Below are 115343 nucleotides of genomic sequence, written 5' to 3'. Positions count from 1 at the left end.
CTGCAGCTATATGTGGTGCAATTAGCAGAAAAATACGTACCGCAAGACATTACCTTAGCTTCAGCGCTGAATATCGCAGCCTTCAATATCGGAATTACATTGGGTTCAACTGTTGGCGCACAAGTTACTGGAAAAATGGGGATCACCTATACACCGATTTTTGGTGCGGGGATCGTTTTGTTGGCAATCCTCTTAGTTATGCAGGTGAAAAAAAGTGAATCACCTGTTGCGCTAAATGACGCTGCTGAATGTAAAGAATAGTTGTTTATAGACAAACGAAAGCCGTGACCACTTTGAAGTCACGGCTTTCTATTTTTTATTTGTTTTTCCAGACCTGCGCCAAAATGTCCTTAAAGACTAGAAAAGCATCCTGATCGTTGTATCCATAATCCTTTTTCAACCGCTTCAGCATGTCTGTTATTTGAGGAATATAATCATCCAAATGAACATCTTTTTGATACGCTGCTAAAACAGGATATTTGTCCGCCCAGACAGTCGTCCAATTGATTTCTTGCTGCTTTTCTTCACTGGTCTTGGCGATCACTTCCTTGATATCGTTCAAGTCTGGATCAAATTCGATCAGTTCGTCTAAGGAAACCTTGTAGGCAGCGGCCAATTTTTTGGATTGGTTGATATCCGGTAGGGTTTCATCGAGTTCCCACTTTGAAATCGTTTGTCTGCTCACACCGAGTTTTTCCGCGATATCTTCTTGGGACAGGCCTTGTTTTTTTCGAGCGTTGAAGAAATTATTTCCTAGTGTCATCGTTCATACCTCCAAACTTGATACCTTAAGTTTATCAGGATATGTCATGAATGCCAGCGAATAGCCACTGAACTTTAGCCCGCTTTCTTACCATTATCCAACGGCAGGTTTTTTGCGGAAATGAATCAGACATGCGATAAAAACAGCTAACAATAAGATCAATAAAACAATTAACGAAATTTGCGAACCGGTAACTGTCGCAGCGATGAAATCAGGTTGGGATTGCTGCGCCAAATTGATGATCGTTGCGACGATCGCTGTTGCAACGGCACCAGAGAATTGCTGTAAGGTATTGAATAACGTATTGCCGTCCCCGTATTCGTCTTCTGAAAGCAAGTTCATTCCAGTCGTCATTAGGTTGCTGTAAGAAAAACCGATACCAATCATATAAAAAACATGACCTGCGACAAAACCGAGCAGCAGCGGCGAACGTAATAATAAGGTCAAGGCGATCCAACCAATCGTCGCGAAGCTCAAGCCAAGCAGGATCGGTTTTTTTGAGCCGAAGCTGTCTAAAACACGGCCGGAGATCGGTGCCAAAATCGCACCAACAGCCGCTCCAGGCATCATCACAAGACCAGCAATAAAGGCATCTTTACCTAAAACGATTTGGATAAAGTTAGGCAAGACAAAGGAAATGCCTAAAAGTAAAAACTGACAAACTAAGAAGCCGCATAAGAATAAGACAAAGACTTTATTTTTCAAAACGGTAATCCGGACTAACGGATGTTTTCCACGAGTGGCTTGGCGATAGAAGAGCACGAGTCCAGCGATTCCAATCGCTAAAGAAACCAGGCTTATCCAACTGCCGATTTGATTTAGGAACATCAAGAGTCCGCTGAACAGCAGTGCCACACCAATCAGACTTACGATATCCAGGGCACCAGTTTTCTTGACCGGCATCTCTGGAATAGCATACAGACCGATTACTAACGAGATGGCCAGGACCGGCAATAAAAATAAAAAGATCGCATGCCAAGAAAGACTGGCGGTCATGATACCGCCATACGTTGGACCAATCGCTGGGGCGATCGAAGTCGTCAGTGTACCGACGCCCATCATAGTTCCGCGTTTATGCATAGGCGTGAAATTCAAAATAATGTGGAACATCAGCGGTAGAGCAATACCTGTACTGATTCCTTGGAACAGCCGTCCGATCAATAAAATACTGTAAGAAGGCGACCATAGATCAATCATTAATCCCGCGATGAAAAAGAGATTCGCGACAATAAACAATTTACGGATCGAAAAATTTTTCAATAAATAATTGGAAAATGGCACCATGATAGAGATCACTAAGAGATAAATAGTCGTGACCCATTGGACCATACCAGTGGAGATCCCAAACTGTTCGATCAAGGTGGGAAAGGTCACGTTCATGGCGGTCTCGATCAGAACGCCGGCAAAGGACATGATCCCGGTGGCAAGGACAGCTAGCAACAAATGGATTTTCTTTTCTTTCATGTAATAACCTCACTTTGTTTCTACAGATAACGTTACGTTGTGTGACTATCGCGTGTCCGGTTCTGAGCTGATTTTTACTGAAATAGCGGATGGGTGAAACAGGAAGAAAAACGGAAAGCTGAACGTATTTTTCAAAAATCAGAAAAATACGCCTATTATCACCACGCCTATGATCCAACTAAACGTCTCAGTATGTCAGTAATATTAATACGAAATGAACGCCCCACTCACTAATAATCCTGCAAAAAGTTGAACTCGCAGCTACCTCAGACAGCTGAACGCATTTTTCAAAAACCAGAAAAATGACTCCTATATTCGACACGCCTATCATTTTACTAACCTACTAAAGCAGGAAGTAAAACTGACAAAAAAAGAGAGAGGTGGTTTCTAAATTAATAGAAACCGCCTCTCTCTCGACACGCCAAGCGTGTTATCTGTACGATTTATTCACAAAATGCATTGTAAAGCTTTTTTTGGTCAAGGTCAAGTTTAGCGTTGAATTAAAAAGCTGATAATGGCGAAAAGAGCGATGTGCGCAGGATAAAAAACATAAAAGAAATTTCGCATGCTGCGGCCTTTCTCACCATTGTATAGAATAATTGGAATCACAGCTAAAAGCATCATCCATTGATAATTCATCGTAAAGGCATACTGGATGCCGCCGCCAAATATCAATGTAATCGCAGCAACTATAACTACGGCAGCTACTTGTAAAGCCTTTTTTCCATGGAAAAGGTAAAACATGACCGCCAATGCAACAAATAAGATGCCGCCTTCAGTGAGCAGCAGTGTTGGAACAAGCAAGTTAAAGGCTTGGAAAAACAGCATTCCAAATGTTGAACCTAGTAAAGTATTGTTAGACAACAATACTATAGATAATATGCTTAACAGTGTTGGAACAAGGAACCAAACCAATCCTTTAGTAAATGTCTCCCTTTGCTTAAAGTATTCGCACGCCTGCATATAGACGGTTCCTAAAAAGAGCGTACCAAAAATATTATTGATTACGATGGCATCACCGATTGCGAAATAATGATTTAGAATCAAGTTGATGATTCCCATTAACCAATACCCCGCTAATAAACGAAACATATATTTTTTACGATTGCTTGTGTGGATAAACCCTTCTGAACTTTCAAATAGAAAAAGTGGTGCAGCGATTCGACCAATCCAGTGAAACCACATAGGTACCCCTAAAGTCATGAAAAATTCTGCGAGGTGATCGATCACCATCGTCACAACCCCTACAATTTTTAACTGGAAACCAGTCTTTCCCTTATTCATTAAAAAACTCCTCTCGATGTCATCCGTTCTTCGTCACGTGAGTAGAAGAATGAGATGTGTGCGAATCCAATCTTGAAATTTCGCGTCTAGCTAACAGTCTCTTTAAAAGAGAGATAGTTGCAATTTGGCTAACTAGATTTCTAAGATAGCAAAACTTTTTACTACGCACCATTTATTGAGCCCACAATCAACTTACAAAAATGAGAGGTGAACTGTCAGAAAATTCTTTAAACTTATTGACAACTAAAAGAACCTCCGTTATCATTACAATCATAAATTAATTTAAATGCCATTTAAATTTAATTTTCAAAAAGGAGAATTTCTATGAACGCGACGACTACGACACAAATGATGATTATTATTAGACTGAGGACTTGAGACTTGTTTTGAAAAAAACAGTTTGAAGTCCTGTTTGACATTTGTTGAGTGGGATTCTCCAAAGCATCCCGCTAAGAAATTAGTGAGATGCTTTTTTTGTTCATCCTGCTCGGTATTGCAGCGCGAGGGTGTACGTAAAAGTAAAGGGAGTAGCGTTTTTCAAAAGTAGTGAGGCATCAATTGCTAAAGTCGTTCTAATTAAAAAGGAGTGGGAAAAAATGGAAAACAACGTAACTAAGGTGAATTTTAAAGAATCATCGATCTACACAGTCGAAACAACGGAGGCGCCAAAAGCAATTGGTCCTTATGTTCAAGGAAAAGTCGTGAATGGCATGTTGTATGCTTCTGGTCAAATCGCGTTAGATCCGACAAGCGGAGAAATGGTCGGCGAAACGATTGAAGACCAAACGTATCAAGTGTTACGGAATGTCGGCGGACTTTTAAATGCGGTCGGGGCGGATTATGACCAAGTGGTAAAAACGACCTGCTTCTTGAAGAATATGTCCGATTTTGTGGCCTTTAATCAAATTTACGAAAGCTTTTTTGATAATGAAAAGCCTAGCCGTTCATGTGTCGGTGTTGCTAATTTGCCAAAAGAGGCCTTGGTAGAAGTAGAGATCGTGGCGGTGGTGGAGTAAAAGAAAACAGAGCGGGAAAAGCCCCCGTTCTGTTTTTTTAAATATGCAAAATAAAAATAAATACGAGCGCAGCAACAGTCTGAACGGCACCGACGGATAACCCGTAAAGCAAGAAGCGCGGGCCTTCTTTTAAGAATTTTTTGAAATCTAAACGTAAACCGATTGCCGCCAATGCGGTAGTTTCGAACCATGTACTGATAAAATGTGCGCCATCACTAAAGAGTGCAGGTAGAGTAAAGAAACTATTGATGATGCAAAAAATTAAAAAGCTGGTGACATACCATGGGATCGGAAATTTTTTCTTCGCTCCTTTGGCTGCTACTATACCATCACGTTGAGCTTTGCGCTCGAATAAGAAAACGACGACCACTAGGAAAATGATGCGGGTGATTTTAAAGAGCATCGCATATTTAACCGTTTCTGGATTGACCAAACTGGCTCCGGCGACAACTTGACCTACGGATTGTAAGGTTCCGCCAAGCAAAGCACTTTTACTTAATAAGGCATCACCGTACAGAGACATTCCTAAAAAGGGTAGTGTCAGCATCATCACGGTTCCCAGCAAATTAACTAATGTAATAATCTGCCCTTTTTCTTCATCGTTTGCTTCGATCGAAGGGGCAATCGCACCGATCGCCGATGATCCGCAAACGGCATTCCCGCCGGCCATCATCATAGCCATCTTTTTATTGAAGCCCAGTTTGCGGCCGATCCAATAGGCTCCGATAATGACAGTCGTCATGATCAATAGAATGAAGAGCAATCCTTTGATCCCCATCTCTCCGATCGTTTGGAAGGTCACCGTGAAGCCCAGTAAGACGACGGAATATTCCAATAAACGACTTTCGGAAAATTTAGTACCCGCTGCTAGAGCCGGCTGCTTAAACAGGGTGTTTCCTAAGACGATCCCTATTAGAATTGCTAAGGTCGCGCCACCTAATTTTGGTAGGAATAACGCCAATAATTTCGCCAAGATTGCTACGCCCAAGGATAATCCCAGGCCGGGCAAGATGGGTTTAGATTTTGTGTAAAAGTTAGTAAACATGTTAGAATCCCTTTCTTGTTAATGATTCGGATACAAAAGACTTTGCATAATGGCTGTTTCCTCTGAACGATGAAGAAAAGATAACGCTTGTTACATAGTATCGCTTCTTACGTAAAGTTCAAACGATTTTCATTTGCATAACAAATTATAACCGATTGCTTTCATTATTATAATTTATTGATATAATACCTTAGATAGAAAAAGTTAATGGAAGTGATTGCGATGTTTAAATGGTTAGAAACTTTCAGAGTAGTATATGAGACAAAAAACTTTTCTAAGGCTTCGGAGATTCTATTTATTTCTCAGCCGACAGTTTCAGCTCAAATTAAGCAGTTAGAAAATGAATTTGGTACACAATTATTCATCCGCAGCGGGCGGAAGGAAGTTCTGGTCACCCCGCAAGCGGAGATACTATATGAACGTGTCGTGGATTTGATGGATGATTGGGATAAGCTGTATCAAGCGGTTCAAACGAATCAGCAGCAAACGGTTCGTTGCGTGATCGGCGCTTCCCACACCTTTGCTAATTATGTCTTGCCGGCACTCTTGATCCAGCTGCAACAGAATTTTCCGCAAATTCGGTTTAGTGTTCGAATGATGAATTCGTTAGAGGTTTTACAAGCGGTGGAACAACACACAGTGGATATTGGGTTTATTGAAAAACCTTTATCTGCACCAAGCATCAAACGATTTTCGTTGATGGAAGACCAGCTGGTCTTGGCTGGGGACACAGAAAAAGGACCGTGGCTGGTGCGAGAAAATACTTCGGGTGTTTATTATTATACGAAACGTTACTTAGAAGAAAAGGATATAGCAGGAACTATCATGGAAATTCAGAGCAATGAAGTTATTGTGAGCTTGCTGAAGCAGGGGTTTGGCTGCTCCATAGTTTCAGAGCGGGCAGCGGAAGAAATCGCGCATCAAAGACTGGATGACAGCTATAAGCGCAATTTCTATTTGATCCGGCGCAAAGCCAATTCTTCTGATGCCATCGAAAAATGTGCCGATTTCATCTATGAATGGAGCAAACACTAAAATACAAAAAGCAGGAATCATTTTTTTAAAGGACCATAGATAGTGTGAGCATACTGACAATTTTTTGTCAGTGCCCATTATCTATGGTCCTTTTCAAAACCAGCGGATTATCTATTCATTTGTCCGATTCACTGTTTGAGTTATTTCAGCTAAGAACTGCACAGCTTCTTCTAAACGCTGAAAATCAACGATCGATAGATTATCCTTTGGTGTATGCATGACGGCTTCCATCAATAAATACATTTGTGTCGAGGCAATGGCGACCGCTGGAATTCCTGCTCCAGCAAACAGCATATGATCGCCCATTGGCCAAGGTTCAACTTTTTCAACGGTCGGATATTTCAGCGCAAACGTATCTAACTGAGCGGTCAATGGTTCCGAACATTCATAGAGTGAATAGGAAATAGAGCTGTTTTGCATACCCGCACCATCGACATTAAAGGCGAGGGCATATTCTGCTGGTTGTTTCAATGAGTGTTCCATAAACGTCATTTCACCAGGCATCGAATAGTAATCTTCACCGTTGAATAAAATAAACTCAAGCTGATTCTCTAAGGGTTTCTGAATCAACTGCTCGGCTAAAGTAAGTAGGACGGCGACGCCCGTTCCATTATCCAACGCACCAGGAGTCGTTGGTTTGGTATCGATGTGGGCTGAATAGGCAAGTTTCTTTCCTGTACCATAAATTGCGATGACATTTGCTGAGACTGCGGGTCTGCGTTCAGTCAATAAGCGTAAGGAAGCTTGCTTCTTATTTAATAGTAAGGACAAGAATTTTCCTTTGACTGTTCCACATGGAACATTAAAGTCGCCATCCTGAATGATCGGTACGGGAACATCTGCCAGAAAACTCACGGTAATGACTGCTAAAGGTTGTTTTTGTTCTAGTTCACGAATAATCGCTTGATGTTCTTCCGGATTCCAAAAAGGCATGCTTTTCGGCATAAGCGGTTCTTTACATAAGTCACCATACAACACACAAATTTTATCTGTCAGATCTGCGGTCTGTAGTTCTTGGAGCGTTTGTATACAAACCAACTCCCCGTGTACATCGCAGGGAAGCGCGTATTCCGCTGCTTCCACTTCGACTGAACAGCCGTCCACGATCAATTCCGCGCCATCGTTTTGCCAATCCATACAAGAAAATTCCTGCAGCTGAACATGATATCCTAACGAACGAAATGTTTCGGCCGCATAGTCAACTGCTGCTCTATTTCCAGCTGATCCAGTTGCTCGTGGCCCGATTTCCTGACACAATTTTTCCATATGACAGACTAAACTATTTTTATTGATTTCCATTTTACAACACGCCCTTTTACTTGATACCATTAGTATGGAAGAGACGCGGAGGCATTTCTTGACCTTCCTTGTGATTCTCGCGTTCAGTACATATATAAGTAGGGAAGATAAGTAGTGGAGGGGCAATGATGGCAAATTTAGAACATGCAGCAGCAGTTACGCGGATGCAGACATACATTGATGCGCATTTAGACGAGGAGATCACCCTGCATGCTTTAGCCCAGCAAGCAGGCTATTCACCGTGGCATTGCGCCAAAATGTTTAAGGAGTACACGAATAAAGCTCCCTTCGAATACATTCGCCAATTACGTTTATCGCAAGCGGCATTGGTTTTACGGGATGAAGAATTACGGGTGATCGATGTTGCTTTGGATTTTGTCTTTGACTCCCATGAAGGCTTTACTCGGGCTTTTCGCAAGCAGTTTGGTGTTACTCCGAAGGCTTATCAAAAGCAGACACCGCCAATTCCATTATTTACACCTTACCCAGTGGAAAGCTATTATTTGATGGGCGAGGAGCATGATGAATTGCCGCCGTTGTCGAAAAATCTGCATGTTCGATTGATTGATTTTCCGGCTCGCAAGTTGATTTTATTGCGTGGAGAAAAAGCGGAAACCTATATCGAATATGCTTGGGAGATCGGGTGTGATGTTTGGGGAATTCTTGCCAGTATCAAAGAGGCACTGTATGAACCGATAGGTCTATGGCTGCCGGAAAGCATGCGTCCAGCAGGAACCTCCAGATATGCACAAGGAGTCGAAGTAGCCGTTGATTATCAAGGGATCATTCCCGCAGGCTTTGAAAGCATTGATCTACCTGCTTGTCAGATGCTGTTGTTTCAAGGTGATCCGTATGCGGAAATGCGCTTTGATGAAGCGATTAATGAGGTGATGGAGCAGATTGATCACTATGATCCTGATGAAAATAATTGCCGCTGGGCAGAAAATGATGCGCCTCGGATTCAACTGGAGCCGCAAGGATATCGAGGGTATATCGAAGCAAGACCGGTCCATTTTAATTAAAAACAGAAGCTTTCGAACGCTAAAAAAAAGTTTGAAAGTTTTTTTTCATTCTATCTATATATGAAGGAAAAATTTCGGGAGTTTTTTTGTCAACCGCCTAACTGAAAAATCAGTCGAAAGTCTGAGGTGAAGCGCCCCCCGAATGATATAATTAGCTCAATCACAAAGAATAAAAAAATCAGAAAAAGGTTGGGATAAAAATGAAACGAAAAGGCTCAGGTATCATTGTTGGGATTGTCGTCATCGCTTTGGCAATTGGTGCATATTTGATAACGACATATAATTCATTGGCTTCAGCAGAAAACGATGTGGATGCAAAATGGTCGCAAGTGGAAAATGTGATGCAGCGGCGGGCAGATTTGATTCCAAATCTCGTAAATAGTGTCAAAGGCAGCATGAATCATGAAGAAAAAATCGTCAAAGAAATTACTGATGCGCGTAAAGCGTACAATAATGCGAAGACACCGGCTGAAAAAAATACAGCCAACGATCAAATTGATCAAAGTTTAGGTACAATGGTGAATGTCATTCAGGAAAGCTATCCTACGTTAGCTTCTAATGAAAACGTTAAAACGTTGATGGTACAGCTGGAAGGAACAGAAAACCGGATTTCAGTTGAACGGAAAAACTATATTGAAGAAGTCAATGAGTACAATCAAAGCCTAGTTCGCTTCCCCAAAAATATGGCAGCGAAAGTGTTAGGCTTCGACAAAAAAGCGAATTTCAAGGCTGACGATAAGGCCAAAGAAGTGCCGGATGTCAGCTTCGAATAAGAATGGGTGAGGAAAAATGAAAAGGGAAGAGCGTGCTTCAGGGAAACGAGTCCATCAAGAGGTCGTTGATAATTATCGGAAGATACGCAAACGCAATGGGGTCTTTTCCATAATTTTAGTGATTGTGATGCTGGTCAGCGGGTTTGGATTGTTCAATCTTTTTTCGAGCAATGGCTATAGCACTAAAAAGGCCGCCTACGATCAGCAGCTGACGACCTTGGATCAAGAACGAGAAGACATTTTGTCTGGTAAAAAAGTTACCGTCAGTCAATCCTTCAAAACGACCATGAATGATAATTTGGCAAACCTGAAGGAGTATCCTAAAACTGCCAATAATTATAATGTGGCGATCAAAGATACGGATGGACAATTAACGATCAATAAGAATAATATCTTTGTTTCTGATAACGCCAAGATGCTGAGTCAGGAAACGAAGCAAAAGATTTATCAATTGAACAAGCAATTAGCGGCAAGTACGAACGGGGCACAGTTCGAAGTGGTCACAGTACCCAAATTGCCTCGCGGAGAAGACATCGAATCTTATGCCAATAAGATCTTCAATCAATTGGGGATTGGTGATAAGAACGAAAACAATGGGGTTTTATACTTGGTTGCTTTGGACGAACGAGAATTTCGTTTAGAAGTTGGCTATGGTTTAGAAGGTTTGATTCCAGATGGGAAAGCGGGTGACATCATCAATGATGACGATGTGGTCGATGCCTTCAAAGATAAAGAGTATGACAAGGGAGTCAATCAAGTTTTAGATGAAGTCTTCGCGATCATGAATACGAAGACTGCGTTGGTCGATTCACAGATCAAAAACATTAAGAGTCAACGGACAAAGCTGATGTTCTTTCATTGGACAGGTGCGGTAGTCTTAGGCCTGTTGTGTTTTGTCAGTCTGTTATTAGTAGTTAATCTATTACGGGCACGGATTTTCCTAAAAGAAAACTACAAAAAATATCAGACAGAAACAGCTTCGATCACAGGTGAAGGAGAATTACAGCGAACCGTTAAACATACCGAGCTTTACCAAATTTTGCTGAGCGGTTTAGCGGTTGGGATGTCAGTCGGAGGAATCAAACGGGCGATTATCCAAGGAAGACTGCTACGAAATCCTTCAGCTGAAAAGAAAATGTTCGGTCGTATTTTGATCGGAGATACCTTGTATTCTGGTAATGGCGATGTCTTAACGACGGCTTACCTAGCGTCAAATTATAACTCTAATAATTGGTCCGATAATGACAGTGGATCAGGCGGAGGCTCTTCTTGGGGTTCCTTCGGCGGCGGTTCATCTGGTGGCGGCGGAGCGTCAGGCGGTTGGTAATTGAATAGTAGATAAATGAGCGTGAGACGATATTTTTTAAGTCTCACGCTTTTTTGCCAGTTCCACTTCTTGCTTTAGCAAGACTTAGTGGAATGGTACGCGTAGCGAAACTCGCGGTATTTTTCTGCTTTTTAGAAAAATGTAATCCTCTAACCAGAGGTAGCTGGCAGTTCCACTTCTTGCTTTAGCCAGACTAGTGGAATGGTATGCGTTGCGAAACTCGCGATATTTTTCTGCTTTTTAGAAAAGTGTAATCCTCTAACCAGAGGTAGCTGCCAGCACGCTTATTCTAAAATTCATTAAAAGAGTTCGAAATCAGGCTATCAAAAAATAGAGCAATTATTCGAATGTTTTCCGCTTTATGCAGGGTTCCGACTATAATGAATGTGAGGAGCTTTATTTTTTTGTCCGTTGCAACGGTCAAAAACGAGTGAAGCGTTTTCTTTCTGACGGGTTATGATAAAAACAAGAAGGGGAGGTCGATAGCCGTGGGAGCAAAGAAAAATCGTGAACAGAGGCTGTTACTACTTCTAACGAAACGACATGACTACATGACGTCCGATGAATTGGCGGAGCACCTAGGAACTTCGCAAAAGACGATTTATCGCCTAATCAAAAAAATCAATGAGGCATATGGCGAAGGACTGATTCAGTCAGAAAAGGGGCGAGGCTACAAATTAAACTACGAAAAATATATCAGCCAAACGAACGTTCAACCCAGCCAACGCAGTCAATATTCACCGCAAGAGCGTAGAAATCGCGTGATGGAGGAGTTGTTACTCTCATCACCGAACGCGAAAAATGTTTACGACTTGTTTGAAGATTATTATGTCGGTGAGTCAGTCATTTTCAGTGATGAACAGATCATTGCTGAATACCTGCAGCGCTACGAGCTGAGATTGGAACGGAAGCAGCGGACATTGGCGATTTTAGGGAAAGAGGCAAACCTTCGTCGTGCAATCGCTGATTTGATTCAGGTGCATAATATCATTGAAATCGATGAACTGAAGAATCATTCAGAATTGAATTTCAATAATTACGATGTGCTGTTTATCTTAGACCAGCTTAAACTGATGGAGAAACAATTGCAGTTGACGATTCCGTATCCGTACAATGTCAATATTTTTTCACATTTGTATATTTTGATCAGCCGCTTGCGGAAGATTCGCAAGCTGCCAAACGAAGAAATGAGTCCGCTTTCTAAAAAAGAGCAGGAACGTTTGGAGCAAGACACGGCGCTTTATCAAGTCGCTAAGTCCTCGATTAGAAATGTAGAGAATTATTTGCATAACGAGCTGCCAGAGTCAGAAGTTTACTATCTTTATCAATATTTGGCCTCATCGCGGATGCAAGGTTCATTAAGTAAAGTAACAAAATTTTCTTCAAAGGTCGTGGAGATCACGAACACCTATCTGGATAGTATGAGCCAGCGTCTGAATATCTCAGCTAAAGGGGATTCGATCTTTCTTGATTTGGCGAACCATATCAAACCGATGATCAATCGCTTGGAACATGGGATTCATGTAAAAAATAGTTTATTGGATCAGATCAAAATGACCTATGAAACGATTTTTTCAGATGTCAGTGATGTTTCTGATGAAGTCAGTCAGCGTTTTGAATTGCCGAAGATCAATGAGGACGAGAACGGATTTATCACTTTGTATTTTGCGCGGATCATTGAAACGAACCAATTACCGATTCGGACGGTGATTATGTGCACGACAGGTGTTGGTACTTCAGAACTTTTGCGGGTCAAGATCGAGAAGAAATTTCCTGAGTTGGAGATTGTTGATGTAGTGGCTTCAAGGGATGCAAAGCGGTTTACAGAAAAATATCCGGGAATTGATTTGATTCTAACAACAATCAGTGTCAGTGATACGATCCCGATCCCATCTCTACTGGTGAGTGCGATGTTTACACGAGATGATCAGACCCGGCTGCAAAAGAGAATTGAGGCGATTTATGATGAACGATAATTTTTTTCAGGTCTTCTTGGACCAAACGTTTAAAAACAAAGCACACGTTCAGCGTTTTATCGCAGAGTTCGCTAACCAAACGGAGGCGGAAGAACTGATTGCTTTATTGCAGCAGCGGGAAAAAGTCGGCAATACAATGATCGCGGAACATGTGATTTTGCCTCATTTAGAAAGTCCGAAGATCGAACAAAGCCAAGTTTTGCTAATCCGATTAGCAGAGCCCATTGATTTTGATGAAAAGACCCCAGCAGTTCAGCTGATCATTACGATCCTATTGAAAAGTAACGAGAGCCAAGAAACGAAAAAGGAAATCGCGCAATTTACCCGGCGATTAGCAGATGATGATTTTATCGACCAGTTACTAAGCTTTGAAAAGGAAGCCGAAATTTACCAGATATTATAGGAGGAAATATAATGAAAATCGTTGGAGTAGCAGCATGTACAGTGGGTATCGCCCATACATACATTGCACAAGAAAAATTAGAGAACGCCGCAAAAAAAGCGGGTTGTGAAATGAAAGTAGAAACACAAGGAACAATCGGGATCGAAAATGAATTAACGCAAGAAGAGATCGATCAAGCGGACATTGTAATCTTAGCAGTTGATGTAAAGATTTCCGGCAGAGAACGTTTTGATGGCAAACGAATCATCCAAGTACCAACAGAGATCGCTGTAAAATCACCAAATAAATTGATTGAAAAAGCCCAAGAGGTTGTTGCTCAAAAGGTTTAGGGGGAATTGAAATGGAAGTAAAGGACATTGTGGATTTAGACATCGTCAAAACCAATATGACCGCTAAGACCAAAGATGATGCGTTAAATGATCTAGCGAACCAGTTATTGATGAATGGCTACATCTCTGAAGTAGAAGGATTTATCAAAGACATTTACGCTCGGGAGGCGGAAGGCCAAACGGGTATTGGAAATTATATCGCGATCCCTCATGGAAAAAGCGCCTATGTCAACAAGGTCGGCGTAGCGATTGGGATTAATCAAGAGGAAATCCCATGGGAAAGTTTAGATGGTAAAGGCGTGAAGGGGATCATTCTCTTTGCGGTGGGCAATGACAATGACGGCGCGACCAATCATTTGAAATTATTGTCGCTGTTTGCCAGAAAACTGGGAAACGATGAAGTGGTCGGCAATCTGTTGCAGGCGAAAAAGCCAGAAGATGTTGTTGAAGCATTCGCTTAGTTAAATGGAGGAAGAAAAATGAAAAAAATTAAAGAGTTAAATCTTAAAGGGCACTTATTGACGGCGATCTCTTACTTGATTCCGATCGTCTGCGGTGCCGGGTTCTTGATCGCCATCGGAATGGCCTTTGGCGGTTCGAGTCAGGATGCATTAGTGCAAGGGAAATTCACGATTTGGGATGCGTTGGCAACGATGGGCGGAAAAGGCCTAGGATTGCTGCCAGTTGTAATTGCGACTGGAATCTCGTACTCGATCGGCGGAAAACCAGGGATTGTCCCGGTTTCATCATTGGTTTAACAGCGAATGCGATCGGCGCTGGTTTTATCGGCGGGATTTTAGGCGGTTACTTGGCAGGTTATCTAGTATTAGCAATTTTAAAATATGTTAAATTACCAAATTGGGCTAAAGGCTTAATGCCAACACTGATCATTCCATTCCTAACCTCGATAATTGGCGGTTTGATCATGGTGTACATTATTGGTGCACCGATCGCGGCGTTAACGTCATTATTAACAAATTTCTTGGATGGTTTAGGCAATTCTTCACTATTAGTATTCGGCGGTGTGATTGGTCTATTGAGTGGAGTTGACTACGGCGGTCCAATCAACAAAACGGTTTTCGCCTTTGTCTTGACGATGCAGGCAGAAGGACTAAATGGTCCGATCACTGCTTTACAGTTAGTAAACACGGCGACTCCGATCGGTTTTGGCTTAGCCTTCTTTATTGCGAAATTATTCGGGAAAAATATCTATACAAAATTAGAAGTTGAAACATTGAAATCAGCGGTACCAATGGGTGTTATCAATATTGTTGAAGGAGTCATTCCATTAGTCATGAACGATATCGTGCGCGGTGTTGTGGCAACAGCTATCGGTGGTTTTGCTGGCGGAGCAACAACGATGATCTTAGGCGCAGATGCGACAGTACCATTTGGCGGAGTACTGATGATACCGACAATGTCGAGACCTTGGGCAGGTGTGATCGCGATTCTAGTAAACGTGGTCGTAACGGCAGTCGTCTTAGCTGTAATCAAGAAAAATGTTACAGAGGAAGATGCGGCGATGCAAGTTGAAAAAGAAGAAGACGATATTAATCTAGAAGATATTCAAATCTTTTAATACGGAAAGAGTGGCGACACATGAAAAAAGTAGAATTCTCCCCATCATTGATGACGATGGATTTAGATAAGTTTAAAGAACAGATCACTTTTTTGAATGACAAGGTAGATTCTTATCATATTGATATTATGGACGGGCATTACGTACCAAACATTACTTTGTCCCCTTGGTTCATTGAAGAATTGCGAAAAATTACGACATTACCGATGTCGGCCCATTTGATGGTGACTGATCCGAGTTTTTGGGTACAGCAGCTAGTAGATCTGCAATGTGAATGGATCTGTATGCATGCGGAGGTGTTAGACGGTTTAGCTTTTCGTCTGATTGATCAAATTCACGACGCTGGCTTGAAAGCTGGAATCGTTTTGAATCCGGAAACACCGATCGAAACGATCTATCCTTATATCGAACTCGTTGATAAAATCACGATCATGACCATCGATCCCGGCTTTGCTGGTCAACGGTTTATTGAAAGTACCTTAGATAAAATCGTGGCTCTACGGGAGTTGCGTGAGGAAAAAGGCTATGATTACGTGATCGAAATGGACGGTTTTTCCAACCGTAAATCCTTCAAACGGATCGATGCAGCCGGTCCAGATATCTATATTGTTGGGCGCAGCGGTCTCTTCGGTTTAGACGAAGATATTGCTAAAGCCTGGGAAATAATGGTCAAAGACTATGAAGAAATGACTGGTAAAAAACTGAGCTATGCAGAAGTAAACTAATGTTGGAAGAGGCTGCTTCTGGAGCATCGTTTAATCAGAAAAGGAGCTGTGACAAAAGTCTTGTCACAGCTCCTTTTTCCGAAAAAACGGTATGCCAGAAGTAGCTTCTTCGGAAATAAGCCGAAATTTCACAAAAATTTAAGAAGCAATTTTCGGAAATTCCTTCTTATTTCTTGAAGCTGACCACTTCTGTCACGACCTCTTTCTTTACAGCTAAGTATATGCAGAAAAAGACTAGCGCGAATTTGATTCAACTTCGGTCATATTCTTAACAGAATGCTAGCTGCTGCAAATTTCCAAGCATTGAGCAGCTTTTTTGTGATATAGTATACAATAATGTAAACGCTTTAAAAGAATGGAGGAATGTGATGGAATATCGAGGCCCAATGCTGGTAGTAAAAGATATGGAGCGGTCAAAAGCGTTCTATCGAAAATTTTTAGAAGTGGCGATTGTTTCTGATTTTGGCGAGAACGTGACGTTCAGTGGCGGATTGTCACTGCAAACGGAAGAATCGTGGATTCGATTTACCGGTTGTGACAAAGAGATATTCAACTATCAGAATAATACTGTGGAGTTCTATTTTGAAACGAAGGACTTTGAGGGGTTCATCGAACGAACCAAAGGAGAGGATCTGGAATTTTTGCGAGACGTCGCAACGATGGAATGGGGGCAAAAGGTTGCCTGCTTCTATGATCCTGATAAGCATGTGATCCAAGTCGGAGAAGATCTGACTGTTATGGTGAAACGGCTGGCCGCAGATGGACTGACCATTGATGAATTAGGAAAGAAAACCTTTCTTGGCAAAGAAATGGTAGAAAATATGCTGAAGAGTTAAAAAGTTAGTTGAAGGTCGCAACCTTCAACTAGCTTTTTTTATTTTGTCCAGCTTTCATAAAAGAAAGACGAATGCTCCCACGAAGGGAATTGTTTGGTTTGAACATTCCGGGCATACTCCGTGGAGCAATGAACGGGAGAAATTTGTAGAAGTCATTGAGAAAATTGCTGAACAAACAAAATAAAACCAGCGTATCAACGAACAAGCTCGTAGATACGCTGGTTTTCTAATTTTCGAATTGTGCTTGGTGCAGCTGATAATAACGACCTCGTTGAGTTAACAATTCTTCGTGAGTTCCTTGTTCGACGATGTTTCCATCGTTGACCACTAGGATTAAGTCCGCTTCACGGATTGTTGAGAGGCGATGGGCGATGATGAAGGAAGTTTTATCTATCATTAATCTACCCATGGCTTCTTGAATCAGCAATTCTGTTTGTGTATCAACATTCGATGTCGCTTCATCAAGAATCAATAATTCGGCATTGAGCAGCATCGCCCGAGCGATCGTCAACAATTGTTTTTGACCTTGAGAGATGGCTAATCCATCTTCTGTCATCACGGTATCGTAGCCTTTCGGCAATTGCGCGATGAAATCATGGATATGGGCGGCTTTAGTCGCTCTGATCACATCTTCTAAAGTGGCTTCTTCATTTCCGTAAGTCAGATTCTCAAAAATCGTCCCAGTAAAGAGCCAGGTATCTTGCAAGACCATCGCGTATTGTTTTCGCAGACTGCTTCGAGTGGCTTCCTTGATATTTTGTCCGTCTAAATAAATCACACCGTTATCGGGATCGTAAAAACGCATCAATAAATTAACGATCGTCGTTTTTCCTGCCCCCGTCGGTCCAACAATCGCGACGACACTGCCAGCAGAAATATCAAAGGATAAATCTTTGATGACCGGCTGTTCTTTCTGATAACTGAAAGAAACATGGTCGAAGCGAACATCTCCACGGGCTTTTTCGAAGACGTGAGCATTAGGGACATCCTGAACTTCAGGCTCTTCGTCTAGTAGCTTGAAGATTCGTTCAGCCGCTGCGATAGAAGATTGCAAATCGCTGAAAATATTCGCTAGTTCATTGATTGGGCCAGAAAATTTCCGAGAGTACAAGACAAAGGAAGAGAGTTTTCCTAAGGTTAAATGACCATATAGGAATAAAAAGGCGCCTAGAACACTGATCAGCGACAACGAGACGTTGTTGATGAAGTTGACAGAAGGACCTGTCATACTTCCGTAGTATTCTGCATTGTAATAAGCGGTCATCGCTTCCTCATTTTTCTTGCCAAAGCGGGAAATCATAGTTTCTTCCTGATGATAGACCTTAGTAGTTTGTTCACCGGATAAAAGTTCTTCAGTCAAACCGTTCAATTCTCCTAGCTTAGCTGAACGTTTGCGAAATAATGGTTGAAACTTATTGGTCAAAAAACGCGTCAGTAAAATCGATGCGGGAACTGTAACGACAAAGATCGTGACCATCAAAGGTGAGATTACCAGCATCATGACAAAGGAGCCGATGATCGTTACTAAACTGCTTAAGACTTGGACCGAATCACTTGCTAGTGACGTATTGATCGTGTCGATATCGTAACTCATGCGGCTGACAATATCCCCGGTTTGGTGCTGGTCAAAATAGCCGACAGGCAACGAAACGATTTTATCAAAAAGGTCTTTTCGCAAGCGAAACGCGATTTTTTGACTCAAGTAGATCATTAAGCGGCTGATCCCGTAGCTTAGAATGGCTGACGCTAAATAGAAACCCACCATCAAACTACAATAGAAGAAAACTTTTTGAAAGATGACATTTCCTTTGCCGATTTGGATCGCATCAATCGCGTATCCAGACAATAATGGACCGACCAGCGCAAATAAATTGCTAGCGATCGTCAAGATCACTGCCAGAAACAGCAGCCATTTAAATTGATATAAATATCCCCACAAGCGGAGCAGCGTACCTCTGCGTGAATTCTTATTCTTCAATGGCTTGCCCTCCAGTCTGACCTTGGTAGATTTCTTGATAGGTTGGATTTTCAGCTAATAATTCTTCGTGTGTGCCATAGCCGATCATCTTTCCTTTAGCTAGCAACAGGATCTTATCGGCATGTTGAATCGAACTGATCCGTTGAGCGATCAAGATTTTCGTTGTTTTAACAAAATGCGTCCGTAAGGCTTTTCGTAAATTCGCATCGGTATGGTAATCTAATGCACTGGAAGAATCATCTAAAATTAGTAAATCAGGCTGACCGATCAGTGCCCGAGCCAGCAGCACCCGCTGTTTTTGTCCGCCGCTGAGATTTTGTCCTTTGGCTTCCAAAGGATGCTCAAGTCCCTCTGTCAATTTATCAATAAATTCACGAGCCTGCGCATCATCGATAGCTTGCTGGAGCTGCTCTTCTGAAAATGTTCGGCCAAATAAAATGTTTTCGCGGATCGTATCAGCAAAAAGGACATCCTTTTGTAAAACAGCTCCGATTTTTTGATGCAAGGCATCTAGCGAATAATGCTTAATCTCTTGGCCGTCGAGTATAATTTGGCCGGAGGTCCGATCGTATAAACGCAAGATTAGACTGGCAATCGTTGTTTTTCCGCTGCCAGTAGCGCCCATGATTCCTAAAGTCTCACCAGTCTCAACGCTGAAGCTGATATTTTCGATCGCGGGTGCACCGTCAGGATAGGCAAAAGTGACGTCATCAAAAACCAATTTAGTTGCAGCGGGCTTTCTTTGATCTAAACTTCCGGGAACCAACGCTGGTTTTTTACGAAGCACCTCGTTGATCCGGTTGGCAGAAGCCAGTCCGCGAGAATATAAGACAAAGATCCGTGTGATTGACAGCATGGCGTTCAAAATAATCGTAAAGTAGGTTAAGAAGGCCACGATGACACCAGGCTGTGTTAAGCCGGCATTTACTCGATAAGCACTGACTACGATAACCAAGGTTAAACCAAGGTTCAGAAATAGATCCAGCAGAGCAGGAGAGGCAGCCAGAGTAACATTGGCCGTCGTTTCAGCATTGACTAAAGATTGGTTAACATTTTCGAAACGTTGGCGCTCAAACGCTTCTTTTGACAAGGCCTTGATAACGCGTGAGCCAGTAACGTTCTCTCGTACGGATAAAACAAGTTGATCGACTTGCTTTTGCAGCTTTCCGAAAAGCGGCACACCCTTTTTCGAGATATGTGTCACCATCACAAAGATTATCGGCATCACAGCGACTAAAACTAAAGTCAAAATTGGATCCAAGGTAGTGGTAATCAGAATTCCACCTACTAAAAGGATTGGTGCGCGAATCCCCATTCGCATCATAACGCCTAAAGTTAGGTGGATATTGTAGGTATCCGATGTTACACGTGAAACTAAAGAGGAGACCCCTACGTCCTCCACTTGGGTTGTATCTAAGTAAGTAATTTTATGGAATAGATCCCCGCGAATATGTTCTGTCGTATCCTTCGCAATCCGTGAGACCATTCGATTGGCGATGATATTGGCCCATAAGGCAAAGGCCGAAGCCGCCAGCATCACGCCGCCCCAAAAAAGAATTTTTTTAGGCTCTTTTTGTGGAATGACTTGATCTAAAATATAGGCCAAATTCCACGGAAGGACCAATTCCATCATAGTTCCTAAAAATTTAATGATAACGCCTATCGTGATACGTGAACGATAGGGTTTCAAGTAGTTAATAATTAATTTCATTTTTGCTCCTTACATATATTCGTTTGGTTCTCAGATTACTTATACACATGAAAAATAGTTTTAGAAATTTATTTTTTTCCGCACATTTCTGTTTCTGCTTTTTCCATGATCGTTTGTAATCCAGACAGCAGGGCATCTTGCTGATCAATTGGGATCTCTGCTAGCAATGTTTGGTTCCACGCGGCTAATATTGAACGAATTTCTGTCTCTATCGCTAGTGATTTGTCCGTTGGGAAAATTCGCAAACGCCGTGCGTCCTGTTGATCGCTTTGGCGAATGATGAAGCCCTTTTGCTCCAGTTGAGCTAATTGACGAGCGACATTGCTTTTATTAATGAAGATCCTGCAGGCCAATTCTTCTTGCGAGATCCCCGGATCGGCACAGACACCTAGGATATAAGCGTGGTGCATTTCCCCTAAACCTAATTTCTTAAATTCCTTTTCACGATATAAAGCGGACAGCCGTGCGATGCGATTGACCATCTTAACTAAAGAATCCATCTGATTTTTCCTCCTAGCGGGTCGACTTAATTCTTGATTAAACAAGCATATAACAGTATAAAAGAAAAATGTTGCGGACGCAACGTTTTTGAGCGAATCATTTTTAATGAGAAGGTTATACGGTGCTGGGACGTTTTTTTTATTGTTCCTCATGTGCAAAAATTAACATTCTTTACACAAGCATAACAATCTTTATTTTATCTTTGCATGAACTTGACGCGGTCTTTACACAGCATCGGTATACTTTTTATCAAAGGGTGTCAACTATTCGTTTAATTCTTATTTAAGCTGGAAGCAGTTTGATTCGAAGATGCCCGTTAGTTTGAAAATTTGGTCCTTATTACGAAAAGGAGAGATGCTTGTGTTAAAACTTGAAAATATCACGAAAAAATTTCAGGAGACGACAGTACTAGAAAACATCAATTTGGAGATTGAATCTGGTGAGATCGTTTCTATACTTGGACAGTCCGGCTCTGGCAAAACGACGCTGCTAAATTTGATTTTGGGGTTGGAGGAACCTAGCGGCGGTGAAATCCACTTTGATGGAAGGAACATCACACATACCTTGATGGAGGAGCGGCCATTCAATATTGTTTTTCAAGATTATGCGCTATTTCCCAATTTAACTGCCTACCAAAACCTGACGTATGGACTGCGCAATAAAAAAGAATGTTCGACCAAAGCAGAGGTGGACGAACTGATCCAATTATTGAATTTAGAGAAACATTTGGACAAACCAATCCATCAATTATCTGGCGGGCAAAAACAGCGGGTCGCACTTGGTCGGACCTTGGTAATGAAACCGCAGCTGCTTTTATTAGACGAACCGCTAAGTGCTTTGGATGGTGTAATCAAAGAATCGATCAAGGAAAAAATCCAAGAAATAGCTCGTAAACTTCATTTGACCATCGTGATCGTTACTCATGATCCGGAGGAAGCGTTGACGATGTCTGATAAAATCGTCGTTTTAGATGAAGGGAAAATCGCGCAATGCAGTTCGCCGATTGAGATCATGAGTCAAGCTTCGTGCCATTTCGTTGAGGAGTTTATCGTTAATCAATTAGCGATCAAGCAACAGAACATCCAACAAATTTTCCAACAATCAATGAAAAGAGCGGCATCATGAGAGTCGAATTTTCACTGAAAAAAATGATCAGCTGGATAGTATTGGCCTTTTTCTTTTTATTTTTGGCTTATCCGATCGTCCAGATTATCCTCACGGCATTTTCACAAACGGATGGCGGGAGTCTGCACATCTTCAATCAAAACTGGCGCATTTCGTTTGGCAATAGTCTGAAATATTCGCTGGCAGCAACGAGCTGTTCGACAATTCTAGGTTTTTTCTTGGCCTATGGAAACAACTTTACGCGAATCAACCGACGATTTTTGAAGGTGAATGAGAGCATTTTGCATTTTCCGATGCTGCTGCCAACGATTACGTATGGGTTTGTCCTAATTTATGCCTTTGGCAAGCAAGGCTTGTGGAGCAAGGTTTTTCAACAGGAACTGTTCCACATCTATGGTTCCATCGGTATTTTGCTGGGATTTATTATTTATACGCTGCCTCCGATTTTTATTTTGATTAATAACTCAATGAAATACTTGGATACGCAATTATTCATTGTTTCTCGTTTGATGGGAGATAGCTGGTATCGCTCCCTCTATAAAACGATCTTGAATCCATTGACGCGGGTTTTGGCAGTCGCTTTTCTTCAAGGCTTCTTCATGTCCTTCACTGATTTCGGAATTCCTAGTGCGGTGGGCGGACAAACGCCCTTTATCACTACTTTGCTATATGAAGGCTTTATGGGGACAATTCCGAATTTTCAGTTCGGGTCCTTAGTGGCGTTGACGATGCTCCTGCCGTCGATCATCAGTATCTTAGTCTTAAATCATCTGCAAAAGAAAGTGGTCCGTTATGAGCGGCCGCGGCAGGCGGTGATCAAAAAAAACGCGGTGAGAGATTGGTGCTTTCGTTTGCTATTTATCAGCCTATCCCTCTTTATTCTAGGGGTATTTGCCGTCTTGATCATTATTCCAATGGTGACCAACTGGCCTTATGAGCTGACCCCAACGTTCAATAATTTTGCCCGTTTCATCCAAGATGACAGCTTGATTCTAACGTTGAAAAACTCCTTGTTGATGGCGTTATTGACAGCTGGATTCGGGACGGTTATTGCTTACTTAGCAGCAATTTTGACTTCTAGAGAGCGCAAGGTGCATAAGCTCAATCAAGTCATCGACAGTATCGCGACGATCACAAATTCGATCCCGGGAATGGTTTTGGGGGTCGCGTATCTTTTACTATTTAGTGGTAGCCAGTTGCATAATATTTTACTGATTTTAGTGATCGTTACGATCGTTCATTATTTCTCGACCCCATATCAAATGGCTAAAGAAGCGCTGCAGAAAATGAATTTGAATTGGGAAAATACAGCCAAACTGATGGGGGACAGCTGGCTGAAAACAGTTTGGCGTATTTTGATCCCTAATTCGAGAGTAACGATCGTGGATATATTTTCTTATTACTTTTTCAATTCGATGGTTACGATCAGTGCTGTAATCTTCTTGACTAGTGCAAATACGATGGTAATTACCGCCAAGCTGAAGGAATTGCAGCATTTTGGTCGATTTAATGATATCTTCATGCTTTCGTTATTTCTATTAGTGATCAATCTGGTCATGAAGGGACTTACACAACTTATTAAAAGAATGCCCGTTCCACTTTTTCCAGCTAAAAAAGAAGAGAAGAAGCTGAGTGCGAAAGTAACCACTATTCATAGAAAGAAAGCATAGAGGAATGATACGGCTTGAGAAGCGAAGTCATTTTTTCAAAAAAATGACCACATTAATACAAAAAAGGAGAATGATCAATGAACAAAAAGAAACTAACCACTTTACTGGGAAGTCTGCTTTTCCTTCTATTATTAGGGGGCTGCAGCAAAAGCAACGCGGCCGATGAGAAAGTTACGATTTATACCAATGCCGATGAAGAACCGGTGGAAGTGATTAAGAATGTTTTGGATAAAAATGGTTATAAGGGGAAATATACACTGCAATCCTTTGGAACGTCTGAGTTAGGCGGTAAGCTTTTGGCGGAAGGAAAAGACATTGAAGCTGATTTAGTCACAATGAGCACCTTCTATTTAAATAGTGCGCAGAAAAAAGAAAAGATGTTTAAAAAGCTGGATCTGTCTGTAGATTCTTTGACGAAGATTCCCGACTACACGGCACCTTTTACGGTCCAAGAAGGAACGATTTTCTATAATACCGATGTGATGAAGGAAATGAAGCTGCCAGTTCCGACAAGTCTAAAAGATTTGGCAGATCCGAAATATAAGGATGCGTTGTCGATTTCCGATATCAAACAATCTTCGACAGCGTGGCTGTTATTCCAAGCGCTAGTCGATAACTATGGACAGGATGAAGCAAAAACGATTTTGCAGGGGATCTACAAAAATGCTGGTGATCATTTAGAAAGTTCTGGTTCAGGACCATTGAAAAAGGTTCGTTTAGGAGAAGTTGCGTTGGGGTTTGGTTTGCGACATCAGGCAGTCAAAGATAAACAGGACGGATTGCCGATCGATTTCGTCGAACCCTCAGAAGGCACCTATGCGTTGACAGAATCTTTAGCAGTGATTGATAAAGGTGAAAATACCAATTCAGAAGCGGAAAAAATGCTGAATCTGATTTTAGAAAAAGGTCGTAAAGATTTATTGAAGATCTATCCAAGTACCTTATATGAAGGGGAAACAGCAGATTCCGCGCATGTAGCGAAGGATCAAAAAGTGTTTCCAGATGAATTAACAGCGGAGCTATTAGAGAAACATCAAAAACTGGTTGATTAAGGAGTGCAGTATGGAATATAAATTATTAACACCGGGCCCCCTGACGACAACAAAGTCAGTTAAACAAGCAATGATGGTTGATCATTGTACTTGGGATCAAGAGTATAAAACAATCACTCAAGAAATTCGCCAAAAGTTATTGTCCTTAGCGGGAGTATCTGAAACGAATTATACGACGATTTTGATGCAAGGCAGCGGATCATTCGGTGTGGAGTCTGTCTTGAGTTCGATGATCGGGCCGGAGGATCATGTATTAATTTGTGCGAATGGCGCATATGGCCGTCGAATTGTTAGTATGAGTGAACGTTACAATCTGACATATACAGTCTATGAAGTTGCTGAGGATGAGATTCCGCAGGCAGCAGACATTATGGAGATCCTCGGAAGTGATCCGACTATTACGGCGATTGCAATGGTTCACAGCGAAACAACTTCCGGTATCTTAAATGAACTGGATGAGATAGCAAAACTCGCCAAAGATAATGGACTGCTGTTCATTGTCGATGCGATGTCTAGTTTCGGCGGGATTCCGATTGATGTTTCTGCTTTGTCGATTGATTTCTTGATTTCAAGCTCGAATAAATGTATTCAAGGTGTTCCCGGCTTCTCATTTACTCTGGCAAAGCGAGATCAGCTGGAAAAGCGGCAAGCATTTGCTCGAACCGTTTCATTGGATCTGTATGATCAGTATGAAACGATGGAAAAAGATGGGAAGTGGCGCTTTACTTCACCGACCCATACAGTTCTGGCTTTTCACCAAGCTTTGAAGGAGTTAGAGCTTGAAGGAGGAATTTATCAGCGCTACATGCGGTATTTGACTAATAACCGGTTGCTGCGGCAGAAGATGGAGGAACTAGGCTATCGACCATTTATCAAGCAGCATCAAGGACCATTTATCACTTCCTTCCTTTATCCAAAACAGGGAGCGTTTAATTTCGATAACTTTTATCACCATTTAAAGCAAAATGGTTTTGTGATCTATCCGGGAAAAATTAGTACAGTCGATTGTTTTCGAATTGGGAATATCGGTGATATCTATCCAGAAGATATCGATCGCTTAGTACAAGTTATTGAAAATTATACGGAGGTGGCCTATGTCAGTTAATACAATCATTTTAGACTGGGCGGGAACGACCGTTGATTTCGGCTGTATGGCTCCAGTCGAGGCATTTAAAAAAGCTTTTGAAAATAGAGATATCGAACTCACGTATGAAGAAATTCGAAAACCGATGGGGATGCTTAAAATAGATCATATCAAGCAGCTGCTGTCGCTTGATAACGTTAAAAAGCAATGGTTTGAGCTTTATGGAAAACCATCTGATGAAGCGGATGTTCGGACCATTTATCACGATTTTGAGAAGTATTTGTTTGCGGATCTTACAGAAAATAGCCGCCTCAAGCCAGAGACCAAACAAGCGGTGAAAAAAATCAAGCAACTAGGCTATAATATCGGTTCAACTACCGGTTATACCAATGACATGATGAAGGTTGTTTTTAAAACAGCTAAAGCAGAAGGGTATCATCCAGATTACGTTGTTACACCGGATGATGTGGATTCTTTAGGTCGTCCATATCCCTATATGATTTTTGAAAATATGCGCTATTTTCAAAATCATTCGATGGACGAAGTGATTAAAGTTGGAGATACGGTCTCGGATATCCAAGAGGGCAAAAACGCGGGTGTCTTGAGTATCGCTATTACTGAAGGTAGTTCAGAGATGGGCTTGTCTTTAGGAGAATACAAGAATCTTTCGAAGGAAGAAATGGACCGTTTAAATCAACAAACGGCTGAACATTTTTACCAGCATGGAGCAGATCTGTGTGTGAAGAATTTATTAGAACTAGCCGAGATCTTACAGGAGCATTCAACGCTTCAAAAGCTTAGTCGAAATAAGCCGGGAGCCAAGAGTATTTAATGATAAACATCGACTTTTATAGTCGATGTTTATTTGTTTTTTAAGTGGAATATAACGACCGATTGAATAATTCAAAAACTGAATAAAAAAACAAAAAAAAGAATTTTTGTTCAATTGCCATTTTTACACTTGATAATTTCACCTAGTATTAAGCTATTACAAACTTGGTAGCGGATACAAATGCCGTGCAATCTTATTTTTATCCAAAAATTAAATTTTATATTTTAAAAATGGCTGAGACTTTCTTCAATAATGCGGGTAGAATAATATGTGTAACCAATGATCTGTGCAATGAAGGTGTTTTATAGGTTTTATGATGTCGTTAAAAGGGTATAAATTAGAGAATTTTTATAGCGGACGATCGGCTATCATAAACGTCCATAAAAAAACAAAAAAATACATAATAAATCCGGTCATTGTAATTTTATTACTGACAGCATGCTGAAGGTTGATGGGTACTCAGCCAGTGAATCATGTTGATTAGCGTCTCTCCTTATCAGGAGAAGCCAAAATGCCGCGAATCAGTGAAATATTGTGACTTATCAGATGCTAATTAAAGTCTTAGCGATGAGCGGCGGAGGAATGATCAGTATTCATTGGAAAGTTTAAGGATGGATGCATCATTATCGAAGATTGAATCAAGGATGCGGATTGTTTTCAGCATCCTTGATTTTTTTTCAAATCATTGGTTGCCCCTAGTATTTTCATTAAAATACGTAATTTGAATCAGGATAGAAAGAAGGGGAAGAGTTCATGAAAAAGATTGTTATGGCAATTTGCGGGGTAGTCGTATTTTGTTGGGGAGTTGCCAGTCTGCGCAGCGGAGCACTAAAAGCAGATAATTTGCTGCAAGAATCTGCTGTCGTGGAAACGACAGTTCCAGAAAGTTCTACAGTTGTAGAGCCGACAGTTCCAGAATCTGTTGCACCAGCACCAGCGGAGCCTGTACCGACACCAGAACAGGCGGTACCAGCAGAATCTGCTGCGACGGAAGCACCGGCAGAGCAAGCGCCCGAAGAGAGTACGCCGCAAGCCGAGCCTGCCTCGGAACCAGCGACAGAAACCAGTACAGTTGAACCGTCAGAAAGTGAAAGCACGACCAGTGAAAGTTCAACTAGCGGAGGAACATCAAGTGAAAGCTCGACTAGCGGGACTTCCACGAGTCAAACCTCCAGCACGACCAGCTCTAGTACTTCTACAAGCGGAACTTCGACTTCTAGCAGTACATCAACCACAGGCAGTACGACTAGTTCAAGTACTGGTGGATCAACCGGAACGACAACGACTAGTTCGTCAACAGTGTCGTCTGCCAGTCAAGAGCCGACGCAGCCGAGTACACCGCCAGGATCGATTCAAAATCCAGTACCCAATACACCAACACCGGCAGCACCAAGCGAACCTGCTGTTCAAACCAGCACGTCAGTCATTCAAGAGACACCGGACGCTTTCTCAGCTACGAGTACTTTACAGTTGCCGAGTGATTTAAAGACAGCGGAAGTTGCTCAATCAGATTTGAAAGGCTACGAGTTGCCGCTGCTTTCTAGTTTTGAAAATAAAGCCCATGCCGCATTGATTTATGATGGAATCAAGAAACTAGGTATCGAACAGGAGCGGGAGTTCGATGTAGAACAATTGGCAGCCAAACTCTATAGCGATCTTTTCGCGATCGAAATCACTGGAACTCCTGAAAAACAAACAGAAGAAATCAGTGTCGGCAGTTTACTCTATCAAAAGAAAAAGGATCAGCTTGAAGTGATAGGTGTTTACATCGGAAAAGACTATTACTTAACGGTTGAAGATGTAGAAGCAGAAGCTTCCGAGGAAGCAACAGCTGCTGAGACCGCTGAGGATACAGAGTCTGACACGAATAACACGGAAGAAAATACCGAAGAGTCAGATGAAAAAGAAAAACAACGACAGGTCGTTCTTCAACCGCTGGATATCGATGAAGAGCTGCTGGTTCAGGCCTTGCCAAATGTTACATTGACGGAATACGGCGAAACGATCCTGAAAGAATACCCTGCTTCAATCAATTTTACTGAGAATGAATCGTCGAAGAAGTTTATTTCGACGATTGCAGAAGACGCACGCAAGCTGGGTCAAGAATACGATGTCTTTGCCTCTGTGATGATCGCTCAAGCATTATTAGAAAGTGGTTCTGGCAGCAGCAGCTTATCATTGCCGCCAAACTATAATCTTTTCGGAGTGAAAGGAACGTATCCAGGACAAGCCGTTTCGATGGCGACTCAAGAAGATCGAGGCAATGGCGAGCTTTATTCCATTAATTCCGCTTTTCGCAAGTATCCGAATTATACCGCTTCATTGGGGGACTATGTTCAATTATTACGTGGCGGGATATCCGGCAATGACAGCTATTATCAGAAAACTTGGCGTTCTACCGCGAAGAATTACTTGCGGTCGACTCATGCTTTGACAGGAACTTATGCGACAGATACTTCTTATGATAAAAAGCTGAACTCAATCATTGCTGTCTATAACTTGACACAATACGATCGTGTAAAGGTCGATCAGTCGTCGGGTGTCTTCATTAAAGTCAAAGATGAGATTCCAGAAGAATATCGTTCTATGATGCGCTACCCGGATTACAACGGGGTCAACTACAATACTTCAGGTTCGTATCCAGTCGGACAATGTACTTGGTACGCCTTTAATCGCGTGAAACAACTAGGAAAGAGCGTCGATGACTTTATGGGCAACGGCGGTGAATGGGGCACAAAAGGTAAAGCGCTGGGGTACGAAGTCAGTCGTGAACCGAAAGTCGGCTGGTTGATCTCCTTTACGCCAGGCACAGCGGGCTCAGATCCGCGCTACGGTCATGTGGCCTTTGTCGAAGTGGTTCGGCCAGAGGGAATTTTGATTTCAGAAGGAAACGTGTACGGAGGTACGGTGATTTCTTATCGAGTTATTGATGCGAACTTAGCAAAATCTGATCTAGTTACTTACATTAAAGCAAAATAAAGGGGTGCCATCACTCATGGCAAATAAGCGACACGTACACACAGAGGATCCGCCGAATGACAGGAGGACTTTACTATTAACCGTTGTACTTCTCATCATTCTATCTGTAACGATGTTATTTGTTCTGAGAGGCCAGCTACAAAAGCACTACAGCGTTCATACGATTTCTGGTACTTCGATGGTTCCTGCTCTGACTGAAAGGGATCAGGTTTTAGTGAAAAAAAAGGTTCAAATTCAGCGCTACGATATTATTGCTTTCTCAGTTGATAAGGAAGAGGGGATGTTTGTCAAACGTGTGATCGGGTTGCCGGGGGACAGTATGTTTGTCCGAAATGATCGAATGGTTTTGAATATTGGGGAACAGGGTGATTTTGAGACAACGAATACATTTCATCTATCACCGACTGTGGCAGATGAATTTCAAACATTAAACAAAATTCCAGAAGATGTCTATTTTGTGATCGGTGATCATGTAGAAGTTTCTAAAGACAGCCGAACGTTTGGTTTTGTTCATCGGGAGTCAATCGAAGGGTCTGTCCAATTTCGTTTTCCAGCGATCCATCTCGCTAAAATGGGAAACTAAAAGAAAAGGGGAAAACAGGTGATAATCATTAACTGGATTTGCGTAGGGCTCATTATTGTAGTGCTCCTAGTGTGGTTATATCGGATGGTTATCAATGTTCGATTGCAACTGATCAAGCCGCCAAGAGACGCATCGGCTACTTTTCAGCGAAAGTTGGATTATGTTAAGCAAATTCAACAAGCGAAGCATACATCGGCACTGCTATTCATCAGTTTTTGTTTAGCAATAGGATTGCTGTTGACCACATACAGCCTATTTCAGGTACAAGATCAGCTATATGCAGTCAATGAGCAGAACAATACGCTGAGAGATGATGTCCAAGTGATGAAAAAGGAACAGAAGAAACTAGTCAATAAGCTGCCGGTCAAAGAGTATCCAAAGGAAGGGATCGGCTTGCAGGATTATGCGTGGGATGAATTGTTCTCCGACGACAGTCGAGAAAAGCAATATGCGATGGAGAGTGATCTTTCCAACAAACTCAGCCCTTACTTTGGTTTGCCGACGACACTGATCGTTTTAGATATACCGACGCAAACGTTGAATATTGCTTTAGCAGGAGATTTGACTAGCGACGACAATCGCCAACAGATTAAGGATAATATCAAAACCTTTGCGGAGGAAGCCGAGGGGGTAGCCAACCTGACACAGATTACCTTCCAGCTGAACGTAAGGGATGGAGAGCAGCAGAAACAAGAGTATAGTTGTACTTTCTCTCGTGAGAATGGAGAAGATAAATTTGTAATGATTCAAGAAGAAGACTAATGGAAAGAAGGGAAAACAATGGTAGCACAACAAAAGAAGAGCGGATGGTTTTTCAATAAGAACATTATCGATGAGATCAATTCCGTTCCAGAAGAGAAAGTGGAAAATGAAGCACAGGTATCAGCACCAAAACAGCCAACAACTCCAGCTCCGGCGCCAACACAGGCGCAGCAAAAACCTGCTCCAGCGCTAAAAATGGTTTCTGACAACACAGTTATAGAGTCGCCAGAAAAACAAGCAGAAGAAATCAAAGAATTAAAACGACTGATTTTTGAAAAAGAACAGATTTTGCAGAAATATAAGAAGGAAATGTCGGCTCAAACCCAACAATTGACCAAAGAAAACGAAAACTATCGCCAATCTGTTTTACGAATGGGCGAGGAAAAAGCTCAAAATCGTCGTCAGATCCAAGATTTGGAAGCTGAGGTTCAACGGGCAAGGCAAGAGGTTCAACGGCTAAAAGAAACACAAGAGCTGGATAACTTGAAGCAGCAATTGGAACAAGTTCAGAAAGAAAACGAGAAGCTGAAGGATTCAGTGACGCACTTAGCGACAGTAGAACAAGAGTTGGAAGAAATTCATGCGGAACATCAAGCGTTGGTTGCTCAACAAAAGGATGAAGAAATCCAACGTCTTGAAAAGATCCATCAATTAGAAGGGCAGATCAACGAGCTGATCGTGGAGATCAATGACAAGGATGAACAATATTCTCAACTAGACAAAGTGATCGTTGAGAAAGATCAAGCGATGGATCGAATGATCGAAGAACAGGCGGCGAAAGAAGTTCAAGCAAAAGAAACCGCTGAATTACGAGAAAAGGTTGCGACACTTAGAGCAGAAAACGAACAGTTGAAACTAGAAGTGACATCTACCCAGCAAGAGATTGGAGAAGTCTTGATCTCTGCGCGGAAACAGGCCAACCGCATGGTAGAAAAATCTAAGATGGACGCACACCGAATCATTGAAGAAGCGAAGAGAGAATTGGCGCTGATCAACGAACAAGCGAAAGAAATTTCGGATGAAGTGATCGAGTCTCGTCAATCCGTCTTGTCATTATATGAAGAGATGCAAACCCGAGTAGATATCCTTGCGCAAGGAAAAATGCAGGAAAATGTCATCAATTCTGAAGACTAATAGTTGTTTTGATCAAGGTATCAGTATACATATGCTGGTACCTTTTTTTAGAGTCAAACGTAGTGACAGAATCAATTGGCAAGCAGTTTGTTTTTATCATTTGAAAACGCTATACTTTATGTGATTGGGATAAAAAATATCCTTGGTACAAATTTCGTAATAGAGGAGCGGATGAGATGAAACTAGCGATTATCTTGGAAACAAAAGAACCTGAAAAGGCATGGAATGCTTTTCGTTTTGGCGTAGCGGCATTAAAAAAGGAACACGAAGTCAAATTTTTCTTGATGGGGGAAGCCGTAGAAGTTGAAAGCATCGATGACAAGCAGTACGATGTACCGACTGAAATGAAAAAGCTGGAAGAACAAGGCGGAGAATTATTGGCCTGCGGAACTTGTTTGAAATCGAGACAGCTAGAAGATCAGACTTCCTGTCCAATCTCTACGATGTTTGATTGCGTCGAAATGGTGGAATGGGCAGATAAAATCGTAACGTTCTAAAAAGGTAAAAAAACCTGACTTGGCGATCAAGTCAGGTTTTTTTTAACGATTCAATTGATTTAAACTTGCAGCCATTTTTTTATTATCATATTTGGAATAGAAATAAAAGGCGATGATGTGCAGTATCAAGGTCAACACCAATACGCCAATAGCAAATGGGCGAATAAGCGCAAACATCTGAGTTGAATAAAGATAAATCCCTGCGTAACCACATAGCGTATTCACTAGTGTGCAGATAATAATGTTAGTAGAAGCTTTCAGGGTAGAGTGATTCCACAAATAAGGATAGATTACGCCAAAAACCAATCCCATCAAGACACCGATACCGATCAGATGCCAAATGTAACTAAATGGAACTCGTGAAAAGAAATCAGTTATCGAGCACAGGAATGTGATCCAAATCAGTGATCCGAAAGCAGCTTGAAAAAAATTATTTTTTAATTGTTTGAACATGAGAGTCTCTCCTTAATATTTTTGGCATAATGGCGGCTGACAACATAAGCAGCTTTTGTTTTGGTGTGAACTTCTAAACGAGCGTGTTCTCCTAATTGGAAAGAGTCGACAATGTTTAGATTTAAGACTTGCGAGTTATTGATTCGGTAAAAATTTTCATTTTCTAGATTAATCAGTTCTTTGAGTCGTTTTTGTAAAATATATGTTTGCTGGTTCAATAAATTCACTTTGACTAAATGGCCCATTGTTTCGAAAAATTCGATTTGATTTAGCGGCAATTTGATGGAGCGATTGTTTTTTGGATCGACCGCTAAAATTTCTTGTTCTTGATTCAAATTTTTTTGAAGGTGCAGCAGCTTTGTTTCATTCTCAGGATTCGCGAAAATATCTATTTCATTTAATGCTTTTTCTTTCACCCAGGTAAAGTTAATGTTCATTTGTTTCCTCCTTTGTGACTTAAGCATAACAAGTATCCGCAACAGAAAGAATCTTTTTTTCGTTTGTTGCAGGAAAAGATGCTTTTGTTGCAAAATTCTCTTCTAAACCAATCGTAATCAACAAAGCTAAGGGGTAAGCGTTTTTATTGCATCGGGCAATTGATGGGCATATATTTAGCATGTAGTAAGTGAATCCCAAATTTTTCTTGTTAAAGAACGTTTAACGATAGATAAAGATTAAAAGAAAGAAGGGAGCTAGACATGCTGAAGCTAGTTGAGAGAGCGGCGATGACTGTTCATGGCTGGATTACGACATTGCAGCCTGTAAATTCGGCAGATAGTTTGGCGGAGATGAGCAAACAAAAGATGCGGGCTAAAGAAGAGTATGCTTCAAAGGTCGAGGGAAATCTGTTGGCGGTGAATGCAGTGATCGCTGGCGACCAATGTTACTTGATTGGAAACACTGATACCGCAGAGACGCGTCCATCAGAGTTCGAATTGCCGGCAGGAATTTACGCATGTTTTGAATTAAGCTATATGGATCAAACTGAACTAGATCAATTGATCGGTCAAAGTTATGGTGAATTGATGCAAGATGAACACTATCAAATTGCGGGTAATTTTAATTTAGAAGAATACGGGGATGTTGGGAAACTGTCATTTTATGTGCCAGTTAAGAAAAAGGCAGAATAGAGAATAAGGGATTCATTTGAAGGAAGAGGCTGCTAAGCTTGGATAATTTAGCAGCTTTTTTTGTCAGAAAAAATAAAACAAGCAATATTGATTGACGATATAGTAAACGCTATCATTAAAAGGTATACTAGTGAGGGAATTCACTTAGTTGGAATGAATGAGGAGGTGAGAATGTGTTTATGCAGCGTTACTGAGCGTGAGGATCGCTAAATCTTAGAGTTTCTAGGAAAGCTAACAGAATAAACAGACCTTCTCACCTCATTTTTTTCGATAATTAGTGGGTTTATTTGCGATTGAAAAATGAGTAGACATACGAAATGGTATGCCTCTTTTTGTCGTGCACAAAAAAGTGCGGTTTGTTTAATAACGTTTGTATTAATAAGCATTCTAATCGAATGAATCCAAGAGAGCTATGAAATTTGAAAACAAGTTGGAGGATGAAAATGAGTAAGATTGATTTGGAGCAAGTTGGATTTGGAACTTTGGCGATTCATGCCGGGCAAGAACCGGATCCCGTGTATGGTGCATTAGCAACACCGATTTATCAAACATCGACATTTTGTTTTGATTCCGTTGAGAAGGGGACACAAATTTTTGACGGGGAAATACCAGGATATGCTTATTCTCGCGGTGGAAATCCGACGACCGCAGCTTTAGAAAATAAGCTGGCGGCTTTAGAAGGCGGCGAAGCTTGTATTGCGACGTCTTCTGGTATGGGAGCGATCGGATCTGTTTTTGTCGGCTTGTTGCAAGCGGGCGACCATGTTATCAGCGGCGAATGTATCTACGGCTGTACATCACTCGTATTGAAGAATACATTAGCGAAGTTTGGTGTGACGACTACTTTTTTGAATACGAGTGATCTCGCTGCGGTGGAGGCGGCGATCCAAGAGAATACTAAAATGATTTACTTTGAAACACCTACAAATCCAACCTTGGAGTTAACGGATATTGCAGCGATAACTGCTTTGGCGCATCAGCGTGATATCAGGGTTGTGGTCGATAATACATTTGCGCCGCCGCCGATCCAATATCCGTTGCAGTTGGGGGCTGATATCGTAGTCCATAGCGGAACAAAATATATTAATGGACACGGAGATGTGATTTCCGGTTTTGTAATTGGAAAAGAAGAGGATATCACACCGATTCGTAAAGATGCAGCAACGAAACTATGCGGCTCTACACCGAGTCCATTCAACTCATTTTTGGTTCTACGTGGTTTGCAGACCTTGGAATTGCGGATGGCCCGTCACTGTGAAAATGGCTTGGCAGTCGCTGAATATCTTGAAAAGATGCCTTTTGTCGAAAAAGTTTATTTTCCTGGATTAGAAAGTCATCCTCAGTATGAACTGGCTAAGGCACAGATGAACCAACAATTTAGCGGAATTATGGCGTTTGAATTGAAGGAAGGTATCAACGGTATGGATAGTTTTACCGCTTGTAAAAAGGTTGTGAATCAATTAAAAGTGGCTTCGATCGCGGTCAGTCTTGGCGATCCAGAAACCTTGGTGCAGCATCCAGCCAGTATGACTCACGGCAATATGCCAAAAGAAGACCGGGAGGCGGCGGGAATCAAAGATAATTTGATTCGTTTGTCTTGCGGCCTAGAGAATAAGGAAGATATCATTGCTGATTTCGAACAGGCTTTTACCATCCTAAAATCATAGTTGTTTTGGAGAAGACAGCCGTTTGCCATAGGTGAGAGGGAAACGGGTAAAAAAGATCCTTTACCTGAGAAAGGAGACGCATGGAACAGATAAGAGTTGCCGACGTATCGTTTGCTTATAAAGAAGCACCGGATCGATTGATTTTGAAAGACATCAATTTGGAGATTCAATCAGGCGAGTTCGTTTGTTTATTAGGGCAATCGGGTTGTGGCAAGAGTACCTTTTTAAGGTTATTAGCAGGATTAGAGATGCCGACTTCGGGAACTCTGACCATTGACTCTGCACCGATCAAAGGTGCGAGTTTGGAACGAGGCGTGGTTTTTCAAGACTATGGTTTGTTTCCTTGGATGAGTGCAGGTGAGAATGTCCTGCTGGCATTAAAGCAAAAATATCCGCAAAAAGATAAAAAAGAATTGAAGTTGATCATTTTAGATATGTTTGAAAAGGTCGGTTTGGCACCATCAGTCTATAAAAAATTGCCGAAAGAACTTTCGGGCGGGATGAAGCAGCGTTGCGCGATCGCGCGTTCATTGAGTGTTGATTCACCGATTTTATTGATGGACGAACCCTTTGGTGCTCTTGACGCAGTGACTAGAGCACGTTTGCAGGATTTGATTCTTGATTTGTGGTCAAAGGAAGAGACGAGAAAAACTGTTTTTTTTGTGACTCATGATGTGGATGAGGCACTCCTTTTAGCGAATCGAATCGTCGTTTTGGGCCAATCGCCCAGCAATATCATTTACGAATGTCGAATCCCAGAAGAAAAACGAGCGACTCGGGATACCCAGTTTGAAAATTTGGAAGTTTTAAAATTGCGCAACACATTGATTAAAAACATCAATCGTGATGTTGAAAAACATATTGAATAAGGACATTAGGAGGAGAATTATGAAAAAAAGAGTGATTGCTTTGTTGGCATTATCTGCACTGGTGTTAGGTTTGGGCGCTTGCGGCGGAAACTCAGCGAAAAGTGATTCAGCTGATTCTAAGAAGGAAGCCGCAAAGGATGAATCGAAAAAGATTACTTGGGCACAAGGAAACAGTGGAAATGTCTTGGTGAGTATTGCCAAAGACCAAGGCTATTTCAAAGAAGTGGGGTTGACGATTGATGAGGTTCCTTTGGATGAAGGGCAGTTAGAGGCAGTTACGACTGGGCAAGTAGATATCGCTTCTAACTCCGGAACGTGGACACCTGTTCAAATGATCGCGGCAGGCGATGACATGGCGATCATTGGCGGCTTCATGTTGACGGGTTCGATGCCGATCATTGTGGCGGATGATACTGAATGGAAGGGGCCTGAATCTTTGCTTGGCAGCAAATATGGCGATACGATCTCTCGGTATGCCACATTGCATGAATTATATGAACAAGGACATGACTTAGAAAAGGAAATCGAATTTGTCGATATCAGTGACGATGATGAAATCACTGCGATTCAAAAAGGTGAGCTTGATTATGCCGTGATCGGGACAGGGAAGATGTACCAAGTTGAAAATACCAAAGGCATCAAGATCGTTGACTATTGCAGCGACATCACACCAAATTATTCTTGCTGCCGGATGGTTGCGCGAGATTCTTGGGTGAAGGACAATCCTGAAACGGTTAAATTATTAAACGAAGCGTTGATCCGTGCGCAGGCTTACTTTGAAGCAAATCGTGAAAAATGTGTTGGGTTGATGGCGGAACAATTGGGAACGGATAAAGAGTACGTGGAAGCATACATGCTGAATGAGCATTATCGAATCAATCCAGACACTGTTAAAAATACTGTGATGGATAATTATAAGTACATGAAGGCAGTTGGCGGTATCGATCAAGAGGATAAGAATGTGAAGCTTGAAGACCGCATCTATTCAGATCTATATAAGGAAGCATTAGATAATGCCGTGGAAAAATACAGTGATGAAGATCCAGAGTTCTACAAAAATGCGGTTAAGTTCTATGAAGAAAACAACTTATAGCCGTTTAAAGGATAATTTCAGATGAGAAAAATACGTACATTCATCAAAAAATACTGGATCACTTTTCTGATTTGCGTTGGTTTTGTCTTTTTATATAAGTACATTTCTGACAATAAAATGTTCAACGCGTTGATGTTTCCACCGGTTGAGGACATCTGGGCTGCCTTTGTTAAGGATCGTGATTATGCGGTGCTCAATTTGTTTTATTCATTGAAGCTGTTAATTCCTTCGATCGCGGTAACCTTGGTGATCGCTTTAGGATTAGGTGTACTGGTCGGGATGAATACCCGATTGCGGGAGATCCTGCATCCGATTATCTATGCCTTTAGTTGTGTCCCGTCGATTTTACTCTCCCCCTTTGTTGTTTTGCTGGCACCTGATTTTTGGTGGGCATCGGTGATTTTGATCGTTTATGGAACCGTCTGGGCGACGCTTTTCGCGACGATTACCGGGATTCAAACGATTGATAAACGCTATTTGGATAATGCGGCGACATTGGAATTACGAGGTGCGAGGAAATTTTTTAAGGTGATTTTACCGGCAGCCAGTCCGTCGATCCTGTCAGGCTTTGTTAATTCGTTGCGCAGTTCCTTTGTAATGCTGGTCTATGCAGAAATGTATGGTGCAACGTATGGTTTGGGCTTTTATGTTAAGCGTTACTCCAGCCTCGGGATCTACAAAAATATGTGGGGCGGCTTCATCTTCATGGTGTTAGTACTCGTGTTGGTGATGCAGCTGTTTGAGAAAATTAAAAACAGGCTGCTGAAATGGACGATTGATTGATCTATAAGCAGTGAAATTTCGAAAAGTTGGCGGGGGTGTTAAGATCTCCCGCCAATTTTTTTCTAGTTTATTTAGCTAAAAAATAAGACATTATCCCATAAATATCCTTGCGAAATTCTTTTTTTTAATACTAAAAAATATAATCGGATTAAATTAAAATTTTTGTTGAATTTAATTAAATGAGAGCGTATACTCGTGATTATTGGGTGTCTAAAAAAAATATTTTTTTAAATAAAAAAAGATAACGGTCGTTATCTCTTTTTTATCGCACTCAATCACACAAATGCATGGAAATCAGGAGGAAAAAAGATGCGCAGGGAAAAAAATAGATGGCTGATCGCCTTATCCGGAGTAGCGATTCATCTGTCTATCGGTTCAGCATACGCATGGAGCGTATTTAAGGAACCAATCGAAGAGTTGACCGGTTGGGATAAATCGTCGATCTCTTTTGCATTTAGTTTAGCAATTTTCTGTTTAGGAACATCAGCGGCGTTTATGGGGAAATTTGTAGAAAAATTTGGCCCGAAGAAAACGGGAACAGTCGCGTCGATTTTATTCGGATTAGGAATCATTTCGACTGGTTTTGCTATTTCTAGTCAATCGCTGCCAATGTTGTATCTGACTTACGGAATTATCGGCGGGATCGGTTTGGGAGCTGGGTATGTGACACCAGTGTCAACAATGATTCGCTGGTTCCCAGATAGAAAAGGATTGGCTACTGGACTTGCCATCATGGGCTTTGGATTTGCATCCATGATCACCGGTCCGATCGCCCAGCAATTGATGGTGCGTGTCGGCGTTTCTCAAACCTTCTATATTTTAGGGGTTGCTTATTTCTTAGTGATGTTCACAGCTTCGCGCTATTTGGAAAAACCGCCAGTTGACTGGACACCGGCAGGCTTTGAAGCCCCGAGTCCAACAGAAGAAGTGAAAGTACAATATCGCGGCGTTCAATTGACCGCTAACCAAGCAATCAAAACCAAAACATTTTGGTTATTATGGTTTATGCTGTTTCTAAATATTACTTGCGGAATCTCGCTTGTTTCGGAAGCTTCACCGATGGCTCAAGAAATTACCGGCATGTCTGCTGGGATGGCTGCTACGATGGTCGGCGTGATGGGTGTCTTCAACGGCTTAGGTCGTTTGGTCTGGGCGCTGATTTCAGATGTCTTGGGTCGAAAAAATGTCTTTACGATTCTGTTTATTATCGATATTGTCGTTTTATTAAGTTTATCAGTTGTGAGTTCACCGCTGATGTTTGCGGCATTGATCTGTCTATTGATGACTTGCTACGGCGCAGGATTTTCGATTGTACCAGCGTATATCGGGGACGTCTTCGGCTCGAAAGAAGTCGGTGCGATCCATGGATATATCTTAACTGCTTGGGCAGCGGCTGGAATGTTTGGTCCGATCTTCTTAGGAAAGATCACTGAAATATTCCATGCGTATACGAATGTTTTACGAATCTTCGCTGTATTAGCGTTAGTTGGTTTTACGGCTTCGATGATCATTCGTGCGTCAATCAAAGGCTTGGCAAAGAAATCAACCGATAGTGAGACACCGGCAGGATCAAACTGCGATAGCACAAAACGTGCCTAAATAATAAATTTAAAGCGATTGAAGTCCGTTGATTTCAATCGCTTCTTTTTGTCGTATGAAAGGAACAGGACGTATCTGAATAATGGTTGACTACTCAACTAATATTTGGTAATTTAGTTGAGTAGTCAACTATTTTGTTTGTGGACTAGGATCTTCGTTCCACTTTTCGCAGTGGAAAAAAAGAATGTTTATAGGAGGAAATCATGAAACGAAGTGTCGGACGGTTGATTTCGATTTTATATCGAAAAAATCAAATTTATTTAAACGCGGCAATGAAGCCGTTGAACATCACAAGTGCTGAACAACCGATCTTAATGTATTTGTATCGGCATAATGCGGTACCGCAAGAGGAAATTAGTGCGTATCTTCAAGTAGACAAGGCTTTGACGACACGAACGGTTCAAACCTTATTGGAAAAAGGGCTGGTAACGAAGGAAAAAGACGAGAAAGACAAACGCTGCAACAAGATTTCTTTGACACAAAAAGGGTTGGACATGCGGGAAGCAATGATCGAAAAGTTCGATGGCTGGAATCAAATCATGTTGGACGGGATGGATGAGGCAAAGCAGGAATTGCTTTTTGAGTTGTTGGAAGAAATGGTTGAAAAAACTGAGCAGCATGATTTAAAGGGAGGCTAAAAAATGGAAGCAGCAAATCCGTTAGGGACTGAAAAAATTTCAAAATTATTGTGGCAATTCTCAATTCCGGCAATCATTGGGATGGTAGTAAATGCGTTATATAATGTGGTGGATCGAATTTACATCGGTCATGCTCCAGGGTTAGGAGCAGATGGACTAGCCGGGATCACGATCGGTTTTCCGATCATGATCATTTTATTATCGATCGGTATTTTGTTTGGTGTAGGCGGCGCCACTCTTTTTTCCATGAGGTTAGGGCAAGGAAAAACAGAGGAAGCCGAGCTTGCATTGGGGAATGCTTTTTCCTTACTGATCATCAGCGGGGCCTTATTTATGATTTTGGGCCATTTGTTTTTGTCTCCAGTATTGTCGGTTTTTGGAGCTAGTGCGAGAGTATTGCCATTTGCGATGAGCTATATGCGCATCATCTTCTCAGGCGCGGTTTTTCAAATCGTCAGTATTGGATTGAACAATTTTCTGCGTGCAGACGGACAGCCGAAATTGGCGATGATCACCATGTTTATGGGAGCCGGTGTTAATATCATTCTTGATCCCGTCTTTATCTATGTGTTTGATATGGGGATGGCCGGTGCTGCTCTAGCGACGATTCTTTCTCAATTCATCTCCATGGTGTGGATTTTATTTTACTTTTTAAGTAAACGCAGCCATCACACTATTCAATTGAAAAACATGCCGATCAAGCTTCACATAGCAGCTAGAATAACGGCATTGGGTCTGCCAAACTTTCTGCTGCAATTAGGAAATAGCCTGTTGAACGTCGTATTGAATATGACCCTTTTAAGCTATGGCGGTGATATTGCTGTTTCTGGTATGGGGATCGTCAATAGTATTCAAACGATTTTGCTGATGCCGATCACTGGACTTGTTCAGGGGGCTCAGCCAATCGTCAGCTTCAACTTTGGCGCAAAAAAATTCAATCGAGTAAGAGAAACACAAAAATACGCGATCTCGATCGCAACATTGATCGTATTGATTGGCTGGTTGGCTACCAGAATTATGCCGGAACAATTGGTGCGGCTGTTTAACAATGAGCCTGAATTATTGTCTTTTGCAACGAAGGCTTTGCAGGCATGGTTTATGTGTTTGCCGTTGATTGGGTTTCAAATTGTTGCTTCGAATTTTTTCCAGGCAACTGGACGAACGCGTTCAGCGATCTTTTTAACCTTGACTCGTCAAATCATTTTATTGATTCCAGCTTTGTTAGTGTTTTCCAAAACGTGGGGCATGGATGGTCTGCTCCATGCAGCACCTTTTGCTGATGCTGGTGCGGCCATTTTGACCGGTGTCTTTTATGTGATTGGTATTAAACGGCTGATCAAGGAAGAATCAGAGCTGGAAGGGTTGAATTACGAAACAGAATAAATAAACTAGAGTGTACCGTTTGCTGCGGTACGCTTTTTTGTTTCGAGAACACGCTTGATTAATTTTAAATAAACTGTCTTTTGTGAGAAGAAGCAATTATAATTTGGAAAAGGCTTGCAGGTCAAAAATGGAGGATTGAAAATGTTTGTTGTGAATCTCATCGAGAAAGCTCATGTAGATACAGTTCCCTTCTTATTTGGTGCATTAGGAGTAATCACTCTGGTAATTAGTTTGCAGCCCTATACTGGCGGACTTGGGTATCGAGGTATTGCGTTTTTATGCTATGGCAAACGAATCTGGCAGTTTTCGAATCGCTTGTTTGGCGTAGTGTTCGTTGTCTTATCGATCCTCTTATATCTACTGTTTAACTTTGGTTCGCTCTCGGTTAATAATAAAGTGTTTGTTGCAACAAGTGCCTGTTTTCTGTGCTGTCTTATCAGCGATGGGGTTACGCTATACTTAAAAAAACGTCAGACTAAATAATGAAGGTTGACAAAAGAAATAAATACGATTAAAATAGTTAGCATGTTAACTAATCGAGGAGCGAGTGTTATGAAGGAGCCGGAAACAATTGGGTTTGAGGTCAGAGAATTATCACTAATGATTGCTAGACAGATTGAAAAGGCAAGTAATGATGGGCATATTAGAGGGCCGCAAGGATTTGCTTTAGGTTTTTTGGTCCATAATCGTGACAAAGAAATTTACCAAAAGGATTTGGAAGAGCGATTGTCGATTCGGAAACCGACCGCCAGCAAGCTAGTTGATCGCATGATCAAAAACGGTTTTTTAACGACTGCTCCGTCTCAAAAGGACAAACGGCTGAAACAATTGATCGTGACCGAAAAAGCAATTCAGACAACGATCGAAGTCGAAAAACAAATTGATAATGTTGAAAAAGTTTTGAAACAAGGGATTTCTGAGGAAGAATTAACACAATTTTTCGCCACGATGAAAAAGTTCAAACAAAATATCCAACTATAATCTGATTGTCTAACGATCAGATTTCTATTTAGACTGATGGTTAGCATGCTAATATAAAAGCTTCAGAGCTGCTTTTGTCAGGATAAATAAAACATCAATCACATGTATCGGCTATTTAAAAAATGGATAGACGATGCGAATACAAGTAAGGAGGTTTTTTATGATACAACTAATAAAACGAACCAATTCAAAAGAGCGGCTGCTGGTACTGGCGAGTGTGCTATTCATCGTCGGACAAGTATGGATGGACTTGAAAGTACCAGATTATATGTCGCAAATTACTACATTGGTACAGACGCCTAATACGGCGATCAGCGAAATTTTGAAACCGGGGGGCTGGATGGTCCTGCTTTCTTTAATGAGTTTTGTCTTTTCTTCGATCGTCGGTTTATTCGCTGCAAAATTGGCGGCGAGCCTAACTTGCCGATTGCGAGAAGACATGTTTGGCAAGGTGATGGATTATTCCACCCATGAGATCCAGCAATTTTCGATCCCAAGTTTGACTACCCGGACTACAAATGATTTAACTCAAATTCAACAGGTGGTCGCGATGGGATTGCAATTGCTGATCAAGGGGCCGATCACAGCAGTTTGGGCAGTTTTGAAGATTGCTGGAAAAAATTGGCAATGGACCACGACGACCGGTATCGCTGTTTTGATTTTGCTGATTATGCTGTCGATAATTTTGACGCTTGTGCAGCCGAGGTTTGCCAAAGTTCAACAACTGACGGACAAGGTAAACAGTATTACGCATGAAAATTTAACCGGATTGCGGGTGGTTCGCGCGTACAATGCTGAGGACTATCAAGAAGAAAAATTTGAGGAAGCGAATCAAGACCTTACGTCAACGAATTTATTTGCGGGTCGAGTGATGGCTATGCTGAGTCCAGGAATGAGCTTGATTTCCAGCGGATTGACTCTGGCGGTTTATTGGATTGGGGCTTATATGATCCAACAAGCGCAAGGGATGGTAAAACTCTCGCTCTTTAGCGACATGATCGTGTTCTCATCGTATGCGATGCAGGTTGTTATGAGTTTTGTTCTGATGTCGATGATCTTTATGATTTTGCCGCGGGCAACTGTTTCGGCAAAACGGATCAATGAAGTTTTAGTGAAAGAATCTTCCGTGGAATTTCCAGAAGAAGGAGAAAAAAGGCAGCCAGCGGTCAAAGGAACTGTGGAATTCGATCATGTTTCCTTTAGTTATCCAGATGCTTCCGAACCAGTGCTCCATGATATCAATTTTAAAGCGGCACAAGGAGACACCGTCGCTTTCATTGGCTCTACCGGCAGCGGGAAAAGTACGATCTTGAATTTAATTCCGCGCTTTTATGAAACTAGCGAGGGGTCGATCTCAATCGATGGGCAGCCGATCAATACCTATAGTCACGTAAATCTGAACGACATCGTCGGCTATATTCCTCAAAAACCAGTCTTGTTCAGCGGAACGATCCAATCGAATTTAGACTTTGGAACGAGCAGCAATGATCCATTGGATGAGGCGAAAATGCAAGCAGCTTTATCGATCGCTCAAGCCAGTGAATTCGTGAATGAAAAAGAAGATAAATTGAATAGTCACGTTGCTCAAAATGGCAGCAATTTTTCTGGCGGACAGAAGCAGCGTCTAGCGATTGCCCGAGTAATCGCGCGGCAACCGGAGATTTTATTATTTGATGATTCCTTCTCTGCATTGGATTATAAAACAGATAAGAAACTACGTGAGGTACTAAAAGAAAAATTGGCTGACACGACCAAATTGATCGTGGCTCAACGAATCAGCACCATCATGGATGCCGACCAAATCATTGTTTTAGATGAGGGGCATATCGTCGGACAAGGAACCCATGAAGTTCTGCTTGAGACAAACGCGGTCTACCAAGAGATTGCTTATTCTCAGCTGTCGAAGGAGGAATTAGTCAATGGATAATACACTGGAAACAATCCAAACACAGTCGCAAGAAAATCCTTTAAGGGATAATATTTTTAAAGCGCTCAATCAATATAAATGGCCTTTGATCGCAGCGATCCTATTTGCAACGATCGGAAGCATCACTCAAATCGTAGGACCCAATCGCTTAAGCGAGATCACAGATTTGATTACACAGGGATTAAGCGGATCAATCAATCTTACACAGATCGGTCAGATTGGACTGAGCCTAGTCATTTTATACGGAATCGGTTCGATCCTCTCCTATTTCCAAGGGTTCATCATAGCGACAGTGACTCAACGCTTTTCTAAGCAAATGCGCCGTCAGATATCAGAAAAAATCAATGACGTACCCTTGAACTATTTTGATTCTCATAGTCAAGGAGACACATTGAGTCGAGTGACGAATGACCTAGATACTGTGAGTCAATCCTTGAATCAAAGTTTGAGTTCATTGTTTCCATCAATTACACTATTTATCGGCTGTCTGGTTATGATGTTCCGCACCAATTTATTATTAACGCTCACATCAGTTGTATCTGTGCTATTAGGTTTTCTGTTGATGGGACTTATTATGGCAAAATCACAGATTCATTTTAATCAGCAGCAGCACAAACTAGCTAAGATCAATGGTTTTGCAGAGGAGGCCTACTCTGGTCAACAAGTCATTAATGCATATAGTGCCGCAAAAGATATGAAGAGCGAATTTGGCGAAATGAATCAAGATTATTATGGCAGTGTCTGGAAGGCGCAGTTTCTATCAGGAATCATGCAGCCGTTGATGGGATTTATCGGGAATTTTGGCTATGTTGCAGTCTGTGTTGTTGGCGCTGTTTTGACTTTGCGCGGCGATATTACTTTTGGTGTCATCGTCGCATTCACGGTATACATTCGTTTGTTTTCACAACCTTTATCACAGCTGGCGCAAGCCTTCTCTAACTTGCAATCGGCGGGGGCTGCTATGAGCCGAGTTTTTGAATTTTTGAATGAAGATGAATTGGCGGACGAATCAGAAAAAGCGGTGAAATTACGCAACGCAGAAGGCAATGTCCGTTTTGAAAATGTCAGCTTCGGCTATGATAAAGAACAGACGATCATCCATAATTTCAATGTTGAAGCAAAAGCAGGACAAAAAATCGCCATCGTTGGTCCAACAGGAGCTGGGAAAACGACCATTGTTAATTTACTGATGCGTTTTTACGAGACAAACCGTGGAGAAATTAAGATTGACGGCGTCTCCATCAAAGATATGACCCGAGAAGAAGTTCATGATCAATTTTGTATGGTATTACAAGATACGTGGCTGTTCGAAGGAACGATTAAAGAAAATTTGATCTATAATCAGCAGCATGTTTCTAATGAAACAGTCATCAATGCCTGTAAAGCAGTCGGAATCGATCATTTTATTCGAACCTTACCAAAAGGGTATGAGACATATTTAGATGACAGCGTCAGCCTATCCGTCGGACAAAAGCAATTGTTGACGATTGCCCGTGCAATCATTAAAGACGCCCCAATGCTGATTTTGGATGAAGCGACTAGTTCCGTTGATACACGAACAGAAGAATTGATCCAAGCGGCGATGGATAAATTAATGAACAATCGCACGTCCTTTGTGATTGCACATCGTTTATCGACTATTCGAAACGCTGATCTGATCCTTGTCATGAACGAAGGAAATATTATTGAACAAGGAAACCATGAGGAATTGATGAAACAAAAAGGTTTTTATGCTGATCTATATAATAGCCAGTTCGAGAAAGAACAACTTGCTTAAAAGAAAAAAGCGATTAGAATCGAGAGATTTTAATCGCTTTTTTTGCGTTTTACATCAGAACAATTTCAGCCAAACGCATGTCTGAAAAGAGATATTAGCTAATTTGCTTTTTAGGTTTAAATGACGAGATATTCACATGAATAAAATTTCATGTTATTTTATCTTGACACATTTTTTGCTAAGTGATAAAGTGTCGTTGTTGAATCGTAACCATTACGATTTATTTAGTCTAAATAGTAATCGATCATATCAATGGTTTCCAATGATTCAAAGAAAATTTTAGTCGGTGTTGTTTCGATAACTTATCCAAAATAGGTTAAGGTGAACGGATCAATCGAAAGCTCGAGGTGTTTTTTTGAAATGACTAGTTAGAAGGAAAAAGAAGTAGCTAAGCAAAGAGTCAAAATAAATCAAAACGAAAGAGGCCCGGAATGAAAAAGAAATTAGGGATTATCCTTATCAGTTTATTTGCGCTTATTGGATTAGCAGCTTGTAAGGAAAATAATCAAGCAGCGTCCCAAAATAAAGACAAGAAGTTGAAAATTGTCACCACTTTTTACCCCATCTATGACTTTACTAAAACGATTGTCGGAGATGAAGGCGACGTTTCTCTATTAATACCTGCCGGCTCGGAACCGCATGATTATGAACCATCCGCTAAAGATATGGCGAAGATAACCGAAGCAGATACCTTTGTTTACCACAATGAGAACATGGAGACCTGGGTGCCGAATGCCATCAAGTCTTGGAAGAAAGGCGCGCCCAATACGATCGAAGGTACGAAGGATATGCTTCTGCTCCCAGGTGGTGAAGAGGAAGGCCATGATCATGGAGAGGAAGCGGGACATCATCATGAACTCGATCCGCATACTTGGCTTTCACCACATCGGGCGATCAAGGAAGTGACTTCAATCAAAAATCAATTAGTGAAGTTGTATCCAGATAAAAAGGCAGAATTTGAAACGAACACTAAAAAATACGTAGCAAAATTAGAAGCTTTGGATAACGAATATTCAGACAGCTTAAAGGACGCAAAACAAAAGAATTTTGTTACTCAGCATACCGCGTTCAGCTACTTAGCTTTGGATTATGGATTGAATCAGGTGGGAATTTCAGGAATCAATCCTGATCAAGAGCCCGATCCTTCGCGAATCGCTGAATTGAAGCATTACGTTGAGGATAATGAAATCAACTATATTTATTTCGAGAACAATAATCAAGGTAAAGCTGCGAAAACACTTGCGGATGAAACTAAGGTCAAATTAGAAGTACTCAATCCATTGGAAAGTTTAACTAAAAAACAGATGGATGCTGGTGAGAATTATTTATCAGTGATGAAAGAGAACTTGGCGGCCTTAAAGAAGACGACAAATGTTGCTGGCAAAGAAGTAAAACCTGAGGAAGAAGCGAAGACTGAGCAGACAATCTACAACGGCTATTTCAAAGATGCTGAAGTGAAAGATCGAAAATTATCAGATTACGCCGGTGATTGGCAGTCCGTTTATCCATTAGTAGAAAATGGAACATTGGATGAAGTTTTTGATTACAAAGCAAAGTTAAAGAAGGATAAGACAGCTGCGGAATATAAGACCTACTATGAAAAAGGCTATAAGACGGATGTAGATGAAATCAAGATTACAGACAATAAAATCGACTTCATCGTTAATGGGAAACATCATAACTATACCTATGAATATGCCGGTCATGAAATATTAACTTATGAAAAAGGCAATCGCGGGGTTCGTTTCACCTTTGAAACCAAAGATCCGGCTGCCGGAGAGTATAAATATGTTCAATTCAGCGATCATGGAATCGCACCAGCAAAAGCGGCGCATTTTCATATTTACTTTGGCGGCGAGAGTCAAAAAGCCTTATACAATGAGCTCGATAATTGGCCGACCTACTATCCAACTCGTATGGCCAGTCATGAAATCGCTCAAGAAATGTTGGCTCATTAATAATCAAGTAAGAGGTGGAATTAATGGAAAAGACCGATATCTCTAGTGCATACCGACGCCTAAAGAGCCCCAATATTAAGACGCGCAAACGGGCGTTAAAGATCATCAAAGAAGCCAAAAGAAACCGAACAAGAAAATAGCAGAAACGATCTCCTAGACGAATCAATGTTTAGGAGATCGTTCTCGCTAAAGGAGTCTAATCAGAAAAATTTCTAAGGGTAAATGAATTATTTAAATCCGCAATTGTGCGTTCATGTTCAGTCATTTCCTGTAGCAACCTGAAAGATAGTATTGAAAACGATCAGAAAAAGTGTTTAAATGAGAATGAATCTCATTATCATTTGAGTTTCGGGATTGTTGGTAAATGAGTTGAAAATGTGGAAGGAGTTAGATAAATGAAGAATGAATCGGTATTGGTTCGTTACATTAAGAAAAAGAAAGGGTTGTTAACGGCCTCCGGTATTTTGGCGACGGTTTCAACAGTGGTACAGTTTATTCCTTTTTATTGTATTTATAAAATCATTGAATTATTGATGGTTGGTGATTATTCAGCCAACGGCTTGATTCATTGGAGTTTAGTTTCAATGGGAAGTGTCTTAGTCGGGGTAGTTCTTCTGTATGCCTCATCGATGTGCTCGCATGTTGCTGCTTTCGACATTCTATATGAGATCCGAATGGATATCCTGCAGCATCTATCAAAAGTCTCGATGGGCTATTTTACTCGGAAATCGAGTGGTCAATTAATGAAGATCATTGATCAATGTGTCGAAAAAATGGAATCTTTTATCGCACATCAGATTCCTGATATTGTTTCAGCTTTGATCTTTCCATTGATCTATATTGGCTTGATGCTGAAAATTGATTGGCGTTTAGGCTTGATGTCTTTAGTTCCACTTTTTCTGGCAGTCGGTATTTATGCTTATCTGATGGGGAAAACGATGAAGAATAATAAGGTAAAGGAATATCATGACGCGCTGGAAGCCATGAATAGTAATGGTGTTGAGTATGTTCGCGCAATGCCGGCGGTCAAAGTCTTTGGTCTATCAGTCGGAAACTTCAAACGATTCCATCAGAGTATTAAGGACTATCGGAACTTAGTCATGGATTGGTCCAATGGGTTTCGGTCAGGCTATGTTTTATTTACGACATTAATAACGTCCGTTGTTTTGTTTGTCATGCCATTTGGTGCGTTTTTGATTAGCCAAAGTCCGCAAGACAAAACGTTATCACTGACAGTCATGCTGTTTATCATTTTGGCTTCAGGAACGACTGGCCCATTTATGAAATTGATGTATGCGGCGTCGACCTTCAGTAATGTGAATGAAGGGGTAAAGCGTGTGGATGAAATTTTTGCAGAAGCACCAGTGATAGAAAAAGAGACAGCATCTGGTTTTTCAGGGAACGGTATTTCTTTTGAGGAAGTCTCATTTGCCTATACGGAAGGGAATTCTGTACTTAAAAAAGTTAGTTTTGATCTGAAGCCCAATACGATGAATGCTTTAGTTGGGCCATCAGGCGGTGGGAAAAGCACGATTGCCCAATTACTATTACGCTTTTATGATCCGGCAGCAGGGGCGATAAAGATCGGCGGAACGGATATTCGTGAAGTAACGATCGATACATTGATGCGGGATGTTTCCTTTGTTTTCCAAGATGTCACATTATTCAATGACACGATCGCAGCGAATATTCGCTTAGGAAACAAAAAGGCCAGCTTGGAAGAAGTTCGCTGGGCCGCCCAATTAGCGCGCTGTGATGAATTCATCCAGGAATTGCCGAATGGGTATGACACGATGATCGGCGAGCAAGGCGTCTTCTTATCTAAAGGTGAAGCGCAGCGGATATCGATCGCACGGGCGCTTTTAAAAAATTCACCGATTTTAGTTTTAGATGAGGCAACTGCTTACGCGGATGCTGAAAATGAAGTGCATATTCAACAAGCGATCAGCGAACTGGTCAAAGGAAAGACCGTTTTGATCATCGCTCATCGTCTTTGGACGATCCAGCATGTCGATCAAATATTGGTTTGCGATAAAGGTGAGATTCAAGCTGCCGGAACACATGAAGAATTACTTGTCAGCAATCCGCTTTATCAGAAATTGTGGACGATCAATGAAGAAACGAAAGATTGGGAGGTTAAATAGGATGAAAGATGCGATTTATAATATTACTTCGGGCGAACCGAAAACATTGGCACAGTCTACTTTTTGGGCGACTTTAGAATCAATTGCTCGTTTACTGCCAGCGGTTATTGCTTTTTACGGAATTTTTGAATTGTTTGAATCCTATCAACAGAACCGACCGTTGGATATGCGGCTTTATCTTTATCTGATTCTTGCAAGTGTGGTGTGGTTCGCTGTACAACTCTTAGTTTCTACGCTTGCCTACGACAGACAATATACAGCGGCGTATAACGTTTCAGAAAAAGGACGTACGAATTTGGCGAATCATTTAAGAAAACTTTCGCTAGGATTTTTAGACAGCCGTGATCCCGGCGACCTAACAACGATGATGTTGGGAGATTATACACTATTAGAAAGCGCCGTTTCTCATTTAGCACCGCAAGCTTTGGGCGCAGTCATTTTACTAGTCATGGCGTTTATTTCTCTATGCTTGATTGATTGGCGGATGACCGTGTGTCTGTATGCTATGCTGCCGATTGTATTACTAGTAGTCAAGGGTTCGAATATCTTAATGAAAAAACTGGGCGGACGGCACATCCAAGCGAAGGTAGAAAGTGCTTCTCGTCTTCAAGAATACTTGCAGGGAATCAAAGAGATCAAGGCTTATTCTTTAGGCGGTCAACAGTTTGCTCGAATTCAGCAGGCCTTTGATACACTGCGGAAGGAATCGATTCGGATTGAAGGGGTGCTGGGACCAGTGGTAATGGTAGCTATCTCACTCTTGCGGATGGGGTTACCGATATTAGTTTTTATGGGTTCTTATCTGCTTGCCCAAAGAAGTCTAGTGGAATCGGTTTTCTTAGTCTTTATTGTGGTGGTTAGTCGTATTTACGATCCCTTCACTACGTTAATGATCAATTATACGGAGATGCGTTATGCGCTGATCAGCGGTGAACGAATCATGAATATCCGCAATCAGCCGGAGGTTCAAGGAACAGAAGAGTTGACGGATGATTATACGATTCGCTTGAAAGATGTTGACTTCTCCTATAAAGATGATCTTGTATTGCAAAAAATCAATCTAGAGATCCAGCCTAGAACACTGACAGCTTTGGTTGGTCCATCGGGCAGCGGAAAATCTACGATCGTAAAATTATTGGCACGTTTCTATGATGTTCAAGCAGGCGTGATTGAGATCGGTGGGAAAGATCTTACAACGGTGAATCCAGAAAATTTATATAGTCATTTATCGATGGTGTTTCAAGATGTCTATTTATTTAAGGACACGATCTTAAATAATATTCGTGTCGGTAATCAAACGGCTACCTTTGAGGAAGTGGTCGAAGCTGCTAAAAAAGCTCATTGTCATGAATTTATCAGCGCTCTTCCAGAGGGCTATGACACACTGGTCGGTGAAGGCGGCTCAACCTTATCCGGCGGCGAGAAACAACGAATCAGTATCGCCCGAGCTTTCATCAAACAATCTGAAATCATTTTATTAGATGAAGCGACAGCCGCCCTTGATTTAGAGAATGAAGCGGGAGTTCAACGAGCAATTAAAAATCTAGTAGCAGACAAAACGGTGATTGTGATCGCGCATCGTTTAAAAACAGTTATGAACGCAGATCAGATCGTTGTTTTGGAAAAAGGAAAAGTTGCGGCGAAGGGAAAACATCAAGAGCTATACCAAACTTGCGACCTTTATCGCAAATTAGTCGATATGCAAAACGAAGCCACCAATTGGAAATTTAGTAAAAATTAATTCATTAATAGGAAATAGGATGTCAGTTTTACTTCTTGCTTTAGCGAGTTAGTAAAAGGATATACGGCTTGAACATGAAACTAATTTTTCATGGAAAAAGTAATTCATTAATAGGAAATAGGATGTCAGTTTTACTTCTTGCTTTAGCAAGTTAGTAAAAGGATATACGGCTTGAACATAAAACTAATTTTTCATGGAAAAATTAATTCATTAATAGGAAATAGGAGTGACCAAATGAAAAAGAAAAAGACGGATAAACTTATCTCAAAAGATTATTTAACAATTGGATTATATACCGTGGTCGAGTTTGTTGTAATGATGGTGATGTCGATGGTGACATTGCCGATCATGGCCTGGTTTTATCCTTATGCGACAGCCTTTGTTTTGTTTTTTACCTGTCCAATTTATTTATTGATGGCATTTAAGGTGGGAAAAAGAGGAACCTTATTAATTTTCGGGGCTATCAATGGCTTGTTTTACGCCATTATGGGAACGGTCTACATTCTGCCCATCACATTGTTGGGCGGTTTGATCGGCGAGGTGATTTTAGCTAAGACGAAGGGCTATCGGAAATTGGGTGCTCAAACGCTGGCATTTACAATCTATAACCTTCTATACGGCTTTTCAAACTATATTATCCTAGCGATCTCCGCTGATTATTACTCCAAGATGACTGAAAACACGGGTTATTCTGGGGATCATCTTAAATACTTAACAGAACCATTTTGGATCATGATCTCTATTGGGGCCTTGATCTCCGCGATTGTTTTAGGTTGTCTTTTCGGCTACAAATTATTGAATAAACATTTTGTAAAAGCTGGTGTAATCAAATCTGTGTAATGAAAAGGAGACGTCTATGAAAAAAAGTATTGATCCTAGAATCCAATTTCTTTTACTGATCGTCCAAAGTATTTTAGTTTTGTTCGCAAGGATGGATCAATTGATTTTATTGAACGTTTTTGCACTATTCTATTTACTTTATGCAGGTTTGATTCAAACAGCGATTAAGATGAGTGCGGTAATTGCTGCAACAGTCGCGCTATATATTTATATCGTGACTGCAGATCAGCAGTGGGTGAAAATGTTAGGTTTTTTGTGTTTTCTTGTCTTGCGTTTTGGGCCAGTTATTATAATGGCGCGTGTAATGCAGGAGGTACCTACAGGTCGTTTGATGGCGGCGATGCAGTCACTGAGACTGCCGAAAAATTTTATTCTCACTTTAGCAGTGACTTTGCGCTTTTTCCCGATCATCAAATTAGAAAATGACACGATCCAAATGTCTGCTCGCTTACGAGGTCTTTCATACTCTCAGCCTAAAAATTGGTTACGGCCATTGCAGGCGTTTGAATACACCTTTGTTCCCTTAATGATGCGGACGATGAAAATCACAGATGAGTTGACAGCGGCGGCTATGACCAAGGGCATTGATTGTCCGGGCCAACGAACATCGATTTATCAGACCCGTTTATCCAACAAGGATTTACTGCTCGTTGTGTTTTTTATCGGTTTTACGGTCTGTATTTTTACATTCAACTTTTTGGAGGTCTAGATGGTACAATCAGCGATCAAGTTAAAAAATATCCGTTTTAGTTACGGCGCGGAAGAGCCGCAGTTGGATGATCTTTCGTTAGAAATAGGGAAGGGCGAATGTGTACTCGTGACCGGAGCTTCAGGGTGCGGGAAAACCACATTGACCCGTTTGATTAACGGCCTGATTCCCCACTATTATGAAGGAGAGTTGACCGGCGAACTTCAATTGAATGGAAAAAATGCCTTGGAACTGGAGGATTGGGAATACGGTGAACAAGTAGGAAGTGTCTTTCAGGATGCCCGTTCTCAATTTTTTACTTCGAATGTATTAGATGAATTGGCTTTTGCTTCTGAAAATTATCGTCTTGAAGCCCAAACAATCAAACAGCGAATTGATGATGTACTGAAACTGAATCAAATGGACTATTTAAAGAAGCGAAAGCTATCTCAGCTTTCGAGTGGTGAAAAACAAAAGGTTGTCATGGGCGCAGTGGAAGTTCATTATCCTGAGATTTTTGTGCTGGATGAGCCGTCCGCTAATTTAGATAATCATGGCAATGCACAATTGGCCGCAACGGTGGAGCAGTTAAAAAAAGCTGGAAAAACTATTGTGATCGCGGATCATCGAATTCATTATTTGATGGAAGCGGCAGATCGAGTTATTTACATGGCGAAAGGGAAAATAGTTGAACAATGGACGATCGAGGAGTTTCGACAGTTATCAGAGGCAAAGCGGCATTCTTTTGATATTCGTGAAAAACAGGAAGTTCCAATCACGGAATTGTTAAGAGCAGAAGCAGCGGATGGTCCCTCGTTTTTAACCTTGAAAGACGTAACGATTGGTTATAGTCGTTTAGCTCCGAGCTTGATTAAGAAGCTTAATTTCTCATTGGCTAAAGGTGAGATCGCTCTGATTACAGGAGAAAATGGGTTAGGAAAAACGACCCTGGCCCGTACTTTATGCGGATTAAATAGAGAGCAGGCGGGAATAATCAGTATTGACGGACAAACGCAATCTATAAAGAAGCGGCGGGAAAAATGCTGGTTTGTTTTGCAAGATGCAGATTATCAGCTGTTTTCCGACAGCGTCTTGAATGAACTGCTTCTAGGAACGAAAAAGACTGAGGAGAATTTTGCGAAAGCAGAAAAACTGTTGAAGGAATTGAATTTATGGAGTTTCAAAGAGCAGCATCCGGCGACGCTGTCTGGCGGTCAGAAACAACGGTTAGTTTTTGCGGTTGGCTTGATGCGGGAACCTGAGCTGCTGATTTTAGATGAACCCACTTCGGGCCTGGATGCTGGCAACATGCGGCGAGTACAGCGGATGATCGTTGATTATGCTGATAAAGGAATAACGTTCGTGATCATTACTCATGATCTAGAATTTGCGAAAGGATTTGGTCGAAGTACGATCGAATTAGGAAAGCCTTGCCCAAAAAATATTCAACAGTCTGAATTGATAGTGTCTAAATAAATAGAAACGACTTCAAGAGAGTAGATTGTGCTAGCTTGAAGTCTTTTTGTTGATCGCTGTTGGGTAGATATAAAGAATCACCTAAAATTTTCTAATGAATGATTTATAGGTGCGCCTAACTTTTTAATGGATGGTAGAATAATAAAAGAAAAAAATTGTGGGGGCTCCTATGAAGAAAAACGTAACATACATAATCGCTTTGTTAGCTATCGTTTTATTAGGCCTTTTTATTCAGGCAAAGAGCAGTGTTTTTTATGACGAACCTGTGCTGCGTGTAGAAAAGGTTGAAGCGAATAGCTCAGAGAAAACACAAAAAATAGAAGGAAAGCTATTGAATCAAAAAGGGACCGTCACGTTAGAAACCACCTACTATGAAAATGAAAGTGTCTCTCCGCTGTACCGAAAGGGAAATCAGCTGATTCTTCAAAAATCGGCTAACCACTGGCAGGTATTAGCGTTGAAACGAGATGGGTATGTTTTCATTTTAATTGGTTTGTTCATCTTGACCGTGTTGTTCATCAGTGGAGAAAAAGGAATTCGAGCATTGATCGGCTTAATATTGAACAGCTCTCTATTAGTCTTGGTTTTATGGGTGAATCAGCGAAACAACAGTCTTTCGCTACTGTTTCTAATGGTAATTTATACGATTATTGCTGTATTTTTAGCTATGGGCACTTCTTATGGATTTAAAAAGCTAGACGTCAGAAAAGTTTTTGGCACTTTAGTCAGCGTTTTTCTTGCTTTTCTTATTTGTCTTGTTGCGATGAATTTATTGAAAGATAGCGGTTTGCGCTATGAAGAGATGCAATTTATTACCCGACCATATCGTTCCGTTTTTTTAGCGGGGCTATTGATCGGTGCGATTGGTGCAAGTATGGACAATGTCGTGACGATCATTTCAGCTTTAGATGAGATCCGTATCCAAAATGAGCAGCTTCCGCTGAAAAAACTAGTACGATCTGGAAGAAAAATCGCTCAGGACACTGCTTCATCAATGATCAATGTATTAATGTTCGCGTATCTCAGCGGAGCCATTCCATCTGTAGTCTTCTATCTGGCAAATGGCTGGAATTTTTCCGAAGTCATCGGGATGCACCTATCGTTAGAGATTTTACGAACCTTATGTGGCGGTTTCGCGATTGTCTTGTCTGTTCCAGCGGCCTTATTCGCTTTTAGTATGGCTGAAAAATGGGAAAGGAGGGCGATCAGATGAGTGTATTGATTTGCCTTACCTTGATTTTGATGGGTTTGATGCTGTTGATTTTCAAAAAGAGTTCGATCTATATGATTACAGGTACTTTTGCCAATTTTTGCTTATTTATCTTACTACTGTATGTATTAAGTAAAGGATTCCCGGTTTATCCAGTGACTTTTTTGATTTTTTTAGGAGTAACAATAGTGACGCTGTTTTATATCAATGACTTCAATCAAAAAACAAAAGCAGCCTTTCTTTGTGTCTTATTCTTTTTGGTGGTGTTCACCATTGCTACATTACCTATTATACAACTTGTTAAGGTTCATGGATTCGCTATGGAGGAATTGGATGAATTACAGATGCTGGATCTTTCCGCAGCTGTTCCATTCTCCGCGCTTAATCTCTCAATCATCTTGATGAGTTTTTCTGGTGCCGTGATCGACAGCAGTATGGCGGTCAGCAGTTCAACCCATGAAATCTATCGCCGCACGGAAAAACTAACGTTTAAAGAACTGGTCCACTCCAGTATGAGTGTTGTTCATGAGTTACTTAGCTCGACAATCAATACGCTGCTGTTTGCTTTTATGGGCTCTAGTCTAGCATTGATTATCTGGATTCAAGATTTGAATTATTCTTTTCTTGAGATTATCAATTCCAAAGCGTTTGTGAGCGAATTGCTGATCAGTTTATTAACGGGGATGGCCGCAGTGATTATTTTACCAATTACTTCACTCGTTTCTAGTTATATTTTTTTTAATCAGCATTTTAAAAACATAGAAAAGTAGTGCTGTATCCTAGTATAGAAGTTATTAAGAATAAAGACATTTCTCACGTAACGTGATAGCTAATGAACTGCATAATGACTAATCCTTCTAAGAAATAGATAGAAGGATTAGTCATTATTTGTATTGATAGTTTAGAAATCTCTGGCAAGTCTGAAAACTGATCCTTTAGTCATTGATCTGAACAGGGCTGCTTAAAAAAGTTGAACAAATCGCTGCCAGTTCTTGTGGTGTTTCTTGCGCGCCGTTTTCGATCCAGGTGTAGAGGATCGACCAAAATACGCCGCTAGTAAAGGCATGGGCATATTCCGCTATGTTGGGGCTGAGCTTTTCTTGTCTGACATAACCATTGTTCAATTTCGGTATTCGTTTTTGGTATTGTTTAAAAATGTAGAACATCAAATCATTTTTATAGAGCACCTTGAGTTGAGCAAGATGCTTCTGCCAAAAAGTGAAATGATGATAGACCAGTGTTTCGTAATTGGCGGCCGAGTAGCGTTCTTCAAAGGCAGCATATTCTAAAAAAAGGTGTTCGACGGCTCGCTCCAGTACCTCCTCTTTGTTTTTGAAATAACGATAAAAGGTTTTTCTGCCGATAGCCGCTTCCTGTGCAATCTGAGTTACTGTAATCAAGGCATACTCATCTACTTCCATCACGGCGAACAATCCAGCTATGATTTGAACTTCTTTTCCCATGAATGACCTCCTAGTGACACACTTTATGGTAATCTGTTTCCTTTGATTGAAAGGGTGTCGGTTCTCTCTTAAACTATAGTTGCGTGACACAGTTGTGTCAAATGGAGGAGAAGAATTATGAAGAATATTGGGAAATGGTATGTAATCAATGGCGTGAAGCAATATGTCCAATTCATTAGCGAGAATGTTGAAAATCCGATGTTGATTTATTTACATGGCGGACCTGGGGATGCGGCATTGCCGCTGGTCGAACACTTCAACAAAGAGCTGGCCCAAAAGTATACACTCGTTATTTGGGAACAACGAGGCTCGGGAAAATCCTATTATCCGTTTGCGAAAAATGAGAGAATGACGATCAATACCTTTGTATCTGATTTAAAAGTTTTGATTGAGCATTTGCTGACTGAATGGGAAAAAGACAACGTTTGTCTAATGGGGCATTCGTGGGGAAGTATCATTGGGCTGGAATTTATCAAGCAATACCCTGAATTGGTGGACTATTACATTGGAGTTGGCCAAGTAGTCTGTTCCCAAAGGATGTTTGAAGATAGTCGGACTTATATTTTGAATCAGCCTGTGCGGCCAAAGATCAAACAACAGATTTCTGCAATCGATACATCCTTTAATCAGAAAAACTGGTATACAGATCTGATGTTCTTCATGAATCAATTGATCAAAACGAAAGGTTCCCTCTACAAACAAAAAACATATACCTCTTTTTATAACTACTTTATTCGTTCCAAAAACTATTCTTTGATGGATTGTATCAATCGATTAAAGGGATCAAAGCAGTCGATAGAACGGCTCTGGCAAGAAGTAGCGACCATTGATTTTACGAAAGATACAAAGTTTGAGGTGCCGGTCATTTTGATCGAAGGAGAATACGATTACCATGCTTCGAACGAGCTCGCTTTTGATTTTTATCAAGCAATCGAATCACCCAAAGCTTATATTTGTATGAAGAATACCGCTCATTTTCCTCAATGGAGCAGAGCGGAGACCTTCAATCAAGTTGTGAATACACTGGAAATTCCCATCAAAAGCGGAGAAAATTATCTAGTGGTTTAGTTTACGAGAATTATCGGTGCTGCTAGATCGAATAAAGCCTTCAGAGATTCCATAAAGTAAGAATTTCCGAAGGCTTCAAAATGAGTAAATTTAGAAATCAAATTCGTCTGGAACAGGACCGCTGCGCAACGCTTCATTTAAATCATTCAGACGGGTCATATCTGTTTGATCCAATTCAAAATCAAATACATCTGCATTGCTTTGCATCCGTTGTTCGTGGACTGATTTTACGACGAGTAAAATGTCTTGTTGAATGTCCCAACGTAGGATGACTTGTGCAGGTGTTTTTTTGTGTTTTTCAGCGATTTCCAAAATAGTAGGTTCGTTTAATAATTTTCCCTGCATCAAAGGTGACCATGCTTGGATTTTGATAGCGTGTTTTTCGCAGAAATCACGCAGAGTTTGCTGAGATAATTTTGGATGTAGTTCCACTTGGTTAACGACAGGAACGACCTTAGCGTAAGACAGCAATTCTTCTAAATGATGGACCTCGAAATTGCTGACACCGATCGCTTTGATTTTTCCAGCGGCATACAGTTCTTCCAATGCTTGCCAAGATTCCTTGAAGGCCTCTTTGCCTGGCCAGTGGATCAAATATAGATCTAAATAATCTAAAGCCAACCGATCAAGAGTTTCTTCAAAGGCGGTGATTGTTTCAGCGTGAGTGAGATGATTATTCCAAACCTTTGATGTAACGAATAAGTCTTCACGAGTTAGTCCTGTTGCGGCTAAACCTTCTTTGATTCCAATCCCCGTTCCCGTTTCATTTCCATAAATTTGAGCGGTATCGATCAAACGATACCCGTTAATAATTCCATTTTTGACGACTTCCGCTGTATCTTCATCCGGAATTTGAAATACCCCTAAACCAAGTCCGGGGATTTCTGTTCCGTTGTTAAAACGTACCTTGTCTGTTAAAGAATGAATCATGTAAAAAAACCTCCTCATAAATTTCTTAGCCTAGTATATGAGGTGAATTTCCAAATGTATAGTACGTACTTTAAAGTGCTATAGGCACCAAAAAGTAATTTTTGTGTAACAGCAAGAAAACCCAAAAAAAAAATAGGAGTGGATGACTAAAAAAAAATATAAAGAAACAAACGATATTTTATAGTACTCGGAAAGATAAATTAACATGATGTCCGTTTTTGTAAACCTAATAATAGCTTTAAGATGTTAATTTATTAAAGAGTTCTAATAAATGTAAAGATAACTTATCAAAAACAGAGACAAGTAAATATTATTACGATTGATTTTAAAAAATTGGAAATTATTTTTTTATTGTTTAATCATGCAAAGCAGGAAATTTGTTTTTTTTGCATGATTCAAATATGCTGTCGGGGTATTTACAAAAAATGACGTCGATTAATACAAGAAAATTGCTGCTGAATAATCAGTGATCGAGTCCCTTTTTCTGGTAAAGCTCAAGGAAAATGGGCAAAGAAGTATCCACTAGAATCTCGGTAATCTCTTCCGGACTTTCTTTAAAATCTTTGCGCATCCAAGTTCCGATAATCAAATAACTGCCTCTGGCTAAGTAATCTAAATATTGGGTCAAAGTCTGAGGGTCAAAATTTACTGAAAAAATGATTGGCAGATTCCCTTTTAAATACTTATAAAAAAGGTTTCTCACATATTTCAGCAGGTCAATGTCCGTATTTTGTGAAGTAAGGATTTTTATTTTTTTACGATTTTCCCAAAGAAAATAAATCACGTTTTCGATCCTAGTGGTCAGAGTCGATCGGATGAGTTTGACACTGGGGGTTCCTACTGGGGTATAGAAATAGACATTTGATTGGAAAACGATGGTTAATTCAGCCAGAAACTCCTCAACAATGCTGTCTAACAAATCTTCTTTATTATGAAATTTTTTATAAAAGGTTACACGACTTACACCAGCATTAGTTGCAATATCATTGATCCTAATCGATTTGAACTCATTAGCAAGCAGCAGTTCAAGAAAAGCATCTTCAATCAGTTTGCGTTTTTCATCAACCATAACCTCACCCCCAATATGATTGTAACTTTATTTGAAAGCTGAGCCAAATATATAAAAGGAGAAAAAAGACTATTTTGAATAAAAATCTTGTTAAAAAAAGTATCTTCGACGCTTTTTTAGAATTATTGGCGTTGTCTAAATATGAAGATATTACAGTGAATGAAATCGTTGAGAACGCTTATGTCAGTAGAGTCACTTTCTATAACTATTTTAAAAATAAAGATGCTTTATTGGCTGAATTGCTCGATCAATTTTTGGAAACTTTCAATGAACTGTTAAAGGGTGATCAACGGTTATTGGAACAAATGAATGCGAATAAAAAGAAGGAAGCCTATCAGGATTTCTATCCATATACATATAAAATTCTCGATTTTTTCTATAGTAATAAAAAGTTAGTGCTGGCCTTCTTCAATATGAATCATGAAAAATTGGATTTTATTCGGCTATTACAAAAGAACTATCATGATCATTTTGTCCAAACACTGCCTCGGCCTTTCTACGAAGTCTTAGCAGAATCAAGAATCGAATATTATTCTTTGTTTATGACTAATGGGGTAGTTTCAATTGTCGAAAAGTGGTTTAGCTCAAATTTTGAAGAACCCATTGAAGATATCGCAGATCGAATTTTGGTTTTATTAATTACCAATCTGAGTTCTTTATATTCAGAATTGGAATCTAAATAGCGTATGTGTCAAAAAAATACAGTTTCTCAAAAATGAAAGGGTGAATGAATAGTGGCAAAAATTTTGATAATTACCAAAAATCCGTTAGCGGAACAAGAACTGCAGCTTTCTCTTCAAAAAATCAATGATGAGGTATTTTGTACATCTAGTTTATTAGAACAGGCTGATTTTCATCCGGAAGTCATCGGCTATTTTTCTATAGCCATTTTAAGTGACACGATTTCTAGTCTGGAATTATCAAAATATCTCGCTTCTTTAAAGCAAAGAGGGTTGTTGCTGCTGAGAAAAGGAAGCAAAGATCAGTTAAAGGAGACAGACTTCGATTGGATGGTTTCGCAGATCGATGAGTGGTATACAGAGGAGACTTCAATGGAAGAATTCATTGAAAAAATCGCTGGGATGAAGGAACAAATTGGTGAGTTAAAAAGTGATGTGAACAAGATCTACAGTAAATTCATTTCTAAGCTGACAAAAAATGAAAGAAAAGTTCTTTACTTTTTATACAAGTCAAAGGGTGCTCAATTATCTAGAGAGGATCTTTGCGCTGAAATTTGGGGAAGTGGAATGAATACTTCAAATGTTTGTCAGCTCTCTTTTTTAGTTAGCTGTATACGGGAAAAAATGATTCACGTCGGATTGGACGAGAATGAATTGAAAACGTTGTGGGGCCGAGGATACCAGCTGGGGGATACGTTGGTGACGCTATTGGATAAAAATGAGTTTTCCTTGAGTGCATAGTTTCGTTTATGAATTGTAAAAACTAGGTACTGTATGTGCAGGACCTTATCCTATGTTAATGACAGGGCTTTCTTCCTTCGATACAATAAATGAAAAGAACAGAAGGAGCAAGCGATGACAGAGATTGAACAGGTAATCCGAAGGTTAGCGAACCGCTATGCCGGAGTGATGATCGAAGAAGATGTCCTTACTCAGTTAGTCGAACTAGGGACCTTTGTTGATTTTGCAGCGGATGATTTGATTGTTGCGGCGGGGGATGAAGAAAATAAACTCTATTTATTGGTCAATGGTTTGATTCGCAAGTACTATTTAGATTATCAGGGGAATGATTTGACCCACCAGTTTTTGGAAGCTGGGCAAGTATTTAGTACGCAGCATGTTGTTTTTAGTGGTCGAGTCATGTGTAATTTTGAAGCGGTGGAACCATGCAGAATGGTTTGTTTTAATTATGAATTAGTCCAGCTTCTCATGGTGAAGGAATCTGCTTTGGCTCAAATTTATATCGGAATACTGGAAGAGACGCTGCGAATCAAACTGGTTCGTGAGACGGCATTACTGACGGAAAGCGCAACAGAGCGTTACATAAATTTGAAAAATGAGATTCCAGATATTGATCAACGTGTGAACCATGGACATATCGCCTCTTATATCGGAGTCACACCGGTTTCCTTAAGCCGTATTCGACGGACCTTGAGAGAAGAAAATTAATGAGGAGGCGGAGAATGATGTTCATAGGTATTGCTGGCGGAATTATTCTATTGGGCGGGGTTGTTCTAGCTCTTCGTCGACAAAAGGATATTGTGATTGAGGATGTTCCGGCGTTAAAAGTTACGAGCTCGGCGTTTGAGGATGGCGGAAAGATCCCTGTAAAGTATACGGGAAATGGAGAGGATGTATCGCCGGAATTACAGTTGGCTGAGTTAGATAAAGAGGCTGTTTCTCTGGTGGTGATTATGGATGATCTGGACCACCCGCTGGCCGGTGTTTACAATCATTGGCTGATTTGGAATGTACCGCCAATGACTATTATTCCAGCGGAAATCCCTGAAGGTAAGCAAGTATCGGGATTAGCTGATGCGGTGCAGGGAGTCGGTTATGGAAAACATCGTTATCGTGGACCAAAGCCGCCATTTGGTAGTCATCGCTACAAGTATAATGTCTTTGTCTTGGATACAACAATGGATTTAGCCGCTTCAACGAAAAAAAGGGCGCTTTTAGAAGCGATGGAAGGTCATATTCTGCAATATGGCTATCTGATCGGTGAATATACGACTAATAACTAAGCAGTTCTAAGGAAATGAAGTTGCATGCGCGAAGCAATTGAAGGTAAGATAAAAGCAGTATCGAATAAACTGGTAGAGGAGAGGTATCGTTGAATACAACACTTCGCTTAAAAGTGCCTCAATGGCAAGGCGGCAATAATCCAACCTACTCACTAGGATCTGATCTGCTGACGTTTCTGGTTCCTAAAAATTTGGAGCAAAAAGAAGTCACAGTGCCTATTCCTGAGTACGAAACACCATTGGAAAAGGAATATGGTGTAACAGCTCAACGTATTGTTGCTGAAAATGTGGCTAGGACGATGACGATTATTCAAGAAGAAGCGCCCGATAAGATAATTACTTTGGGCGGTGATTGTTTAGTTTCGCAGGCGCCTTTTGATTATTTACATGGAAAATACGGAGATCAGTTAGGAATCATCTGGCTCGATGCGCATCCAGATATTTCAACGCCGGATATTTTCTACAATGAGCATGCGATGGTCTTAGGGAATTTGTTAAACGACGGCGATCCTGTTCTTGCTGAAAAGGTAGAGCATCCATTTGCGGCAAAAGATGTTTTGTATGTGGGTCTTCAAGAACCTACTGCCGATGAAAAAGTAATTTTGGAAAGACTAGGGATAGAATACCAAATACAAAAGCAAACGCGGATAACTCCGAATGAAATCAGAAGCTGGCTAGAAGAGCATCAATTTAGCAAAGTAGTTGTTCATTTTGATTTGGATGTGTTAGATCCTAATGAGTTTCGTTCGTTGTATTTCGCAGAACCTGGAGTGACGGATTTTCCTGCCGAGGCGGGAAAAATGTCCCTAGAAGAAGTGAAAGAAACGATGGCGGCAATCGCGGAGCAAAGTGACATCGTTGGATTGACAATTGCGGAATTATTGCCTTGGGATGCTCGGAACTTGAAGAATCTTTTGAGCGGATTTGATGTATTTCGTTAAGCAAAAAGGAGCTGTGACAAGAATTTTGTCACAGCTCCTTTTCCGAACAAACGGTGCGCCAGAAGTGGCTTTTTCTTCGCAAGCTACGCATACAGTTACTGCTAAGTTTCACTAAACAGAGCTAGCATTCGGAGATAAGCCGTAATTCCTTGAAGCTGCCCACTTCTGTCACAACCTTTTATTTTTGATTCATTTGTAAAGCAATCAGGGTAGTTAATGTATCTCCGTAATAGTTGTCTTTGGCCAAACCGGAACGAAGTACCCAGGATTCGGAAGCGACAAGATTTCCATAGGCCTTCTTTTGCTGAGCGGCATATAAAACGGGAGTAGAGAATTCGCTGGAAGAATTGTTGTCTAATGGACTTCCATTGAGCGTATAGCCAGTCGCGATGGCTTCTTTTTTCAAAAAGAAGTTCATCATTTTACTTAATACTTGATTGACAGCCGGATCGTTTGAGCTTGCAAGCCGCCATGGAATTCGACAAGCATTGGCTCCGTAATTGCCATCATTTGCGCCTGCTACCTGATCTTTTTTCGCAGGAGTGGCTGTCGCTTTTTTCACCCAAGCGAAGTCCGGCATCAGCCCGGTTTTTTGTTGTTTGCTCAAATCTTCCAGTACATCGACAGAATTTGTTTTAAGGGTTTTCCAAAAATTATCTCCGCTGAATGCGGCGAAGGTATCAAAATAACTTGGGATGATATCCGAAGGACGAATCAAATCATAAAATTCAGAATCCTTCGTTGCCCAGTCGCCAACGGTTAACAATTTATTTGTTGAATTATAGTTTCGTGTTTTAATTGCCAAGAGTAATTGTTTCGCGGCGCGATTATAATCAGTCTGACTATCGGGCCATTGTTTGCTGGCTTCAATCAGAGCATAGGCGATATCCAGATCGCCATCGGTCGCATTTGTTGTTTCTTTTGTCGGCTCATCGTCACTTTTAAACGTTTGACGCCAACTCATTAACGGATTGTCTTTACTGATCTGAAAATTTTTGTAATAGCGATAAAAGTCATTAAAATCATCTTCAGAAGCCCAGCCGCGCTTGGCAGCTTGGAGGGTGATCAGCATGCCGTAGCCATGACCTTCGGAAAGAGAAATACTATTTTTTTTGCCTGGGTTTGTTTTGACAAAATTTCCTTCATCGCTTTCTTTTACATAAGCAGCTTGCCATTGTTGGTAGGTTGTTTTTTCTAATCTAAGTTGATTGTCTTTTATATTAAAGAGCACTGCTGCGACATACCCAAAAAAGAGTAACACCAACAGCGGCCACATGATCGCAGGACGTCTGCGCATAATATTGCCTCCTAATCGTCAAAACGTTGTGTTTTATACCATTTGCTGCTGTCCCGACGAAAGACTTTATCGCCAATATAAGAAAAGAGGGCCACGATGGAGATGCCTATGAACAGCAAAGAATAGGTAAAATATGATGCAATGGCATAAAAGAAATTGGCGGTAGTTGCCTGACCAAATTGACTAGATAATGCCAGCTGGATCTGCAATAAGTAAATGGCGAACATCAACGCCCAGTTCACTAGCAGCAGGGCACCAATCTGCCGGTTACTTCCGCCAAAGGTAAAAATGACATCAATAGCTGGAAACCAAGTGTGCAGGATCATCGCAATCAAATTGGCGACAAACATAATATTCGATAAAATAATCGCACTGGTGAACCAAAAAAAAGTGTTGAAATAATAAATGCTTTGCAAGCGAATCCGCCAATTTGAACCGCCTAGAAAGTCCTTCAAGTTATTGACGATTACCTCATAATTTCCTTTGGCCCAGCGTTTTCGTTGCCGATAATACACAGACAGGGTTTCGGGTTCTTGTTGAAACGCTTCAGCGCGGGATGCCAATGCGATCAGCTTTTTATGTTTCATGATTTTAAAACTTAATGCAGTATCTTCAGTCAACGCGCCATTGTCCCAACCGCCTAATTCGCGAATTAGTTTAGTTTGAATAATGAAGTTGGTCCCGGGAATCTGACCAATTTTAAACAGCTGCCACATTCCTGTATGGATGATTCGCTGGCTGGTGACGATTTCCAGATTGATACAGCGAGTTAAAAAATTCCGTTTATAATTTCGTGTTTTGTTTCTTCCGAAAACCGCCCCGTAACGTTCAGGGTCTTCCAAAGCTCTTTGCATTAAAAAGTAAAGCGCATTTTGTTCAGGCATCGCATCCGCATCATACACACATAAATAATCTCCGTGAGCAATTTTCAACGAATCGTTTAGTACTCCGGCCTTTCCGCCAGTTCCTCTGCGATCGATTACTTTTGTTAAATAATAGCCCTCATATTCCGGTTGTTGCAGGATCGTGTGAACTCGCGCGTAAGTAGCATCATCACAGTTATCGGCAAATACTAGGATTTCCATTTTTTCTCGCGGGTAGTTCATATTTAAGATTGCTTTTACGGTATCTTGAATAACGATTTCTTCGTTGTGGGCCGGAACCACGATCGTGACAAGCGGATAGTCGGAAAGCGGGTCTAAATGATTTTTTGGCGGACGAATATTTGTAAGTAAAAAATAGACGGCACCAAATAGGATAACAAGTGTAATCAGAAGCGAAAACCAAATAGAGACAATACCGAATATCAATAAAATAGTACTAATCAATAGTCCCGCCTCCTAAAATAGCGCCAAATCCGATCCTTAATTACCAGCAGACAAAAGAATAAAACCACAGCTGCTATCAAGAATATCCCAGTAACGATCTTACTTGCCTCAAAAAAATAGATGAGAAGCTGATCCATACCTATTCTCCTCTCTATAAAATATACTCATCAGTCAAATCTGCCTCAGAACGTCGCCGCACTCGACTGATCACTTGTTCCGCAGTCATCTCTGTCGAGCCTTCAATAGTGATTTCGCCAAAACGGATGACCGTATTTTGTGAATGTTCAAAGTTTTTAAATGGAAAAAGGGAGAATTGTGTCTTGGTAATCTTGTTTAATTCTTGAATAAATGCCAAGCTGTCTCCCGATTGATAAATAGGCGACATGACGACAAACGTTCCATCACCCAAATAAAATTGATCTTCCTCAGGCAAACGAATATCATTCAATTCTTGTGCCAATTCCTGCAATAAGTGATCGGTCGCTTGATCATTTTGATATTTCAACTGCTCAATATAATCAACGGTGTAGAAGGAGACAATTAGTCCACGGCCAATTTTTTGATACAAATTCATTGCACACTTGAATTTTTCGTAGCGGGTTTCGAATTCTCCTCTATTATATAGACCAGTGGTTTCATCCAAAGTCGTTAGGTATTGACGCATTCTAGGTTGAAAGCTGTTTATTCGCTGATTAAATAAAACACTGTTCTTCGTAATGAGTCCTAAAACCGCAAAGATCGGGATGACAACGATCAGATAGATTTTCTCTAGTCTCGGCATAATAATAGGTGTGTAATACAGCAGATAAATTCCAGTGGTCATGACCATCATAGAAAAAACGGCGACAGTAATCGTATTGCCTAAAAAACCTACGAGTAATCCTAAAAAGGCTAATAGGGAAATAGTCACCACAAGAATAGGACCAAAACGGTCGTCTAAAATCAAATTTTGAATGAGAAAGATGGCAGCTAATACGATCGCCATCTTTCTCATTCAAAATTTGTCGGAAATATTTCATTTTATTGTCTCCTTATTGACTGAAGTCACTTGGCCGATCGGCTAGGTGATAATAATGAGCGATCGCTTCTATTATTCGTTCACTGGCTTTTCCATCACCATAGGGGTTGTCAGCTTTTGCCATTTTTTCATAGGCCGAAGAATCCTTAAACAGTTCTTTGATGGTTGTGTAAACTGTTTGGGTATCTGTTCCGACCAAGCGCAATGTGCCTGCAGCAACGCCTTCTGGTCGTTCTGTCTGATCGCGCAGAACTAATACTGGAACTCCCAAGGAAGGGGCTTCCTCCTGAACACCGCCTGAGTCTGTTAGAATCAAATAACTTTGTTTGGCATAATTATGGAAATCAACCACGTCTAACGGTTCAATCAAAGAAATATTCATTAATGAGCCTAATAGTTCCTGAGCGGTTTTTCGAACGATTGGATTTTTGTGCATTGGGAAAATAAATTGTGTATCTTGATAGTCCTTCGCAGCTTTCTTGATAGCCTTAAAAACGTTAGACATAGGTTCACCCAAATTTTCGCGACGATGCATCGTTACTAAGACGATTCTTTTTTTGTTTTTTGAAATGTTTTCAGGAATTTTATAGTTTTCGTCCAGGGTATTTTTCATGGCATCGATCGCCGTATTTCCAGTGACATAAATATGTGTTTCAGAATGATTCTCTTTGAGCAAATTTTCTTTGCTTTTGTTTGTCGGTGCAAAATATAAATCCGTTAGATCATCTGTTAGCTGACGATTCATTTCTTCTGGGAAGGGTGCGTATTTATCCCAAGTCCGTAACCCCGCTTCGACATGTCCGATTGCAATTTGTTGGTAAAAGGCACTCAGAGCTGCTGAGAAGGTAGTGGTAGTGTCGCCATGAACCAGCAAGATGTCAGGTCTGTCCTTTATAAGAATGGCCGTAAGTTTTTCCAATACTCGACTAGTGATTTCTCCTAATGTTTGTCCTTGATGCATGATATTCAGATCATAGTCAGGGACAATTGAGAAAGAACGCAATACTTGATCGAGCATTTCTCTATGTTGGCCGGTAACTAACACTTTAGTTTCAAAACGTTCATCCGAAAGTAGTTTTTTTGCTAAGGGAGCCATTTTGATGGCTTCCGGTCGCGTTCCGAAAACTAAAAAGACTTTTTTTCTCATTGTATTTCTCCTCAGAAATTTAAAATAAATTATAAATAATAGCAGTTATCGCAAAATCTAAATCAGTATACCATCTAAGGTGTTTATTTAAAATTAATATACTGTTTATTAAATTAACGATTGATTACTATATAAAAATATAAGTATATTTATATTAATAGTTGCAAAGAAACGTAATGGATTTTATGAAAAAGAGTTAGGATAATCAAACGAGTGAACGACAAAAAAACACGTGGAAAGAGTTTAGCCTCCACGTGTATCTAAATCGTTTTTAACGATTAAAAAACCAGCGATCAGCAAAAAAATCAAACTAAAAAAGATCGTTCGCTGATTGAAATAAGTAGAAAAAAAACCGTTTAACAAGGCACCTATAATAAAGCTGCTCAAAATAATAAGTGTATCCTTGAAGGCTGATTGCTTGCTCGCGTCGTGCTTAATGTAGCCTTCAAAGAAATAGGTTGAAAGATTTCGCAGATTCCCTGTCATCATCAATGAAGTAAAAGGCTTCCCCTTCAACTTCTGGAACTCCTGCAATTGTGTCGCGGCCGCGATAGATAACAGCGCATTAGTTAACAGATTTGGCAAATAGGGGGAAAAGATCCCCACGCTCAAAAGCAAAATGATTTCAAACGCTAAAAACCATAGCGGCTGATTTTGACTGATCGTTGTTTGCAGGTAGCGGGTCAATAATGCGCCTAATGCAAAAGCGATGATTGGGATCAAGTAGTGAATCAGTGCACCCCAGTGGCCTTGACCTAAATGCACCCCGAGTAATATGAAATTTCCTGTTTGCAGTCCCGCAAAAACTTCCCCGTGAACCAAATAAGTATAAGCATCCAATCCGCCAGCTGTAGCAGCCAACGCCATTCCGAACTCCAGCCGTTCATGAACATTTTCTTCCATTGTTTTGCACCTCTTTTTTCTTCATCAGAAGTGTACGCCAAAAGAAGTTTTTTTAAAATAAAAAAGGACTAGGAGCAGCAGCTCCTAGCCTTTGTCGTTATTAACGACTTCAGTCAGTTTCGCTCGCGGTAGCGAGTGAAACAAAAAAAACCGCGCGTTTCTACGCGTGGACGAAAAAGCTTTAGCGTTAAAACTCCTTTCGATATACTAATAAGTGGCTACCAACCGCTCATTTTATCGAAAGGAGTTTTTTTCATGTCATCAAATGACGACAAAAGTTTATCACATACAAGATGGAATTGTAAGTACCACATCGTGTTCACTCCAAAATATAGAAGGAAAGTAATCTATGGAGAATTGAGAAAGGATATCGGAAGGATTTTGCGCAAGCTCTGTGAAATGAAAGAAGTAGAAATCATCGAAGCTCATGCAATACCAGATCATATTCATATGTTAGTAAGAATTCCACCCAAAATAAGCATTTCCTACTTCATGGGATTTTTAAAAGGGAGAAGTGCGACACTGATCCATGAACAGCATGGAAACTTAGTCTATAAATATGGGAATAAAAGTTTCTGGTCAAAAGGGTATTACGTAAGTACAGTGGGTTTGAATCAGAAAACAATCGCAAAATATATACGAGAACAGGAATCAGATGATCGTATTCGAGATAGTATAAGTAAACGAGAATACGTTGATCCGTTCAAGAGTAAGAAAAAGAAATAAAGTAGCGAGCGACGAGCGGTTGGCGGTCTTTTAGAAAGCTCCATTTATGGAGTATGTGAGCGGGGACCTCTTCTAGAGGTGTTAAAAAGCCACCCGTTTTCACGGGTGGATGGGTTACTTAAGTTCGCCATTTTCTAAATGGAGCTGTTTTTCTGCAATCTTTAATGTACTGTTGCGGTGGGAAACAAGGACCATCGTTTTATCCTGCAATTTTTCTTTGAAGGCGGTAAGAATCGCCTGCTCGTTTACGTAGTCGAGATTACTTGTCGGCTCGTCCAGCAAGATCAAAGGTGCGTCATAGACGAGTAGGCGAGCCAAGCCGATCCGTTGCCGTTCACCATCAGAAATGTTGCGAGACAATTTGCTGAGCTGTGTTTCGTATCCTTCAGGAAGGGAGAGAATCCAGTCGTGGATAGCAGCCGCTTTAGCCGCTTCTTCGATGTCGCTTTTCGATACCTCTGGGCGTTTCAAAGAAATATTGTTAGCGATCGTGTCTTCGAACAGAAAGGTCGATTGTTCCATGACACCTTCTAAATGATGAAGGGTTTCTTCCCTTAATGAAGAAAGCGGAAGCTCATTGATCATCAATCGTCCATTATCAGGGTCCCAGTAACGCATCAAAAGTTTTAACAAGGTACTTTTTCCGCTGCCGCTTTCTCCGCTGATCCCGAGACTTTGGCCTTTTTGCAATTCAAAAGAGATTTTTTCCAATACCGCTTTATCCGTATTGGGGTAACTGAAGGAAAGCTTTTCGGCTTGGAGTGTTTCGACTGCCGCGATCGTTTCCGTATGTTCTTTAAATGTTACGAAGGGCTCTTCGTGGACCAATTGATACAAGCGACGCCCGCTAGAGAAGGTCGTTAGCAGCGCATTGCCTAAATTGCCTAATGCCAAAACGGGACCGAACGAGCTTAGACTTAGTACTACTGAAATCACGATCGTTTCAACTGAAAGTCCGCGACTGCTGCCGAGGTAAAATACACAGAGCGTCGTTCCGATAACAACTAATTCACTTAGAAGTTGCAATGTGTTTCCCTGAAATATCCGACGGCGATTTTCATGATTCAGTACAGTACTGTCAGTCTTCAACTTATCCAGTCGTGTTTTTTCCAAGTGGAACTGTGCAATGTCTTTTAGGCTATTCGCGTTTTCCATGATTGTCTGACTGACCTGCACAAAAGCAGACTTGTAATCGTCACCGATTTGCAGATTTCTGCGATAACTGACGAAAGGAATAATAGCGCCTATTAGGATTTGTCCAGCGAATAAGGCAAAGGCCAAACCTAAATCATATTGTGCCAGAAAAACAACCGTCACAAGTGTCGTGCCTAGAGCGATAAACACTGGTGAAATCGTATGAGCGAAAAAGACTTCCAAGGCCTCTACATCCGTCGAGATCGAAGTGATCAGTTCACCGCTATTTTTACCAGTCAGTCGGGCTGGACCGATGCTTCTTAAAGCAGAGAAAATCTGTTCACGAATATGGGCCAGCAAAGAAAAGGCAATATCATGATTTTGATATTGTTCCAAATAACGCGCGACGCCTCGGATGATTCCGCAACTAATCAGTAAGGCCAAAATCAGCGGAAGATTCACGGCATCGTCGTTGATCAAGCGAAGCAGGGTAATTGTGCTGGTCACGGGAATCGCAACGACGGCCAGATTACTGAGGATTCCTAAAAAAATCGCCAGCGCCATTTTTCCTTTAAAGGGCTGCGTGAAGGAGAGCAGCCAACGAATCAAAAGACGATCACTCATTTTCTATCGCTCCCTTCAATTGTTGTGTTTCTTCTATAAAATAAGCATTAAAATAGTCCGAAGTCTGTTCCAACTCCTGCGGTGTGCCGGCTTCAACGATTGCGCCATCTTTAAAAACATAGATTTGGTCGGCATCTAGGACATTATATAACCGATGAGAAACGAAGATCACGATCGCTTGTTTTGCCAAACCCTTGAGTGTATTTAAAATGATTTCTTCACTTTCGATATCTACGCCTGAAGTAATCTCATCGAAAATATAGAGCTCCGCTGAGGCAGCTAAGGCGCGTGCCAAAATCAGTCGTTGACGTTGGCCGCCAGATAGATTTTTGCCATCCTCTTCTAGAATAGTATCTAGTTGTTCAGGCAATTGTTTTACAAAGGATGATAATTTTACTTGATCTAACAAGTGCCAGAGTTCCTGATCGCTCAATTGAGGATGAGCGAGTAAGAGGTTTTTACGAATGCTTTCAGCATATAGAAAATCCTTCGTATTCACTAAAATCCCCTTATCCAATACAGTCGATCTGCTCAATTCTTTTAAATCGGTTTGATTCCAGAAAATTCGCCCTTGATAGTCATCTAGTTGATTCAACAATAGTTGCGCAAGGGTGCTTTTGCCAGAGCCGGATTTTCCAACAAAGGCGGTAAACGTTCCCTTTTTCAATTGCATCGAAACATTTTGAATCGCTAGAGTTTGCTGATTTTCGTAAGTGAAATCCAGCGAATCAATAGTGATCCTATTCAAGGATTCCTGCCACACGTTAATAGCCCCATCTGCTTTTTCTGGGATGTCCAGATAGTCAAAAATCTTGCCGCATGAGCTGATTCCGTTCATCGCCACATGGAAGAGAGAACCTAGTTGACGCATCGGCAAGAAAAATTCCGCGCCGACCAATATAAAAATCAGTACGCCGTAGACAGTCAACTGCTGCTGTTGAAAAGCAATCAATGCAAGTCCGATTCCTAGTGCGGCACCGCTATAGGAAAAAATATCCATGATCGTAATCGAATTTAGCTGCATTGACAGTAAGCTCATGGTTGCTTTGCGAAATTTTTGCGCATCGGCCGCTAACTCTTGCTGTTTGGCTTCATCCTGATCGTAAGCCTTCAAGACACTCAAGGCACTCAAGCTTTCATGGAAGCGAGAACCGAGATTCGTGTATTGATCCCAATATTTGCTTAAGATCCGCTTAGCGATTTTCATCACTGCCATGATGGTAAGGGGGATGAAGGGGACACAAATCAGCATAGCAACAGCCGGCTGCCATGCTAGAGAAACTAGATAGGCAAATAGAATCAGCGCGGCAAGCAGACAATAAAAAAGCTGAGGTAAGAAATGAGCATAGTACATTTCCAACTGTTCAATCCCATCACCAGAAAGCTGAGCCAAAGTCGTGGCGGGTAATTGTCGAGAAGTGTTTCCTAACCGAAAAGCTTTTTCCATCACCTTTGAACGTAATGCAACCCGCAATTCTGCTGAAGCAGAATCTGTCAGATGAGCAGATAGACGAATAAGCAGCAGTTTTCCTAAGAGTGCCAGAAGAATCAAACCAAAAGGCAGACTAAGATTAAGGTAGACTCCTTGGATTAGATGACTCAATAAGAAAGCTATTGTCCGCCAAATGTACAGAGATAAACCTAGACTGATACAACGGATCAGAACTTGTAAGACTAGGGTCTTCTTTTTAGCGATCGCAAATAACCGACGATCAATCATTTGATTCCCCAGCCTTCACAGCAGCTTTTTTTCCGCGTAGATACCAGGTCAAACCAATTACATGAGCAATGTAGACGATCCCTAGGCAAATCCGCATCGGTGTGTTATCGACTAAGAGTCCGGGAATCAGAAAGACCACTAAGATCATCAGAAACATTTTCACCATTCCAGCATTGGTGATCTTCTTTTTAACGAGGGGTTCCTCCACCGTGCGTTGATAGAAAGAAGAGCGAATAAATTTGTTGTAATATTTATCAGAACTGCGCAGCCAGAAAAAACCTGTCAGCAAATAGAATACAGTTGTTGGTAAAAAGGGCAGAAAAATCCCTAAAGTCCCTAGTGCAAACGTGATGGCACCAAGGGAAAAATAAATGATCTTTTTCACATGTATGACCTCCAATAATAAAAATAAAAGAAAGAGCTTACCAGCTAATCTTATGCTAAATGAAAATGATTATCAATCTCTTATGCGATTTCTTTTATTCGAAAATAAAAAAACTATTGTTCTTTTTGAGAATAGTCAATCGCTTATTGAGAAAACGAAGATGAGTTATGGTGTTGTGAGAGTCGCAAGTAAAAAAGTACTTTTTAATAATCCTTTTTTCAGAATATTTATTAAAAAAAACGTTTAAAATAACTATTCCTATCTCAGCTAAAGTGCCGTAAGATATCTTATAGAGAAGAAATTTTGAAACGATGGATAAGCCAATTGTTTGTTACTGTGTTAGCGAAAAGGGGTTAGATTGTGAAGAATTTTTTGAAAGTGAGCGTAATCATTCTCTTATTTCTCAGCGGGTGCGGGGGAAAAGAATCAGAAAAAAGCGCGAAGAGCAACTCTTCAAAGACAACTGTAGAGACATCAAATGCTAAAAGTGATTCTCCAGTGAAGCTGGAATTTTCGGCAGTGGGAGATAATTTGATTCATGATTTCATTTATGAACATTTGAGACAGCCGGATGGAACCTATCGATTCGATGAGATGTATGAACCCACGAAGTATCTGAATGAAGATCGGGATATTTCCTACATGAATCTAGAAACAATTTGTGCGGGGGAGGAATTAGGTCTATCGGGTTATCCGATGTTTAATGGACCGACACAAGTATTAGATTCCTTACACAATTCAGGCTACAATTGGCTGTCCGCGGCTAGTAATCATACGATGGATAAAGGAGAAGATGGGATCGTTAGACAGTTAGAATATTTGGAGAAGTATCCAGATATTGCTGTGACCGGTTCACAAAAATCACCTGAGGACAAACGACTCCATGTTAAAAAGATCAAAGGGGTCAACGTTGGCTTGATGTCTTATACCTTTGGGTTGAATGGTATTCCGCTACCGGAAGGAAAAGATTATTTGGTTAATTTGATCGATGAAGAACAGATAAAGAAAGACATGCAGGAATTAAATGAGCAGAGTGATATCCAAATCGTCAGTATGCATTGGGGCGAAGAGTATCAATTCGTTCCGAATGACAATCAAACACAGTTGGCGCAGCTTTTAAGTGATACCGGCGTGGATGTGATCGTCGGCGGGCATCCCCATGTTATCCAGCCAATGGATTATCTGACGGGTGAGTCGGGCAATCAAACGTTGGTGATGTATTCTTTGGGTAACTTCATTTCCTCACAAGCAGAAAATGATCGGATGTTAGGCGGCATGGGACGCTGGACGATCGATTATGATAAGAAGAAAAAAGATTTCAAATTTGAGCAGGTTGAATTTTGGCCGACGATCACGTATATCGGCGATAATTACCAGACCTATAAAACCTATGCGCTGAAAGATTATACAGATGAATTGGCTGAGCAGCACATGATCCATGTTAACCAAGGGCAAGATTTATCACGAGGCTACTTCATTGAACGGACGAAACAGATCATGAATGATAAAGTAAAACTCGTTTATTAACTAAGAGAGCAAGTCAGATCAAGCAGGACTTTTTTAGGACTCCTATAATAAATTCAGGGTAGTCGAAACGGGGTGAGTAGAATGTATGAGTGGCAGAAACAAATCCAGCAGATCGTCGATGAAATCGATCGATGTATTGAAGGCTATAATGATGAAGCTCTGACATTACGGAGATTATCTCGTAAGATGGGCTATTCCGAATTTTATACGACGCGAAAATTCAAAGAAATCTCCGGCATGCCATTTCGCGATTATTTGCGTCAGCGGAAGTTAGCCTTTGCTTTGAAAGAAGTTCGCGACAATGAGAAGAGTTTCTTGGATATCGCCTTCGATTATGGCTTTTCCTCACATGAAGCCTTTACTCGTGCATTCAAACGAATGTATGGTGTAGCGCCTAGCGAGTATCGAAAACAACCGAAGCCGGTCGTACTTCGTACAAAAATCAACCCTTTTGACCGCTACTTTTTAGGATTAGGAGAGATTGGTATGGTGAAATCAACTAAAGATGTCAAAACGTATTTTGTTACGATTCCCCCGCACAAATTTTTACACATTAAAAACAATGAGAGTAATGGGTACTGGGATTTTTGGCAGAAACAAAGTCAGATTCCTGGGCAGGATTGCGATACGATCAGCGGGTTGCTGGCGAGTATCAAAGGAAAGCTAGACGATAACGGAGGCAATAAAGCGGATAGCAGCAGTGGTCAGGCGATGGCTTATATCAGTGATCCAGAGGGACGGCTCTGTGATTGGGGATTCCTGCGGTCGGAATGCTATGGCGTACGCTTACCGGCGGAATATCAAGGGGAAGTCCCTGAGCAAATGATGCTGCTGGATGTTCCTGAAGCAGAGTATCTGGTTTTTGAACACGGCCCTTTCGATTATGAACAGGAAAATCGCAGTGTCGAAGAAGAGGTAGAAGAAGCGATGGCGAATTTTGATTTTTCTGGAACGGGTTATAGCTACGATACCACGCCTGGACGGGTCATCTACTTTTATCATGATCCAGAACGTTTTTGGAAATATGTTCGACCAGTGAAGAAGTGATGGAAAACAGCGGTGTTGATTAAAATCAACCCGCTGTTTTTTGTTCATTCATAAAAAAGGGATTACTCACATACCAAGCATTCTTCTTCTAAACTTCCGCTGTTTAATTGATTAAACTCGTTTCCCCATTGGTGCAGCATTTGAATCACCGGCTTCAATGAACGTCCATAGTCGGTGATCTGATAGGAGACCATCAATGGTTTCTCCTGAATAACCTGCCGTTCGATCAGACCGTCACTTTCCAAGTCTTTCAATTGCAGCGACAGCATTCTGCGGGTAATACCGGGGATTTTTTTCTGTAACTCGTTATAGCGATGCTCCCCTTCAAAAATAAGGTGGTACAGCAAGACACTCTTCCATCTGCCAGAAATCAGTTGAAGAGTAGACTCAACAGAACAACCTTTTTCACAATTATAAATTTTACGAACCATGTAGGAACCTCCTCGCATCAATAGACCAGCCATTCAATTTTATACTCTCTTTTTAACATAGACCAAAACGGGCGTCTATTATTTTATCTCCGTTTATTGGGAACAAGGAAAATAAAAAAAAGAGGAGGTATAAAAAAATTCCCTAATTTACATTTGTAGACACAGGTTTTAAGATAGCTGTACAAAGCGTCGCTATCCAATTTTTTTGAATAAGAGCTGGTGTTTATTAAGTGCAGGATAAAAGAAAGAGGAATATTATGAAGATACCTACAGAAAAATATTTTGGTGATTTAGAACAAGTCCATGCGTTTTATGGAGAAATGCCAACGGGCGTGAGTGTCAGCGAGACTGGCAGAATGTTTATCAATTTTCCTGAATGGGGGGATGCTGTTCAAGCAACGGTTGTTGAGATCGTTGATGGAGAGCTAATTCCTTACCCAAGCGAACAGGCGAATACGTTTGATTCAGCCAATCCAGAAACGAGCTTTTTAAGTGTCCAAAGCATTGTGGCGGATGGCGCAGGTACGTTGTGGGTACTTGATACGGCGGCACCGAATTTCGAGGTGCCGATCGAAGGCACTGCAAAATTAGTCGCTGTGGATCTTGCGACTAATACGATTCGTCGTGTGTACACTTTTTGTAAAGAGGTTGTCTTGGATTCGACCTATTTAAATGATGTGCGGATCGATCTTCGCCGTGGCAAGGAAGGTGTGGCGTATATTACGGATTCATCGATCACGGGACCGGGCGCGATTATTGTTGTTGAGCTAGATACCGGAAACGCCTTCCGTATTTTAGATGGTGCGCCATCGACAGCCGCTGCTCCTGATTTTCTGCCGAAAGTCGAAGGGGAGATCCTGATGAATCGGGATGCTGACGGGGATATTTCTCCATGGCAGGTGGCGGCTGATGGGATTGCCTTATCACCAGATGGCAAGCTGCTTTATTATAGTCCCTTATCAAGTCGACATCTGTATTCGATCGAGACGGATCTGATTTTTGATCAAAAGGTAGCGGATGATGCCTTGGAATCCTATGTTAAGGACTTGGGAGAAAAAGGTGCTTCGGATGGAATGATTACTGCTTGGGACGGTACGATCTATGCCGGCGATTATGAAAATAATAGTATCAGAGCAGTTTATACAGACGGAACGATGGAAACCATCGCTCATGATCCACGGATTTTATGGCCGGACACCTTATCGATCGGTCCAGATGAATACTTATACTTCAACAGCAATCAGCTGCAGCGTCAAGCGGGGTTTCATTATGGTAAAGACTTACGTGAAAAGCCGTATAGCTTATTCCGTATCTTTATCGGCAAGCAACCAGCGAAATCAAAGGACTAAGGGAGCGAATCACATGAATAAAAGAGAAGAGATATTAAGTACGCACAAACGCCGTTTTGCCACGAAAGCATTTGATAAGAATAAAAAGATTTCTGCAGAAGATTGGGAGACGATCATTGAAGCAGGTCGGCTATCACCTAGTTCGTTTGGCTATGAACCTTGGAAGTTTCTGTTGGTTGAGAGCCAACAAGTTAAAGCTGATCTGCAGGATATCGCTTGGGGTGCACGCAACAGCTTGAATGGTGCTAGTCATTTTCTAATCGTATTGGCTAGAAAACATGTCACTGGAAATAGCGAACATGTAAAACATATGGTGGAAGATGTCTTTGGTGTTCCCTATGCTGAAGAATCGCCGCAAACGATCTTCTTCAATAATTTCCAGCAGAATGATTTTGATCTACACTCGGACCGTGAATTATTTGATTGGGCAGCGAAACAAACCTATATTGCTTTAGCTAATATGATGACGACCGCAGCCTATCTTGATATCGACAGCTGTCCGATCGAAGGGTTCAATAAGGAAGCGGTCGATCAGTATTTAGTGAAAAAAGGCTATGTTGATCCAGAGGAATTCGGGGTTTCTTATATGGCTGGTTTTGGCTATCGAGACCAAGCGGTTCCAGAGAAGAAACGTCAAAAATTGAGCGATGTTTACCATGTGATTCAGTAAGATCAAATCTTAGGAGGACGAGAATAATGTCAGAAAAAGAAATGATGCATGCCGTCGGTTTTTTTGAAGGATTGCCAATTGATGAGCCCAACAGTTTTATTGATGCGAAGGAAGAAAAGCCAAAAGCTATCGGAAAGGATTTATTGATCAAGGTCCAAGCTGTTTCTGTCAATCCAGTAGATACGAAGCTTCGTCAAACCTCAGGAAAGAGTAATGCACTACGGGTACTTGGCTTTGATGCTGTTGGCGAAGTGGCCGCTATCGGAAACGAAGTGGAGAAGTTTAACGTCGGAGATCAGGTTTTTTACGCGGGAACAACGACACGGCATGGCAGCAACCAAGAGTATCAATTAGTTGATGAACGAATCGTTGCGTTAGCGCCTGAAAAGTTGACGAAGGAAGAAGCCGCTTCATTGCCGCTGACTTCATTGACAGCGTATGAACTGCTATTTGATAAATTCAATATCGTACCTCAAAAGGATGCCGCCAAAGGGAAATCGATCTTAGTGATAAACGGTGCCGGGGGTGTTGGATCGGTCTTAAATCAGTTGGCTAAATGGACAGGATTAGAGGTGTTCGCTACATCAAATCCTAAAAACTTTGAGTGGCTGAGAAAAGTCGGGGTGGATCATCCGCTTGATTATCATCAAGACCTTAAAGCCCGGCTGAGAGAAATCGGTACGGAGACATTTGACTATATCGCTGTTTTATTTGATATCACGCAGTATATTGATACGATCAAAACAATGGTCAATCCATTTGGTCATGTAGGCACAATCGTCGGGATCAAAGAACCCTTAGAACTTGCCGAGTGGAAAAACAAATCGGTTTCCTTTGATTGGGAATACATGTTTGCGAAGACAGATTTTGGCTATGAATTGGAATCACAAGGAAAGGCGTTAAAAACGATTGCGGAATTAGCAGATGCCGGAATTGTGATTCCCACCGTCAGTCAAATTTATGACACAGGCATCAATGCGGATAATTTAAAACGTGCCACAAAGGATGTCGAGTCCGGTCATATGTTAGGAAAAGTCGTAGTCAGTGGAGACTTTTAACTTTAGAAGATAGATAGTTGCAACTAAAAATAGGTTGTGACAGAAGTGGTCAGCTTCAAGAAATTTCGGCTTATTTCCGAATGCTAGCTCTGCTTAGTGAAACTTAGCAGTAACTGTATGCGTAGCTTGCGAAGAAGAAGCTGCTTCTGACACACCGTTTGTTCGGAAAAAGGAACTGTGACAAGACTTTTGTCACAGTTCCTTTTTATTTGAAGCATTCTTTTACTTAGCTTATTTTTTTCCTACGATAGTAGAAAGCAGAGGTAAATGCGACTAAGATCAAGCCGGAAACCATGATGTACCATGATTTACTAGAGCCGGTTTTAGGCAGACTAGCTGAGCTTGTACTTGATCCAACTGCACTTGTTCCTGAGCTAGGCAGGTTTTTCGTTGAATGAGAAGACGTTTTGTCCGCAAATGGAATCAATGGATTACTGAATTTCACTGTTTGTTTGCCATCGTTGATATCCGCATGGGCCGCAATTTCAAATTCTTCCCGCAGAAGGGATTCAAAGACAACGATTTCCCGTCCTTGCAGATTTCCTCCGTTAAAGGTAAAGACGACATTCACTTTGCCGCTGACCAAATTTTTCTTATCATGTACGATATCCTTGGCCTTATCTTTTGAGACTTCCCCAACACCTGCAATGAAGGTCGCTGAAGCAGTAATGTTCTTGCCATCTGCGGATAAAGGACGTCCTGTTTTCTTATCCATTAAAACGCCAGTGACAGTATAAACTTGTCCTTCAACTAAATTCTCATAAGAGACTTCATCATTTAGTGTTACTTTTTCTAATGGATCGAAAAGTTTCGTTCCGTCGTTTGCATTCGTTGCGTTCGTACCGATTTTTGGTTCGGTAAACGTGATGGTTTGTTTTTCATCATTGATATCCGCATGAACAGCAACTTCTGTGTCGTTTCGCTTGAGTGATTCAAAGACCACGACTTCCTTATTATGCAGATTGATTCCTGCGAAGGTGAAGACAACAGTTACTTTTCCGCTGACTAGATTTATCGGCATCCCGTCAGTATCTGCTGCTTCTTCTTTAGAAACTTCGCCAGCGCCTGCGATGAAGGTAGTTGAAGCGGTCACTTTTTTCTTATCGATCATTAAAGGTTCGCCAGTTGATTTGTCCATAAGTGTTCCAGTCACCGTGTAAACTTTTCCTTCGATCAGGTTTTCATAAGAGACTTCATCATTAATTGTGATCTCTTCCAAAGGCTCTGCGATTTGTGTTCCGTCATTTGCATTCGTTGCTTGTGTGCCGATTTTTGGATCAGTTACTTTGATCGTTTGACCTTCATCTTCAATATCCTTGTGTTCTGTAACAAAACGGTATTCCTCGTCCATGGAGTGTTGGCGATCAAGCATCTCAAAAACGACCAAGTCGCCTGCGACAGAAGATGCGTCAAATTCAAAAACAACTTCGACTGTTCCATCCGCTGCTTCTGGTGTGAACGCTGTTTCCGCAGTTACTGGTTCTCCATCAACGAGCAGCGGTTCACCGGTAGCTTTATCCATCAGCACGCCAGAGATCTTATAGTTCTTACCGATTTGCAAATCTGAATAAGCGACAGTATCCACGAACGTGACTTTTTTCTCAGGATCAACTAATTTTGAGCCATCAACCTGATTGGTCGCTGTCGTTCCTATTTTTGGATTATCGAATGTGACCGTTTGTCCTTCATCAGTAATGTCGCTATGAGTGGCAACTTGAATATTCTCCGTCAATAAATCTTCAAACACGACCACAGTTTTTCCAGCTAGCGCAGACGCATTGAAGGTAAATGACAATGGTGTTGTTCCATCTGGCTTTTCTGGGACAAACGTTTTCTCCGCGGTAATTTCTTGCCCATCCACTAGTAAAGGTTCGCCGGTTTCTTTGTCCATCAATTTGCCCTTAACTGTATATTCACGACCATCTGTATAAAGGTTTTTATACTCTACATTGTCTACGATGGTTACTTGTTCTTCCGGCGATAGTTCCTTATCCCCATCTTCCGCATCTGTGGCTGTTGTTTTCACATCCGGTTCTACGACTGCGTTTAAGGAGAATTGTGTCGGATTATAGACCCTTCCGCTAACAACGTTTTGCAGTGTGCTGTGTTTGTAGACTACTGTTGCCCCAACATAATCACTGTCAATGTCAAAGGCAAAATTAAGATTGCTGACATTTGTCGCTTCGTTTGCAGTGATTGTTAAAACATTCCCGTATTGCTTAATAGTCATTTCTGCTGGTTTTGAAGTGATCTTATATGCTGAAAGACTATTATTCGTATCTGTTAGAGTTATCGTTTGGCCGACATCGATTTTAATATTTTGCCCCGCGAAGCTTGGTTTCGTATAGAACGTACGAATCTTTTTCTCAACCTCTGTCTTATAACTCTTATAGCCAGCTAAACTTACTTTGCCTTCAGTATCCGAAATTGATTTTATGCCGATTCCAGTTGCTAACTCCTGTGTATACTTCTCCGTGTAAAAGGCATTTTCAACTGATTTTTGCTTTTCATAGCCAAAGTAAGCCGCTAAAGAAACGCGTTGAAGCTTTTCTGAAGTATCCTCGCCAAGTGAAAAACCTGTATTTTCTCCTGCATAAAGAGGAGCGCCTGGTTCGATACACCATAACCGATTGCCGCTGCTATCATGTTTTGAAAACCAGCGAGATCCTTCTTCGCCATTTGAATAAACCCAGCTCACCGATTTGATATGATAGTCGGCATCAATATAGACATCGCCTGCACCTCTAGTAAGTGAAGAGGTACGATAACCGTATTCTTGTTCAAGCACACCCAACACATCGTTTACGTCCTCGCGAACTTCTGTGCCATTTGTTGATTTTAGTTTCCCATTGTCACCAAAAGCATAGTGATTCTGAGCCAAGTATTCTTCTACCGGTACATCAGTCTCTGTTTGTTCAGTACTCGTTTCCGTTTCTATGACGTCACTTGTCTCGTTTTCAACCGTAGTTCCATCATTTGCGAAGGCCGCAATCGGCTGTGTCACAAAACTGGATACTGCTAAAATTAACATAAGTTTATTCACTATTTTGGCTTTTAATTTCTTTTTCATCATTCCCATTTCTCCTTCCTTTTTTGAAATCAATTCTTTCATGTCCCCGCAGACACTCCTCTCTCTATGTATCAATGGATTATTTTGATAGTACTATGTGGTGGTGAATAAAAGAATAAGTTGTTTTACAGATATAAAAATAACAATATCTTATCTTTATTATAGTTTGTTTATTAAATCCTCCATGCCAGAATTATTGGCGTTTTTCCTTTTTTTTGACTTCTTAAATAGCGTCTAGCTTTTATTGAAGAGGGAATGAAAAGTCGAATAGTTCTGTTGATAGTTGATTTTTAGTCCTAGAAAATAAAAGTACAAACGTTGTTTTATGTGTGTTTTCAAAAGTGATGCAAGGGGAAATAATAAATTTTGGAACGATTGATTTCTTTAATGAGGAGTTTTTTTAGTTGATAGATAACGGTTAGAAAAGTGTTAATCAAAAATCGATTGTTTTTGGTCATTTTTCAGAACAATTTGGCTAGTTGCTCGTGTTCTCAGTCTTAATTTGGGAGAGAATGTGCCAATTTTATTGGGAAATTGCATTTTTTTGTCCCGTGTATAAGGAAGGATTGGATGTTTTGCATAGAAAAAACGCAACCTAACTGGATAGGCTGCGTCGTCATAGATGGATGCTTATTTTCTACTCAATGAATTTTTCAAAAATTCTTCATCGTTAGGATCGCCAGAACCGCGTTGGTTCTTGTCGATAGCGGCGATGAGGCTCATTTCTTCATCCGTTAAGTTAAAGTCAAAAACATCGATATTTTGTGCGATTCGTTCTGCGTGAACAGATTTTGGAATCACGATGATGTCGCGTTGTAAATGCCAACGCAGAATGACTTGAGCAACTGATTTGTTATGAGCTTCAGCGATTTTTGCTAAAGTTGGGTCTTCTAATACATTGCTTTTCCCTTGGCCAAGGGGCCCCCACGCTTCGTGAGCGATGTCCATACTCTTCAAGTAGTCATGCAATTCTTTTTGTTGGAAATAAGGATGTGTTTCAAGTTGATCAACGGCTGGTTTGATTTTGGCTGTGGTCATTAATTTTTCGATGTGGGATTGTTCAAAATTTGAAACCCCAATCGATTTGATCAGACCATCATTGTATAAACTTTCCATTGCACGCCATTTTTCGTTGTAGCCTTCACTTGGCCAATGGATCAAGTAAAGATCCAAGTAATCCGTTTGTAATTTCTTTAATGATTCGTGGAAAGCCGCGATTGTTTCATCATAAGTCGTATTGCTGTTCCAAACTTTTGATGTAATAAATAAATCTTCGCGTTTTACATCACTCTCAGCAAGCGCCTCGCCAAGCCATGCTTCATTATGGTAGATCGTTGCTGTATCAAAATGACGATAGCCGCTTTTCAACGCATCGGCCACTGAACGTTTCAAATCATCGGTATCTTGAACTTTAAATACACCTAGACCTAATTGAGGAATCGATTGTCCATTGTTCAATTTCAACTGTTTCATTAAGAAAACCTCCTAAGATAGTTGTTACATCTAAAAGTATAACGCTAGACGGATAATTGCGTAATATTTTTGCTCTGGTGTTCAGCCATTATTTCTACCCGTTTGTATTTATCTTCTTTTCCTATATATATCTGTAAAAAGATATGGTAAGAATTGCAGAACCCCCACTATTAATTTAATTAGAAGTGTAGATATCTTTAAATGCATTGAAAAATATAATTATCCATTTTTTCAATACGAAAACGTTTTATGTTAAAAAGATAATTAATAAAGGTGATTATTTCAGTTGTATATGAAAAAAATGAACCGAAAATAAGTTATTGAGATGATAAGATGTTTTTTAGATTAAGGGATACGGGGGATAACTTGATCAAGAACTTTCTTTTTAAATATTAAAAATAAGGAAGTAAACAAAAAATGATCATAGATTTAAGGAGGATGTCTTATGAGCATTTAAAAAATGGAAACCATCTATAAAAAATTGATAGAGAATGAAGCAGTCTAGACTGAGAAAGGATTTACTCAACAGGAACTCTGGACATTGAAAGGTAAAATAACGAGATTTGATTGCTGTACTATCTAGGAGTTTAATCCAAAATAGAGCACTTTTAGGATGTGAATATAAGAGACCATCTAAGGTCAGTTTACTCTTAACGAAGAGTCCAATTTAACACATTAAGATAAACATTGGGTGTTTTAAATTAAATTAGTATATCGGATAGTTACTTATATCATTAAATTTTGATTTAGTTTTTAGAAATCCATATATTTGTTCGATATTAAAAAAAATACGAATTAAATAGATTATAAACATGAACTATTAAATTAATAAATAGTGTAAAGTTACTAAAGGAGGGGAGCTTTTTAATGTTATCGGATGAACTGTTGACTGATAAATATCGATACGAGTGGATAATTATAAAGTATTTAGAGGATCATAAAAATTATAATTGCACAATAACAGAGCTGTCTACAATTTTAGATATTTCCTCATACAAAGTAGAAGTATACATTGAAGAAATAAATACAAATCTGCGAATGATATCGAAGAAATCTGAAATTTTTATACAAAATACTGGGGAAATATTTTGTTTTAACATTGACTATATAGTCGTAAAAAAATTAAGGCTGAAGTATGTAGAAATATGTGGGCTACTTGGAATTCTGAATTATTTTTTTATAGACGAGATGCCTATGAAAAAGCAAGTAGAAGTGTTGCATAGTAGTCGAACTGTAAGTTATGAAAAATATAGACTTCTTAAAACCATATTAAAAGATGAAAATTTAGCAATTAGAAAAAATAGAATCATAGGTGACGAATTAAACGCACGTAGCATTTTTTTTAGCACATATTATGAATTATTTAATGGAATTGGAAATCCCTTTCCCAAAAAAATCCATCAATCTATCGTAAAAATAATGCAGCAACTCTCAGCGTATTATTCACTAAACATTCCAAAGACAAAAGAACTGAAGTTGACTATTTTTATTGGGATTTGGTTGATTCGTCTTCAAAATCGGCATTTTATATTCGATACATATATTGAATGTATCGAAACCGACTTTATAAAATGGTTAAAAAAAATCATCCAAACGACTTATGTGGTGCCTGAAGATGTTTTGAAAAAAGAGATATCTTACTTTATTATGTTTTGTCATTTCGAGATAGATGACAATATATTTATTTCGAAATTTTTGGAATTTGACATGTACAAAGATGCTATTTGGTTGACAGAAAAATTTTCATCGTTATTTTATAAAACATTCAAAATTCATTTGCTAGATGAAAGCATATTGAATGAGTTGAATAATATACACATGAAATGGCTCGTATATCATTTTAGAAATCAATCCTTTGTTATAAAGGGAGATTTTAACTATTTCCAAGAAATCAATCCCAATATTGATAATTTTATCAAAGACTTTATTGTCGATCTTGAAAGTATTGATTTATTCCAATCTGATTTAGAAAAAAACAAATTATACTATGATTACTTGTTTCTGTTAGTTACTAAGATTCCGATGGAAAAAATTGAAGCTCCTTTAAATATTTGTATTGATTTTTCTCACGGTAGTAACTACAACAACTATATTAAAATGATGCTGCAATCTTTACAGTCTATGAATATAGTTTATGAATCTAGAATTAGTATCAATACTAAATTGTTTCTCACAGATTGCGCAATGGATAAGTTGAATTGTGAACAATTAATTTGGAAGAGACCACCAACTTCGAATGATTGGAGAGATTTAGGTGATTTGTTAATCAAAATAAAGGAGAAACAGATTGAAAGATAGATATTTTACATGGATGATCATTCCGTTTTTTTTAATGAATCAAGTGAGTTATTTTCCAAGTGAAAGCAAAAATAATGAATTTCAAATGTATGATTTTGAAATAGGAAGTGAAGAAAACGAAATAATTGTTAAGAACGATTCCAAAGAAACCACAAATTTTTTAGTTCAAAAAAGGAAGTTTATGTCTATAGAACAAAGATTAGCTACAATATTGCAGCAACCAGAATTGTCCTCAAAAAAGGCAACATCTGAATTAGGAAGGATACTGGAAAGCATGTCAGGAGGATGTTTATATGGAGAAAAGGTTAACGATAGGAGTAGACGTATTGGTGACTGAATTACTTTAGGCATAACAGAAAGAAGTGATGGATGACCTACAAGTGAAAATGAAGTTATACATCCAAACAGTTATTGAATACCTTGATTAGAAGTATGAGTTATCTAAAAAAATTAATGTAAATTAAGTATAAAAAAGGGAATTGATGATTATGAGAAGAAAAATTTCTACGTATTTTAGTTTGTTGATTATGATAGTTTCCATTTTATTATCACCACTGAATGTGATTGCAGAAACAAACTATACGACAGATACTGCTCAAACAATGAATTCGAATAATGATGATCTAGATAATATATCTGAGCAAAAAAATAGTGAAAGAATCGCAGATATAAACAGTTCTTCTGAAGAATCTAATTTGAAAGAAACTGAAACTGACAAATTACAAAACTCAGAAATAATACAATCAACAGACAAACAATCCAGAGCACCATCAGTTGGTACTTATGCAGCTATTGATAATGTAATTACATCGTTAAGCATTACAGATAATAACGGGAATCCGTTAACCAGTTCGGTTGGTCAATGGGAGACATTCAGAATAAATGGAACTTTTTCTTTACCTAACAATCATGTTTTAGAAGGTGATACAACAACTATTACGCTACCTTCGGAACTCAGATTTGGAAATACGGAATCCTTTGAATTAAAAGATGCAAATGGAGATGTAGTAGCAAATGCTGTTATTTCTCCCATTTCTAAACAGATTGTTTTAACCTATACGAAATATGCTGAAACACATTCAGATGTGGAAGGTTCATTTTACTTTTACGCGGGCGTGGATTCAACTGTAGTTACAGAAAAACAAATAATAACAACAACTATCGAGGTTGAAGGAGAAACGTTTCCGATAGAGATTGATTTTGATGGAGTTACTAATATTTCCTATCCTCTGACTAAGTCTGGTTGGTTTACAAATGGAAGTGACAAAACAATTCAGTACTATGTAGCTATTAATCGGCTAAATGAAAGTTATCCTAATGCTAGTGTTTCCGATATTATTAAAAGTGAAGCAGTAACTTATGTACCGGGATCTTTCAGAATTTATAAAGGACAATGGCAAATGAACGATTCTGGTAATGACTGGACATTAACAAATCGAATAGATGTTACTGCGAATTATTCAGTTGTATTGTCTGAAGATAATAGATCGTTTTCTATTGATTTTGGGGATATTGGAAGTAGTGATCACTTTGCAATTTATTATAATGCCGAATTAAATTATGAACCAGTAGACGGAGAAAATATTGTTAATACGGCCGTATTGACTTCAAATGACGAAGTAATAAAAGAGGGAACAGCGAATACACCGTATCAAAAAGGAGGGGGAGAAGCAGAGGGATATAATTTCACTGTGAAGATTCATAAAATAAATGAATTAGGAGACTCCTTATCTGGAGCAGAATTTGAAGTTGTTCGTGACTCTACAGGGCAGATTGTGGGAACAATAGTTACAGACGAAAATGGTAGCGGGGCTGTCAATAACCTTTTGAAGGATAATTATACAATAAAAGAGATAAAAGCACCTGATGGTTATGAACTATTGGAAGATGAAATAAAAATTTCATCTAATGATTTTGGAAGTGACAAGGAAGTTACAAGGAATGTCGTAAACAAAAGAATAGAAAAGTCAGTAGATGTAGCGTTAGAAGCAAGCAAACAATTGACAGGAAAAGAGTTGACCGCAGGTCAGTTTAACTTTGAATTGCTAGATTCCCAAGGAAACGTTCTACAAACAAAGACGAATGATGGAAATGGGAAGATATACTTTGATGCACTTCCATTTGAAAAAGCGGGGACGTATGAATATACCATCCAAGAAGTGAAGGGAACCGATAGCAGGATCACGTATGATGGAACGAAATACAAAGTATCGGTGAAGGTAGAAGATAAAGCTGGTCAATTAGTAGCGACCCCGACATATGAAGGAGACGTGGTATTTAAGAATACGTACACGCCGTCAGCGGGAAGTCTTGTGTTAGAAGCAAGCAAACAATTGACAGGAAAAGAGTTGACCGCAGGTCAATTTAACTTTGAATTGCTAGATTCCCAAGGAAACGTTCTACAAACAAAGACGAATGATGGAAATGGGAAGATATACTTTGATGCACTTCCATTTGAAAAAGCGGGGACGTATGAATATACCATCCAAGAAGTGAAGGGAACCGATAGCAGGATCACGTATGATGGAACGAAATACAAAGTATCGGTGAAGGTAGAAGATAAAGCTGGTCAATTAGTAGCGACCCCGACATATGAAGGAGACGTGGTATTTAAGAATACGTACACGCCATCAGCAGGAAGTCTTGTGTTAGAAGCAAGCAAACAATTGACAGGAAAAGAGTTGACCGCAGGTCAATTTAACTTTGAATTGCTAGATTCCCAAGGAAACGTTCTACAAACAAAGACGAATGATGGAAATGGGAAGATATACTTTGATGCACTTCCATTTGAAAAAGCGGGGACGTATGAATATACCATCCAAGAAGTGAAGGGAACCGATAGCAGGATCACGTATGATGGAACGAAATACAAAGTATCGGTGAAGGTAGAAGATAAAGCTGGTCAATTAGTAGCGACCCCGACATATGAAGGAGACGTGGTATTTAAGAATACGTACACGCCGTCAGCGGGAAGTCTTGTGTTAGAAGCAAGCAAACAATTGACAGGAAAAGAGTTGACCGCAGGTCAATTTAACTTTGAATTGCTAGATTCCCAAGGAAACGTTCTACAAGTAAAGGCGAATGATGGAAATGGGAAGATATACTTTGATGCACTTCCATTTGAAAAAGCGGGGACGTATGAATATACCATTCAAGAAGTGAAGGGAACCGATAGCAGGATCACGTATGATGGAACGAAATACAAAGTATCGGTGAAGGTAGAAGATAAAGCTGGTCAATTAGTAGCGACCCCGACATATGAAGGAGACGTGGTATTTAAGAATACGTACACGCCGTCAGCGGGAAGTCTTGTGTTAGAAGCAAGCAAACAATTGACAGGAAAAGAGTTGACCGCAGGTCAATTTAACTTTGAATTGCTAGATTCCCAAGGAAACGTTCTACAAGTAAAGGCGAATGATGGAAATGGGAAGATATACTTTGATGCACTTCCATTTGAAAAAGCGGGGACGTATGAATATACCATTCAAGAAGTGAAGGGAACCGATAGCACGATCACGTATGATGGAACGAAATACAAAGTATCGGTGAAGGTAGAAGATAAAGCTGGTCAATTAGTAGCGACCCCGACATATGAAGGAGACATCGTATTTAAAAATACGTACTTGTCACCTGAGTTGGGGAAAGTTACTCTAAAAAAAGTAGATAGTCAAACTGGAGATCTATTGGCGAATGCACAATTTGAATTGCAGGATTTAGCTGGAAATGTAATTAGAGACAGAATAACTACTAATAAAGATGGAATAGTAATAATTGGTAATTTAAAAATTGGAGAGTATCAATTATTAGAAACGAAGGCGCCTAGTGGTTATAAAATCGATAGAACACCAATTAAATTTTCTATAAATAGGAATTCAATTCACTCGTCAAATGATAATGTATTAAAAAAAGAAAATGATAAAATGGAAAACAGTAAAACAGGGTCATTTTCTAAAGCAACTCCATTCTCTAAAACAGGATCATTACCTAAAACTGGAGAAGTGGTAAACAATATTTATATAATATGTGGATTATTTCTACTACTTACTTCTATACTGTTTATTTCTAAAAAGTATAAGGCAACTAGAAAATAGTGTATTACAATTTCAAAAAAATGTTAAATTGTAATAGAGTCTAACTTCAATTTCGACTTCTTATTAGAGCATAAAATAAACCGTATAAGTACACTCTACCCAGAAATCTAGGGACGAGGGTACTTTACGGTTTTTACTTTTTTATTTTTTTCAGAGGGCGAAATGTTAGATTTCTAGTGCTAGAAACGTGAAAGTCCTACTCGTTTAGAGTAGGACTTTTCTTACCGCCAACCCAAATCAGGAGCGACGTCTTTTACGATTGTTTCCAGCAAATGCATATTGTACTCAACCCCTAATGTATTAGGGATCGTAATCAGGACAGTATCCGCTTCTTTGATCGCTTCGTCTTCTGCCAATTCCTTGACGATCTTGTCTGGTTCACCCGCGAAGGTTTTTCCAAAGATCGTTGGGTTTTGATGGTAAGCAAGAAAGCCGACTTGGTCGTATTTCGCATCATCGCCTTGATGACCGAATAATTGACGGTCCATATCAGTAGTGATCGGTTGGATCGAACGTGTTACCAGTGTTCGAGGTTCGAAGTCATGACCGGCTTCTTTCCAAGCGTCTTTGTAAGCCCGCAATTGTTTGGCTTGCTGAACATGGAAAGGTTCATTGGTCTCATAGTTCACCAAGGTTGAGGACTGCAAATTCATCCCATGCTGTGCGGCCCAAAGCGCTGTTTGGGTCGAGCCGGCTCCCCACCAAATACGTTGGCGCAATCCTTCTGAATAAGGTTCCAAACGCAATTTCCCAGGTGCTTGCGGAAACATAGGTTGTGGATTTTGTTCAGCGAACCGTTCGCCTTCGATCAATTTCAAAAATTCCAATGTCCGTTCACGGGTAATATCTTTGATTTCTTCTTCGCTATAGTCATAGCCAAAATGTTTCCAGCCATCAAGCACCTGTTCAGGTGACCCGCGGCCTACGCCTAATTGCACTCTTCCTTGAGTGATAATATCCGTTAATCCAGCATTTTCTGCCATCATATAAGGATTTTCATAACGCATATCGATCAAACCAGTCCCGATCTCGATCTTGCTGGTTTTCGCGCCAATTGCAGATAGCAAAGGAAAGGGTGAACCGATTTGATCTGCGAAATGATGCACGCGGTAATACGCGCCATCGATCCCGATCTTTTCTGCTTCAACCGCTAGATCGATTGATTGAAGATAAGAATCCTTTGCTGTTTTAACAAGTGAACCTTGGTCCATCCAATGACCAAAACTCAAAAAACCGATTTTTTTCATGATGGATGACCTCCTTCGTACTTTGTAAAATTACTTACTATTAATAAGTTAAATTGATTTTACTACGTTGGTTTCTAAAAAGCGAATAATTGTTCTCGCTGCGCAACTTTTTTTAGCGAACGAATCTTAAAAGCAGTATCGAAAATTTTATAGATAAAAAAACTGTCTACTCGGAAACAATGAGCAAATAGGTCAATTCCTTTTTTCTAGTTACGAATGTTTGGCGCATCTTTCTAACAAATTGAAATAATATCATTTTTTGAACAGGTATGAACGACAGAGAAAAGCTGAATAGTGCTTTTTATTCACTGGTAGGGCTAAAGAGAGGGACTGTTTATGGATAATTCATTTTTTTGCGAAGGAATCAATTTTAGAAAAATATCTGTATGACGAGAATTAAATAACCATTGGTATTTATCGTTTTAGGCTGTTTATCGTTTGAAATGCGACAGACTTATTATTTCCCAACGCTTATTATGTCGTTTTTCTGTTGGCCTTTTGGTTAATAATCATTGATGGGATTTTGTGATTTGAAAAACTCCCTTATTAAAGAGATAGAAAAGGTTGAGATCATTTATGAAGTTATATATAGGAATGAAATTAGAAGCAACGAGTGTTCATGGCGAGTATGTCGAAGGAGAGGTGCTCAGCATCCATTGTCGGACTTTCGTCATGGTTTCAGAAAGGGATGCACAACGGCATCTAGTTAAAATAGATACGTTAGGTGATCTCTTTCTTTTGCGGCACGAAGGCTGAGAAGCTTTATAGGGACTATAAATTGTGTAACAATAAATTCTTCTGGTTATGGCTAAGCAATTAAGCAAAGAGCCGCATAGCGGATTCGCCGTGCGACTCTTAAAGGACATGCTTGTTTTTATTTTTGACTAAGTCTCTTTCTTAATAGACTGAATAATAGAGTGGACGATACGAATATCAGTCCTATGAAGGGAAGAACTACAGTGGCTTTATCCCCAGTGTTTGGATACGCTTTTGTCGATCCGGCAGAACGATTCACATGAGTATTTGTGATGACGAAATCATAAGGCGCTTGTTCAATAACAGTTGAAGTGTAATTTTTCGGAACATCGATTGGTTGCACTGTATAGTTTATCTTGTTTCCGTTTGCATCCTGTTTCGGAAGATTCTTCCACGAGTGTGTCCAGTGGTTGCCTTCATTTAAGTCAACAGGTTCTCCATGTTTTTTATCGCGATCGTACAGTTGGACTTTGACAGACGAGGGGCGATCCTTCTCTTTGTCATTATCATCATTCCATTTTTGGGTAACATCTACAGATGGAATCGTTGGTACGTCATTGGAAGTATTTGTCAGATTAAAACCGTCCACGTGACTAGTGTAGCCAGACACTGGTTCTTCAGCGATGGTATATGCGATCGGCTGTCCATTTTGATTTTTTGGCAGTCCAGTGAATTCATAATCCCAATTGTCGCTGGCAGTTACTTGCTTAGCAGCAACCTGCGTACCGTTTGCCAATAGCAGAACGGCAATACTGCTCGGTCTTTTTTTCTCTTTATCATTATTATCCTGCCAAGTTTTGTGTCCCTTGATGGTCAGCTGATCTGGCAGATGCGCGTTAGTAACGATAAAGGTATCTTCGTTTTCCTTGGCTAAAGTAGTAGTATAGCCAGACACAGAGGTTTGTTCCTCAATGGTATAGTTGATCGCTTGTCCATTGTCATTTTTCGGAAGACCTTCCCACGTATGTGTCCACTGCTCGGCGTTAGTTAAGGAAGTCTCATTGATTTTTGACCCATTGGCTAGCAGTACTATTGTAACGGCTTCAGGTCGAAGGCCATCTTTATCATTTTGATCGTCCCAGGCCTTTTGCACCGTTATCGAACGAACTTCAGGCGTATGAGTATTAGTAATCATAGTTCCAGCAATAGTTGTCGTATAATCGGGTACGGCATTTTCTGAAACACTGTACTCGATTTCTCGCCCGTTTAAAAATTTCGGCAGCTGGGTAAATTGATATTGCCAATCGTTCTGACTAGTAACAATTTGACTATCTTGAAGGACGCCGTTCGCCAGCAGGTTAACGGTGATCTGATCTGGCCGTTTGCCGTCTTGATTGTTTTGATCCTGCCATATTCTTTCTCCAGAGAGCTCAGTAGTTTTCGCAGGATAATGATTGGTAATGTCTGTCCCGTTTACTTCACTGCTATATCCTTCAGGGACAGTCGTTTCTTGGACAGAGTAGGTATAGGCTCTTCCTGTGCTATCAAATTTCGGCACGGAAGAAAAGCTGTAAGTCCAGTTTCCATCCTGATTTTCTGAGATGGTTGTTTGGCGATAGTTTAGTCCATCCCGCAATAAGGAAATAGTGATTGCGTTTGGTCGTGTCTGGAAGAGATTGTCTTGATCTTCCCAGATTTTCGTTCCAGAAATAGCAATCAGCTGATCGCCTTCGCCGCCTCCGCCTTGTCCATGATAAGTAGCAGTGGATACTGCTGTGTCAATAAAACCTTCGTTGTCATAGGTAGAAGCAGTATTATGGTAGTGATTGTTCGCTGCATTATATAAGAGCTTCGTTTTGTAATGGATCACTAACGAAGTTGTTGCCGTATTATTTTGTTCTTGGGCACTGGTTAGTTTTCCAAAGGTGAGGTTAAATGATTGCGTTCCATCTGTCTGCTGAGTAATAGTAGGATCAATCTGTTCAGTAGACAAAACGGCTCGTCGCCAATTTCGATGGGCAATTGTCATCGAACCAGCAATATAGTCTTGATTGTTTTCCATAACATCTTGCAGTAAGGCATTATCAACTGGGTAGCCGCCATTATTGACTGTCAGTGTCCAGTTAACAATGGTCGGATCTGCATCATCATACGTTAGACTTTTGGCGATGGCGCTTGTTCCAGATCCGCCGCCTGAGCTGCTCTTTGAAAAGTTTAAATGAACAGTATTATTTGGAGTGTCTTGTGTTGGAAAGGCTAAGTCATTTCCAGTGTTATAATTCAACTGGCTTCGATTAAAGGTGGCCCAAAAATTAAAATTGATTTTTAGATTATCAAAAGAATGAACATTCGACGTAAATTGGATAGATACGATACCATTGGTGACAGTGACATCAGCTAAATGAACGCCGGAGGCCGTATTGATACTGATCGGCGTGGTTGTCGTATAATTCAACTCTTTCGGAAGAGACATCGTGTAAGGTTGATCCGTAGTGATGGCGCTACCATTTCCCAAATTTAAATTATACGTAACCTGAATAGAAGATGAGTCACGGATTCTATTTGTTCCGACAGGGCCATCTGCATCTGCTAACGTGACACTGGAGACAAATTGCGAAGCGTCTAATTCTTCTGCCGCATACGTTTTGGTTGAGCCTAGACTAATAAAAAGATTACTTAATAAAAAGATGATACTGAAAAAGGACCTTAGCCTTTTTTGCATGATAAACCTCTCCTCTTTAGGGCTCTTATTACCAAGAAGTATAAAGGGATAGCTAATTAATCAAAAGAATTCTGCCTGTAAAAACACAAAAAACATCCAGAAAAATTATCCAGATGTTTTATCGTAAAATTCATTGTTTTGAAGGTGTAAAATAGGCTCTAGCTGATCCGAAACTTAAATAAAACGCTCTAAAAATTCCGTCGCAATCCGTTGAAACGATTCATCATAGTCAGCGACTAATTGCTTTAAAGGCTCCACTTGATTGACTTTCCGATCATGGGATTGAGCCTCTAATAATAATTCCTCGCCATTCAAACGAAAATCAACAAATACTTCATCGTCGATCGCAGTTTCCAAATAATCGATCATTGATTCAAAATACCCCTCCGCTAGCGGTTCTGCGACCTCCTGCAATACATGAGCCAGCAGAGCCTCAACCTCAGGATTCTTATATAGAAGGAAATGTTTGCTGACGAAGGCAGAGTCATAGCTATTTTCGATGGTGAAATCTAAGAATTGCAGGTAATCGTCGACCTCGCCAATTTTTTCCAATGTATCGAGGACGTTTCGTAAGACCCGTAATAGTGCGTCATCAAGGATCGCATCAAAGCGTTCCTTCGGATAAAAGGCGTCGATCACTTCCTCTTCATCAAAAAAGCTTGCCTGTACTCTCTCAAAATAACAGCCACCGGGTTGATCTTTGACGAAAAAACGTAATTGCATGCTCATTCTGTTCACCTCGTTAAGAAAATTGATTAAACCTGATGATTCTTTTAGCAGAAAGGCGGTTAACCAATTCATAGACTCATGCTAGTTGTTGTTAACGATTTTTTGAATTTCTTCTGCCAGCTGACGAATCACGTTCGGTGCACTCTTGCGGAAATCATTGATAAATGAGCCAGATTCACTCTCAACGGTGCCAACTTCCTTATTCATAATATCAAAAACGGCCAACGTTTTATCTTCTGGCTGCCATTTCAATTTCCAGTAAGGCCCTTCCAGATCACCATCAAGAATTTGCTGTCCATTATCCAGTACGGCTTGTCGGATCACTTCTTCTTCAGTGATGGCTTTTCCTTTTTCGATCAAATAATTCAATTTTTGTTCGACTTCAAACATATTTTCGGGAACTAAAGAATACATTTTTTACTCTCCCTTTCTCGCTATTTCGCGAGGATTTATTTCCTCAGTTATACTCAAAATTCGACAAATCTGCAAAGAAAAACCCTCATACCGCAGTTGGGTATAAGGGCAGCTTACTATTCTCGCCAATACTCTGGCTGCATAAATGCCTCACAACAACGCACCGTTCCAGAATAGTTCTCAAGAGGAAAATCCGCAATCAAGGCTTGAACCATCCAGGCATCTTCTTTTCCTTTTTCAATTGGATAAGGCGCTTGAAGACCAAACGGCAAAGCTGGTTTGAAGCCATGCTTCGGATAGTATTCGATGTGTCCTAAGACAAAAACTAGCTCCACTTGATCCTTCTTCAATCGGCGCAAACCTTCTCTTATCAATAGACCGCCGATACCTTGTTTTTGATACTCCGGCACAACAGCTAACGGACCAAGTATTCTGACAGAAAGCTGTTCTTGAGTTGTGATCATGGCCTTCGTAAAAAGAATATGTCCGATTGCTTCATCTCCAGCAAAAGCCAAAAGAGATAAAAGCGGCTGGGCAGTCGAATCTGCCAATAACTTCTCTGTCAAATCCGCTTCGTCTAACTCTCCAAAAGCCCGTTCTTCTACTTGATAGATCGTTTCGTTATCTTCTCTCGTTGTTTCTCGAATAGTGATGTTCATTATTTTGCTCTCCTTAGTAAATGATTTTTTTCATCTGAATTAAGAGCAAATCACCGATAATAAACACAAGTTAGTCAAACAAGAACCTCCTTTGTTTTGATACATTTATTATAGAAGAAGCCGGTTACAATCACAAGGAATCATCACATCACGAGGTTTGAATGATTTAGATACAGGGGCAAATCAATTTTGCTTCTGCCATAATTCTTCGATTTCTTCAATCGATAATTTAGTGGCTTTTGCTACTTGTTCAACGCTATTTCCGATTTTTAAGAATTCGATTGCTAAAGCTCGTTTTTCTTCTTCGCGCCCTTTTTTCTCTGCTTCTTCTATGCCGGTCACGTATACGGCATCAGAAATAGCTCTTGCTTTTTCGATATTCATGATCATTTCTTTTTCCTCACTTTCTAATGTTAAGAAGTCAATTTTGTGTTTTGCTTCTTTGATATAGTTGGGAGCATTTGGCTCAACTTCGCCAGTTTTTAGAAAATACTGCCAGTAATAGACGGGTGTGTGTTCTTTGATTCTTTCGTTTTTTAAGCTGAGAAAGCAGAGGAGCAATAATTCTTTGCCTTCTCTATTAAAAAAGGGAAGACCTGTTTCATCATTGAATAAGCGAAACAACTGCAAAGCGTTGTCTTTTCGATCAAACAAATGAAAATCCACGATATTGATTCCATAAGCAGGCCGCAGGCTGGAAAAGTTATTCCTTTTCTCCGCGTCTCTTTTAACGACGGTTCCAAAAGGGGATCGAAAAGCTTCCGCTAGATAAAAAACTGAGCGTTCATGAAAATAGCCATGAGGTTGGATCTGGCACTCAATTGTTGTATGACTGCCATCTTCTCCGATAGCTAGAATATCCACTTCTGTCCGTAAGATATCTGTTTGTACGCTTTCCTTTTCTTTAAAAAATTTCTTGTAGCTATCAATATGGTACGTTTCTTTTGGCGTTAGAGACTGGAATTCGAGGTCTAGTAGGTCTTTGACAAAGGCTTTTAAGATATGCGAGGAATCTTCAGAGGTCAACATTTTCTTGAATAACAAATCATTCGTAGGTAAATATTTTTGCATTTTTCCACACCTTTCAGCAAGCGGCTACCATGCTGAAGGGTTTTTCTCGCCTTCATTATAGCATGGAGGATTAGCAGCGTTCTACAAGAAGGTACGCAAATAAAGGCATTCGTTTCAATAATGTCATTATTAAATATACTAGATGTCTATCGGTGAGGCCGAATGGGAGAATATCGTCTATGAGCAGTTCTATTTATTAAAAGATGATTCCTATAATGCCGTTCAAGTGAACGGTCTCACTGCACAAAAGAATGGTAGAGAAGTAAACATATGGCACAAAAGCTGCTTCGACGTTTCGATGATCAAATACCTCTACTGTTAATGGATGTAGAGGCATATAATGAGGTAATTAAAGAAGTAAAAATTTCTGAAGAACATCTGCGTCAATTAAATTCCATCAAAGCTCCACAATTAGTTGAAGTATGCAAACGGATGAAACAAGAAAAACTTGCAGGGTATCAAGAAGGATTGTTGGAGGAGTTAATTCTATTTTTAGAGCAATGGTGAGAGAAGTGGTAAATTAAAATGAAGCTTAAACCAACACCTGCGGCTACACAAAAAGCCGTAGGTGTTTTCATGTACTGAAAATAAATCCCTTGCATTGCAACTGGTTTCATAAACTAGACTAAGAATAATAGAAGGCAAAGGAGTGTTTCAGATGAATTCAGTAGTAGAGATTACGGATATGATGGGTGTCGATTATTATTATGTTTCGGTAGAATTTGAGGAGCGCACGCTGTTGTTGGAAAAGCCCAAAGGCATGCTGGCAAAGAATATCGATAAGCGGATTGATTTGTCCGAGATCGAGGATGTTTGTGTCCGGACGGAAAGGGGAATCGACATGTTCTCCCTCTTTTATGATCGAACTTGGTACACGTTTATCGATTATGGGAATAATATCGTATCGCGTTTAAAAGAGAAGTTGATGTTCAACTAGGAAAGCAGGGAGACTTATTGGCTATTGCGACGATGACAAAAAAAATGGTTGTTTTTGATATTGATGGTACACTGTTAGGGAGTAACAAAGAAGTACTGTTCTCCACACTGGAAGCATTGACTCGGTTAAGAGAACAAGGGCATACGCTATTTGTAGCTACAGGTAGGAGTTTATTGTATGCCAAGCCGGTTCTTCAGCAACTGGGATTTCAAAATTATATCTTGTGTAATGGTGCGATCGGCTTTATCGATCATCAGAAAACGTTCTCCAATGAATTACAATCTGACGATCTTTCTAGTCTGTTCAATCGATTTTCTCAACTAAAGATCGATTCTGTGGTTGTTACCTTGAATCGCTTGCAGCGAGTTTCTAGCTTTGACTTAGGAAAAATGCGCGGAGCTATGCGTTATGTCGGCGGGGCATTGCCGCCGAAGCATACCCAAAGTGAAGAGCAGGTTTATCAAGTCTTGGCCTTTTACGATCATACATTGGATCAGGAAATCGAACCGCATTTTTCCAAATTTGATTTTGTCCGCTGGCATGCTGACGGAGTGGATATCGTGCCTACTGGCGGATCGAAGGCCGCGACTATTTTGGACTTAGCGGGACAGTTAGGCTTTGCGAAAGAGGACATCGTTTCATTCGGCGATGGTCTGAATGATCGCGAAATGTTGGAATCGTCTGGAGTAGGGGTGGCAATGGGGAATGCTGCGCCGGAGGTAAAACGATGCGGAGATATGATCACGGATACGAATGATGAAGACGGCATCTTCAATGCATTAAAAAAATTATCGCTGATTTGATAAGGAGATTGATATGGTAACGATTAAAGAATTAGCCAAGCTTTCTGGATATTCCACCACGATGATTTCGCGGGTCGTCAATAATTATCCCTACGTTGATGAGGAAAAAAGACGTGAAATTTTGAAGTGGATCAAGGAGCTGGATTATCGTCCGAACGCAATCGCGAGAAACTTGAGTATTGGAAAAACGTATAACATCGGTGTAATCATTCCGTATTTCAATATTCCTTATTTTGAACAGCTGATTAATGGGATAACCGAAGAAGCTTTTCAGCACAATTACAAAGTCACACTGCTGCCTACAAATTATGATCAGGAAACAGAAGTGAATTACTTGGAAGAATTCTCCACGAAGCGATACGATGGGCTCATTATTACGTCCAAAGCAAATAAGCTAAAGAAAATACTCGAGTATCAGCAATACGGTCCGCTGATTTTTTGTGAAGATGTGCCAGATGAAGGCGTCGCGAGTATCTCGATCGATCGTGAGAAAGCCTTCATGGATGCAATGGCCTATTTCTCTGAGCATAATGTGAAAAAGATTGGTATGACAATCGGACGAAATGAGCGTTACAGTGTCAGTACCAAACTCTTCTTGCAGTTAGCAGAAAAGCATTTCGACACATTCGATTCTTCCTATGTTGTTCGAAACTGCTCAACCTATGAAGACGGGTATCGAGCAGGGCAGTTTTTCTATGAAAAGAACCCAGTAGAAGGCATTCTGACCAATGGGGACGAAATCAGTGCGGGAATCTATGATTTTTATCGCGACAAAAAGCTTCCGCTGATCATTGGACAGGACAATCAACTAGTAAGTAAGATGTTGAACCTCTCAACGATCGATTACCATTTGATCAAATCTGGCCGCGAAGCCTTCCGGCAATTTATCGAAAACCGAACCGACAAGATCACGATCGAACCGACGTTTATAAAGCGATAAGTAATAAAATGAGCAACCACCCCCTGCGGCCGCAAAACCGCAGGGGTATTTTTATCTAATCAGTCGTCACGGATCGTGTCCTTTCAGCAAATGATTGACGAGGGTCACTTTTTGATCCAATGGGTGTTTCTTTGTGGTTTCTGAATTTATATAACGTGACTCTTGCGAGATGTAAGGCGAAAAAAATCATAGTAACAAACTCGTTGTACTAAGAACAACAGCTCATTACTATGATTAAAATATATATTCGATGATTTGATCGATTTTAGCCATATCTTGTAAAGGCAAGGTTTCAATTTTCTTAAGTTTTCTCTCTTTGAAATCAAGCGATTTCAATTGAGAAATAAGTATTTGACCTGTTGTGTCCAATTCGTCTGGCAATGAATAACGTGTAGGAAGGTTCCATATCGTAGAAGTAATCGGACAAATTACTGCAAACATTGTTTTGCGATTAAAATCGTATCTAGAAACGACTAATCCAGGACGTCTTCTTTGAATCTCTTTTCCTGCGGAAGGATGAAAATCAATCCAAACAATATCTCCTTTTTTGGGAATGTAATTTTTTTCTTCAGTCATTATAAAAGCTCTCTTCCTTCAGGAGATAAATCTTCCCACTCATCTTTTTCGTAATACTCCGCTTCTTCTCCACCACTGAATGGATCTTCAATTTTGGGAACTAACGTAATTGTCCCATCGTCAGAATAGACAACAATATATTCTTTGTTTTCCGAAGGTTTCTTTCCGTTGTCTGATGGTAAAGTTATCACCACTGAACTTCCTTGTAATCTAGATTTAGCAACAAGCATAGTATCACCTCTTTTCATACAGTTTATCATGCAACACTTGATCACGCAACGTATGTATATCCCATTTTGGAGTGTACATAAAATGATCCTTTTCTGAACACTTTACTTATATGATTTGCCCCTCCTCGCTCTGCGAGTAGTTCCAGAGAGCTTCCAGAGTGGCAATAAAAAGATTACATTTGAGCTTGGAGCAGCTTTTTATCTGAGTTTAACTTGTGTGGGTTTATGTGTAAAAACTATTAAGCTTATGACCTTCTAAAAAAATATTTTTATATGAGAAACGATCTTTTTTCACAATAAAGCTTATAACTTTCCAATCCTATCAAAGTTTATTTTTTTTCAAATGATCAATAAAATGCTGGTTATGAAAATAGAATTTCCACATATTCGTGATCAACCACGCAGAAATAAGTCCTAACAAGCTACCCAATAAAATACTTATAAATCTATATTGGATTAATGTACTAATATATTGATGGTGAACTAAGTTAGATAGCATCAATGCCATGGGAGTAGAAAAAATCAGTAGGACTGTATAATTTTTCTTTTTAAAAAAATCTACAATCATATACAAAATAGAAATCACAAACATCTGATTTAGCGTACTCCAAGGGATATCTAGCATTATAGCTGCAATTATTAGTCCAATGATTGTTCCAATGATACGCTGAAAATTTCTCGAGAAGACATCTTTAAAATTATTTCCTTGTAAAATAGCCGCACATGAGACTACAAGCCAATAAGGATTATATAGCTTCAAACTAAAACTCAAATATGTAGCGAAAAAAAGAATCGCTCCATAAAAATAGCTATCAATGATAACTGAAGGATCTGCTGTTATCCTTTCTTTAAAACCAGCTTGTTGAGTATCTACAGTAGTGGCACGTTTATCAAATAACGAAAATATGAGAGCTATTATTACAGCAATAATAACTCCTATCATAAAAAATAGAGTCATCAAGGGGATTTGGGAAAACTTTAAGTTACTGCTGACTCCTATTGAAACAAACATTACTGAAAAATATGGACCAGGCTTTTCGATTTTATATACTCTAAAAAGAAAGCGCCCAAAAAAAGCCACAAGCCCTACTACAATAGGGGCAGTCCATCGGAAGTGTGAAGCAAACATACCTAATAAATTACTGCTAGCCATAAAAATACCTATTGAAAATAAATATTTAATTAAATACTTGCGAGGTAATGGTTTGTAATAGTTGAATGTAATGATTCCCAATGCACCAAAACTGGCAAATGCCATTTCATGTTGGAGATATCCAATCATGAAGACGATTAATATACACGCGATTGAAAAGAAATGATTGATATATGGGTCATTTGTCTTTTTGAAAAAAAATAGGTCCTTAATCATATAATTGATCTTCCTTCATTAAAATAGTTTTCTTAACAAGAACACTATGCATACAACACTTAAAAAAAATCAATAGTGAATCTACATTAAACCATACCGACATTCTTAAATTCACAATGAAGTAGCTTCTTCGGAAATAAGCAGAAATTTCTTGAAGCTGCCTGCTTCTGTTCTACAAAACTTACTTACTAAAGCAGCTGGCAGCTCTTTGTAAGTACGCCATTAACAATGAAAAAAGCGCCAAAGGTGACAGTTTTACTGAATGATTCTTTTTCATGTCCATTAACTCGTTCCAAAATATATGTTCAAACAATCTCTAATGATAAAGTTATCATGCAACGATCGGTTTTCTACCGGATTAAAAAATTTGGATTTACAAAAAGCCAGTTTAAATAAATTTGGCTGTGAGAAAATTTTTACTGATCATATGAGTGGCGCAAAGATATGCAGAAAGCTATGTAATTCTTGTTCAAAAAAATGGCTAGCATAATGGTCAATAAAACCAACCCTCGCGGCCGCAAAACCGCAGGGTATTTTTATCCAATCAGTCGTCACGGATCGTATCAGGATTATTCTTGGAGATATACATTTTTAAGAATTAATAACTGGAGAACAAATAAAAAAATCCTGTAGATACTATTCTACAGAATGCCGTTGAGTCTTATAAAATTATTAGTTATCTAATGATTAAATATGGGAATAAATACAATTATTTTTAGTTGTCTGTTATTCTTTTTTCAATTGTATTTTGTCTTGTTTTATAAAAAAACAAGATAATTTGTGTTCAGATGGGTATCCAAAGAACTCTTTAAATCACTTTATACATTACTTTGGAATTAATTATAATTTATATTAAATAATTACGCAACTAGTTTTCTGATAAAAATGAAATAATTCGTTTTATTTAATTGGAACTAGTGTCTAAAGTAATTTTATTAGAGTGAACACTTAAGAAATCTGAGAATTATGTACCGTCATTTGAGCCGTCATTTTGAGAAAGGAGAATAACCATGAGTAGACGTGGTGAAAATATTTACCGACGAAAGGATGGAAGATGGGAAGGGAGGTTTCAAAAAGGCAGGAGGCCCGATGGAAAGATAAAGTATGGCTCTGTTTACGGCTGCACATATACGGAAGTCAAACAGAAGCTATATCCTTTAAAAGTAAAATACGCCTCCTTAGTTTTAGTACACGGAAAATGTGCCGTCCCGTTTTATCAATGGGTATTTAAATGGTTAGATACCATTCAAAATACTTTGAAGCCATCTACTTATTCAAGCTATCGTCACAAGCTTGAACACTATATATTGCCAGTTTTAGGAGAAGTATCTGTTAATGAAATAACGACCAGCAAGATTCAAGTTTTAGTGAATAGCTGGACCGAAGAGCAGCTGAGTCCAGGAACGATCCAAGTCATATTTCAACTTATGCGAAGAAGCTTTGACTATGCGGTAAAAGAGGGCTTATTGGTATCTAATCCTTGTACTCAAATTGCTTTACCCAAAAAGAGAAAGCAAAAGGTTCGTGCCTTGAACAAGCAAGAACAAAAAAGGTTAGAGAAAGTGGCAAGAAAAGCACCCAAGAGTCGGGGGATACCTATCCTTTTAGCACTTCAATCAGGTATGCGAATTGGGGAAATCGCCGCATTAAGGTGGCATCAGGTTGATTTTGAAGCTAATACGATTTCCGTAGAACACACATACCAGCGTATCCCATTCTTTCATTCGACATTGCAGCGAACGAAACTTGTCTATCAAGAAGCAAAAACAGGGGCATCTAAAAGGATTATCCCAATGACAAGGGAGATTCGCCAATGTTTACAGCGAAAGAAAAATACTAGTAAAACGCCTTTTGTTTTTTCTTCAGGGACTCATCCGTGTGAACCGCGTTTATTAACTTACTATTTCCACCAACTGCTCAGGAAAGCTAATATAACGGGAATTCATTTTCATCAATTACGTCACACCTTCGCGACACGATGCCTTGAAAAAAACTACGATGTGGTATCTGTTAGTGCATTGCTAGGGCATTCTTCTGCAAAAATGACGCTAGATGTGTATGCAGATTCATTAATTGAGCAGCGTCTCAAAATTATTCGGTCCTTGGAAAAATAATCGCAAAAAAATAAAAATACCTAAAAATTGGATAAATCTGTTTGCTTTTTCTGAGAAAGCGCTTACTTTGATTTGCCTTCAAATCTAAAATCCACTCAATCCTACTTTAAACAACAAAAAACATCCCCCAATTTTTATTTCCGTCAAGAAATGGTCAACCCCTAAAACAAGTGCCGACCCAATAGTCTTTTCAAAAGTCTTCTTGTTCTTTTATAAAACAAGTAAGAATAGTTTAGCTTATTCAAAGATTTTTGTGAAATACTTTGTAGCCTTACTTAATTTTGGTATCACTGCCACAGGCATTTGATATAAATCAAAAAATTTTAAGGAGAGAAAAAAGATGAAAAAAACAATTTTAGGATTAGGTGTAGTTTTAGCATCCACCGCATTATTAGGAGGTCAAAGTGCATTTGCAGCCGTAGCGGGTTCTACACCATCACCGGCAACTGCTCAAACACCAGTCACAGCAACATTGGCAGCACCAACAACAACGCCAAACCCGTTACCGCCAACACCATCTTTTCCGCACAATCCAACTGGGAATTTAGGTATTGCGTATACTCCTGCTCCAATGAGTTTTAGTGGAACACTTACTACAGGAGCGATGTCATTAGCTGAAGCATCTGCTACTCCTGCACATGTGGGGGTTAAGGATACTTCATTTGATACCAAAGGTTGGGACTTAACAGCACAATTGGTTTGGACTGGTAGTGCAGTTACAGGAGCAGAAATTAAAGCAACATCAGGTACAGTTCAAGAAAATATTAATGATGGGATTACAGCATTCAATCCAGCAACGGATTTAGTTGCTTTACCAGCTTCATTATCAAGCGCATTGACCTCAACAACAGCATTGACGATTGGTAGTGCCGCGCCTGCCAATACTTTAGTAGCTGCTGATGGAAATGTCTATACGGGGACTTATGATGTAGAACTATCAGGTATTACTCTAGATATTCCAAGTGGTAGTGCTGTAAGTGCAGGTACTTATAACGGAAATATTGATTGGAATTTATCTGTACATCCATAATAGTTCTTTTTTATTCAAGGGAGGAAGACATTCTTCCTCCCTTGCTTCATTTAATCTAGACAATAAAGAAGAAGAAAGGGATAAACCTTGAAGGCATTAAAACAACTTAGTTACCTTTTGCTTATTATTGTGGCTTTTTCAGTGAATGCATCGGTCTCCCATGCGAAAGATTTAGCAGCGGGATTTACAATTGAAGGTGTCCCAAACGAGAAGCAGATTGATAAGGATGTAGGGTATTTTTACCTAAAAGAAAACCCAGGCAATACTGATGAGATAAAGGTGAAACTAGTAAATGATTCAGATAAACCGAAAACTCTTCTGATTAGTGTAGTTGACGCCAATACAAATATTAATGGAGCAGTTGATTATACAGGAGTACTAAAGAATCATTCTTCTTTAAAAACTCCGTTAACTTCAATTGTTAAAACTTCGAAAAAAGAAGTAGTAGTCCCTAAAAACTCAGAGGCAGAGACTACACTTAAAATAAATATGCCGGCCACACCATTTGATGGAGTAGTTGTTGGCGGAGTAGTTGTCTCTGAAAAAAATAAAGAGACAACAGATAAGAATATGTCGATTGGAAACACCTATAGTTATACCATAGCGATCGTGCTTGCTAATGATGAAAAAACGCCCATTAAGAATAATAGCTCACTTGAACTAGATTCTGTTGGAGCCGTTCTTTTTGATGGAAAGAAAATTGTTGAAGCGGATATCCTCAACAAGAATCCTTACATTTTTGATAACGCCACAATAACTGGGGCGATTTACGCAAAAGAATCTGGAGAAAAAATAATATCGAATAAAAAAGAGAATGTCGTGATTGCTCCATATTCTTCATTTCCGTTTCAATTTGACTGGAAAAAAGAAAATTTGAAACCAGGCATCTATCGATTTGTTGGAAAGGCGACATCCGGAGATAAAGAGTGGCTATTTGAAGATGAGTTTGAAATTACTGGAAAACAAGCGAAGAAATTCAATAAAGAATCCGTCTTTAAGGTATATATTCCTACTTGGCTTGATTGGGGAACAATGATCGTCGGTACACTCGCAGCTATAGGAACCATCTGGCTATTTATACGCAAACAAAGGAGGACTTAAGTTGAAGCAACGTATTGGAACAGTACTCGTGATGATAGGAGCCGTTCTTTTTTTCTTTTCATCAGGAGTTCATGCGCAAGCCGAAGAAATACAAACACCTGTTACTGTAGAATTAACGAAAGCTATTCTACCTGAAACATTTCCAGTAAATAGCGGAAGTACAACTGCGGTGCCGTATACTACTGGATCGGATAATAATACTGGCAATTTAGGGACAATTGCCGGATCAAGCTTAAAACAACTCCCTCAAACAGGTGATAAGACAAATCATTGGAATTTAGCTGGTTGGGGATTGATTCTAGGTTTAGTTCTTTTCGTTTTAGGAAGAAGGAGGAAGGATAAGCAGACATGGACCACTATTTAAAAGGGATTATTCTAGTAATCGTGGGAAGCCTTCTATTACTAGTGAATATGTATCTGGTCTTCCGTGATTATCAATGGGCACACGTTCATGTAAAACAAAAAAGGATGAACTATCTCTCGTACAATATCGCTATTTCCTTCCTTTCGTTAGTTACAATTATTGGGGGAGTCATCTACCTTTTCATGGTAAATACACAGTTAAGCTAATTTAAGGGGAGTGATAAAAAATGAGAAAAAAACAAACAATGAAAAGCTTGGGAATCATTAGCTTAACTGCGATGATCATTCCATTAATGGTCGGGCAAACTGCGAATGTATATGCACAAGAAGATGATGTGACTGAACAAAGCATACAGAAACTCAAAGATCCGTTAGCTATTGAATCTAAGTTAGAGGTAAATACGTCAGAATCAGCCCTTTCTGAAGAAACGTCAGGCAGTGTGACTGAGCCTTCAAAAGAAAAAGAAGAGGAAGGTACTGCAACTGATGATTCTGCAGATGAATCTAATGAAGGAGAATCAGCGTCAAAAGAGAGCACCACTGAATCGAAATCAAAATCGCGTGCTGCTCGAGGAGTAGGAGTCAGTGGAGATTTTCTTTTCGATGATACTACAGTTGGAACGGGATATCTTACGTTGCTCGCTTATGTAGGAACAGGTACCCATTTAGTTATTCCTGCTACTGTTAATGGACAGCGTGTTCATTTGTCGAGAGATTTTTTTCAATCATTAGCTAATACAAACATTACTGATCTAGCCGTAGCTGCTGCGGCCCCTGGTCTACAACCATTAGTTTTTAGTAACATGAGTTGGGCACTAGCGGGTAATAACAAAATTATAAATATAGATTTATCTAACGCAACATCCGCTGCAAATGCATATAACAATTTCGTTGGGATGTTTGCCAATTGTAGTAACTTAAAAAATGTCAAAATGATGGGTTCTTTCTATAACTATACAGCCTCTATGTTTGAGGGATGTGGAAATCTGGAGAGCGTTGACATGGGAGCAAGTGCTGTCAATCTTTTCCCACCTGGTAGTCCAGAGTTGTGGCTAGGTGCAAGAGATACCAATCGCATGTTTGCTAATTGTATCCGGTTAACTAATGTCAACCTAAGTCAATTCAAAACAGATATAGTTACTGACATGACAGAAATGTTTTTAAATTGTCATAGTCTAACGAGCTTAGATCTGAGTACTTTCAAAACAGATTACGTAACAAAAATGGCTAGTATGTTTGAAGGATGCACAGATATTACCAATATCAATACGGCAAGTTGGGTTACGGGTAGGGTTGCGACCATGCACAAAATGTTTGCTAAATGCGAGAATCTCCCTCAATTATATGTCAGCCATTTCGATACTACGCAAGTAATAGATATGTCAGGGATGTTTTTGAACAATTATAAACTAACAAGTTCAACATTTAGTTTTACTACAGGTACACAAAATGTTATTAACATGGCAGATATGTACAATGGATGTAAAAACCTTACAAGTTTAGATGTAAGCCACATGAACACACAACAAGTTCAGAATATGTATGGAATGTTTGCCAATTGTCCGAGTCTTGTAACATTGAAATTAAATGGCGCGAATTTTAGCACATCCAATGTCATTGATATGAGCTTTATGTTTGCGGGAGATACTTCCTTAACAGGTTTGGATGTCAGCCATTTTAATACAGGAAAAGTTCAAAATATGGCATACATGTTTGCTAACAATCAGAATTTAACTACACTCAATGTTACTAGTTTTAATACTAGTAGTGTTACCAACATGGCGGCTATGTTTATGGGAACTGAGAAAATTAAAGAACTTAACTTAACATCATTTAACACGAACACTGTTTCCAATATGGCAGACATGTTTAAAACTGGCAGTCAAAAAGAATTGTTTGTTCTATCTAATGACACGAAAATACTAAATCACGGCTATCATTTAGATAACAGAGTTCCACCTGAGATCATACTCCAGGCCAATTATGGACAATTTAGTGACAGTAGTACTAATAAGAACTATTTCACTAAATGCGCATTAACTCCCGCGCAAGCGACTGTATCAGAAGTAAAGAACTTCATGACTAATAATACTCCCGCTCGAACAAATCGAACATTCGAAGGGTGGACGCTAGTATCAGGGACTGATGTAAATGCCGCAGGTACCTTTACGAGCTTGTTCGGTACTATTTATAAAGCGAAATGGAATTCATTTGGAGTGGCACAAGTTCCAACAGCTAAGTCATTTAGCGGCAGCTTGAATAAAGGAACTATAACAATTCCGTCGGGCGGGGCGACAAACGAAGTAGGCGTGTTGGATGAATCTTCAGACACGAAAGGCTGGACGCTAACGGCACAGCTAGTTTGGAGTGGAACAGCACCGAATTCAGCCACAACTTTACGGACTTTTTCTACTGGAACGACAAGTGAAATTTCACCTTCAGGCACTACAGGTACAGCGCCAGCAGGTCTTGTTACTACGGGCTCGAATCTATCAATCAGTACTACCCCTGGGACTGTACTGAAGGGAAATGATAGTGTTCAACAATTCGAGGGAACCTATGTTACTGATTTAGGTGCGATCTCGTTGGAAATTGTCGATGGCTCCGCGGTGACAGCTCAGTCCTATAGTGGAGATATTCTCTGGGATCTGGCAATTGCGCCGTAATCGCTAATTTTGAATAGCGAGTGAAACGAAGATAAGATTAGAGATCATAAGAGGACTTCTTTGCTTTTCTAATCTTATTTTTGTATTTTTGAAAACCATATTTAGAAAGTAGGAATGAAGATGAGTCAAATTTTGGTTTTAACTAAAAATGCATTTAATGAGCAGGCCTTTGAAAGAAGCTTACGTCAATTAGGTCATGAAATATTCATTTCAACAGTATTGATTGATGAATGTCTTCTAGGGAAAATAGATAGTGGATTTATTAAAATGTTTCATCATGTGGTACTGAGCGAGACTATTGATAATATAGAAGCAAGTGAACTTGTGAAGATACTGCAACGATTTTCAATAAGAATACATAGAAAATCTGATGAACAGCCAGAAGAGGCGCAGTTACAAGAGTGGGCGGATTTTGGGATAGATAGTTGGATTGAGAACAATCAAAAGATTGAAGACCTGCGAGAAAAACTGAGTTGCAAGAAAGCGATAAACGAAGGAAAAATTATTTTATTACCAAAATCAAATGAAAAACGCTCATTATCTACGATTCCGTTGAGCAGTGGAGAAATGAAACTATTTCGAATTCTTTATCAACAACAAGAGAACATTGTATCGCGAGAAGAGCTGTGTCTGCGCATGTGGGGAAGGAAAAAAAGCAATTCTACAATGTCGCAATTATCCGTATTAGTAAAACATTTGAGAGACAAACTAGCAAATCAAAATATAGAGGGACCAGTCATCGAAACATGTTGGGGACAAGGGTATAAACTACATGAGTCAGTTTCCGATCAAATTTCGATAGATTCAAAAGAATTGAAATATGCAAATGAATAAGCTTTGATAAAGAAAAAAATTCACCAACCCCCGCGGCCGCAAAACCGCAGGGGTATTTTTATCCAATCAGTCGTCACGGATCGTGTCCCCTCAGCCAATGATTGACGAGGGCCACGATCAACCCCACAAAGAGCGGAGCGATGACATATCGTATCAGCTCACTCAAGAGGCATCACCTCCTTCCATGGTGGAGGATGACGACATGAATGGAATTACCTACGCATATTTGATGAGAGAAGGGCAGAATTTAGCCGCGAGAGTTGTTGTCAGGTGGTCGGTCCAACGGGTCTTCCTTGTTCCTATTTCTTAGGTTGCGAAGCCGATCCAGCAGCCTTACGGGTCGTTCCGTATCTTTTGCTGGCTTTTGTTCGGGCAGCTGTTCTGAATAGTCCACAGCGGAGCGTTCTTCTGTTTTTGTAATCGATTGTTTTCCGGTTTGTGTCGCATTTTTTATTAATGAATGAGGTTCAATTCTCGGTACTGTGGGCTTCAGTGAGTGAACAGCTGACTTATCCACAGAAACAGCAGAATGTGAATAGTTTTCCTCAGGTTTATCCACATTGTCCACAATAGCCTTGGGATAAGTCGGGAAAAAGCGGACTTTTCCTTGGTCATTTGTGGATGTGTCTGTGAATTCGTCTGTGGATTCTTCGGCTACGTTGTCAAAGAGCTCTGTTTCGGTGGTGGTCACGATCTTAGCTGTGACGACAGAATCAAATAGTTTTACGCCATTTTGTTCAAAAATATCTAAATTGGTCAATAATTCGCAAGCTTCTTTGATGACTTCATCAGGCAGATCGTTATCCACATCTTTATAAGTCCAGTTGTGTTTGTTGCCTAGACTGTTCAAATAGGTCGTGACTAAATCATGGGTCATACTCTCTTTTCCTTTCTATTTTTTTACGCAGGTAAATGATTCTCAAGGTTCGTTGGTTTCGTCAGGACGGACTTTTGCAATCAAGGAACGGACAAAGGACACGGCTTTTACGCCAAAGTTACGGATAGAAAAGACTCTTAAGCGCAGCGTGCGCCATTCAGGTGCCATGAAGTAATCCTGAAAATAATAGAAGAAACGCTTCATGGTACGGGTTGCTTTGGTGTTCATGAATATTTCGCGGACAAGATCCTTCAGAATGAGGGCAAACTCTTTATCGCCCAGCTGGAATCGTACCCGTAAAGCCAAGATATATTTGATCGTTAGTGAACTGTTTTGTGTTCGGTAATAGTAATCGGTAATGCGTTTTTCAAGTGTCTTTGATTTTAGCTGGAACAGCTGGCGATGAGAGAGCGTTTGTTCATTCATCGGATCTTTCCTCCTACTAGTTATTTAGTAGAGGAAGGCGGCGGTTAGGCCGCCATTCCTCATTGATTAAGCTTAAAAAATGATTCGTTCGACGGTTTCGACGTATTTGGCACTGGTGATTTGGTTGTAAAGCTTCTCGTCGTCTTTCTTGAACAGGTTCAGTAAAGTGAACTTTTCTAGGATGCCCCGCATTTCTTGATTGGACAGGCTTTCATTTGGGCTTGGATAGCTCCATGTTTGTGAGCGTCCGCCGCTGGTTTTAAAAATCGCTACTAGTTTTGTCATCTATGTTTCTCCTCCTATTTCGTTACTCGTGATTGGCTAGTGATGATCACACCGTTTAATAACGTACCTTCTTGGTCAAGCTCGGTGAGAATCTCACCTAGTTTAATGATTTCCGCTTCGTCTGGTTCATCCACAATATTTGCGAAGGTGACTTTCTTTAACTTTTCCACACCTGGCAGGGATAAGTGAACTTGTAATTTCGTGCTTAGCTTTTGTAACATTTTAACGCCTCCATGTTTTGATTTATTTTTGTTCCGGCCGGTGACTAAAAGATAAAGGAATTCAAAAATAAATGCGAACCGCAATTTCGATCTAGCCCTCCTCAATTTCGAACGTTTTGTGCCCAGAAACGTTGAGTTACCGTTTGAAACATTCGAAGTTGAGGGGGCAATTTTAAATTGCGCGTTGACTTGATCGGATCATTAGGAGTAGAGTGAAGGGTTTGCACCTTAATTCTTGAATAAAGCAGAAAAAAAGACTGGATGAAGGAGCCATCCAGTCAGAAACAAGAATTATTGCCAATTTTCCCAGTGTGGGAGTTGGGCTATTTCTTCTAAGTCATTATAGTAGTGAAGAAATCGGGCGCGCTGGTAGCGGCGATGGATCTCATAGTTTCGGGTAACGAAGGTATTGAGCATGGAC

110 protein-coding genes and 1 pseudogene (2 of these 111 only partly in view) are annotated in these 115343 nt (G+C 40.1%); 71 read left to right on the top strand and 40 right to left on the bottom strand.

Annotation, left to right across the window (positions count from 1 at the left end; translation table 11 throughout):
- A protein-coding gene (locus IGI38_RS23085) for an MFS transporter (protein WP_438734296.1) crosses the window boundary here: on the top strand, positions 1-261 show its 3' portion. 948 nt of this gene lie to the left of the window's left edge; the window shows 261 of its 1209 coding nt (coding positions 949-1209); its start codon lies beyond the left edge, outside the window; the stop codon is at positions 259-261.
- A 55-nt stretch (positions 262-316) separates the two neighbouring features.
- Here the strand turns inward: IGI38_RS23085 and IGI38_RS23080 are convergent, their stop codons facing one another.
- The 3 genes from IGI38_RS23080 to IGI38_RS23070 all read right to left on the bottom strand — a co-directional run bounded on the left by IGI38_RS23080 (position 317) and on the right by IGI38_RS23070 (position 3511).
- Entirely contained in the window at positions 317-763 is a 447-nt protein-coding gene (locus IGI38_RS23080; protein WP_438734294.1) for a helix-turn-helix transcriptional regulator, read from the bottom strand.
- Between the two features lie 93 nt (positions 764-856).
- Positions 857-2227, bottom strand: coding sequence for an MFS transporter (locus IGI38_RS23075; RefSeq protein ID WP_438734292.1), 1371 nt, complete (start codon positions 2225-2227; stop codon positions 857-859).
- 489 nt (positions 2228-2716) lie between these two features.
- Positions 2717-3511 (bottom strand): TraX family protein, encoded by a 795-nt coding sequence (locus IGI38_RS23070; RefSeq protein ID WP_438734290.1) that lies wholly within the window; start codon positions 3509-3511, stop codon positions 2717-2719.
- Between the two features lie 596 nt (positions 3512-4107).
- Here IGI38_RS23070 and IGI38_RS23065 point away from each other — a divergent pair.
- Entirely contained in the window at positions 4108-4527 is a 420-nt protein-coding gene (locus IGI38_RS23065; protein WP_438734288.1) for a Rid family detoxifying hydrolase, read from the top strand.
- A 37-nt stretch (positions 4528-4564) separates the two neighbouring features.
- Here the strand turns inward: IGI38_RS23065 and IGI38_RS23060 are convergent, their stop codons facing one another.
- Positions 4565-5572 (bottom strand): YeiH family protein, encoded by a 1008-nt coding sequence (locus IGI38_RS23060; protein WP_438734287.1) that lies wholly within the window; start codon positions 5570-5572, stop codon positions 4565-4567.
- A 222-nt stretch (positions 5573-5794) separates the two neighbouring features.
- Here IGI38_RS23060 and IGI38_RS23055 point away from each other — a divergent pair, with 222 nt between their 5' ends.
- Entirely contained in the window at positions 5795-6607 is an 813-nt protein-coding gene (locus IGI38_RS23055; RefSeq protein ID WP_438734285.1) for a LysR substrate-binding domain-containing protein, read from the top strand.
- 111 nt (positions 6608-6718) lie between these two features.
- On the opposite strand, the gene IGI38_RS23050 is transcribed toward IGI38_RS23055, so the two are convergent.
- On the bottom strand, positions 6719-7906 hold the full coding sequence (locus tag IGI38_RS23050; protein WP_438734283.1) for a M28 family metallopeptidase: 1188 nt from the start codon (positions 7904-7906) through the stop codon (positions 6719-6721).
- Positions 7907-8034: 128 nt separating this feature from the next.
- Here IGI38_RS23050 and IGI38_RS23045 point away from each other — a divergent pair, with 128 nt between their 5' ends.
- The 10 genes and pseudogenes from IGI38_RS23045 to IGI38_RS23000 all read left to right on the top strand — a co-directional run bounded on the left by IGI38_RS23045 (position 8035) and on the right by IGI38_RS23000 (position 16876).
- Complete coding sequence (locus tag IGI38_RS23045; RefSeq protein WP_438734281.1) at positions 8035-8928, top strand: helix-turn-helix domain-containing protein; 894 nt, start codon at positions 8035-8037, stop codon at positions 8926-8928.
- A 200-nt stretch (positions 8929-9128) separates the two neighbouring features.
- A complete protein-coding gene (locus IGI38_RS23040; protein ID WP_438734280.1) occupies positions 9129-9701 on the top strand; it encodes a LemA family protein in 573 nt (190 codons plus the stop codon).
- A gap of 16 nt (positions 9702-9717) precedes the next feature.
- Entirely contained in the window at positions 9718-11028 is a 1311-nt protein-coding gene (locus IGI38_RS23035; protein WP_438734278.1) for a TPM domain-containing protein, read from the top strand.
- Between the two features lie 488 nt (positions 11029-11516).
- A complete protein-coding gene (locus IGI38_RS23030; protein WP_438734277.1) occupies positions 11517-13004 on the top strand; it encodes a BglG family transcription antiterminator in 1488 nt (495 codons plus the stop codon).
- Entirely contained in the window at positions 12979-13407 is a 429-nt protein-coding gene (locus IGI38_RS23025; protein ID WP_438734275.1) for a PTS sugar transporter subunit IIA, read from the top strand. The genes IGI38_RS23030 and IGI38_RS23025 overlap by 26 nt, the downstream gene beginning before the upstream one ends.
- A gap of 11 nt (positions 13408-13418) precedes the next feature.
- Positions 13419-13736: a PTS fructose transporter subunit IIB gene (locus tag IGI38_RS23020; protein ID WP_090404353.1), complete on the top strand. Its 318-nt coding sequence runs from the start codon at positions 13419-13421 to the stop codon at positions 13734-13736.
- 11 nt (positions 13737-13747) lie between these two features.
- Complete coding sequence (locus IGI38_RS23015) at positions 13748-14197, top strand: PTS sugar transporter subunit IIA (protein WP_438734273.1); 450 nt, start codon at positions 13748-13750, stop codon at positions 14195-14197.
- A gap of 18 nt (positions 14198-14215) precedes the next feature.
- Positions 14216-15315, top strand: a pseudogene (locus tag IGI38_RS23010) (PTS fructose transporter subunit IIC).
- A 20-nt stretch (positions 15316-15335) separates the two neighbouring features.
- On the top strand, positions 15336-16040 hold the full coding sequence (alsE, locus tag IGI38_RS23005; protein ID WP_438734271.1) for a D-allulose 6-phosphate 3-epimerase: 705 nt from the start codon (positions 15336-15338) through the stop codon (positions 16038-16040).
- A gap of 368 nt (positions 16041-16408) precedes the next feature.
- Positions 16409-16876, top strand: coding sequence for a VOC family protein (locus tag IGI38_RS23000; RefSeq protein WP_438734270.1), 468 nt, complete (start codon positions 16409-16411; stop codon positions 16874-16876).
- 226 nt (positions 16877-17102) lie between these two features.
- Here IGI38_RS23000 and IGI38_RS22995 read toward each other — a convergent pair whose 3' ends face one another.
- The 3 genes from IGI38_RS22995 to IGI38_RS22985 form a co-directional block, all read right to left on the bottom strand.
- Entirely contained in the window at positions 17103-18854 is a 1752-nt protein-coding gene (locus IGI38_RS22995) for an ABC transporter ATP-binding protein (RefSeq protein WP_438734268.1), read from the bottom strand.
- Positions 18844-20565 (bottom strand): ABC transporter ATP-binding protein, encoded by a 1722-nt coding sequence (locus tag IGI38_RS22990; protein ID WP_438734267.1) that lies wholly within the window; start codon positions 20563-20565, stop codon positions 18844-18846. The genes IGI38_RS22995 and IGI38_RS22990 overlap by 11 nt, the downstream gene beginning before the upstream one ends.
- Positions 20566-20633: 68 nt before the next feature.
- Entirely contained in the window at positions 20634-21065 is a 432-nt protein-coding gene (locus IGI38_RS22985) for a MarR family winged helix-turn-helix transcriptional regulator (protein WP_438734265.1), read from the bottom strand.
- Between the two features lie 361 nt (positions 21066-21426).
- On the opposite strand from IGI38_RS22985, the gene IGI38_RS22980 reads away from it, so the two are divergent.
- From IGI38_RS22980 to IGI38_RS22935, 10 genes are all read left to right on the top strand, one after another.
- Positions 21427-22191 (top strand): ABC transporter ATP-binding protein, encoded by a 765-nt coding sequence (locus IGI38_RS22980; RefSeq protein ID WP_438734264.1) that lies wholly within the window; start codon positions 21427-21429, stop codon positions 22189-22191.
- Entirely contained in the window at positions 22188-23861 is a 1674-nt protein-coding gene (locus IGI38_RS22975; RefSeq protein WP_438734262.1) for an ABC transporter permease subunit, read from the top strand. The genes IGI38_RS22980 and IGI38_RS22975 overlap by 4 nt, the downstream gene beginning before the upstream one ends.
- 77 nt (positions 23862-23938) lie before the next feature.
- Positions 23939-24913 (top strand): extracellular solute-binding protein, encoded by a 975-nt coding sequence (locus IGI38_RS22970; RefSeq protein ID WP_438734260.1) that lies wholly within the window; start codon positions 23939-23941, stop codon positions 24911-24913.
- A 10-nt stretch (positions 24914-24923) separates the two neighbouring features.
- Positions 24924-26018, top strand: a complete 1095-nt coding sequence (phnW, locus tag IGI38_RS22965) for a 2-aminoethylphosphonate--pyruvate transaminase (RefSeq protein ID WP_438734258.1) — start codon at positions 24924-24926, stop codon at positions 26016-26018.
- Entirely contained in the window at positions 26008-26829 is an 822-nt protein-coding gene (gene phnX, locus IGI38_RS22960) for a phosphonoacetaldehyde hydrolase (RefSeq protein WP_438734256.1), read from the top strand. Before phnW ends, phnX begins: the two co-directional genes overlap by 11 nt.
- A 753-nt stretch (positions 26830-27582) precedes the next feature.
- The gene (locus IGI38_RS22955; RefSeq protein WP_438734254.1) at positions 27583-29808 is read left to right on the top strand and encodes a glucosaminidase domain-containing protein; all 2226 of its coding nucleotides are present in this window, start codon (positions 27583-27585) and stop codon (positions 29806-29808) included.
- Between the two features lie 16 nt (positions 29809-29824).
- Positions 29825-30391 (top strand): signal peptidase I, encoded by a 567-nt coding sequence (lepB, locus tag IGI38_RS22950; RefSeq protein WP_438734252.1) that lies wholly within the window; start codon positions 29825-29827, stop codon positions 30389-30391.
- Between the two features lie 18 nt (positions 30392-30409).
- A complete protein-coding gene (locus tag IGI38_RS22945; protein WP_438734251.1) occupies positions 30410-31153 on the top strand; it encodes a hypothetical protein in 744 nt (247 codons plus the stop codon).
- Between the two features lie 18 nt (positions 31154-31171).
- Complete coding sequence (locus IGI38_RS22940; protein WP_438734250.1) at positions 31172-32287, top strand: hypothetical protein; 1116 nt, start codon at positions 31172-31174, stop codon at positions 32285-32287.
- A 176-nt stretch (positions 32288-32463) separates the two neighbouring features.
- A complete protein-coding gene (locus IGI38_RS22935; RefSeq protein ID WP_438734249.1) occupies positions 32464-32784 on the top strand; it encodes a DsrE/DsrF/TusD sulfur relay family protein in 321 nt (106 codons plus the stop codon).
- Between the two features lie 42 nt (positions 32785-32826).
- Here IGI38_RS22935 and IGI38_RS22930 read toward each other — a convergent pair whose 3' ends face one another.
- Together IGI38_RS22930 and IGI38_RS22925 are read right to left on the bottom strand one after the other, a co-directional pair.
- Entirely contained in the window at positions 32827-33237 is a 411-nt protein-coding gene (locus IGI38_RS22930; RefSeq protein WP_438734248.1) for a hypothetical protein, read from the bottom strand.
- Positions 33222-33674, bottom strand: a complete 453-nt coding sequence (locus IGI38_RS22925; protein ID WP_438734247.1) for a LytTR family DNA-binding domain-containing protein — start codon at positions 33672-33674, stop codon at positions 33222-33224. The genes IGI38_RS22930 and IGI38_RS22925 overlap by 16 nt, the downstream gene beginning before the upstream one ends.
- 261 nt (positions 33675-33935) lie before the next feature.
- Here IGI38_RS22925 and IGI38_RS22920 point away from each other — a divergent pair, with 261 nt between their 5' ends.
- The 21 genes from IGI38_RS22920 (at position 33936) to IGI38_RS22820 (ending at position 57911) form a co-directional block, all read left to right on the top strand.
- Entirely contained in the window at positions 33936-34367 is a 432-nt protein-coding gene (locus IGI38_RS22920) for an effector binding domain-containing protein (RefSeq protein WP_438734246.1), read from the top strand.
- 443 nt (positions 34368-34810) lie between these two features.
- On the top strand, positions 34811-36034 hold the full coding sequence (locus IGI38_RS22915; protein ID WP_438734245.1) for a trans-sulfuration enzyme family protein: 1224 nt from the start codon (positions 34811-34813) through the stop codon (positions 36032-36034).
- Positions 36035-36114: 80 nt separating this feature from the next.
- Entirely contained in the window at positions 36115-36903 is a 789-nt protein-coding gene (locus tag IGI38_RS22910) for an ABC transporter ATP-binding protein (RefSeq protein ID WP_438734244.1), read from the top strand.
- A 19-nt stretch (positions 36904-36922) separates the two neighbouring features.
- A complete protein-coding gene (locus IGI38_RS22905) occupies positions 36923-37996 on the top strand; it encodes an ABC transporter substrate-binding protein (RefSeq protein WP_438734243.1) in 1074 nt (357 codons plus the stop codon).
- A gap of 21 nt (positions 37997-38017) precedes the next feature.
- The gene (locus IGI38_RS22900; protein ID WP_438734242.1) at positions 38018-38779 is read left to right on the top strand and encodes an ABC transporter permease; all 762 of its coding nucleotides are present in this window, start codon (positions 38018-38020) and stop codon (positions 38777-38779) included.
- Between the two features lie 309 nt (positions 38780-39088).
- Positions 39089-40378 (top strand): L-lactate MFS transporter, encoded by a 1290-nt coding sequence (locus tag IGI38_RS22895; protein WP_438734241.1) that lies wholly within the window; start codon positions 39089-39091, stop codon positions 40376-40378.
- A gap of 203 nt (positions 40379-40581) precedes the next feature.
- A complete protein-coding gene (locus IGI38_RS22890; protein ID WP_438734240.1) occupies positions 40582-41016 on the top strand; it encodes a MarR family winged helix-turn-helix transcriptional regulator in 435 nt (144 codons plus the stop codon).
- Between the two features lie 3 nt (positions 41017-41019).
- Complete coding sequence (locus IGI38_RS22885) at positions 41020-42399, top strand: MATE family efflux transporter (protein WP_438734239.1); 1380 nt, start codon at positions 41020-41022, stop codon at positions 42397-42399.
- 141 nt (positions 42400-42540) lie between these two features.
- Complete coding sequence (locus IGI38_RS22880) at positions 42541-42882, top strand: hypothetical protein (protein ID WP_438734237.1); 342 nt, start codon at positions 42541-42543, stop codon at positions 42880-42882.
- A gap of 69 nt (positions 42883-42951) precedes the next feature.
- Positions 42952-43380, top strand: a complete 429-nt coding sequence (locus IGI38_RS22875; protein ID WP_438734236.1) for a MarR family winged helix-turn-helix transcriptional regulator — start codon at positions 42952-42954, stop codon at positions 43378-43380.
- Between the two features lie 160 nt (positions 43381-43540).
- Complete coding sequence (locus IGI38_RS22870) at positions 43541-45307, top strand: ABC transporter ATP-binding protein (RefSeq protein ID WP_438734235.1); 1767 nt, start codon at positions 43541-43543, stop codon at positions 45305-45307.
- Positions 45300-47084 (top strand): ABC transporter ATP-binding protein, encoded by a 1785-nt coding sequence (locus tag IGI38_RS22865; protein ID WP_438734234.1) that lies wholly within the window; start codon positions 45300-45302, stop codon positions 47082-47084. The genes IGI38_RS22870 and IGI38_RS22865 overlap by 8 nt, the downstream gene beginning before the upstream one ends.
- 431 nt (positions 47085-47515) lie before the next feature.
- Complete coding sequence (locus tag IGI38_RS22860; RefSeq protein WP_438734233.1) at positions 47516-49042, top strand: metal ABC transporter solute-binding protein, Zn/Mn family; 1527 nt, start codon at positions 47516-47518, stop codon at positions 49040-49042.
- 23 nt (positions 49043-49065) lie between these two features.
- Positions 49066-49182: a putative metal homeostasis protein gene (locus IGI38_RS22855; protein WP_438734232.1), complete on the top strand. Its 117-nt coding sequence runs from the start codon at positions 49066-49068 to the stop codon at positions 49180-49182.
- Positions 49183-49437: 255 nt separating this feature from the next.
- Positions 49438-51186, top strand: a complete 1749-nt coding sequence (locus IGI38_RS22850; protein WP_438734230.1) for an ABC transporter ATP-binding protein — start codon at positions 49438-49440, stop codon at positions 51184-51186.
- A 1-nt stretch (position 51187) separates the two neighbouring features.
- Positions 51188-52927, top strand: coding sequence for an ABC transporter ATP-binding protein (locus IGI38_RS22845; RefSeq protein WP_438734228.1), 1740 nt, complete (start codon positions 51188-51190; stop codon positions 52925-52927).
- A gap of 234 nt (positions 52928-53161) precedes the next feature.
- Positions 53162-53767: an MptD family putative ECF transporter S component gene (locus IGI38_RS22840; protein ID WP_438734227.1), complete on the top strand. Its 606-nt coding sequence runs from the start codon at positions 53162-53164 to the stop codon at positions 53765-53767.
- A gap of 16 nt (positions 53768-53783) precedes the next feature.
- Complete coding sequence (locus IGI38_RS22835; RefSeq protein WP_438734225.1) at positions 53784-54476, top strand: energy-coupling factor transporter transmembrane component T; 693 nt, start codon at positions 53784-53786, stop codon at positions 54474-54476.
- A complete protein-coding gene (locus IGI38_RS22830; RefSeq protein ID WP_438734224.1) occupies positions 54477-55931 on the top strand; it encodes an ABC transporter ATP-binding protein in 1455 nt (484 codons plus the stop codon).
- 169 nt (positions 55932-56100) lie between these two features.
- On the top strand, positions 56101-57144 hold the full coding sequence (locus tag IGI38_RS22825; RefSeq protein ID WP_438734223.1) for a YibE/F family protein: 1044 nt from the start codon (positions 56101-56103) through the stop codon (positions 57142-57144).
- Positions 57141-57911, top strand: coding sequence for a YibE/F family protein (locus IGI38_RS22820; RefSeq protein ID WP_438734221.1), 771 nt, complete (start codon positions 57141-57143; stop codon positions 57909-57911). The genes IGI38_RS22825 and IGI38_RS22820 overlap by 4 nt, the downstream gene beginning before the upstream one ends.
- 165 nt (positions 57912-58076) lie before the next feature.
- Here IGI38_RS22820 and IGI38_RS22815 read toward each other — a convergent pair whose 3' ends face one another.
- The gene (locus IGI38_RS22815; RefSeq protein ID WP_438734220.1) at positions 58077-58604 is read right to left on the bottom strand and encodes a TetR/AcrR family transcriptional regulator; all 528 of its coding nucleotides are present in this window, start codon (positions 58602-58604) and stop codon (positions 58077-58079) included.
- A gap of 117 nt (positions 58605-58721) precedes the next feature.
- On the opposite strand from IGI38_RS22815, the gene IGI38_RS22810 reads away from it, so the two are divergent.
- The gene (locus IGI38_RS22810) at positions 58722-59672 is read left to right on the top strand and encodes an alpha/beta fold hydrolase (RefSeq protein WP_438734219.1); all 951 of its coding nucleotides are present in this window, start codon (positions 58722-58724) and stop codon (positions 59670-59672) included.
- A gap of 90 nt (positions 59673-59762) precedes the next feature.
- Here the strand turns inward: IGI38_RS22810 and IGI38_RS22805 are convergent, their stop codons facing one another.
- Both IGI38_RS22805 and IGI38_RS22800 read right to left on the bottom strand, forming a co-directional pair.
- Positions 59763-60602 carry an aldo/keto reductase gene (locus IGI38_RS22805; protein ID WP_438734218.1) on the bottom strand — a complete coding sequence of 280 codons (840 nt, stop codon included), beginning with the start codon at positions 60600-60602 and terminating at the stop codon, positions 59763-59765.
- Between the two features lie 463 nt (positions 60603-61065).
- The gene (locus IGI38_RS22800) at positions 61066-61671 is read right to left on the bottom strand and encodes a TetR/AcrR family transcriptional regulator (RefSeq protein WP_438734217.1); all 606 of its coding nucleotides are present in this window, start codon (positions 61669-61671) and stop codon (positions 61066-61068) included.
- Positions 61672-61745: 74 nt separating this feature from the next.
- Between IGI38_RS22800 and IGI38_RS22795 the strand changes: the two genes are divergently transcribed.
- The 5 genes from IGI38_RS22795 to IGI38_RS22775 all read left to right on the top strand — a co-directional run bounded on the left by IGI38_RS22795 (position 61746) and on the right by IGI38_RS22775 (position 65316).
- Positions 61746-62354: a TetR/AcrR family transcriptional regulator gene (locus IGI38_RS22795; RefSeq protein ID WP_438734216.1), complete on the top strand. Its 609-nt coding sequence runs from the start codon at positions 61746-61748 to the stop codon at positions 62352-62354.
- A gap of 51 nt (positions 62355-62405) precedes the next feature.
- Positions 62406-63092 carry a winged helix-turn-helix domain-containing protein gene (locus IGI38_RS22790; RefSeq protein WP_438734215.1) on the top strand — a complete coding sequence of 229 codons (687 nt, stop codon included), beginning with the start codon at positions 62406-62408 and terminating at the stop codon, positions 63090-63092.
- A gap of 114 nt (positions 63093-63206) precedes the next feature.
- The gene (locus IGI38_RS22785) at positions 63207-63800 is read left to right on the top strand and encodes a Crp/Fnr family transcriptional regulator (protein WP_438734214.1); all 594 of its coding nucleotides are present in this window, start codon (positions 63207-63209) and stop codon (positions 63798-63800) included.
- A 14-nt stretch (positions 63801-63814) separates the two neighbouring features.
- The gene (locus IGI38_RS22780) at positions 63815-64375 is read left to right on the top strand and encodes a YbhB/YbcL family Raf kinase inhibitor-like protein (RefSeq protein WP_438734213.1); all 561 of its coding nucleotides are present in this window, start codon (positions 63815-63817) and stop codon (positions 64373-64375) included.
- A gap of 89 nt (positions 64376-64464) precedes the next feature.
- The gene (locus IGI38_RS22775) at positions 64465-65316 is read left to right on the top strand and encodes an arginase family protein (protein WP_438734212.1); all 852 of its coding nucleotides are present in this window, start codon (positions 64465-64467) and stop codon (positions 65314-65316) included.
- 178 nt (positions 65317-65494) lie between these two features.
- Here the strand turns inward: IGI38_RS22775 and IGI38_RS22770 are convergent, their stop codons facing one another.
- The 6 genes from IGI38_RS22770 to IGI38_RS22745 form a co-directional block, all read right to left on the bottom strand.
- Entirely contained in the window at positions 65495-66613 is a 1119-nt protein-coding gene (locus IGI38_RS22770) for a glycosyl hydrolase family 8 (protein ID WP_438734211.1), read from the bottom strand.
- 11 nt (positions 66614-66624) lie between these two features.
- Positions 66625-67941 carry a glycosyltransferase family 2 protein gene (locus IGI38_RS22765; RefSeq protein WP_438734210.1) on the bottom strand — a complete coding sequence of 439 codons (1317 nt, stop codon included), beginning with the start codon at positions 67939-67941 and terminating at the stop codon, positions 66625-66627.
- Positions 67938-68078, bottom strand: a complete 141-nt coding sequence (locus IGI38_RS22760) for a hypothetical protein (RefSeq protein ID WP_438734209.1) — start codon at positions 68076-68078, stop codon at positions 67938-67940. The genes IGI38_RS22765 and IGI38_RS22760 overlap by 4 nt, the downstream gene beginning before the upstream one ends.
- A gap of 14 nt (positions 68079-68092) precedes the next feature.
- Complete coding sequence (locus IGI38_RS22755) at positions 68093-68926, bottom strand: GGDEF domain-containing protein (protein ID WP_438734208.1); 834 nt, start codon at positions 68924-68926, stop codon at positions 68093-68095.
- Between the two features lie 46 nt (positions 68927-68972).
- A complete protein-coding gene (wecB, locus tag IGI38_RS22750; RefSeq protein ID WP_438734207.1) occupies positions 68973-70106 on the bottom strand; it encodes a non-hydrolyzing UDP-N-acetylglucosamine 2-epimerase in 1134 nt (377 codons plus the stop codon).
- 243 nt (positions 70107-70349) lie between these two features.
- Positions 70350-71009, bottom strand: a complete 660-nt coding sequence (locus tag IGI38_RS22745) for a YoaK family protein (protein WP_438734205.1) — start codon at positions 71007-71009, stop codon at positions 70350-70352.
- Positions 71010-71264: 255 nt separating this feature from the next.
- Here IGI38_RS22745 and tnpA point away from each other — a divergent pair, with 255 nt between their 5' ends.
- A complete protein-coding gene (tnpA, locus tag IGI38_RS22740) occupies positions 71265-71735 on the top strand; it encodes an IS200/IS605 family transposase (protein ID WP_438727688.1) in 471 nt (156 codons plus the stop codon).
- 114 nt (positions 71736-71849) lie between these two features.
- On the opposite strand, the gene IGI38_RS22735 is transcribed toward tnpA, so the two are convergent.
- The 3 genes from IGI38_RS22735 to IGI38_RS22725 are packed head-to-tail and all read right to left on the bottom strand — an operon-like array spanning position 71850 to position 75598.
- Positions 71850-73493: an amino acid ABC transporter ATP-binding/permease protein gene (locus IGI38_RS22735; protein WP_438734203.1), complete on the bottom strand. Its 1644-nt coding sequence runs from the start codon at positions 73491-73493 to the stop codon at positions 71850-71852.
- A complete protein-coding gene (locus IGI38_RS22730) occupies positions 73486-75213 on the bottom strand; it encodes an ABC transporter ATP-binding protein/permease (RefSeq protein ID WP_438734202.1) in 1728 nt (575 codons plus the stop codon). The genes IGI38_RS22735 and IGI38_RS22730 overlap by 8 nt, the downstream gene beginning before the upstream one ends.
- Entirely contained in the window at positions 75206-75598 is a 393-nt protein-coding gene (locus IGI38_RS22725; RefSeq protein WP_438734201.1) for a YbaN family protein, read from the bottom strand. Before IGI38_RS22725 ends, IGI38_RS22730 begins: the two co-directional genes overlap by 8 nt.
- Positions 75599-75958: 360 nt before the next feature.
- Here IGI38_RS22725 and IGI38_RS22720 point away from each other — a divergent pair, with 360 nt between their 5' ends.
- Together IGI38_RS22720 and IGI38_RS22715 are read left to right on the top strand one after the other, a co-directional pair.
- On the top strand, positions 75959-77125 hold the full coding sequence (locus IGI38_RS22720; RefSeq protein ID WP_438734199.1) for a CapA family protein: 1167 nt from the start codon (positions 75959-75961) through the stop codon (positions 77123-77125).
- An 81-nt stretch (positions 77126-77206) separates the two neighbouring features.
- On the top strand, positions 77207-78172 hold the full coding sequence (locus IGI38_RS22715; RefSeq protein WP_438734391.1) for a helix-turn-helix transcriptional regulator: 966 nt from the start codon (positions 77207-77209) through the stop codon (positions 78170-78172).
- A 62-nt stretch (positions 78173-78234) separates the two neighbouring features.
- On the opposite strand, the gene IGI38_RS22710 is transcribed toward IGI38_RS22715, so the two are convergent.
- Positions 78235-78603, bottom strand: a complete 369-nt coding sequence (locus IGI38_RS22710; RefSeq protein WP_438734198.1) for a winged helix-turn-helix transcriptional regulator — start codon at positions 78601-78603, stop codon at positions 78235-78237.
- A gap of 257 nt (positions 78604-78860) precedes the next feature.
- Here IGI38_RS22710 and IGI38_RS22705 point away from each other — a divergent pair, with 257 nt between their 5' ends.
- The 3 genes from IGI38_RS22705 to IGI38_RS22695 are packed head-to-tail and all read left to right on the top strand — an operon-like array spanning position 78861 to position 81680.
- Positions 78861-79952: an L-dopachrome tautomerase-related protein gene (locus IGI38_RS22705; protein ID WP_438734196.1), complete on the top strand. Its 1092-nt coding sequence runs from the start codon at positions 78861-78863 to the stop codon at positions 79950-79952.
- Between the two features lie 13 nt (positions 79953-79965).
- Positions 79966-80622, top strand: a complete 657-nt coding sequence (locus IGI38_RS22700) for an NAD(P)H-dependent oxidoreductase (RefSeq protein ID WP_438734195.1) — start codon at positions 79966-79968, stop codon at positions 80620-80622.
- Positions 80623-80648: 26 nt separating this feature from the next.
- Positions 80649-81680, top strand: coding sequence for a zinc-binding alcohol dehydrogenase family protein (locus IGI38_RS22695; protein WP_438734194.1), 1032 nt, complete (start codon positions 80649-80651; stop codon positions 81678-81680).
- Positions 81681-81906: 226 nt separating this feature from the next.
- Here the strand turns inward: IGI38_RS22695 and IGI38_RS22690 are convergent, their stop codons facing one another.
- Both IGI38_RS22690 and IGI38_RS22685 read right to left on the bottom strand, forming a co-directional pair.
- Positions 81907-84792 (bottom strand): VaFE repeat-containing surface-anchored protein, encoded by a 2886-nt coding sequence (locus IGI38_RS22690; protein WP_438734193.1) that lies wholly within the window; start codon positions 84790-84792, stop codon positions 81907-81909.
- A gap of 588 nt (positions 84793-85380) precedes the next feature.
- Positions 85381-86223: an aldo/keto reductase gene (locus IGI38_RS22685; protein WP_438734191.1), complete on the bottom strand. Its 843-nt coding sequence runs from the start codon at positions 86221-86223 to the stop codon at positions 85381-85383.
- Between the two features lie 867 nt (positions 86224-87090).
- On the opposite strand from IGI38_RS22685, the gene IGI38_RS22680 reads away from it, so the two are divergent.
- The 3 genes from IGI38_RS22680 (at position 87091) to IGI38_RS22670 (ending at position 92612) form a co-directional block, all read left to right on the top strand.
- On the top strand, positions 87091-88521 hold the full coding sequence (locus IGI38_RS22680; protein WP_438734190.1) for a helix-turn-helix domain-containing protein: 1431 nt from the start codon (positions 87091-87093) through the stop codon (positions 88519-88521).
- Entirely contained in the window at positions 88511-88858 is a 348-nt protein-coding gene (locus IGI38_RS22675; protein ID WP_438734188.1) for a hypothetical protein, read from the top strand. Before IGI38_RS22680 ends, IGI38_RS22675 begins: the two co-directional genes overlap by 11 nt.
- A 151-nt stretch (positions 88859-89009) precedes the next feature.
- Positions 89010-92612 carry a Spy0128 family protein gene (locus IGI38_RS22670; protein WP_438734187.1) on the top strand — a complete coding sequence of 1201 codons (3603 nt, stop codon included), beginning with the start codon at positions 89010-89012 and terminating at the stop codon, positions 92610-92612.
- 221 nt (positions 92613-92833) lie between these two features.
- On the opposite strand, the gene IGI38_RS22665 is transcribed toward IGI38_RS22670, so the two are convergent.
- Entirely contained in the window at positions 92834-93859 is a 1026-nt protein-coding gene (locus IGI38_RS22665; RefSeq protein ID WP_438734186.1) for an LLM class flavin-dependent oxidoreductase, read from the bottom strand.
- A gap of 576 nt (positions 93860-94435) precedes the next feature.
- On the opposite strand from IGI38_RS22665, the gene IGI38_RS22660 reads away from it, so the two are divergent.
- Positions 94436-94615: a hypothetical protein gene (locus tag IGI38_RS22660; RefSeq protein ID WP_438734185.1), complete on the top strand. Its 180-nt coding sequence runs from the start codon at positions 94436-94438 to the stop codon at positions 94613-94615.
- A 118-nt stretch (positions 94616-94733) separates the two neighbouring features.
- Here the strand turns inward: IGI38_RS22660 and IGI38_RS22655 are convergent, their stop codons facing one another.
- From IGI38_RS22655 to IGI38_RS22635, 5 genes are all read right to left on the bottom strand, one after another.
- A complete protein-coding gene (locus IGI38_RS22655) occupies positions 94734-97277 on the bottom strand; it encodes a Cna B-type domain-containing protein (RefSeq protein ID WP_438734184.1) in 2544 nt (847 codons plus the stop codon).
- A gap of 174 nt (positions 97278-97451) precedes the next feature.
- On the bottom strand, positions 97452-98006 hold the full coding sequence (locus tag IGI38_RS22650; RefSeq protein ID WP_438734183.1) for a hypothetical protein: 555 nt from the start codon (positions 98004-98006) through the stop codon (positions 97452-97454).
- Positions 98007-98087: 81 nt separating this feature from the next.
- A complete protein-coding gene (locus IGI38_RS22645) occupies positions 98088-98420 on the bottom strand; it encodes a hypothetical protein (RefSeq protein ID WP_438734182.1) in 333 nt (110 codons plus the stop codon).
- A 116-nt stretch (positions 98421-98536) separates the two neighbouring features.
- Positions 98537-99079 carry a GNAT family N-acetyltransferase gene (locus tag IGI38_RS22640; protein WP_438734180.1) on the bottom strand — a complete coding sequence of 181 codons (543 nt, stop codon included), beginning with the start codon at positions 99077-99079 and terminating at the stop codon, positions 98537-98539.
- A 183-nt stretch (positions 99080-99262) separates the two neighbouring features.
- Positions 99263-100150: an Rpn family recombination-promoting nuclease/putative transposase gene (locus IGI38_RS22635; RefSeq protein WP_438734179.1), complete on the bottom strand. Its 888-nt coding sequence runs from the start codon at positions 100148-100150 to the stop codon at positions 99263-99265.
- A gap of 270 nt (positions 100151-100420) precedes the next feature.
- On the opposite strand from IGI38_RS22635, the gene IGI38_RS22630 reads away from it, so the two are divergent.
- The 4 genes from IGI38_RS22630 (at position 100421) to IGI38_RS22615 (ending at position 102830) form a co-directional block, all read left to right on the top strand.
- On the top strand, positions 100421-100657 hold the full coding sequence (locus tag IGI38_RS22630) for a hypothetical protein (protein WP_438734178.1): 237 nt from the start codon (positions 100421-100423) through the stop codon (positions 100655-100657).
- 151 nt (positions 100658-100808) lie between these two features.
- Positions 100809-101087, top strand: a complete 279-nt coding sequence (locus IGI38_RS22625) for a hypothetical protein (RefSeq protein ID WP_438734177.1) — start codon at positions 100809-100811, stop codon at positions 101085-101087.
- 32 nt (positions 101088-101119) lie between these two features.
- Complete coding sequence (locus IGI38_RS22620; RefSeq protein ID WP_438734390.1) at positions 101120-101890, top strand: HAD family hydrolase; 771 nt, start codon at positions 101120-101122, stop codon at positions 101888-101890.
- A 13-nt stretch (positions 101891-101903) separates the two neighbouring features.
- Positions 101904-102830, top strand: a complete 927-nt coding sequence (locus tag IGI38_RS22615; RefSeq protein ID WP_438734175.1) for a LacI family DNA-binding transcriptional regulator — start codon at positions 101904-101906, stop codon at positions 102828-102830.
- Positions 102831-103064: 234 nt separating this feature from the next.
- On the opposite strand, the gene IGI38_RS22610 is transcribed toward IGI38_RS22615, so the two are convergent.
- The 3 genes from IGI38_RS22610 to IGI38_RS22600 form a co-directional block, all read right to left on the bottom strand.
- Positions 103065-103406 carry a type II toxin-antitoxin system PemK/MazF family toxin gene (locus tag IGI38_RS22610; RefSeq protein WP_438734174.1) on the bottom strand — a complete coding sequence of 114 codons (342 nt, stop codon included), beginning with the start codon at positions 103404-103406 and terminating at the stop codon, positions 103065-103067.
- A complete protein-coding gene (gene mazE, locus IGI38_RS22605) occupies positions 103406-103636 on the bottom strand; it encodes a type II toxin-antitoxin system PemI/MazE family antitoxin (protein ID WP_438734173.1) in 231 nt (76 codons plus the stop codon). Before mazE ends, IGI38_RS22610 begins: the two co-directional genes overlap by 1 nt.
- Positions 103637-103958: 322 nt before the next feature.
- Positions 103959-105005, bottom strand: coding sequence for an FUSC family protein (locus IGI38_RS22600; protein ID WP_438734172.1), 1047 nt, complete (start codon positions 105003-105005; stop codon positions 103959-103961).
- Between the two features lie 1010 nt (positions 105006-106015).
- On the opposite strand from IGI38_RS22600, the gene IGI38_RS22595 reads away from it, so the two are divergent.
- The 7 genes from IGI38_RS22595 to IGI38_RS22565 all read left to right on the top strand — a co-directional run bounded on the left by IGI38_RS22595 (position 106016) and on the right by IGI38_RS22565 (position 113113).
- Positions 106016-107119, top strand: a complete 1104-nt coding sequence (locus IGI38_RS22595) for a tyrosine-type recombinase/integrase (protein ID WP_438734170.1) — start codon at positions 106016-106018, stop codon at positions 107117-107119.
- Between the two features lie 340 nt (positions 107120-107459).
- Positions 107460-108149, top strand: a complete 690-nt coding sequence (locus IGI38_RS22590; protein ID WP_438734169.1) for a WxL domain-containing protein — start codon at positions 107460-107462, stop codon at positions 108147-108149.
- An 87-nt stretch (positions 108150-108236) separates the two neighbouring features.
- Positions 108237-109250 carry a DUF916 and DUF3324 domain-containing protein gene (locus IGI38_RS22585; protein ID WP_438734168.1) on the top strand — a complete coding sequence of 338 codons (1014 nt, stop codon included), beginning with the start codon at positions 108237-108239 and terminating at the stop codon, positions 109248-109250.
- Between the two features lies 1 nt (position 109251).
- Positions 109252-109614, top strand: coding sequence for an LPXTG cell wall anchor domain-containing protein (locus tag IGI38_RS22580; RefSeq protein WP_438734167.1), 363 nt, complete (start codon positions 109252-109254; stop codon positions 109612-109614).
- On the top strand, positions 109599-109820 hold the full coding sequence (locus IGI38_RS22575) for a hypothetical protein (RefSeq protein WP_438734165.1): 222 nt from the start codon (positions 109599-109601) through the stop codon (positions 109818-109820). Before IGI38_RS22580 ends, IGI38_RS22575 begins: the two co-directional genes overlap by 16 nt.
- Positions 109821-109840: 20 nt before the next feature.
- The gene (locus tag IGI38_RS22570) at positions 109841-112279 is read left to right on the top strand and encodes a BspA family leucine-rich repeat surface protein (protein WP_438734164.1); all 2439 of its coding nucleotides are present in this window, start codon (positions 109841-109843) and stop codon (positions 112277-112279) included.
- Positions 112280-112411: 132 nt separating this feature from the next.
- Positions 112412-113113, top strand: coding sequence for a helix-turn-helix domain-containing protein (locus IGI38_RS22565; RefSeq protein ID WP_438734163.1), 702 nt, complete (start codon positions 112412-112414; stop codon positions 113111-113113).
- Positions 113114-113186: 73 nt separating this feature from the next.
- On the opposite strand, the gene IGI38_RS22560 is transcribed toward IGI38_RS22565, so the two are convergent.
- The 6 genes from IGI38_RS22560 to IGI38_RS22535 all read right to left on the bottom strand — a co-directional run.
- Positions 113187-113279: a type I toxin-antitoxin system Fst family toxin gene (locus IGI38_RS22560; protein WP_438734162.1), complete on the bottom strand. Its 93-nt coding sequence runs from the start codon at positions 113277-113279 to the stop codon at positions 113187-113189.
- Positions 113280-113360: 81 nt separating this feature from the next.
- Positions 113361-113990: a DUF2922 family protein gene (locus tag IGI38_RS22555; protein WP_438734160.1), complete on the bottom strand. Its 630-nt coding sequence runs from the start codon at positions 113988-113990 to the stop codon at positions 113361-113363.
- Positions 113991-114032: 42 nt separating this feature from the next.
- Positions 114033-114416, bottom strand: coding sequence for a hypothetical protein (locus tag IGI38_RS22550; protein ID WP_438734159.1), 384 nt, complete (start codon positions 114414-114416; stop codon positions 114033-114035).
- Between the two features lie 72 nt (positions 114417-114488).
- On the bottom strand, positions 114489-114701 hold the full coding sequence (locus IGI38_RS22545) for a DUF2922 domain-containing protein (RefSeq protein WP_438734158.1): 213 nt from the start codon (positions 114699-114701) through the stop codon (positions 114489-114491).
- A 14-nt stretch (positions 114702-114715) separates the two neighbouring features.
- Positions 114716-114922 (bottom strand): hypothetical protein, encoded by a 207-nt coding sequence (locus tag IGI38_RS22540; RefSeq protein WP_438734157.1) that lies wholly within the window; start codon positions 114920-114922, stop codon positions 114716-114718.
- 291 nt (positions 114923-115213) lie between these two features.
- On the bottom strand, positions 115214-115343 hold the 3' portion of the coding sequence (locus IGI38_RS22535) for a hypothetical protein (RefSeq protein ID WP_438734389.1). 587 nt of this gene lie beyond the right edge of the window; only the last 130 of its 717 coding nucleotides appear in the window; the start codon falls outside the window, past its right edge; it ends in the stop codon at positions 115214-115216.

The sequence above is a fragment of the Enterococcus sp. AZ128 genome (genome assembly GCF_051714485.1).
Taxonomy (GTDB): domain Bacteria; phylum Bacillota; class Bacilli; order Lactobacillales; family Enterococcaceae; genus Enterococcus_A.
This window is presented reverse-complemented; position numbering and strand designations above follow the sequence as displayed.

What these genes read in the sequence shown, in the direction of transcription:
- IGI38_RS23080 (WP_438734294.1), bottom strand. Translation starts at nt 763, where the DNA reads ATGACACTAGGAAATAATTTCTTCAACGCTCGAAAAAAACAAGGCCTG.
- IGI38_RS23075 (WP_438734292.1), bottom strand. Translation starts at nt 2,227, where the DNA reads ATGAAAGAAAAGAAAATCCATTTGTTGCTAGCTGTCCTTGCCACCGGG.
- IGI38_RS23070 (WP_438734290.1), bottom strand. Translation starts at nt 3,511, where the DNA reads ATGAATAAGGGAAAGACTGGTTTCCAGTTAAAAATTGTAGGGGTTGTG.
- IGI38_RS23065 (WP_438734288.1), top strand. Translation starts at nt 4,108, where the DNA reads ATGGAAAACAACGTAACTAAGGTGAATTTTAAAGAATCATCGATCTAC.
- IGI38_RS23060 (WP_438734287.1), bottom strand. Translation starts at nt 5,572, where the DNA reads ATGTTTACTAACTTTTACACAAAATCTAAACCCATCTTGCCCGGCCTG.
- IGI38_RS23055 (WP_438734285.1), top strand. Translation starts at nt 5,795, where the DNA reads ATGTTTAAATGGTTAGAAACTTTCAGAGTAGTATATGAGACAAAAAAC.
- IGI38_RS23050 (WP_438734283.1), bottom strand. Translation starts at nt 7,906, where the DNA reads ATGGAAATCAATAAAAATAGTTTAGTCTGTCATATGGAAAAATTGTGT.
- IGI38_RS23045 (WP_438734281.1), top strand. Translation starts at nt 8,035, where the DNA reads ATGGCAAATTTAGAACATGCAGCAGCAGTTACGCGGATGCAGACATAC.
- IGI38_RS23040 (WP_438734280.1), top strand. Translation starts at nt 9,129, where the DNA reads ATGAAACGAAAAGGCTCAGGTATCATTGTTGGGATTGTCGTCATCGCT.
- IGI38_RS23035 (WP_438734278.1), top strand. Translation starts at nt 9,718, where the DNA reads ATGAAAAGGGAAGAGCGTGCTTCAGGGAAACGAGTCCATCAAGAGGTC.
- IGI38_RS23020 (WP_090404353.1), top strand. Translation starts at nt 13,419, where the DNA reads ATGAAAATCGTTGGAGTAGCAGCATGTACAGTGGGTATCGCCCATACA.
- IGI38_RS23015 (WP_438734273.1), top strand. Translation starts at nt 13,748, where the DNA reads ATGGAAGTAAAGGACATTGTGGATTTAGACATCGTCAAAACCAATATG.
- alsE (WP_438734271.1), top strand. Translation starts at nt 15,336, where the DNA reads ATGAAAAAAGTAGAATTCTCCCCATCATTGATGACGATGGATTTAGAT.
- IGI38_RS23000 (WP_438734270.1), top strand. Translation starts at nt 16,409, where the DNA reads ATGGAATATCGAGGCCCAATGCTGGTAGTAAAAGATATGGAGCGGTCA.
- IGI38_RS22990 (WP_438734267.1), bottom strand. Translation starts at nt 20,565, where the DNA reads ATGAAATTAATTATTAACTACTTGAAACCCTATCGTTCACGTATCACG.
- IGI38_RS22985 (WP_438734265.1), bottom strand. Translation starts at nt 21,065, where the DNA reads ATGGATTCTTTAGTTAAGATGGTCAATCGCATCGCACGGCTGTCCGCT.
- IGI38_RS22975 (WP_438734262.1), top strand. Translation starts at nt 22,188, where the DNA reads ATGAGAGTCGAATTTTCACTGAAAAAAATGATCAGCTGGATAGTATTG.
- IGI38_RS22970 (WP_438734260.1), top strand. Translation starts at nt 23,939, where the DNA reads ATGAACAAAAAGAAACTAACCACTTTACTGGGAAGTCTGCTTTTCCTT.
- phnW (WP_438734258.1), top strand. Translation starts at nt 24,924, where the DNA reads ATGGAATATAAATTATTAACACCGGGCCCCCTGACGACAACAAAGTCA.
- phnX (WP_438734256.1), top strand. Translation starts at nt 26,008, where the DNA reads ATGTCAGTTAATACAATCATTTTAGACTGGGCGGGAACGACCGTTGAT.
- IGI38_RS22955 (WP_438734254.1), top strand. Translation starts at nt 27,583, where the DNA reads ATGAAAAAGATTGTTATGGCAATTTGCGGGGTAGTCGTATTTTGTTGG.
- lepB (WP_438734252.1), top strand. Translation starts at nt 29,825, where the DNA reads ATGGCAAATAAGCGACACGTACACACAGAGGATCCGCCGAATGACAGG.
- IGI38_RS22940 (WP_438734250.1), top strand. Translation starts at nt 31,172, where the DNA reads ATGGTAGCACAACAAAAGAAGAGCGGATGGTTTTTCAATAAGAACATT.
- IGI38_RS22935 (WP_438734249.1), top strand. Translation starts at nt 32,464, where the DNA reads ATGAAACTAGCGATTATCTTGGAAACAAAAGAACCTGAAAAGGCATGG.
- IGI38_RS22930 (WP_438734248.1), bottom strand. Translation starts at nt 33,237, where the DNA reads ATGTTCAAACAATTAAAAAATAATTTTTTTCAAGCTGCTTTCGGATCA.
- IGI38_RS22925 (WP_438734247.1), bottom strand. Translation starts at nt 33,674, where the DNA reads ATGAACATTAACTTTACCTGGGTGAAAGAAAAAGCATTAAATGAAATA.
- IGI38_RS22920 (WP_438734246.1), top strand. Translation starts at nt 33,936, where the DNA reads ATGCTGAAGCTAGTTGAGAGAGCGGCGATGACTGTTCATGGCTGGATT.
- IGI38_RS22915 (WP_438734245.1), top strand. Translation starts at nt 34,811, where the DNA reads ATGAGTAAGATTGATTTGGAGCAAGTTGGATTTGGAACTTTGGCGATT.
- IGI38_RS22910 (WP_438734244.1), top strand. Translation starts at nt 36,115, where the DNA reads ATGGAACAGATAAGAGTTGCCGACGTATCGTTTGCTTATAAAGAAGCA.
- IGI38_RS22905 (WP_438734243.1), top strand. Translation starts at nt 36,923, where the DNA reads ATGAAAAAAAGAGTGATTGCTTTGTTGGCATTATCTGCACTGGTGTTA.
- IGI38_RS22900 (WP_438734242.1), top strand. Translation starts at nt 38,018, where the DNA reads ATGAGAAAAATACGTACATTCATCAAAAAATACTGGATCACTTTTCTG.
- IGI38_RS22895 (WP_438734241.1), top strand. Translation starts at nt 39,089, where the DNA reads ATGCGCAGGGAAAAAAATAGATGGCTGATCGCCTTATCCGGAGTAGCG.
- IGI38_RS22890 (WP_438734240.1), top strand. Translation starts at nt 40,582, where the DNA reads ATGAAACGAAGTGTCGGACGGTTGATTTCGATTTTATATCGAAAAAAT.
- IGI38_RS22885 (WP_438734239.1), top strand. Translation starts at nt 41,020, where the DNA reads ATGGAAGCAGCAAATCCGTTAGGGACTGAAAAAATTTCAAAATTATTG.
- IGI38_RS22880 (WP_438734237.1), top strand. Translation starts at nt 42,541, where the DNA reads ATGTTTGTTGTGAATCTCATCGAGAAAGCTCATGTAGATACAGTTCCC.
- IGI38_RS22875 (WP_438734236.1), top strand. Translation starts at nt 42,952, where the DNA reads ATGAAGGAGCCGGAAACAATTGGGTTTGAGGTCAGAGAATTATCACTA.
- IGI38_RS22870 (WP_438734235.1), top strand. Translation starts at nt 43,541, where the DNA reads ATGATACAACTAATAAAACGAACCAATTCAAAAGAGCGGCTGCTGGTA.
- IGI38_RS22865 (WP_438734234.1), top strand. Translation starts at nt 45,300, where the DNA reads ATGGATAATACACTGGAAACAATCCAAACACAGTCGCAAGAAAATCCT.
- IGI38_RS22860 (WP_438734233.1), top strand. Translation starts at nt 47,516, where the DNA reads ATGAAAAAGAAATTAGGGATTATCCTTATCAGTTTATTTGCGCTTATT.
- IGI38_RS22855 (WP_438734232.1), top strand. Translation starts at nt 49,066, where the DNA reads ATGGAAAAGACCGATATCTCTAGTGCATACCGACGCCTAAAGAGCCCC.
- IGI38_RS22850 (WP_438734230.1), top strand. Translation starts at nt 49,438, where the DNA reads ATGAAGAATGAATCGGTATTGGTTCGTTACATTAAGAAAAAGAAAGGG.
- IGI38_RS22845 (WP_438734228.1), top strand. Translation starts at nt 51,188, where the DNA reads ATGAAAGATGCGATTTATAATATTACTTCGGGCGAACCGAAAACATTG.
- IGI38_RS22840 (WP_438734227.1), top strand. Translation starts at nt 53,162, where the DNA reads ATGAAAAAGAAAAAGACGGATAAACTTATCTCAAAAGATTATTTAACA.
- IGI38_RS22835 (WP_438734225.1), top strand. Translation starts at nt 53,784, where the DNA reads ATGAAAAAAAGTATTGATCCTAGAATCCAATTTCTTTTACTGATCGTC.
- IGI38_RS22830 (WP_438734224.1), top strand. Translation starts at nt 54,477, where the DNA reads ATGGTACAATCAGCGATCAAGTTAAAAAATATCCGTTTTAGTTACGGC.
- IGI38_RS22825 (WP_438734223.1), top strand. Translation starts at nt 56,101, where the DNA reads ATGAAGAAAAACGTAACATACATAATCGCTTTGTTAGCTATCGTTTTA.
- IGI38_RS22820 (WP_438734221.1), top strand. Translation starts at nt 57,141, where the DNA reads ATGAGTGTATTGATTTGCCTTACCTTGATTTTGATGGGTTTGATGCTG.
- IGI38_RS22815 (WP_438734220.1), bottom strand. Translation starts at nt 58,604, where the DNA reads ATGGGAAAAGAAGTTCAAATCATAGCTGGATTGTTCGCCGTGATGGAA.
- IGI38_RS22810 (WP_438734219.1), top strand. Translation starts at nt 58,722, where the DNA reads ATGAAGAATATTGGGAAATGGTATGTAATCAATGGCGTGAAGCAATAT.
- IGI38_RS22805 (WP_438734218.1), bottom strand. Translation starts at nt 60,602, where the DNA reads ATGATTCATTCTTTAACAGACAAGGTACGTTTTAACAACGGAACAGAA.
- IGI38_RS22800 (WP_438734217.1), bottom strand. Translation starts at nt 61,671, where the DNA reads ATGGTTGATGAAAAACGCAAACTGATTGAAGATGCTTTTCTTGAACTG.
- IGI38_RS22785 (WP_438734214.1), top strand. Translation starts at nt 63,207, where the DNA reads ATGACAGAGATTGAACAGGTAATCCGAAGGTTAGCGAACCGCTATGCC.
- IGI38_RS22780 (WP_438734213.1), top strand. Translation starts at nt 63,815, where the DNA reads ATGATGTTCATAGGTATTGCTGGCGGAATTATTCTATTGGGCGGGGTT.
- IGI38_RS22770 (WP_438734211.1), bottom strand. Translation starts at nt 66,613, where the DNA reads ATGCGCAGACGTCCTGCGATCATGTGGCCGCTGTTGGTGTTACTCTTT.
- IGI38_RS22760 (WP_438734209.1), bottom strand. Translation starts at nt 68,078, where the DNA reads ATGGATCAGCTTCTCATCTATTTTTTTGAGGCAAGTAAGATCGTTACT.
- IGI38_RS22755 (WP_438734208.1), bottom strand. Translation starts at nt 68,926, where the DNA reads ATGGCGATCGTATTAGCTGCCATCTTTCTCATTCAAAATTTGATTTTA.
- wecB (WP_438734207.1), bottom strand. Translation starts at nt 70,106, where the DNA reads ATGAGAAAAAAAGTCTTTTTAGTTTTCGGAACGCGACCGGAAGCCATC.
- IGI38_RS22745 (WP_438734205.1), bottom strand. Translation starts at nt 71,009, where the DNA reads ATGGAAGAAAATGTTCATGAACGGCTGGAGTTCGGAATGGCGTTGGCT.
- tnpA (WP_438727688.1), top strand. Translation starts at nt 71,265, where the DNA reads ATGTCATCAAATGACGACAAAAGTTTATCACATACAAGATGGAATTGT.
- IGI38_RS22735 (WP_438734203.1), bottom strand. Translation starts at nt 73,493, where the DNA reads ATGAGTGATCGTCTTTTGATTCGTTGGCTGCTCTCCTTCACGCAGCCC.
- IGI38_RS22730 (WP_438734202.1), bottom strand. Translation starts at nt 75,213, where the DNA reads ATGATTGATCGTCGGTTATTTGCGATCGCTAAAAAGAAGACCCTAGTC.
- IGI38_RS22715 (WP_438734391.1), top strand. Translation starts at nt 77,207, where the DNA reads ATGTATGAGTGGCAGAAACAAATCCAGCAGATCGTCGATGAAATCGAT.
- IGI38_RS22710 (WP_438734198.1), bottom strand. Translation starts at nt 78,603, where the DNA reads ATGGTTCGTAAAATTTATAATTGTGAAAAAGGTTGTTCTGTTGAGTCT.
- IGI38_RS22705 (WP_438734196.1), top strand. Translation starts at nt 78,861, where the DNA reads ATGAAGATACCTACAGAAAAATATTTTGGTGATTTAGAACAAGTCCAT.
- IGI38_RS22700 (WP_438734195.1), top strand. Translation starts at nt 79,966, where the DNA reads ATGAATAAAAGAGAAGAGATATTAAGTACGCACAAACGCCGTTTTGCC.
- IGI38_RS22695 (WP_438734194.1), top strand. Translation starts at nt 80,649, where the DNA reads ATGTCAGAAAAAGAAATGATGCATGCCGTCGGTTTTTTTGAAGGATTG.
- IGI38_RS22690 (WP_438734193.1), bottom strand. Translation starts at nt 84,792, where the DNA reads ATGAAAGAATTGATTTCAAAAAAGGAAGGAGAAATGGGAATGATGAAA.
- IGI38_RS22685 (WP_438734191.1), bottom strand. Translation starts at nt 86,223, where the DNA reads ATGAAACAGTTGAAATTGAACAATGGACAATCGATTCCTCAATTAGGT.
- IGI38_RS22680 (WP_438734190.1), top strand. Translation starts at nt 87,091, where the DNA reads ATGTTATCGGATGAACTGTTGACTGATAAATATCGATACGAGTGGATA.
- IGI38_RS22670 (WP_438734187.1), top strand. Translation starts at nt 89,010, where the DNA reads ATGAGAAGAAAAATTTCTACGTATTTTAGTTTGTTGATTATGATAGTT.
- IGI38_RS22665 (WP_438734186.1), bottom strand. Translation starts at nt 93,859, where the DNA reads ATGAAAAAAATCGGTTTTTTGAGTTTTGGTCATTGGATGGACCAAGGT.
- IGI38_RS22660 (WP_438734185.1), top strand. Translation starts at nt 94,436, where the DNA reads ATGAAGTTATATATAGGAATGAAATTAGAAGCAACGAGTGTTCATGGC.
- IGI38_RS22655 (WP_438734184.1), bottom strand. Translation starts at nt 97,277, where the DNA reads ATGCAAAAAAGGCTAAGGTCCTTTTTCAGTATCATCTTTTTATTAAGT.
- IGI38_RS22650 (WP_438734183.1), bottom strand. Translation starts at nt 98,006, where the DNA reads ATGAGCATGCAATTACGTTTTTTCGTCAAAGATCAACCCGGTGGCTGT.
- IGI38_RS22645 (WP_438734182.1), bottom strand. Translation starts at nt 98,420, where the DNA reads ATGTATTCTTTAGTTCCCGAAAATATGTTTGAAGTCGAACAAAAATTG.
- IGI38_RS22640 (WP_438734180.1), bottom strand. Translation starts at nt 99,079, where the DNA reads ATGAACATCACTATTCGAGAAACAACGAGAGAAGATAACGAAACGATC.
- IGI38_RS22635 (WP_438734179.1), bottom strand. Translation starts at nt 100,150, where the DNA reads ATGCAAAAATATTTACCTACGAATGATTTGTTATTCAAGAAAATGTTG.
- IGI38_RS22630 (WP_438734178.1), top strand. Translation starts at nt 100,421, where the DNA reads ATGGCACAAAAGCTGCTTCGACGTTTCGATGATCAAATACCTCTACTG.
- IGI38_RS22625 (WP_438734177.1), top strand. Translation starts at nt 100,809, where the DNA reads ATGAATTCAGTAGTAGAGATTACGGATATGATGGGTGTCGATTATTAT.
- IGI38_RS22620 (WP_438734390.1), top strand. Translation starts at nt 101,120, where the DNA reads ATGACAAAAAAAATGGTTGTTTTTGATATTGATGGTACACTGTTAGGG.
- IGI38_RS22615 (WP_438734175.1), top strand. Translation starts at nt 101,904, where the DNA reads ATGGTAACGATTAAAGAATTAGCCAAGCTTTCTGGATATTCCACCACG.
- IGI38_RS22610 (WP_438734174.1), bottom strand. Translation starts at nt 103,406, where the DNA reads ATGACTGAAGAAAAAAATTACATTCCCAAAAAAGGAGATATTGTTTGG.
- mazE (WP_438734173.1), bottom strand. Translation starts at nt 103,636, where the DNA reads ATGCTTGTTGCTAAATCTAGATTACAAGGAAGTTCAGTGGTGATAACT.
- IGI38_RS22600 (WP_438734172.1), bottom strand. Translation starts at nt 105,005, where the DNA reads ATGATTAAGGACCTATTTTTTTTCAAAAAGACAAATGACCCATATATC.
- IGI38_RS22595 (WP_438734170.1), top strand. Translation starts at nt 106,016, where the DNA reads ATGAGTAGACGTGGTGAAAATATTTACCGACGAAAGGATGGAAGATGG.
- IGI38_RS22590 (WP_438734169.1), top strand. Translation starts at nt 107,460, where the DNA reads ATGAAAAAAACAATTTTAGGATTAGGTGTAGTTTTAGCATCCACCGCA.
- IGI38_RS22575 (WP_438734165.1), top strand. Translation starts at nt 109,599, where the DNA reads ATGGACCACTATTTAAAAGGGATTATTCTAGTAATCGTGGGAAGCCTT.
- IGI38_RS22570 (WP_438734164.1), top strand. Translation starts at nt 109,841, where the DNA reads ATGAGAAAAAAACAAACAATGAAAAGCTTGGGAATCATTAGCTTAACT.
- IGI38_RS22555 (WP_438734160.1), bottom strand. Translation starts at nt 113,990, where the DNA reads ATGACCCATGATTTAGTCACGACCTATTTGAACAGTCTAGGCAACAAA.
- IGI38_RS22550 (WP_438734159.1), bottom strand. Translation starts at nt 114,416, where the DNA reads ATGAATGAACAAACGCTCTCTCATCGCCAGCTGTTCCAGCTAAAATCA.
- IGI38_RS22545 (WP_438734158.1), bottom strand. Translation starts at nt 114,701, where the DNA reads ATGACAAAACTAGTAGCGATTTTTAAAACCAGCGGCGGACGCTCACAA.
- IGI38_RS22540 (WP_438734157.1), bottom strand. Translation starts at nt 114,922, where the DNA reads ATGTTACAAAAGCTAAGCACGAAATTACAAGTTCACTTATCCCTGCCA.